The following is a 115343-nucleotide window of genomic DNA, read 5'->3' on the forward strand; positions in this document are numbered from 1 at the left end:
GGCTGTTCAGGCCCTGTCCCGCGACACGAACGGCAGTGAGCGGGAGATTCCCGCGGAGCGTCTGGAGGTTGCGGTCCTGGACCGTACACGTCCGCAGCAGCGCAAGTTCAGGCGCATTGTGGGCCGTCAGCTGTCCCGCCTGCTGGCGGGGGACGGTACGGGCGCGGAGTCGGAGGCGGAGGCCGAGGGCGATTCCGATGGCTCCGGGAGCTCCGGGGGCTCCGAGGTCGAGAAGTAGCGGGCTCATCTCGCCTGTTTGTGTGCCCCGGCCGTCTGTGGCCGGGGCGCGCGGCGTTCAGGGCAGGTGTGGGGGCGCCGTGGAGCCTCGTACGACCAGTTGGACGGGGATGTCACGGTCGGCGGGTGTGCGGCCGTCCAGGACGGTGAGGAGTGCCTTCATGCCGCGTTCGCCGAAGAGTTCGGCGTCCAGGCGTACGGTCGTCAGTTCTGGGTCGATGGCGGTGGCGATGGCCAGGTCGTCGACTCCGGTGATGGAGAGGTCGTCGGGGATGCGCAGGCCGAGCCGTCGGGCCGCTTTGTAGGCGCCGGCGGCCAGTTTGTCGTCGTCGCAGACGACTGCGGTGGGCCGGGGGCCGGGGGTGGCGAGGGCGGTTTCGGCTGCCGTGAGGGCGTCCTCGATGGTGATCGGTGCGGCGATGGTGCGTACCTGGGCGCCGGGGGCCTTGCTCACGCGTGTGGCGAGTTCGTTTGCGCGTATGTCGAATGTCCAGGAGGCGATGTCGGCCGCCAGATGGAGGAATCGGCGGTGGCCGAGGCCGAGCAGGTGTTCCGCGACCTGTCGCATGCCGTCTCTGATGTCGAGGTTGACGGTTGCGGCGCCGAGGCTGCCGTCGGGGTCGCTGTCGAGCATGACCAGGGGCAACTGGTCGCCGTGGATCGCGGTGAGTGCGTCGGCGGCCATGGAGGAGGCGATCACGCCGTCGAGGGCGGCGGGTGCCGATCCGAAGGGGTCGCGGGCAGGGCCGATGCCTTGGGGTGAGGGGTAGAGGACGACGCCGAAGTCGTGTTCGGCGGCGACGCGGGCGGCGCCGGTGTAGACGCCGGCGAAGAATTCGGTGGTCAGGGCGGGCACGACGAGCAGTACGGTGCGTGTGCGGCCGAGGCGGAGGTTGCGGGCGGCGAGGTTGGGCCGGTAGCCGAGCTCCTGTGCGGCTTGGCGGACTCGGTCGGCTGTGGCCTCGGAGACTCTTCCGCGCCATTTCTCGCCCAGTACGAGTGAGACGGCGGCCTGGGAGACGCCGGCGACCTGGGCGACGTCGCGGCTTGTGGGGCGCGTGCTACCTCGTGCCACCGTCGACCTGTTCTTTCTTCTGGACTCGCGGACAGCGCACATGGTACGTATGGCCAGGTTAGTTATACGTACAACCTCGGGTGTGACCGGCTAGGGGAAGGGCAGGGCATGGCCTCGCGTTATCTGGAGATCCTCAGGACGAGGCATGCCGTCAGGCTGCTCGTGGGCACGCTCGTGGGACGGCTGCCGAACGCGACGGCCCCGATCGCCGTCCTGCTGTTCATCCGCGCGGAGGGCGGCAGTTACAGCCTCGCCGGCGCGCTCGCCGCGGTTTACGGCGTGGCGAACGCCGTGGGGCAGCCGGTGCTCGGCCGTCTCGTGGACTTCTACGGGCAGCCGCGTGTGCAGCTGCCCGCCGCGCTCGTGTCGGCCCTCGGCATGGCCGGCTTCGCCTTCACCGGCACCGAGCCGCTGCCGCTCGCGTACGCGCTGATGGTGGTCGCCGGGTTCTTCACGCCGCCCCTGGAGGGCGGTCTGCGGGCGCTGTGGCCCTCTGTCCTCCGTCAGGAGGACCAGGTGCACATGGCGTACGCGATGGACGCGGTGGCGCAGGAGGTGATGTTCACCGTCGGGCCCTTGCTGGTCACGCTGTGCGTGTCGCTGTGGTCGGCGCAGGCCGCGCTCCTGGTCCTGAACGTGCTCGGGATCCTGGGGGCGCTCTCCGTGGTCGTCTCGCGGCCCTCGCGCGCGTGGCGTTCGGCTCCGCGTGAGGCGCACTGGCTGGGCGCGCTGCGTTCGCCGGGCCTCCTCGCCCTGCTCGGCGCGTTTCTCTTCGTCGGCATGGCGCTGGGCTCCATCGCGGTCGCGGCTGTGTCGTACGCGGACGACCATGGCGGGGACGCGACGTATGGCTGGCTGATGGCGGCCATCGGGCTCGGCGCGCTCGTCGGCGGCAGCGTGTACGGGGCGCGGCAGTGGAGTGGTGCTCCGGAGCGGCGGTTGCGTGTGCTCGTGGCGCTGTTGGCGGTCTTTTACGTGCCGCTGATGCTCATGCCCGGTGTGGTGGTGATGACGGCGCTCACGGCGCTTGCAGGGGTTTTCCTCGCGCCCTGTATCGCCTGTTCCTTCGTCATCGTCGACCGGCATGCGCCGCGGGGCACGGTCACGGAGGCGTTCTCCTGGTTGGTGACGACGTTCATGGTGGGCTCGTCGGTGGGAACGGGCCTGGCGGGACCGGTCGTCGAGTGGGGCGGGGCGGTCTGGGGCTTCGCGGTTCCGGGTGCCGCGGGGGCCCTTGCGCTGGTTGTCCTGCTGGCCACGGTGCGGGTCCTCGCAGATGTGGGCGGCGGTGATGTGGTGGCAGCCGCTTCGGAAAATGATCGAAACGGTGCCGTCGAACCCCGTTTCAGCACCGGGCATCAGGCGTAATGTTCAGTCATGGACCGCCGCATTTTCGGGCTGGAGAACGAGTACGGCGTCACATGTACGTTCAGGGGACAGCGCCGCCTGTCTCCTGACGAGGTGGCGCGGTACCTCTTCCGCCGTGTCGTGTCATGGGGCCGCAGCAGCAATGTCTTTCTGCGAAACGGCGCCCGCCTCTATCTCGACGTGGGATCACATCCGGAATACGCGACTCCCGAATGTGACAACGTGACAGAGCTTGTCACCCACGACAAGGCGGGCGAGCGCATTCTGGAAGGACTCCTGGTAGACGCCGAACGACGCCTGCACGAGGAAGGAATCGCGGGCGACGTCTACCTCTTCAAGAACAACACCGACTCGGCGGGCAACTCCTACGGCTGCCACGAGAACTATCTGGTGGCCCGCCACGGGGAGTTCTCCCGGCTCGCGGACATCCTCATCCCGTTCCTCGTCACCAGGCAGCTCCTCTGCGGTGCCGGCAAGGTGCTGCAGACTCCGCGTGGCGCGGTGTACTGCGTCAGTCAGCGGGCCGAGCACATCTGGGAGGGCGTCTCCTCGGCGACGACGCGTTCCCGGCCGATCATCAACACCCGGGACGAGCCGCACGCGGATGCGGAGCGCTACCGCCGGCTGCATGTGATCGTCGGTGACTCGAACATGTCCGAGACGACCATGCTCCTCAAGGTCGGTGCGACTGATCTGGTGCTGCGCATGATCGAGGCGGGCACGGTGATGCGTGACCTGACGCTGGAGAACCCGATCCGGGCCATCCGCGAGGTCAGTCATGACATCACGGGCCGTCGCAAGGTTCGCCTGGCCAGCGGCCGTGAGGCCTCGGCCCTGGAGGTGCAGCGCGAGTACTACGAGAAGGCCGTGGACTTCTGCGAGCGTCGCGGTATCCGTACCGGCACGGTCGAGCAGGTCCTGGAGCTGTGGGGCCGTACGCTCGACGCGATCGAGACGGAGGATCTCGACCGGATCGGTACGGAGATCGACTGGGTCATGAAGTACAAGCTCCTGGAGCGGTACCGCGCCAAGCACAACATGACGATGTCGCACCCGCGTGTCGCGCAGATAGACCTCGCCTACCACGACATCCACCGTCGCCGGGGTCTCTACTACCTGTTGGAGAAGAAGGGCCAGGCCGCTCGGATCTGCAACGATTTGAAGATCTTCGAGGGCAAGTCCGTGCCGCCGCAGACCACTCGTGCCCGGCTGCGCGGCGACTTCATCCGGCGCGCGCAGGAACAGCGCCGGGATTTCACCGTCGACTGGGTCCATCTCAAGCTCAACGACCAGGCGCAGCGCACCGTGTTGTGCAAGGACCCGTTCCGGTCCGTCGACGACCGGGTGGAGAAGCTCATCGCCGGAATGTGAGCCGGCCCGGCTCGCGCCGGCCACTGTGCCCGATGCCCGGAGGCAGCACTGCCTCCGGGCATCGGGCGTACGGGGCGTCGGCGCGTCTCGCGGCAATCCGAACAAGACCGCGTGCACGCCGTAGAGTGGCGGCCATTGCCCTGGCCCCAATCCCCCAGTTGGACTGATGAAACACAATGTGAAGCGCCGTGTCGTCGCGCTGCTGGCCGTGCCCGCCCTGCTGATCACCGCCGCGTGCGGATCGGATGATGACAGCGATAACGAGGCGACGAGCGGCGTCGCCCAGGTGAAGGGGAAGTTCGGGGCGAAGCCCGAGATCTCCGTCCCGAAGGACGGGAAGCCGTCCAAGAAAACGGTGATCAAGGCCCTCTCCGAGGGTGACGGAGCCGAGATCAAGACCTCCGACTTCGTCCGGTTGGACTGGACCGTCGAGAAGTGGGAGGGCGCCCAGGAGCTCGGTAGCAGCTGGGCCTCGCCGGGCGGGGGGTCGGCGCCGCGCCGGCAGGCTGTGGAACGGATCGGCCAGCCGAGCCAGCAGCTGCCCGCCAAGGTGCTGGACGCCGTCAAGGGTGAGAAGCAGGGCAGCCGGATCCTGGTGCAGGGCACCGCGGGCGACCTGTTCGGCGACACTCTGAACACGTCTTCGGGGATCAGTCCCAAGGATGTGCTGGTCTGGGTGCTCGACGCGGTCGGTACGGCCTCCGTCGACTCCAAGGCGGAGGCGAAGGGTGAGCAGGCCGCTGTCGAGGAGGGCCTGCCGGAGGTGAAGGCTCCCTCGCAGAAGGCGGCGACCATCACCATTCCCAAGGGCACCAAGGCCCCCAAGGACCTCGAGCAGCAGGTGCTGGTCAAGGGCAGTGGTGACAAGGTCAAGGCCGGGCAGGGGCTCATCGCCCAGTACACCGGGGTCAAGTGGGAGGACGGCAAGAAGTTCGACTCCTCCTGGGACCACGGTGGTGCCATCGCCTTCCAGATCGGCAACGGCTCCGTGGTGCCGGGCTGGGACAAGGGCCTCGTCGGCAAGAACGTGGGCGACCGGGTCCTGCTGGTGATCCCGCCCAAGCTCGGCTACGGCGGGACCCCCAGCAGCGAACTGGCGAAGAACAATCTGGTCTTCGTCGTGGATATTCTCGGAACGGTCTGACCGCGGTGCCGATGACACCGTCCGGGACACAGGCCGCGTAACAAGGAGTAATGAAGTGAGCATCGAGAAGCCCGAGGTCGACTTCCCGGGCGGCGAGCCCCCGGCGGACCTCGAGATCAAGGAAATCTGGGAGGGCGACGGGCCGGTCGCGAAGGCCGGTGACTTCGTCAAGGTCCACTACGTGGGCGTGGCCTTCTCCACCGGTGAGGAGTTCGACGCGTCCTGGAACCGCGGTACGCCGCTGGAGTTCCAGCTCGGTGTCGGTCAGGTCATCTCCGGCTGGGACCAGGGTGTGCAGGGCATGAAGGTCGGCGGCCGTCGTCAGCTGACGATCCCGGCCCACCTCGCCTATGGCGACCGTGGCGCCGGTGGCGGCCGTATCGCGCCGGGCGAGACGCTGATCTTCGTCTGCGACCTGGTCGCCGTCTGATCTTCGCCGTCTGATCTTCGAGGTCTGATCTTCGGGTCTGATCTTCGCGGGGACCGCCCGCGCTCGACGCGCGGCGGATCTTCGTACGCCGTGTGATCGCGGTCTGACCGGACCCGATCATCTGGGGTCCATGCCTGCCCGGGCATGGACCCTCGGCTTTTGCCGCGACACCCCGGAGCGGTACGGTCATCGAGCGGAAGGGCTGAACGAGAGGACGTAGGGCGTCGATGGCCATTGCCAAGGCCGAGCGGTTGATGAACCTGGCGCTGTGTCTGCTCGGGACGCGGCGGCCCCTGAGCAAACGTGAGCTTCGCCAGTCCATCGAGGCCTATCTGGAAGCCGGTTCGGACGACTCCTTCAACCGGATGTTCGAGCGCGACAAGGATGATCTGCGCGAACTCGGCCTGGTCATCGAGACGGTGGAGAACCTGGACGGCGAAGTCGGCTATCTGGCACGCCGCGACAGCAACCGTCTGCCGCCCATCACGCTGGACGCCGAGGAGGCAGCGGCCCTCGGGCTCGCCGCCAAGGTCTGGCAGCAGGCCCGGCTCGCGGGCGCGGCGAGCGGCGCCCTGCAGAAGCTGCGCGCGGCCGGGCTGCCCGAGGACGTCGACCCGTACGAGGCACACGGGGCCCTGGAGCCGCGTATCCCCGTGCACGAGGCCGCCTTCGAGCCGCTGATGCTCGCCTGCCGCGACCGCCGCCCGGTCTCCTTCGACTACCGCAAGGCGACCGCAGCCCACCCCGAGCCCCGCCTGGTCGAGCCGTGGGCGCTGGAGTGCTGGCGGGGCCACTGGTACCTGGCCGGATGGGACCGTGACCGGGGCGCGGAACGGGTCTTCCGGCTGTCACGGATCACCGGCAGGGTCCGTACCCGCAGCGGGAAGTTCACCGCCGAGGTGCCCGATGTCGTCACCGTCCGCGAGACGGTCGCGAGCTGGGCGGGGGAGATCGCCGACCGCTCCGCGGTGATAAGGCTGCGTACGGGCGCGGGTTACCCGCTGCGGGCCAAGGCTGTCTCCATGCGGGAACTGGGCGACGGATGGGACGAGTTGGTGATCCCGTACGGGCACGGTCTGGACGCCTGGCTGGTGGAGTTCGGGCCCGATGTGGTGGTCCTGGAGCCCGCGGAGCTGCGGGCCGACGTCGTGGACCGGCTGCGTGCCGTGGCCAAGGGCTGAGGGGACGTAAGAAAGTGGTGGGAAAACCGGCCAGGCCCACGAGCGCCATCGACCAGACCCGGCGGATGCTCTCCCTGGTGACGTATCTGCGGGAGCGCCCCGGTGCGCGGGTCGCCGACGTCGCCCGGGCCTTCGGGATCACCGAGGACGAGCTGATCTCCGATCTGGATGTGCTGCCGCTGTGCGGGACCAGCTTCCGGGGCGGCGATCTGCTGGACATCGACACGGACGGTGAGCGGATCTGGTGGCGCAATCCGGGCGCCCTCGGCGCGGAGGCGGCCGAGCCGCTGCGTATCGCTGCCGACGAGGCGACCGCGCTGCTGGTGGCCGCCCGGGCCGTGTCCACGCTGCCGGGGCTGCGTGAGGGGGACCGGCAGGCACTGCTGCGGGCCACCGCGAAGGTGGAGGCCGCGTCGGGCGAGGCGGCGGGCGCGAGTTCCCGGCTGTCGGTCACGTTCGAATCCGAGGGCGGGGTGTTCGCGGACGTCGACCGGGCGATCTCCGAGCGGCGACGGCTGTGGATCCGCTACTACTCTCCTGCGCGCGACGAGGTCACCGAGCGGGAGATCGACCCGATCCGCCTGGTCAGCGTGGGTCACACCTATGTGGAGGCGTGGTGCCGCCGCTCCGAGGCGCGGCGCACCTTCCGCCTCGACCGGGTCGCGGAGATCCGGATCCTGGACGAGCCGTCCGCGCCGCCCGAGGTCGAGCTGCGGGATCTGTCCGAGGGGCTGGTGCAGCCCGCGGCCGAGGACCCCGAGGTGGTCGTGGAGGTGGGCCCGGGCGGGCGCTGGGTCGCCGAGTACTACCCGCACGACAGCGCGGATGAACTGCCGGACGGCGGGCTGCGTATCACCTTGCGTACGCCCGATCCCGCCTCGCTGCGCCGTCTCGCGCTGAGGCTCGGGCGGGACGGCCGGATCGTCTCGCCCCGGGAACTCGCGGACAGCGCCCGGCAGGCAGCCCGCGAGGCGCTCGCGGCGTACGACGGGCCGGAGGGCGTACAGGGCGGGCCGCAGGGCTCGCCGAGCCCGCACGACGGGCCTCACGGAGTCCAGGACGGGCTGTACGGCAGGCGGGAGCAAGGTCTTTGAACAGGTCGGCGATGTCTGATGCGCGTGGAATGTCTGCAACGTCCGCTTTTTCGGGGATGACGAGAGTGGACCCCGTGGTGTTCAGAGCCGCCTGCCCCGACTGCCGTGCCCGCATCGAACTCGCCGCGGGCGCCCTGCGCCTGGCGATCGGCGCCACGCCCCGGACCACCTTCTACTCCTTCACGTGCCCGGAGTGCGGCGCGGCGGTGCGCAAACCGGCCGGCGAGCGCATCGTCGAACTCCTCACCGGCGGAGGGGTGCGGACGCTGCGACTGCACTCGACGGTCTAGGCTCGCCGCATGTTCTGGCCGATGCTCGCGATCGCTGTGGGTTTCCTGGGAATCGCCGTCCTCGGCGTCCTCGCCGTCCGGGTCTTCCTGGAGGCCGAGCGCCTGGGCAGGCAAGTCACCGATTCCGCGCGGCGCATCAATCGCGCCGCCGAGGACCTGGAACGGGCCTCCGCGAGCGCGGCACGCACTGTGGATTCCCTGTGACTCGTCCCGGCTGGGCGCTTTGGGGCAGTCTGCCCTGTCAACTTCGCAGGATCGGCAGGTACTCTGCTGGACGCGGCCCGGAGAACGAGGCGCGGGCCGCGAACTGGGAGTACGCACAGGGATTGCCCAGCGTTCACCCCTGAGCGTTACGATCGCTGTCGGTACGACCCTCGGACAGATGTCCGACAGGTCGGACGGCACCCCACCCACGCCGCCTCGGTGAGAAGGTAAAGACTATGTTCGGAAGGCTCGGAGCCCCCGAGATCATTCTCATCCTCGTCGTCATCATCCTGCTGTTCGGCGCGAAGAAGCTTCCGGACATGGCTCGCTCCCTGGGCAAGTCCGCTCGCATCCTCAAGAGCGAGGCCAAGGCGATGAAGACGGAGGGCCAGGACAACAGCGCCGCCCCGTCCGCTCCGCCGCACGACGACCAGCAGACCCCGGGCCAGCGCACCATTCAGGCGGCGCCCGGCGATGTGACCAGTTCCCGCCCGGTCAGCGAGCCGACGGACACCTCCAAGCGCTGACGCCGGGCCGGTGACCTCCGGCCCGCTGCACGAGATGGGAACGTGGGTTGCTCAAGTCTGCCCGCAAGAAGGAAGAGAAGGATCCGGAGGGGCGGATGCCCCTCGCGGAGCACCTTCGTGAGCTTCGCAACCGGCTCGCGAAGGCGATGCTGGCCATCTTCCTGGTCACGATCGTTGCCGCCTTCTTCTACAACGACATCATCAACTTCATCACAAGGCCGATCCTCGACTCGGTCGGCTGTGAGAAGTCCTTCGAGGAACTGGCGAATTCCTCCAAGGATCAGTGTGCGCGGATCACGATCAACGGTCTGCTCACCGCCTTCACTCTGGCCCTGAAGGTGTCCCTGATGGCCGGTGTCGTACTGGCCTCACCGATCTGGCTCTACCAGCTCTGGGCCTTCGTCGCGCCCGGCCTGCACAAGAGCGAGAAGAAGTACGCCTACGCGTTCGTCGGCACGGGCGCTCCGCTCTTCCTCGCCGGTGCCTTCTTCGCCTACAGGGTGCTGCCCACCACGGCGGAGGTGCTGCTCGGCTTCACGCCGGACGGCGTCGACAACTTCCTGCCGCTGGACGACCTGCTCGACCTCGTCCTGCGCATGGTGCTCGTCTTCGGCCTCTCCTTCGAGCTGCCGCTGCTCCTGGTGATGCTCAACATGACCGGAGTGATCACCGGCAAGCGCATGGCAGGCTGGTGGCGCGGCATGATCATGGGCATCACGGTCTTCGCCGCGATCGCCACGCCCAGCACGGACCCGCTGACGATGCTGGCGCTCGCCGGTCCGATCTGGATCCTGTACTTCGCCGCCACCGCCTTCTCGCTGCTCAACGACCGCCGTCGGGCCCGCCGCGAGGCAGAGGGACCGGACGACGACGAGGCGTCCGAGCTCGACCTCACGCCTGACGACATCGGCGAGATCGAGTCCGTGTCGGCCAGCCGCGCGCTGCCGGCCCAGGCGGACTCCGAGCGGGACCACGACAGGGTCAACGGATACGACGATGTGACCTGAGGCACGGACGACCTGGTGCGGTCCGTACCGTGGCCGGCGAGTGAGCCGTAGAGGTGCGCCGGTGCCGAGCCCTCGGCACCGGCTTTCGGCTCCCGGAGGGGAACGGTACGCAGCGCCGGATCCGGATATTGATCGTCGTGTTGTCAGTGGTGGCCGGTAGTCTCGAAAGCACGATGACAGAGGACCTCTCACCGGCCGAGCGGTACGCGGCAGCACGGAAGCGTGCTGTCGAGCAGGCCACCGCGCTCGCGTCCTTCCGCGAGATGTACGACTTCGGCCTCGACCCCTTCCAGATCGAGGCCTGCCAGGCCCTCGAGGCCGGCAAGGGGGTGCTGGTGGCCGCGCCCACCGGCTCGGGCAAGACGATCGTCGGCGAGTTCGCCGTCCACCTCGCCCTCCAGCAGGGCAAGAAATGCTTCTACACCACGCCCATCAAGGCGCTGTCGAACCAGAAGTACGCCGACCTGGCGCGCCGTTACGGCGCCGAGAAGGTCGGCCTGCTCACCGGCGACAACAGCGTCAACTCCGACGCACCGGTGGTCGTGATGACCACCGAGGTGCTGCGCAACATGCTCTACGCGGGCTCGCAGACCCTCCTCGGACTCGGTTACGTCGTCATGGACGAGGTGCACTACCTCTCGGACCGATTCCGCGGCGCCGTCTGGGAGGAAGTGATCATTCACCTCCCCGAGTCGGTGACCCTGGTATCGCTCTCGGCGACGGTGTCCAATGCGGAGGAGTTCGGCGACTGGCTCGACACCGTCCGCGGCGACACCCAGGTGATCGTCTCCGAGCACCGTCCCGTGCCCCTGTTCCAGCACGTGCTGGCCGGACGCCGCATGTACGACCTGTTCGAGGAGGGCGAGGGGTACAAGAAGGCCGTCAACCCCGACCTCGCGCGTCTGGCCCGCATGGAGGCGACGCGCCCCTCGTTCCAGGACCGCAGACGGGGCCGCATGCGCGAGGCCGACCGTGAGCGCGAGCGGCGCCAGAGATCACGGGTGTGGACACCGGGCCGCCCCGAGGTCATCGAGCGGCTCGACGCCGAGGGGCTGCTGCCCGCCATCACGTTCATCTTCAGCCGCGCGGCCTGCGAGGCCGCCGTCCAGCAGTGTCTGTACGCGGGCCTCAGGCTGAACGACGACGAGGCACGCCTCGAGGTCCGCGCCCTCGTCGAGGAGCGCACGTCCTCCATACCGGCCGAGGACCTCCACGTCCTGGGCTACTACGAGTGGCTCGAAGGCCTGGAGCGCGGCATCGCGGCCCACCACGCGGGCATGCTGCCGACGTTCAAGGAGGTCGTCGAGGAACTGTTCGTACGCGGCCTGGTCAAGGCCGTGTTCGCCACCGAGACCCTCGCGCTCGGCATCAACATGCCCGCACGTTCGGTGGTGTTGGAGAAGCTCGTCAAGTGGAACGGCGAACAGCACGCCGACATCACACCGGGCGAGTACACCCAGCTGACCGGCCGGGCAGGCCGCCGTGGCATCGATGTCGAGGGCCACGCCGTCGTGCTGTGGCAGCGCGGCATCAGCCCGGAGCACCTCGCGGGCCTGGCGGGCACGCGCACATACCCGCTGCGCTCCAGCTTCAAGCCGTCGTACAACATGGCGGTGAACCTCGTCGAGCAGTTCGGCCGGCACCGCTCGCGCGAGCTGCTGGAGACGTCCTTCGCACAGTTCCAGGCCGACAAGTCGGTGGTGGGCATCTCACGGCAGGTGCAGCGCAACGAAGAGGGGCTGGAGGGCTACAAGGCCTCCATGACCTGCCACCTGGGGGACTTCGAGGAGTACGCGCGACTGCGCCGCGACCTCAAGGACCGCGAGACCGAGCTCGCCAAACAGGGGGCGGCGCAGCGGCGTGCGGAAGCGGCCGTGGCGCTGGAGAAACTCAAGCCCGGCGATGTGATCCACGTGCCGACCGGCAAGTTCGCGGGGCTCGCGCTGGTCCTCGACCCCGGCCTGCCCGCCGGGCGCTCCAACGGTCACCGCGGCTTCGAGCACCACGACGGACCGCGGCCGCTCGTGCTCACCGCCGAACGGCAGGTCAAGCGGCTCGCGTCGATCGACTTCCCGGTGCCCGTCGAGGCGCTGGAGCGGATGCGGATTCCGAAGTCGTTCAACCCGCGCTCGCCCCAGTCACGCCGCGATCTGGCCTCCGCGCTGCGGACGAAGGCCGGGCACATCGTCCCCGACCGGCACCGCAAAAAGCGGGCCGAGGCAGCGGACGACCGTGAGATCGCCCGGCTGCGCACCGCGCTGCGCGCACACCCCTGCCACGGGTGCAGTGACCGTGAGGACCACGCGCGTTGGGCCGAGCGCTATCACCGGCTGCTGCGCGACACCTCACAGCTGGAGCGACGCATCGAGGGGCGGACGAACACCATCGCCCGCACCTTCGACCGGATCGTCGCGCTCCTGACCGAGCTCGACTATCTGCGCGGCGACGAGGTCACCGAGCACGGCAAGCGGCTCGCCCGGCTCTACGGTGAGCTGGACCTGCTCGCCAGCGAGTGCCTGCGCGCCGGCGTCTGGGAGGGCCTCGCGCCGGCGGAACTGGCGGCGTGCGTCTCGGCACTGGTGTACGAGGCGCGGGTCGGCGACGACGCACTGGCACCGAAGGTGCCGTCCGGCAAGGCGAAGGCCGCGCTCGGTGAGATGGTCCGCATCTGGGGCCGGCTCGACGCGCTGGAAGAGGACTTCCGGATCAGCCAGACCGAGGGCGTCGGCCAGCGCGAGCCCGACCTGGGCTTCGCCTGGGCGGCGTACGAGTGGGCCTCCGGCAAGGGCCTCGACGAGGTGCTCCGCGAGGCGGACATGCCCGCCGGTGACTTCGTGCGGTGGTGCAAGCAGGTCATCGACGTGCTCGGCCAGATCTCGGCGGCGGCGCCCGCTTCCGGGGCGGGCTCGACCGTGGCGAAGAACGCGCGCAAGGCCGTGGACGGTCTGCTGCGCGGGGTGGTGGCCTACTCGTCGGTGGGCTGATCTCGTCGGTGGGCTGATCTCGTCAGTGGGCTGATGCTGGGGGCTGATCCTGGGGCCGGTCCGTGAGGGCCGATCCGCGAGAGCTTGTGCACGAGGGCTGGTGCGCCGACGATGGCGCACCGGTCCGCACCAGTTCCCGCGTCAGCCGCCGTCAGTCGCCGAGCGACTCCAGATACGCGCGCCAGCCCCCGTACCCGGTGATGTCCCGTGCCGCGCCGAGCGCGTCCGGCTCGCACAGGAAACCGGGCACGTCGCTGCCGTCGGCGAGCATGACCCGGCCCAGCGCCATCGGCCGGGGCAGTGCGGCGACGAGCAGGCCGAGCCCCTCGGCGGGCAGCCGCCACACCTCGGCCTCGATGGCGGCGCCGCCCGCGCCCACGTGGACCAGGCCCGGTTTCGGCGGGTCGGTGGCCAGGGCGTGCAGCCGATAGACGGGTGCGGTCCCGGTCGTACGCTCCAACTCGGCGCCCAGCGCGAGAAGCTGACCGTTCAGCGGCTGGCCCGACAGGTGTGCGCCGACCACGGCGACCCGGACCGGAGGCGCGGCCAGCGCACGGGCGATCAGGGCGAGACGTTCGTCGGTGAAGGCCGGACCGATCAGCATGACGCCGAACGGGAGACCCGCCACCTGGCCCGCCGGGACGGCGACGGCGGCCAGGTCGAAGAGGTTCGTGGAATTGGTGAAGCGGCCGAGCCGGGCGTTGGCTCCCAGAGGGTCGGCGGCGACCTCGGCGAGCGAGGGGTGACCGGGCGCGGTCGGCAGGAGCAGGGCGTCCGCGTCCGCGAACTCGGCCAGTGCCCGTGTGCGCAGGGCTACCAGCCGGTCCTGGTCGCCGAAGAGCCGGTGAGCCGGGATGTCCCGGGCGCGGGTGATGATCCCGGCGACCGTGGGATCCAGCCCCTCACCACCCTCGGAGATCAACTTATCGACAAAGCTCCCCACGGCTGTGTAGCGCTCGGCCACGAAGGCGCCTTCGTAGAGCATCGCCGCGGCCTCCGTGAAGGGGGCGAGGTCAAGGGTGCGCAACTCGGCGCCTGCGGCGCGCAGTTGGGACACGGCGGCTTCGTACGCCTGAGCCCAGCCCTCGTCCAGTTCGCCGAGCTGCTCCTGGGGCGGGACGGCCACGCGCCAAGGCCCTGGGGCGCGCTGTGGGAGCGCGGGCAGTTCCCGGCCGGGTGGGGCGGCCATGTGCGCCAGGGCCCTTTCCGCCTCCGGCAGGGTGCGGGCGAAGACCGTCACGCAGTCGAGGGATGCACAGGCCGGGACCACGCCGTCGGTGGGGACGAGGCCCCGGGTGGGTTTCAGGCCGACGATGCCGTTGAACGCGGCCGGTACGCGTCCGCTGCCCGCGGTGTCCGTGCCCAGCGCGAAGTCCACGATGCCGAGCGCTACCGCTACGGCTGAGCCGGAGCTGGAGCCGCCGCTGATTCTGTGCGGGTCGATGGCGTTGCGTACGGCGCCGTGGGGGGAGCGGGTGCCGACGAGGCCTGTGGCGAACTGGTCCAGGTTCGTGGTGCCGAGGACGATCGCGCCGGCCGCGCGGAGGCGGGCGACCGCGGGGGCGTCTGCCTCCGGCTGGTAGGCGTAGGAAGGGCATCCGGCGGTGGTGGGCAGGCCCGCTACGTCGATGTTGCCCTTTGCGGCGAAGACGCTGCCCGCGAGGGGGAGGTGTTCGCCTGCGGCGACCCGGGCGTCGATCGCCCGGGCCTCCGTCTCGACCTCCGCGCTGGGGCGCAGGTCGATCCAGATCTCGGGGCGGTTTGCGGCCTCTATGCGGGCGTAGGCCAACTGGACTCGGGTCACAGTGGGGGACGACATCGGTGCTCCTTGCGCTGGGGTTTCGTGCTCGACTGCGGCCCGGTGGGTGGTGTGTGCCCACCCGTTCCGCCCTGCGGAACGCCTGCCCACACACCACCGGGTCGGTGGGCGGTTTGTGCCCACCGTTCCGCCTGCGGGACGCCTGCCCACAGACCGCCGGGCCGGTGTCAGCTCGCCGGTGCGAGCACCATCAGTGCTGTGCCCACTTCCACCTGGGCGCCCGGCCTGGTGAGGATCTCTATGACCACGCCGTCCATCGGGGCGTGCACTCTGGACTCCATCTTCATGGCCTCCAGGGCGAGGAGGGGCTGGCCGGAGGTCACCTCGTCGCCCTTGGCGACGTTCAGCTGCCATACCGAAGCGGCGAACTCGGCCTCGACGAGGCGGCCGCCCGGCGGGACCGTCACCTGAGCCGGTGCCGGGGCTGGAGTGGAGGCCGCCTCGGCGCGGGTGAACTCGCCCGCCGCCTCCCACGCGTCCCGTTCGGCGGAGAAGGCCGCGATCTGGCTCGCCCTGAACTCGGCGATGGAGTCCGCGTTGTCGGCCAGGAACGCCTCGTACTCGGCCAGCGAGAAGACGCCTTCCTCGATGAGCGGCACGAAGCGTCCGGAGACGATGTCGGCCCGGAGGGTCAGGAGCTCATCCGCCTCCACCGGGTACCACTTGATCCGGTCGAAGAAGCGCAGCAGCCAAGGTGAGCCGGGCTCGAACGCGCCCCGCTGGTGCCACCCCGACCACACCTGCGTCGTACGGCCCACGAACTGGTAGCCGCCCGGCCCTTCCATCCCGTACACGCAGAGATACGCCCCGCCGATGCCGACCGAGTTCTCGGCCGTCCAGGTGCGTGCCGGGTTGTACTTCGTCGTGACCAGGCGATGGCGCGGGTCCAGGGGCGTGGCCACCGGTGCGCCCAAGTACACATCGCCCAGGCCGAGGACCAGGTACTCGGCGTCGAAGACCGTCCGGTACACGTCCTCCACCGAGTCCAGGCCGTTGACGCGGCGGATGAACTCGATGTTCCACGGGCACCAGGGCGCGTCGTCGCGCACGCCCGCCATGTAGCGGTTGATCGCCTCGCGGGTGGCCGGGTCGTCCCAGGAGAGCGGGAGGTGGACGGTCCGGGACGGCACGACCAGCTCGTCGGTGGCGGGCAGCGTGGCGGCCATCGACCGTACCGTCGCGAGGAGTTGGTGCTGAGGCAGGCGGTGAGGGTCGGTCCGGATCTGGAGAGAGCGGATGCCCGGTGTGAGGTCCGTGACCCCGTCGAGGCGGGCCTCGGCCACCGCCTCCATCAGCGCGTGCACCCGCATGCGCAACGCCAGGTCCAGTTGCATGGGCCCGAACTCGACCAGCAGGTTGTCGTCGCCGCTGCGGCGGTACGTCACGTCGCCGTCCCGCGCGAGCACGCCGCCGTCCACGATGTCAGGCCGTGGTGCCCCGTTCCCGTCCACCGGCGCGAAGCGCACCGTGTCTCCTGGGCGCAGCTGACCGAGCTTCCAGCGTTCCGCACTGATGATCGTCGCCGGGCACACGAATCCGCCGAGGGAGGGGCCGTCGGGGCCGAGCAGTACCGGCATGTCGCCCGTGTAGTCGACGGCGCCGACGGAGTAGGGCGTGTCATGGATGTTGGACGGGTGCAGGCCCGCCTCGCCGCCGTCGGTGCGCGCCCAGCGTGGCTTCGGACCGACCAGCCGTACGCCCGTGCGTGCCGAGTTGAAGTGGACCTTCCACTCGGCCGCGTAGAAGTCGCGTATGTCGTCGTCGGTGAAGAACTCCGGTGCGGCGTGCGGGCCTTCGAGTGCGGCGATACGCCACTGGGCGCCGAACACCGGCCGTTCCGCCTCGGGCACCGCCGCACCCCCGGGTGCGACCGCGCCGCCGTGCAGGACGTCCCCTGTGCGCAGCGCCCGCCCGCCGTGTCCGCCGAACCGGCCGAGTGTGAATGTCGACGCGCTGCCGAGGAACGCCGGCACGTCGAGGCCGCCGCCCGCGAAGAGGACGTATGTCCGCAGGCCGTGTCCGGCCGGGGGGCCCACCTCCAGCAGGGCGCCCGCGGGGACCGTCACCGGCTCCCATTGCGGGACGGCGGAACCTTCAACGGAGATCGGCGCCGGAGCACCCGTGACGCACACCGTCGTGGTGTGCGTGAACCTCAACGCCGGTCCCTGCAGGGTGCATTCGAGCCCTGGCGCGCCCTCGTCGTTGCCGAGGGCACGGTTGCCGAGCCGGAAGGACAGGTCGTCCATCGGGCCGCACGGAGGCACGCCCACCTGCCAGTAGCCGGTGCGGCCGGGCCAGTCCTGGACCGAGGTGAGCGTTCCGCCGGAGACGACTTCGATGCGGGGCGTCGGGTCGAGGACGCCGGCGAGGGTCGCCGTCGAGTGTCCGGCAGCCAGGAACGACGGCTCCGCGAGAGCGGCCCGCACCAGCCCGAGGTTCGTCTCGATGCCGTCGACCCGGGTTCCGGCCAGCGCCTCGTCCAGCCGGGCCAGCGCCTGCGCACGGTCGGAGCCGTACGCGACGACCTTCGCGAGCAGGGGATCGTAGGCTGTGGTGACCTCGGTACCGGTCTCGACCCAGCCGTCCACGCGTACGCCCCGCGGGAACGCCACCCGGGTCAACAGGCCGGCGCTGGGCCGGTGTTCGCGCGAGGGGTCCTCCGCGTACAGGCGGGCCTCCACGGCGTGACCGTGCGGGGCCCCCGGGTCGCGTACGACCTCGGCGTCCCCGCGTGCGAGACGCAGCATCCACGCGACGAGGTCGACGCCGTAGATCTCCTCGGTGACCGGATGCTCCACTTGGAGGCGGGTGTTGACCTCGAGGAAGTACGCCTCCTCGCGCGTCGCGTCGTAGACGAACTCGACCGTGCCGGCGGAGCGGTATTCGACCGAGGAGCACAAGTCCCGGGCGGAGGCCGACAGTTGCTCGCGTACGTGCGTGGGGAGCCCGGGCGCGGGGGCCTCCTCGACCACCTTCTGGTTGCGGCGTTGCAGAGAGCAGTCGCGGTCGCCGAAGGTGACGACCCCGCCCCGGCCGTCGCCGAAGACCTGCACCTCGACGTGGCGGGCGTGTTCGACGAGGCGTTCCAGGAAGACTCCGGCGGAGGAGAAGGAGGCCGCGGCGACGCGCTGCACCCGCTCCCAGGCCTCGGTCAGTCCGGCGGCGGAGCGACATGCCGACATACCGATTCCGCCACCGCCACCGGTCGCCTTGAGCATCACCGGGTAGCCGATGCGGTCCGCGGCCGTCAGGGCTTCGTCAACCGAGGCGAGCAGACCGGTGCCCGGCGCGAGCGGCACGCCGGCCGCCTGTGCCGCCGCCCGAGCCGTGTGCTTCGCCCCGAACAGCTCCAGCTGCTCCGGCGTCGGTCCCACGAACACGAGCCCGGCGTCCTCACAGCGCCGCGCGAACGCGGCGTCCTCGGACAGGAAGCCGTAACCCGGGTGGATCGCTCCCGCGCCGCTGTCCTTGGCCGCCTTGAGCAGCAGGTCGGCGTCGAGGTACGACTCCTTCGCGGGCGCGGGACCGAGCCGTACGGCCTGGTCGGCGAGCCGGACGTGGGGCGCGGAGCGGTCGGCGTCGGAGTACACGGCGACCGTGCGCAGGCCGAGCTCGCGTGCTGTGCGGATGATGCGCACGGCGATCTCGCCGCGGTTCGCGACGAGCAGCGTGTCGAAGCTCATGCCGGGCCCGCCTCGGTGTCCGCCCCGGTGACGGTCATCTCCACCGCTGTCGGGTCGAAGCCGTTGCACGGGTTATTGATCTGGGGGCAGTTGGAGACGAGGACGAGCACGTCGCGCTCGGCGCGCAGGGTCAGCGCGAGGCCCGGGGCGGAGATGCCGTCGACGATGCCGAGGGTGCCGTCCTTCTCGACGGGTACGTTCATGTACCAGTTCACATTCGAGACGAGATCGCGCTTGCCCAGGCCGTACTTGGCGCCTTCGGCGAGGAAGTTGTCCACGCAGGCGTGCTGGGACCAGGTGTGGTGGCCGTACCGGAGGGTGTTCGACTCCTTGGAGCAGGCGCCGCCGACCGTGTCGTGCCGGCCGACGTCGTCGGCGACGACGGTCATCAGTGGGGTGTGCTCGTTGGACATGAGCACGCTGCCCGTGGTCAGGAAGATGTTGCCCTGGGCGTGGATCGTGTCGGGGGCGCTGTAGCGGACGGATGTGTCGTGGGCGTCGTACACGAGGAAGTCGACGGCCTGGTTGCCGTACAGGTCGGTGATGGTGAGCGTCTCGCCGGTGCGTATCACGGACGACCAGGCCGCCCTGGCCGGAACGACGGTCTTCATGCGATCCCCCTCGCGGCGAGGAACTCGGCGGTGTTGAGGAACGCGCGGCGGCCCTCGGGGGTGGCCTCCCACAGCGGGTCGCCGGGCTTGGTCGCCTCCGAGCGCCAGGCGAGCACCTCCAGGGGGGTGCTCACGTAGTCGGTGCGCGGGTCGGCGGGATGCGGCACGTTCGCGATCAGGACGGTCACGTCCTGCTCGGTGCGCAGGGTCACGCCGGCGCCGGGGCCGGCGGAACCGGCGAAGTCGAGGGCGCCGTCGTCGCGTACCTCCACGCCCTGGAAGAAGGACAGCGACGGCGGGAGATCCCGGGCCGCCAGCCCGTTCTTCGCTGCGGCCAGTTTGAACAGTTCGCGCCCGGCGGGGGACGGTGACTGCGGCGTCCCGTCCCCGTACCGCTCGTTGTTCCGTACGAGGGTGGAGGTGCCGCACAGCGCGTCGTGCCGCCCGGAGGTGTCGACGATCACCGAGGCGAGCACCCGGCCCTGGTCGGAGAGGAGCAGCCGGTCCTCGCCGAGGTAGGCGTTCCACTGGATCTTGACCGTGTCCGCCACGTTCAGGCGCTCCCAGGGCCGGTCGGCGGCGAACAGGAGCAGATGCGCGCAGGCGTCGCCCCTGAGGTCGGTCAGCCGCAGCTCCGTGCCGCGGGCCAGCACCTTGTGCGTGTAGTTGCCGCCCGCCACCGTCTCCGCCCACACCAGATGGCCTGCCTCGCAGGGCGGCGCGGGCCAGGTGTTCGCCGGGACCACGGGCATGGCCTCGGCGCGGGTGCCCTGCTGGGCGCGGGCGTGTGCTCGGGCTCCGTAAGTGGTCGCTGTCGCCATCGCGGGACCTCCGGCTCGGCAGTGGTCGGTCATGTCCGTCCGTCATTTCTGTCGCCCGACAGAAATTAGGAGCCGGGCGGGTCGTCGTCGTTGCCCGGTGGTTGCGGACCGGTTACCGATGTCTCACCGAGATCGCCGTCCGGGGTGGTGTGCGAGGATCGAACGCATGGGGTCCAGTGGGCGACGAGTGGGCAGGCCGCGCGCCGAGCGGCGACCGGACAGCGGCCTCTCGCCGCGTGACGAACTCCTCGCGGCCGCCGCCGAGTTGTTCACGACGCGCGGGTACGCGGCCACGACCACCCGTGCCGTCGCCGAGCGGGCGGGTATGCGGCAGGCCTCCATGTACCACTACGTCTCCGGCAAGGAGGAGCTCCTCGCCGATCTCCTGGAGTCCACCGTCACGCCCTCGCTGGCCTTCGCCCGGCAACTCCTCGCCGAGGACATGACCCCGGCCGAGGACCGGCTGTGGGACCTGTGCCGTACGGATGTCGAGCTGCTCTGCGGCGGCCCGCACAACCTCGGCGGGCTCTATCTGCTGCCCGAGGTGCGCGCCGAACGCTTCGCAGGCTTCCATGCCGTACGGGCCGAACTGAAGGACGCCTACCGCCAGTTGATCGCCGCGACCGAGGCGGGCGGCGCGCTCGCCAAGAGCGAGCTGGACCTGCGGACGGATCTGGTCTTCGGGTTGATCGAGGGCGTCATCCTGGTCCACCGCTCCGACCCGGACCGGCCCGTCTCGGCCTTCGCCGACGCCACGGCGGACGCGGCGCTGCGCATCGCGGGCGTCTGACCGGGTATGCCTGGCGCGGGGAGCCGGGCGGGAGTCTGAGCCCGAAGCCGTGACCCAACCCTTTCCGGTGAGAGGTTTTCGTACGCCCATACGTCATGACGCAGTGTGTGCGAATGATGTCTGAGCGTGTAAATGAGACCGAGCGTACTCCCGCCGCGAGGGCGATTTCAGGTGCTCGCCGAATATGACATGGCGATGATCCGGTCGGACTAAGCTCGCCCGCGGCGCACCGAGTTGCGGTGTATTCGTGCGCTTGTTCCCCGATGTTCTGAAAATCCTGAGACCTCCCCCCTGATCCCCAGCCGATTTGTCTTAGAGGGCATACATGGTGAGTGTTCAAGCGCCTCCCGGTGGCCGTGAAGTTCCTTACGCGCGCGTGCTGTTGCTGCCGGCCATAGTGATGGCCGCGGTGACCGGGGCCGCCGTCGCCGTGGTGGCGGAACCGGCCCGGCTTGCCGTCGGCTGGTGCGGCGGCATCGCCACGCTCCTGGTGCTCGCGACCGCCGCCGAAGCCGTCCGCCGCGGCCGTGTCCTGCGCGATACGCGCGCCGAACTCGCGCGCCGGACAGCCTCCTTGGAACGCCGCCTCGCCGCCCAGGACGACGAGATCGTCCACCTCGGCAAGGAGCTGCTGCCCGCTGTGCTGTTGCAGCTGCGCTGCGGCGATTCCCCCGACCAGGTGATGCGCAAAGTCGTCGACGCGAACCCCAAGTACCGAGAACTCCCCGAATCGCAGCGCGAGTTGCTGCGCATCATGCTGCGGATCGTGGACCACGAGGACGCGCTGCGCGACTCCTCGCAGCGAGCCTTCGTCAACATCGCCCGGCGCGTCCAGGCGATCGTCCACCAGCAGAACAAGGAACTGCGCGAGATGGAGGAGGACCACGGGCGCAACCCCGAGGTCTTCGACGACCTGCTGCGCATCGACCACGGAACCGCGCTCATCGGCCGCCTCGCCGACTCCATCTCCGTACTCGGCGGCTCCCGCCCGGGCCGCCAGTGGCCCAAGCCCGTACCGCTCTACAGCGTGCTGCGTGGTGCCATGTCCCGGATCCTGGAGTACCGGCGCATCGAACTGCACTCGATCGCCCGGGTCAACGTCGACGGCCCGTCCGTCGAACCGGTCATCCACGCCGCCGCCGAACTCCTCGACAATGCCACGCGCTACTCGCCGCCGCAGACCAAGGTGCACATCACCGCCGTCGAGGTACAGACCGGCGTCGCCATCGAGATCGAGGACGCCGGCGTCAGCCTCAGCGAGGAGGCACGCCGACGGGCGGAGGGCATGCTGGAGAAGGCCCAGGCCGGCATCGACCTCAACGACCTCGGCGAGACCCCGCGGCTCGGCATGGCCGTCGTGGGCCGTCTCATGCAGATGTACAACATGCAGGTCTCGCTGCGGCAGTCGGCGTACGGCGGTGTCCGCGCCGTGCTCATCGTGCCCAGTGACATGCTCACCGAGGGAACCGCTCCCGGCCTCGCCCACGGCATCGGAGTCGGCTCCGTGCCTCAGGTGGACCTCCACGACGTCGTGCCACCGGCGCGCAAGCCCAAGAAGCGCCGTCCCACCACCGGACCCCGCGTCTCGGAATCGGCCTCCGCGATGGAGGACGACGTTCCCGTGGTCACCGAGTGGACGCCGCAGGGTCTGCCGCAGCGCCGCAGCCGGGTCAAGATCCCGTTCAGCCAGCGGGTGGCCGAGGCCCGCGCCGCCGAAGCGGAGGCGGAGGCCGCGCGCAAGGCCGGCAAGCCCGTCATCGACTGGTCCAGGTCCGCGTCACAGCCAACCCCGGACAAGGACGAACCCCCACCCGGGTTGTGGGTCGAGGCGTTCATGGCAGGCCTCAAGGGCGGAGACGAGGACCAGAACAAGACACCAGGCGTGACCAACATCCCGGCCCCTCGGGAGGCCGACGACGAGGGGGATCTCAAGTGATCCAGCACCGAGCCAACTTCGACTGGATGCTCAAGGAGCTGTGCGACGGGGTGCCCGGCACCCGGCAGATCGTCGTTCTCTCCGCCGACGGCCTGCGCATCGCCCGGTACGGAGGTGATCCCGACGCCGCCGACCGCGTCGCCGCGGCCTGCGCCGGACTCCAGAGCCTGGCGGGGGCCGTCGCCACCGAAATCCCGGGCACCGAGGGCCGGATGCGTATGGTGATCATCGAGATCCACGGCGGCTACTTCTACATGATGGCCGCGGGCCCCAACGCCTACCTCGCCGTCCTCGCGGACGAGACCGTGGACGCAGGGCTCATGAGCAACCGCATGCGTGACCTCGTCGTACGGATCGGTGCCCACCTGACGAGTCCGCCCCGGCGGAACGGGCAGGTCGTATGACTCCTCCGCAACGACGACGGCGCCTCCCCGAGGAAGCGTCCGCGAAAGTTCCCCGGCAGGCCCCCGAGGGAGTCTCCCCCCACGCATCGAGGGAAGGCGGGCCGCAGGGCGCGGAGAACCCGCCGGAGAGGCTGTTCGTCCTCACCAGCCAGGTCGAGGACGGTGATCGTGCCTGTCTCGACCTCGTGACCTTGATCGTGGCGCGCGCCGACGCGCCGCCCACCGCCCAGCCGGAACAGTCGGCCGTCCTCCGGCTGTGCAGGTCCCCCCTGTCCGTGGCCGAACTCTCGGCCTATCTCAATCTGCCGTTCAGCGTGGTGACCGTACTGCTGACCGAGCTGCTGACGGCCGAACTGGTACACGCGCGCGCCCCGATCGTCCGCTCGGAGCTGCCCGACCGTTCCCTCCTCGAAGCGGTGATGCATGGACTTCAAAAGCTCTGACACCGTCACAGGCCCTCGCGCCGAGGACCATCTTCCGCAGACGGCCCAAGCCGCTGTGAAGATCGTGATCGTCGGTGGTTTCGGGGTCGGCAAGACGACGATGGTGGGCTCCGTCAGCGAGATCAGACCGCTGACCACGGAGGAGACCATGACGCAGGCCGGCGTCGGGGTCGACGACAACTACGGCTCGGACAGCAAGACCGCCACCACCGTGGCCATGGACTTCGGCCGCATCAGCATCACCGAACAGCTGGTGCTGTACCTGTTCGGCACCCCCGGCCAGGAGCGCTTCTGGTTCCTGTGGAACGGCCTGTTCGAGGGCGCCCTGGGAGCGGTCGTGCTGATCGACACCCGCCGCCTCGAAGTCAGCTTCGACGTCATCGGCCGACTGGAGGAGCGCGGGGTGCCGTTCGTCGTCGCCGTCAACGACTTCCCGGACGCGCCCCGTTACCCCATCGAGGACCTGCGCTCCGCGCTGGACCTGCCCGAGGAGATCCCCATCATGAAGTGCGACGCGCGCCGCAGGGCCTCCAGCCGTGACGTCCTGATGACCCTCATGCGCTTCCTGCACTCGATCGCCATGGCCTCCGCGTCCGTCTGACCGTCTGACCGTCTTCCGTCTGACCGTCTTCCGTCTGACCGTCATCGGTCCCGGCCGCGGACGCACTTCCCTACTCCCGACTTCAGCTTCGGAGCACCACCGTGACGACTGAACCCCCTTCCCGAACCAGTACGGACGACCCCATGCCCGGTCCGCCGCCCGGCTGCCCCGCCCACGGAACGGGACCCGGCGGACTGCGCCGCCTGTACGGACCCGAGGCAGAGGACCTCGAAGCCCTCTACGAGAAACTCCGGGCCGAACACGGCGCCGTCGCGCCCGTGCTGATCCACCAGGACGTACCGCTGTGGGTGGTCCTCGGCCACACCGAGAACCTGCACATGCTGCGCACCCCCTCGCAGTTCACCCGCGACAGCCGCATCTGGACCGCCCTCAAGGAGGGCATGGTCGCTCCCGACCACCCCCTCATGCCCCACTTCGCCTGGCAGCCCATCTGCTCCCACGCCGAGGGGGACGAACACCTGCGGCTGCGCGGCGCGGTCACCGGCGCCATGTCGACGATCGACCACCGTGGCATCCGCCGCAGCATCAACCGCTCGACCCAGCTCCTCGTCAACCGCTTCTGCGAGGACGGCGAAGCCGACCTGGTCAGCGAGTTCGCCGACCACCTCCCCATGGCCGTGATGTGCGAGGTGCTCGGCATGCCCGAGGAGTACAACGAGCGCATGGTGCAGGCCGCCCGCGACATGATCAAGGGCACCGAGACGGCGATCGCCAGCAACGAGTACGTCATGGGCGCCCTGGTGCGGCTCACCGCCCGCCGCCGCGCCCAGCCACAGGGGGACTTCACCAGCCATCTCATCAACCACCCGGCGGGGCTCACCGACGACGAGGTGTCCCAGCACCTGCGGGTCGTGCTGATCGCCGCGTACGAGGCCACGGCCAACCTCCTCGCCAACGTACTGCGCATGGTGCTCACCGACCCGCGCTTCCGCGCCCAGCTCAACGGCGGCCAGATGACGGTGCCCGAGGCGGTCGAGCAGTCCCTGTGGGACGAGCCGCCGTTCAGCTCTGTGCTGGGCTACTTCGCCAAGCAGGAAACGGAGTTGGGCGGCCAGCGCATCCGCAAGGGCGACGGACTGCTCTTCGGGATCGCGCCGGGCAACGTCGACCCGCGCGTCCGCCCGGACCTCACGGCGAACATGCAGGGCAACCGATCCCACCTCGCCTTCGGCGGCGGACCTCATGAGTGCCCCGGCCAGGACATCGGCCGTGCCATCGCCGACACCGGCGTCGACGCGCTCCTCATGCGCCTGCCGGACGTCCAACTCGACTGCGAGGAGCACGAGTTGCGCTGGACGGCGTCCCTCGCGTCCCGGCATCTGGTGGAACTCCCGGTGAAGTTCGCGCCGAAACCGCCGCAGGACGTCAAGCAGCGGCCCCGAGCACATCCCGTTCCGGATCCGCACCAGGGTTGGGAGATCACCTCGCCCGCCCCTGCACACGCACCCGGTCAGGCCGCGCAGCCTTCGGCTCCCCAGCAGCCCGTACTCGCACCCGAGCCCGAGCCCGCACGCACGGGAACAGGCACGGACACGGCCAAGGCGACGACGCCCGGACCCGAGCGCCGACTCGGCGCCTGGCAGCGCCTTCTGCGCTGGTGGCGCGGTCGCTGACCGTCCGGGGCGCCGTCACTGCCCGACCTGGACGGACTTGTCACCGGTCCGCCCAGTCGTCGTAAGCGGACCATGCCTGGAGCGTTCGCCCGCTCACCAGCGCGTGCTCCCGCCCCGTGACCGGATCGGTGAACTCCAGTACCCGCGCCAGCAGTTGGAGAGGGCGCCGGAAGTCACCGACGGCCACGGGGCCGGTCACCACCGGGTAGAGGGGGTCGCCGAGAATGGGCACACCCAGCGCGTTCATGTGCACCCGCAGCTGGTGGGTCTGCCCGGTGCTGGGCAACAGCCGGTAGCGCGCCCGCCCGTCCCGGTGCTCGACCAGCTCGATCCGGCTCACGGCGTTCGGCTCGCCCGGTACCTCCCGGGCGGCCATGACCCCCCGCTCCTTCTCGATCCGGCTGCGCACGGTGCGCGGCAGCACCAAGGACGTCCGGTACGGGGCCACGGCCTCGTACTCCTTGCGTACGCGCCGGTCGCGGAACAGTGACTGATACGCGCCGCGCTCCTCGGGCCGAACCGTGAACATCACCAGCCCGGCCGTGAGCCGGTCGAGCCGGTGCGCGGCCCCGAGCGTGGGAATGCCCAGCTCCCGGCGCAGCCGTGCGAGAGCCGTCTGGGCGACATGGCTGCCGCGCGGCGTCGTGGCGAGGAAGTGCGGCTTGTCGACCACGACGATGTGCTCGTCGCGGTACACCACGTCGACATCGAACGGCACGGGCTCCTCGTCGGGCAGCTCCCGGTGGAACCACACGAACATCCCCGGCACGTACGCCGCGTCGGGCGCCACCGGCCGCCCGTCCGCACCGACGATCAACCCCGCGTCGAGCATCCCGTCGATCACCCCGGCCCCCGCCGCGAGCCGCTCCACCAGATGCTCCCGCACGGTCGACCAGGACCCCTGCGCCGGCAACCGCACCCGCACCGGATCCACCCCGTCGCGCTGCGGCAGGGGAGCGGGCGGAATCCGGCGCCTACGTCTCACCTGGTCAAGCGTACGAGGCCGAGGGAGCCTCCGTGATCGTCGTACGCGCCTTGTACGCCCGGTACGCGGCGCCCACGACGAGCGTCACGCCCAGGAACAGCACCGTGAACCACTGGAAATACCAGTGCCCGCCCGCCGGGTCGTACACGTCCGCGCGGGGCCAGGCGAGGTTGACCGTCATGAACAGGCCGTAGAGCAGGGCGAGCACGTTGACGGGGACGCCCCAGCGGCCGAGGGAGAAGAGCGGGCGGCCCGTCTCGTCGGTGCCGTCGGCGCTGAAGTCGCCGCGCAGGCGCTGCCACAGCAGTGGTCCGGTCACCATCGCGTACGCGAGGTACAGCATCACGATGCAGGTCGTGCCGATGGCCAGGAACGCCTCCGGCGAGGCGAAGTTGAGCAGCAGCAGAGCCGCGGCGAGGACGCCGACGACCAGGGCGGGGGCGCTCGGCATACCCGTGCGCGGGTTGACCTGCGCGAGGCGTCGGGAGAAGGGCAGCTGACCGTCGCGGGCCATGGAGAACAGCATGCGGCAGGCCGCCGTCTGGATCGCGAGGGTCGCCACGGCGATGGCCACCACCACGTCGGCCAGCAGCAGTCGGCCCACCCCGTCGCCCAGGCTGCTGGTCAGGACGTAACTCAGCCCCTCGACGCCGAGCCGGCCGTTGGTCAGGCTGGGCGCGGCGAGCAGACCGCCGAGGATGATCAGGCCGCCGAGCACCCCCGCCGAACCCAGTGCGGTGAGGATGGTGCGGGGCGCGGTGTGCCTGGGGTTGCGCGTCTCCTCGCTCATCTCGCCCGCGCTGTCGAAGCCGATCATCACGTACGCCGCCGTGAACGAACCCACCAGCAGCGCCCCGAACAGGCCCGACTGGGCGGCCGTACCGGTGTGGAAGGTGATGCCGGGGGAGCGCTCGGAGTGGGTGAGCAGGAGCACGATGATCAGGACGGCGCCGATGATCTCGGCGGTGACGCCGACCCGGTTGATCAGGGACATCACGCGGTTGTCGATGACGTTCACGAAGGTCGTCAGGACCAGCAGCAGTACGCCGAACACCGCCGCGTTGGCCGCGCCGCTCGGGGAGGTCGGCGTCGGGTCGTCGCCGATCAGCTGGAAGCCCGACCAGATCGCAGGCAGCACCATCTGCAGCGCGAGCGCCGCGGCCGCCACCACCACGATCTGCCCGATCACCATGATCCAGCCGGCGAACCAGCCGAAGGTGAGATTCGACAGCCGCGACGACCACTGGTAGATGGCGCCGGAGATCGGATAGCGCGCCGCCAGCTCCGCGAAGCACGCGGCGACCAGGAACTGCCCGATCAGTACGGCCGGCCAGGTCCAGAAGAACACCGGTCCGCCGAAGGCGTAGCCGAACGCGAAGAACTGGAAGACGGTCGTCAGGACCGAGATGAACGAGAACCCGGCGGCGAACGAGGCATAGCGGCCCAGGCTGCGGTGCAGCTCCTGGCGGTAGCCGAACTCGGCGAGCGAGCCGTCGCCGGCGGAGTCCGGGGGCTCGGGGCGGACGTCGGAGGGGGCGGTGGTGGTCACGGCGGCACCTGCCTTCGGCACAGGGAAGCGGAGTTCCTGTCGAGCGACAGAAATTAGGGAGCGGCTGTTTCGCTCCCATGACACGGCCGTGTCCGCTGCGGTCCGAAGTCCTCACGCGCTCGCGGCGAGGTCGAATCGCGATACGTCGCGTGTGTTGACGCTAGCATGGGGACGCGATATGTTCGGCTACGGATATTCGGATACGAGGGTTTCTGTGGTTGAAGTATCCGAAGCCGAGGTCTCTGAGGATGAGGTATGTGAGGTTGAGGGTGAGGTGAGGCCGTCGTGGCGACGAAGCGGCGCAAGCTCAGCAATCCGCTGGCGCTCGCGGTGATGGCGACGCTCGCGCAGAGGCCGATGCATCCGTACGAGATCGCCCAGACGCTGCGCCGCCAGGGCAAGGACACCAGCACGAAGATCAACTACGGCTCGCTCTACACGGTCGTGCAGAACCTGGAGAAGCACGGCTTCGTCGAGGTCACCGATGTGGAGCGGGCGGGCAACCGTCCCGAGCGCACCATCTACGGGCTCACCGAGGCCGGGCGCGAGGAGATGACCGAGTGGATGTCGGACCTGATGGCCGTCCCGGCACGGGAGTACCCGATCTTCGAGACCGCGCTGTCGCTGATGGGGGTGCTGCACCCCGACGAGGTGACGCGGCTGTTGACTGAGCGGCTCCAGGCGCTCGAGGTGCAGGCCGCGAGCGGCCGGGGAGCGCTGCGGAAACTCTACGAGTCGCTGCCGCGCATCTTCCTGGTGGAGACCGAGTACCAGCTGCACATGGTCGAGGCACAGGCCGAGTGGGTCCGTGGCCTCCTCGAGGAGCTCAGGGAGGGCTCCCTGCCCGGTGTGAAGGAGTGGCGGACCTTCCACGAGACGGGGGAGATGCCGCCGGAGTTCCAGGACTTGGAGGACAGCGACTTCAAGCAGTGACCCACGAGAAGTGACCCAGAGGTGAATCAGACCCCGGCAGGACTGTTGCAGCAGCCCCGCCAGGGTCTCGAACCCCGAACTGACCCCGCCGTGGGGCAGGTGCCAGGCGATCGAGGTGCGGCACACCCAGGATAGCCCGGCGCTCTTCACGCGGATCAGTCGTCGTCCGTCATGCGGATCAATCCGTCATGCGGATCAGTCGTCGTCCGTTGACGCGGACCCTTTCGTATCCGTTCAGTCAGGAGAGCAGTCGTCGTGAATACCCCTGCGCCCGCTGTCGAGGCGCGCCAACTGATCAAGACCTATCCCGGTGAAGTCACCGCGCTCAGCGGCATGGACATCACCGTCGAGCCGGGCACCGTCTTCGGGCTCCTCGGCCCCAATGGCGCGGGCAAGTCCACCACCGTCAAGATCCTCACCACTCTGGCCCGCCCCGACTCGGGCACCGCCACCGTCGCGGGCCACGACGTGCTGCGCCACCCGGACCGGGTGCGCCGCGCGATCGGCGTGGTCGCCCAGAAGTCCGGCGCCGACCCGGCGGCCACCGGCCGCGAGAACCTCCAACTCCAGGGCAGGCTCTACGGGTTGCGAGGCGCCGCCCTCAAACACCGCGTGGACGAACTGCTGGCCCGCTTCCACCTCGCGGACGCGGCAGGCCGTCAGGTCAAGGGCTACTCCGGCGGTATGCAGCGCCGGCTCGACGTGGCACTCGGGCTGGTCCACCGGCCCGAGGTCCTCTTCCTCGACGAGCCGACGACCGGCCTCGACCCCGAGGCGCGCACCGCGATGTGGGACGAGATCGCCCGGCTCGCCGGTGACGAGGGCCTGACCATCCTGCTGACCACGCACTACCTCGAAGAGGCCGACCGTCTCGCCGAGCGCATCGCCATCGTCGACCGCGGCCGTGTCGTCGTCGAAGGCACCCCGGACGCCCTCAAGGGTGAACTCCGCGGCGACGCCGTCCACGTGGAGCTGCGTGAAGCGGTCGGCGACTCCGGTCGTACGCTCCTGAAGGACTCCCTCTCCGCACTGCCCGGCGTGCACGAGGTGCTGTTCGACGGCCGCCGGATCAGTGTCCGGGCCGAGGACGGAGCAGCCGCCGTGCCCGCTCTGCTCGGCGCCCTGGAGCGGGTCGGGGTGGGCGTCGCCGCCGCCACCGTCGCCCGCCCGTCGCTCGACGACGTCTACCTGCGCTACGCGGGCCGCCGTTACGCGGAGGCCGAGGCCGCCGCGGACAGCACCGAAAACACCGAGAGCCTCGCCCTCGCCGGAGGTGCCCGATGAGTACCAACGCCCTCACCCAGACCTGGTTCATGACGCAGCGCCAGCTGATGGCGGTGCTCCGGCAGCCCGCGTACGTCGTGTTGATGCTGATCCAGCCGGCGGTCTGGCTGTTCCTGTTCGGCAACCTCTTCAAGAAGGTCGTCGAACTCGGCGGCTTCGGCACCACCACGTATCTGGACTACCTCGTGCCGGGCATCGTCGTGATGAGCGCGCTCAGCTCCAACATGTGGGCGGGCATGGGCACATTGGAGGAGATCGAGCGCGGCACACTCAACCGGTTCCTGACCACTCCGGTCAGCCGCGGCGCCCTGATGAACGCCAACGTCGTGCAGCAGGGGCTGACCACGGCCGTGCAGTCCGCGGTGATCATCCTGCTCGGGAAGCTCGGCGGCGCGGACTATCCGGGCGGCGCCGCAGGGCTGGTCGTGCTCGTCGTCGCGGCCTCGCTGCTGGGCACCGTCTTCGGCGCGCTCTCCAACGCCCTGGGCATGCTGGTGCGCGAACGAGAGTCGATCATCGGCATCAACACGTTCCTGCTGCTGCCGCTGACGTTCCTTTCCTCGGCCTTCATGGCACCGTCGCAGATGCCCGGCTGGATGCGGCACATCGCCGACTTCAACCCGCTCGACTGGGCGATGGTGGCGGGCCGTTCGGCGATGACGGCGAACCCGGACTGGAGCGACGTGCTCACTCGGGGCGGCGGGCTGCTCGCACTGGCGGTGGCGGCGGTATGGCTCTCCATCCGCACGTTCAGGTCGTACCAGCGGTCGGTCTAGGAAGGCTGTGCCGCGTCGACGTGGACGACCGCGCCCCGAGAGGGGCGCGGGGCTGTGACAGGGGCGGGGCCGTGCCATCATGCGGCTCCGCCCGCGGGCGCGACCAGCCACAAACGACCCGCGTTCCGTACCTGGGCACCGGAATTCAGGCGGAGCGGTCCTGCTCCGCCTCCACCTCTGCGTTCCACTGCCGCTTGGCCGCCTGCCAGCCGTCCTCGTTGTGGCCGAGGCGCCAGTAGCCGGAGATGGACAGGTCCTCGCGCGGGAACTGGTGCTCCACGCGCAGCAGTCGGCGCAGTTCCTTCACGAAGCCCGCCTCGCCGTGCACGAACGCGTGCACGCGGCCCTCCGGGAACTCCAGCGCCCGTACGGCCTCCACCAGTGCCTCTCCGATCGGCCGGTCGCCGCGGTGCAGCCAGACGATCTCCAGGTCTGAGGCGATCTTCTGCTCCTCTTCCGGCCCTTCGACCTCCACGAACGCGTACACCTCGGCACCATCGGGCATCGCCTCCAGCGTGGCGGCGATGGCGGGCAGGGCGCTCTCGTCCCCGGCCAGCAGATGCCAGTCGGCCTCGGGGGCGGGCGCGTACGCACCGCCGGGGCCGAGGAACCGTACGACGTCGCCCGCCTGCACCCGGGTGGCCCATGGTCCGGCCAGGCCCTCGTCGCCGTGGATGACGAAGTCGAGCGTCAGCTCGCGCAGCTCCGGGTCCCAGGCGCGCACGGTGTAGGTGCGCGTGACGGGCCACTGCTCGCGCGGGAACTCCTCGCGGATCCGCGCGACGTCGAAGGGCTCGGGATATGTCACGCCCTCGGCGCCGAAGAGCAGCTTCACATAATGGTCGGTGCTGGTGCCCGCGCTGAAGTCGGCGAGGCCTTCGCCGCCGAGGACCACCCGCTGCATATGCGGGGTGAGCCGCTCCGTGCGGACGACCCGCGCGGAATGGGGCTTCGGAGCCCTGCGTGCCGGACGCTCTGCCATGTCGGCCTCCCGAATTCACTAAGGCTTGCCTAAGTTAGCACCTCCCCCTAGTTAACACCTCAGGCTTGAAGAGTCGATGAGCACCCCCGGAGAATTCCTGGAGCAGTTCTGTAGAAGTCGATTACCAGTCTGCGGGAATCCGAAGCCCCGACCCGTCCGGGGGCGGGGAGCCCGACCCGTCGGGGGCCGGGGACTGGCGACGGGATCAGGCTCCGAGCGTCGCCAGCAGCCGCTTCAGCGAGCCGCCCAGCCCCCAGCGCACCGCGAGTGCGTCCAGGGCCGCCGGGTCGCGCGGAGCGTGCGGCAGCGCCGTGTCCACGTCCGGCAGCGGTACGTCCGCGGCCACCCGGACGACTTTGGGCGCGACGGCCACGTACGGCCGTGACTCGTCGAGTCGCTTGCGCTGCGAGGGTGTGAGCCTGGCCTTCGGGTCGTCGACCGCGGCCATGATCCCGGCCAGGTCGCCGAACTCGGCGAGCAGCTTGGCAGCCGTCTTCTCGCCGATGCCCGGCACACCGGGCAGCCCGTCGCTCGGGTCGCCGCGCAGCAGCGCCAGATCCGCGTACCCCGAACCGTCGACGCCGTACCTCTCGCGCAGCAGCGCCTCGTCCGTGAGCTGCAGCGAGCCGACACCCTTGAGCGGGTACAGCACCCGCACCTGCCGCTTGTCGTCGACCAGTTGATACAGGTCACGGTCGCCGGTGACGATGTCGACCGGGCCGGTGGCGCGGCCCGTGAACGTGCCGATCACGTCGTCCGCCTCGTACCCCTCGACCCCCACGCGCGCGATGCCCAGTGCGTCCAGGACGGTCTCGATGATCGGGACCTGGGGCGAGAGGGTGTCGGGCACCTCTTCCTCGTCCGGTCCGGTCTCGGTCTCCTCCGCGACGCGGTGCGCCTTGTAGGACGGAATCAGGTCGACCCGCCAGTGCGGCCGCCAGTCCGCGTCCATGCAGGCCACGAGGTCGTCGGGGTGGTGGTCCCGGACCAGGCGGTCGATGAACTCGAGCAGTCCGCGCACGGCGTTCACCGGCGTGCCGTCCGGGGCCTTCACCGAATCCGGGACGCCGAAATAGGCGCGGAAGTACAGCGAGGCGGTGTCGAGAAGCATGAGTCGTCGAATGGGCTGCGTCTGCTGCGTCACGCTTCGCATCATGCCGTACGTCACTGACAGTCCTCGTCCGCTGTGGACGGTCGGCTGGAGTCGACCCTTCTACAGGGCAAACGTAAACAAAATGTGAACCGGGCCACGCCCGCGTTTGTCCAGCACAAGCGGGGGCAGGCGCCGCTCCGGAGCGAGCCCGGTCGCATCTCCACTGCATCTGAACGAACAGCGACCGGATGAGCGGGCGGAACCCGCGTCGCTCTCCGGCCCGCCGGCGGGGGAGGCGGGCCGTTCTTGGTTCTACCTGAGAGGTACACGTGTCATCCAGGCTGCAGGCCGAGCACCTTTACAAGGTGTTCGGCAGACGACCCGACGAGGCGGTCGACAGACTCCGCCAGGGAGCGGACCGCGAGGAACTGCGGGCCGACGGCACCACCGCCGCGGTGATCGACGCGTCCTTCACGGTCGAACCGGGCCAGACCTTCGTCGTCATGGGGCTGTCCGGCTCCGGCAAGTCCACGCTGCTGCGCATGCTGAACGGCCTGCTGGACCCGACCGCGGGACAGGTGCTCTTCGACGGCCAGGACCTGACCGCGCTGAGCGCCCGCGAGCTGCGCGAGGTCCGCTCCAGGAAGATCAGCATGGTCTTCCAGCACTTCGCGCTCTTCCCGCACCGCAGTGTCCTGGAGAACGCCGCGTACGGCCTGGAGGTGCAGGGCGTGCCGCGCGCCGAGCGCGAGCTGCGTGCCACCGACGCGCTGGCGATGTGCGGTCTGGCCGGCTGGGAGAAGTCCTGGCCCGACGAGCTGTCGGGCGGCATGCAGCAGCGCGTGGGCCTGGCCCGGGCGCTGGCCACCGACGCCGGTCTCCTGCTGATGGACGAGTCGTTCAGCGCGCTCGACCCGCTGATCCGCCGCGACATGCAGGACCAGCTGATCGAGCTCCAGAAGAAGCTCAAGAAGACCATCGTCTTCATCACGCACGACCTCAACGAAGCCATGCGCCTGGGCGACCGCATCGCCGTCATGCGCGACGGCAGCATCGTCCAGATCGGCACCGCCGAGGACATCCTGGTCCGTCCCGCAAACGATTACGTGGCCTCCTTCACGCGGGATGTCGACCGCTCCCGGGTGCTGACCGCCGACGCCGTCATGGACAAGGACCTGCGCGGCGACGAGGCGGACTGCGGCTGCGAGACCGCCACACCCGACACCTCCTTCGTGGACCTCTGCGCCATCAGCGCCCGCGTGCCGCACGCGGTCGCGGTGCTCGACGGGAAACGACGGCTCGTCGGCGTCGTGCCACGGCAACGGCTGATCGGTTTCCTCGGTGACCAGCAGGGCGAGCCCACGCCCTGCGACGCACCGCGCGACAAGGCCGTCAAGGCGGTGAAGAGCGATGCCTAGGATTCCCTTCGGCGACTGGGTCAACGACACGGTGGACTGGCTGCTCCACCACATGGCGTGGCTCTTCGACTTCCTCAAGACCGTCTTCCTGGGCGCCTTCGACGGCATCAACGCCGTCCTGCAGGCCCCGGAGCCCCTCCTGCTCGCGGGTATCTTCGCGGTGATCGCGTTCTGGCTGCGCGGCACGGCCGCCGGCCTCCTCGCCTTCGCGGGATTCGCCTTCATCGACTCCCTCGAACTGTGGGAGGACGCGATGGTGACCCTGTCGCTCGTCCTCGTGGCGACGATCATCGCGCTCGTCATCTCCGTGCCCGTGGGCATCTGGGCGGCACGTTCGAACCGGGTGAGCAACATCGTCCGCCCGGTGCTCGACTTCATGCAGACGCTGCCCGCGATGATCTACCTCATCCCGGCGATCCTGTTCTTCGGCACCGGCGCGCCCGCGGGCATCGTCGCCACCCTGATCTTCGCGCTGGCACCCGGTGTCCGGATGACGGAACTGGGCATCCGCCAGGTCGACAAGGAACTGGTCGAGGCCGCCGACGCGTTCGGCACCACCCCGGGCAACACCCTGCTGCGCATCCAGCTGCCGCTGGCGCTGCCCACGGTCATGGCCGGGGTCAACCAGGTCATCATGCTGGGTCTGTCCATGGCCGCCATCGCGGGCATGGTCGGCACCGGCGGTCTGGGCGGCGACGTGAACGAGGCCATCGGCCAGCTGAACGTCGGCCTGGGATCCGAGGCCGGCGTCGCCATCGTCATCCTGGCGATCTACCTGGACCGCATGACCAGTTCCCTGGGCACCCAGGTCTCGCCGCTCGGCCGCCGTGCCGTCGCCAGGCTGCGTGCCGCGCAGGGCCTGAAGATCTGGTCCTACCGTCCCCGGCCCGCCGTGGCCGTGATCGGTGTGGTGGTGCTCGCACTGGTCGCGGGCGGTATGGGCATCTTCGGCGGTGCGAGTTCCTCGTCCACCGCGGCCGACGCCGAGGACGTCGGCCAGGGCAAGAAGATCTCCATCGGCTACATCCCGTGGGACGAGGGCGTCGCCTCCACCTTCCTGTGGAAGGAGGTCCTGGAGCAGCGCGGCTTCGAGGTCGAGACGAAGCAGTTCGAGGCGGGACCGCTCTACACCTCGCTCGCCCAGGGCGACATCGACTTCCAGACGGACGCCTGGCTGCCGACCACCCACGAGCAGTACTGGAAGAAGTACGGCAAGCAGCTCGACGACCTGGGTGCCTGGTACGGCCAGACGTCCCTGGAGCTGAGCGTGCCCTCCTACATGAAGGGCATCGACTCCCTGGAGGACCTCAAGGGGCAGGCCTCGAAGTTCGGCGGGAAGATCACCGGCATCGAGTCCAGCGCCGGTGAGATGAGCCTGCTCAAGAGCAAGGTCCTCAAGGAGTACGGCCTCGACAAGGAGTACAAGGTCGTCGACAGCTCCACGCCCGCCATGCTGGCCGAGCTGAAGCGCGCGTACGCCAAGAAGGAGCCCATCGTCGTCACGCTCTGGTCACCGCACTGGGCGTACAACGACTACGACCTGACGAAGCTCAAGGACCCGAAGGACGCCTGGGGCAAGGGCGACGGCGTGCACACGACGTCCCGGAAGGGCTTCGCCCAGGACAACCCGGTCGTCGGCAAGTGGCTCAAGAACTTCAAGATGACCGAGAAGCAGCTCACCAGCCTCGAGGCGGAGATCAACAAGGCCGGTGAGGGCAAGCAGCAGGACGCCGTGCGCGCCTGGCTGAAGCGGAACCCCGGCGTCGTCGACAAGCTGGCCCCGGTCAAGGGCTCCACGGGTGGCACCCCGGCCGAGGCGAAGCGTCCGCTCGACGTCGCTTGGTTCCCCTGGGACGAGGACATCGCGGTCACGTACCTTTGGAAGAACGTCCTGGAGCGGCGCGGCTACCGGCTGAACCTGAAGCAGATGGACGTCGGCCCGGTCTACACGGGCCTGGCCACCGGCGACCTCGACCTCAACTTCGACGCGTGGCTGCCCTACGCCCAGAAGAACTACTGGGACAAGCACAAGAACAACCTGAGAGACCTGGGCACCTGGTACGCGCCCACCTCACTCGAAATCGCCGTGCCCTCGTACGTGAAGGACGTCAAGTCCCTCGCGGATCTCAAGGGCAAGGCCGACACCTTCGACGGCAAGATCATCGGGATCGAGCCGGGCACCGGCGAGATGAACCTCCTCAAGACGAAGGTCCTGCCGGGCTACGGCCTGGACAAGGAGTACAAGGTCGTCGACGGCTCCACGCCCGCGATGCTGGCCGAGTTGAAGCGCGCGTACGCCAAGAAGGAGCCGATCGCCGTCGTCCTGTGGTCACCGCACTGGGCCTACAGCGAGTACGAGCTCACCAAGCTGGCGGACGACAAGAAGCTGTTCGGCGAGGGCAACACGATCCGCACCATCTCCAACAAGACGTTCCCGGACCAGTACCCCCAGCTCACCAAGTGGATCAAGAAGTTCAAGATGAGCGAGGACGAGCTGGGCAGTCTGGAGAGCGAGATCCAAAAGCGCGGACAGGGGCATGAGGAGGACGCCGTCGCCGCGTGGCTGAAGGAGCACCCGGACATGGTGGACCGGATGACTCCGCAGTAGAGCGGCAGCAGCCGGCCGAGGGGTGGGCTTCGCGCGGGAACCACGCGGTTCCGTGCGCGAGGCCCACCCCTCGCGGCGTTCCCGAGGCTCCGAGACCGGTTCGTGCGCTCGACTCCAGCGCATTACGCGACTCCACCGCATTACGCGACTCCACCGCGGTACGCAACTCACCGGCTGCGCCGTCCAGTCGTACACATACGACTCCGGACACCAAGTGTGCCGAGTTGGTCACTCTCCGTTCGGGGGGCGGTAGTCGGGCCGCCCGTGAGCTGTCGGCGCCCCGATCACCGCTCCGGATGGGCATCCACTGCCCTGGCCAGCTTGTTTCGTCCCGGGGTGGAGATGGGGCGGGGCGACGCGGGACAATCGATCTACTGGCGCGAACAGTGACGCTCCGTCGCACGGCGGTGCGGCGATGTTTACGACGATGTGACAGGCGCATGAAACGGTTTGCCGAACGTGCGTAGGGTGCAAACACAACATCGGGAGACATTGGCTCGTATGTACAAAGGGCGGACCGTCACCGGGTCACACGCACCACACCATGCACCGACGACGCACAGGAGGGAGCCGAAGCGATGGACGACAGCAAAGAAGCCCTTCGGGTGGGCGCGGCCGTCCGGCGGCGGCGCCGGGCACTGGAGCTCACCCTCGCCGTCGTCGCCGAGCGCAGCGGTCTGTCGGTCCCGTTCTTGAGCCAGGTCGAGAACGAGCGGGCCCGGCCCAGCGTGCGCTCCCTCGAACGCGTCGCCGACGCCCTCGGCACGACCCGTGTCGAACTCCTCGCCGCCGCCGACCCGGCGCGCAGCGTCGACGTCGTGCGCTCGGACGACTCCGAGTTCACCCACGAGCCCCGCGTGCGCCCCTTGGTGCGCGGTCACCACCAGTTGCAGGGCATGGAGTTCAGCGGCGACCACGACGCCGGCCGCGAATTCCAGCACCGCAACGACAAGTTGATGTACGTCGCCGACGGTGCGGTCGAGGTCGAGGCGGAGGGGCGCGCGTACCGGCTGGGGCGCGGTGACACGCTGTATATGACGGGTGGCGTGCGCCATCGGTGGCGGGCGACCGAGCCGGACACTCGCGTGCTGATCGTCGCGGTCGCGGACCACATCGAGGCGGTGGAGAGTCCGCGGCAGTGAAGACCATGAGGGTGGTGTCGCTGGTGCCGTCCCTCACGGAGGCGGTGGCCGCGTCGGTGCCCGGGGTGCTGGTCGGGGCGACGGACTGGTGCACTCATCCCGTCGATCTGGAGGTCGTACGGGTCGGGGGGACGAAGAATCCGAACGTCGACCGGATCGTTCGGCTCGCCCCCGACCTGGTGATCGCCAACGAGGAGGAGAACCGGGAACCGGACCTCACCGCGTTGGGGGACGCGGGGCTCGATGTGCTGGTCACCGAGGTTCGGGACGTGCCGCAGGCGTTTCGGGAGCTGGAGCGGGTGGTGGGGGCTTGCGGGGGGCGGGGGCGGCCTCGGTGGTTGGACGAGGCCGAGGCGGTGTGGGCGGAACTGCCGGTTCCTGATCGCCGTCTTCGGGCGGTTGTGCCGATCTGGCGGCGGCCGTGGATGGTTCTCGGGCGGGACACGTTCGCGGGGGATGTGCTGGCGCGGTTGGGGGTGGACAACGTGTACGCGGTGCATGCGGAGCGCTATCCGCGGGTGCCTGTCGAGGAGTTGAGGGCTGCGGGCTTTGTTGTGCTGCCCGACGAGCCGTATCGGTTTTCGGCGGAGGATGGTCCTGAGGCGTTTGGGGGGACGCCGTGTGCCTTGGTCAGTGGGCGTCATCTCACGTGGTACGGGCCCTCGCTGGGGGAGGCGCCTCGTGTGCTGGGGGAGGCGTTGCGGGCGGCTGCGGGCTGACCAGGGGTTCCCTTTCCCCAACCCCACCCCTTCCCGAAACAGGGGGCTCCGACCCCAGCCCCCCCGGGTGTTCGCATTTCGGCTGCGGGGCGGTCGTGGCTGGTCGCGCAGTTCCCCGCGCCCCTGGGACTGGGGGCTGCGCCCCCTAGCCCTCGGGGTTCGTCTTTCGGCTGCGGGTCGGTTGTTGCTGGTCGCGCAGTTCCCCGCGCCCCTGGGACTGGGGGCTGCGCCCCCTAGCCCCTGGGGTTCGTCAGGAAGCGGCTCGGACCAGGCCTTCCATGACCCTTAGGTCCTCGCCCATCTCCGGGTGCCATTGGACGCCCAGCGTCCAGCCGGGCCCGGGTAGTTCCACGGCCTCCACCGTCCCGTCCGGCGCGTGGGCCGATGCCGTGAGGCCGGAGCCGAGCCGGTCCACGGACTGGTGGTGGTACGTCGGGACCGACGTCTCCTCCGGCACCAGACGGGAGTAGAGAGAGCCCGGCACCGGCTTCACCGGGTGCCGGCCGAAGACGCCCACGACCTCGACGTGCCCCTCGATGTGCTGCACAAGGGTTCCGCCGAGGGCGACGTTCAGCAGCTGCATCCCGCGGCAGATACCGAGCAGCGGTGTGCCGGAGGCCAACGCGGCGTCGATCAGGGCGAGTTCCCAACTGTCCCGCTCCCGGGCCTCGGGGCCCGTACGGGGCTCGCGGGCGGCGCCGTACCGCGCCGGATCCACGTCCGGGCCGCCCGCGATCACGAGCCCGTCGAGCCGGGCGACGGCCGCCGCGGCGTGCAGGGGCTCGTCCGGCGGCAGCATCGCGACGAGCCCGCCCGCGTCCCGCACCAGCCGTGGATATCCGGCGGGCAGCAGCGCCGCCTCCAGCTCCCACACGCCCCAGCGCGCGGACTCCAGATACGTACTGACTCCGATCAGCGGCCTGCCGCCCACCATGAACTCCATTCTCCTTGATCAGTTCCGTTCCAACTCTGCCTCGGCCGCCGCCAGCGCCGCGAACTCCTCCTCCGGAGCCTTCGCCACCAGACGCTTGCGGCTGTAGAGGCCGAAGTACGCGACCGCGACCACGTAGACCCCGAGCGCGATGAACGCCGCCGTCACGTCCACCAGGAATGTCGCCACCAGCGCGGCGCACGCCAGCACCAGTGCCACCGAGGACGTCAGCACACCACCCGGCGTACGGTACGGCCGCGCGAGCCCCGGCTCGCGGCGGCGCAGCACGATGTGCGAGAGCGATATGAGCGCGTACGAGATGGTGGCGCCGAAAACCGCCACGTTCAGCATGCGCGCGCCGTCGCCCGTCGCCGCGGCCAGGGCGAAGCCGATCGCGCCCGGCACCAGCAGGCCCAGGTAGGGGGCCTTGCGGCTGCTCGTCAGGGACAGGAAACGGGGCAGGTAGCCCGCCCGTGAGAGCGCGAAGAGCTGGCGCGAGCCCGCGTAGATCAGCGAGAAGAAGGAGGCGACCAGGCCCGCGAGGCCGGCGTAGTTGACGAACCGGCTCAGCGCCGTCGCCTCACCGTCCGGCTGGAGCGCCTCGACGAGCGGGTTGCCCGCCCCCTGGATCGCGTCCGAGCCGCGCGCCCCCGCGGAGGCGAAGAAGGTGAGTAGCGCCAGGATCACCAGGATGCCCATCGACCAGCGGATCGCCTTCGGCAGCGTACGGGCCGGGTCCTTGGTCTCCTCGGCCGCGAGCGGCACGCCTTCGACCCCCAGGAAGAACCACATGCCGAAGGGGAAGGCGGCCCAGATGCCCAGCAGACCCATGGGAAGCCAGGAACTGGAGCCGAAGGCGCTCCCGTCCACGGGGATGTCATCGAGGTTCGACGGGTCGAAGTCGGGGAACGCGCCGACCGCGAACACCAGGAGCGCCGCCACGGCGATTCCGGTGACGACGAAGCTGAAGCGCAGCGCCTCGCCGACACCCCACAGGTGGATGCCGATGAAGATCACGAAGCAGGCCAGGTACACCGGCCAGCCCGAGGTGAGCCCGAACAGGCCCAGCGACTCGACATAGTCGCCGATGAAGATCGAGATGGCGGCGGGCGCGAGGACGTACTCGATGAGGATCGCCGTGCCGGTCAGGAAGCCGCCCCAGGGCCCGAGCGCCCGGCGCGCGAAGCCGTAGCCGCCGCCCGCCGTCGGCAGGACGGAGGATAATTCGGCGAGCGCGAAGACCATGCATGTGTACATCAGGCCCATGAGGACCATGGCGATCGCCAGGCCGCCGAAGCCGCCCTCGGCGAGTCCGAAGTTCCAGCCGGAGTAGTCGCCGGAGACCACGTACGCGACGCCGAGGCCGGTGAGGAGCAGCCAGCCCGCGCTTCCTCGGCGCAGGGTCCTGCGTTCCAGATAGTCGTCCGCCTCTTGGTCGGCGGGGGGTTTGGTGGATTCGAGGGACATGGGCGGACTCCCCAGCGCAGCGGAACACAATGGATCGGATCCATACCTTTGCGGCCGCATGGCCGGAAGGCAAGAGGTCTGCGTCAGGTGAGGAAGCCGCGCAGCAGGGCGGCAGTCCCCGCGCAGTGCTCGCGCATCATCTCGCGCGCCCCGTCGGCGTCCCCGTCGAGTACGGCCTCCACCAGGGCGGTGTGCTGCTGCTGTGAGTGCTCCAGGTTCCGGACCAGCAGCGGAATGCAGTCCAGCAGATCGTTCACGGTCGCCCGTACGGCCGCGTACTGGGCGGTGAGGGTCGGCGACCCGCACAGTTCGGTGAGCGTGAGGTGCAGCAGCGTGTCCAGGCGGCGGTAGTCGGCGAGGGGCGCGTCGTGAGTGCGGGCGAGGGCGTCCCGCAGCCGTGCCGCCTGCTTCTCGTCCAGCCCGTGCTGGGCGCACAGGCCGGCCGCGCCCACCTCCAGGACCTCACGGAAGCGCAGAACGTCCTCGATGTCGGTCCCCTCGACCCGGCGGCGCAGCTCGTCCTCGCCGGGCGCCAGGGTCCTCGGCAGGACGAACGTTCCGCCGTACCGTCCGCGCCGCGACTCGACCAGCCCCTGGTCCTGCAGCACCTTCAGCACCTCGCGCAACGTCACCCGGCTGACCCCCAGCCGCTCCGCCAACTCCCGTTCGGAGGGCAGTCGTTCACCACCGGGCACCAGGCCGAGCCGTACGACCTGGAGGATCTGTTCCAGCGCCTCCTCGAATCCGTTGCCCGCCCGCACCGGCCGCAGCACCGGTGTCAGCTGATCGTTCACGCCGTGTCCGTCCGACTGCGACATCTGGCCGTACCCCCTTCCCAAGCAATGGTTCTCAGCAATACCTTATGGCTCTCGGCTGACCCAAGGAGGCCTTTCCCGTGGCAGACCGCACACCACCGCTCAGCGTCGAGGAGCTGCACGCCCTCGTCGCCGGCGGAGAGATCGACACCGTCGTCCTGGCCTTCCCGGACATGCAGGGACGGCTCCAAGGCAAGCGGTTCGCCGCGCGCTTCTTCCTCGACGAGGTTCTGCACCACGGTACGGAGGGCTGCAACTACCTCCTCGCGGTCGACACCGAGATGAACACCGTCGACGGCTACGAGATGTCCTCCTGGGAGCGCGGATACGGCGACTTCGCCATGCATCCGGACCTCGGTACTCTCCGCCGAGTCCCGTGGAACGCCGGCACGGCCATGCTCATGGCCGACCTCGCCTGGAACAACGAATCGCCCGTCGTCGCCGCACCCCGCCAGATCCTCCGCCGCCAGTTGGAGCGGCTCGCCGAGCACGGCTTCACCGCCAACGTCGGCACGGAGCTGGAGTTCATCGTCTTCAAGGACACGTACGAGCAGGCCTGGGACGCGAACTACCGGGGCCTCACCCCGGCGAATCAGTACAACATCGACTACTCGGTGCTGGGCACGGGCCGTATCGAGCCCCTGCTGCGTCGTATCCGCAACGAGATGGAGGGCGCGGGGCTGACCGTCGAGTCCGCCAAGGGCGAGTGCAATCCCGGCCAGCACGAGATCGTCTTCAAGTACGACGAGGCCCTGGTCACCTGCGACCAGCACGCCGTCTACAAGACGGGTGCCAAGGAGATCGCCGCCCAGGAGGGTGTCTCGCTCACCTTCATGGCGAAGTTCAACGAACGCGAGGGCAACTCCTGCCACATCCACCTCTCGCTCGCCGACCAGAACGGCAGGAACGCCATGGCGGGCGACGGCCCCGGTGGCATGTCGCCCGTCATGTGTCACTTCCTCGCCGGTCAGCTGGCCGCGCTCAGAGACTTCTCACTGCTGTACGCGCCCAACATCAACTCGTACAAGCGATTCCAGCCCGGCTCCTTCGCGCCGACCGCCGTCGCCTGGGGCTACGACAACCGCACCTGCGCGCTCCGCGTCGTCGGCCACGGCCGCTCGATGCGCTTCGAGAACCGGCTGCCCGGAGGCGACGTCAATCCGTATCTCGCCGTCGCCGGACTCGTCGCGGCCGGACTGTACGGCATAGAGCAGCAGCTGGAGCTGCCCGAGCCGTGCACGGGCAACGCGTACGCCACGGAGTACGAGCATGTCCCCACCACGCTGCGCGAGGCCGCCGATCTCTGGGAGACCAGTCCCATCGCCAAGGCCGCCTTCGGGGACGAGGTCGTCGCCCACTACCGCAACATGGCGCGCGTCGAGCTGGACGCCTTCGGCGCCGCGGTGACCGACTGGGAGCTCCGCCGCTCCTTCGAACGCATGTGAGAGGTCTTTCCGTGCCGTCCTTCTCCCCCTCCCCGTCCTCGTCCTCGTCCTCGTCCGAGCACGAGCTTCACGTCCTCAATCCGGCGACGGAGGAGGTCGTCGCCACCGTTCCGGCCGCGACCCCGCAAGACGTCCACGCCGCCGTCGTACGGGCGGCGAAGGCGCAGGAAGGGTGGGCCGCCCTCGCGCCCGGCGAGCGGGCCCGGCTGCTGCGCCGCTTCGCCGCCGTCGTCGACGAACACGTCGAGGAACTCGCCCGGCTGGAGGTCCGCGAGGCCGGACACACCATCGGCAACGCCCGCTGGGAGGCGGGCAACGTCCGTGATCTGCTCGACTACGCGGCCGGGGGAGTGGAGCGGCTGAACGGGCGGCAGATCCCCGTGCCCGGCGGCCTCGATGTCACGATCCTCGAACCCCTCGGGGTCGTCGGAGTGATCGCTCCGTGGAACTTCCCGATGCCGATCGCCGCCTGGGGCACCGCGCCGGCGCTCGCGGCGGGCAACGCCGTCATCCTCAAGCCCGCGGAGACCACTCCGCTGACGGCTCTGCGACTGGCCGAACTCGCCCTGGAGGCCGGGCTTCCCGAGGGTCTTTTCCAGGTGCTGCCGGGTGAGGGACCCGTGGCGGGCGATGCGCTGGTCGGGCATCCGCAGGTCGCGAAGATCGTCTTCACGGGGTCGACGCCGGTCGGCAAACAGGTGCTGGCGAAGGGGTCGGCCCTCCTGAAGCCCGTCACCCTCGAACTCGGCGGCAAGAGCCCGAACATCGTCTTCGCCGACGCCGACATCGAGGCCGCCGCCGCGGCCACCCCGATGTCCTTCCTCGACAACTCCGGCCAGGACTGCTGCGCCCGCACCCGCATCCTCGTCCAGCGCACGGCGTACGACCGCTTCCTCGAACTCCTCGCCCCCGCCGTCGAGTCCGTCCTCGTCGGCGACCCGGCCGACGAGAAGACCGCGATGGGCCCGCTGATCTCCAAGGTCCAGCTGGAGCGCGTTCGTTCGTACGTCATCGACGATGCGCAAGGCATCCGCGGCACCGCACCCGAGGGCCCCGGCTTCTGGTTCCCGCCCACCGTCCTGACCGGAGTCGAGCCCCACGCGCGCGTGGCCGTCGAAGAGGTCTTCGGGCCGGTCGCGGTCGTCCTGCCCTTCGAGGACGAGGCGGACGCGATCCGGCTCGCCAACGCCACCGAGTACGGACTGTCCGGCTCCATCTGGACCAGGGACGTCGGCCGGGCACTGCGCGTGTCCCAGGCCGTCCGCGCCGGGAACCTGTCCGTCAACTCCCACGCCAGCGTCCGCTACTGGACCCCGTTCGGCGGCTACAAGCAGTCCGGACTCGGCCGCGAACTCGGCCCTGACGCCCTCACCGCCTTCACCGAGACCAAGAACGTCTTCATCAGCACGGAAGGTCCAGCACAGTGACCGAAGAAAGCATCTGCCGCCGCCTCGTCGGCCGTACCGCCGTCATCACCGGCGCGGGCAGCGGCATCGGCCTCGCCACCGCGCGGCGACTCGCCTCCGAGGGCGCGCATGTCGTCTGCGGTGACGTCGACGAGACCCGCGGCAAGTCGGCCGCCGAGGAGATCGGCGGCATCTACGTGAACGTCGACGTCACGGACGCCGAGCAGGTCGAGGCGCTCTTCAGGACCGCCTACGACACCTACGGTTCGGTCGACATCGCCTTCAACAACGCGGGCATCTCGCCGCCCGACGACGACTCCATCCTGGAGACCGGCCTGGAGGCCTGGAAGCGGGTCCAGGAGGTCAACCTCACCTCCGTGTACCTGTGCTGCAAGGCCGCGATCCCCTACATGCGGCGCCAGGGCAAGGGCTCCATCATCAACACGGCGTCGTTCGTGGCGCGGATGGGCGCGGCGACCTCCCAGATCTCGTACACCGCCTCCAAGGGCGGCGTCCTCGCCATGTCCCGCGAACTGGGCGTGCAGTTCGCCCGCGAGGGCATCCGGGTCAACGCGCTGTGCCCGGGGCCGGTCAACACCCCGCTCCTGCAGGAGCTGTTCGCCAAGGACCCGGAGCGGGCGGCCCGCCGCCTCGTGCACATCCCGGTCGGGCGCTTCGCGGAGGCCGAGGAGATCGCGGCGGCCGTCGCCTTCCTCGCCAGCGACGACTCCGCCTTCGTGAACGCAACCGACTTCCTTGTGGACGGCGGGATCTCGGGCGCCTACGTCACACCGCTCTAGCCACGACACCCTCACCGTCACGACTGTGACGTCTTAGAGTGCCGGGATGAGCATGACGCCTCCGCCCGGCTGGTATCGCGATCCGTCGGCCCCGCATGTCGAGCGCTGGTGGGACGGGACCGCTTGGACCGAGCACCGGCGTGCGCCCGAGGCGCCCCAACAGCCCGTGGCACAGCCGGGTTTCGCTCCCGCGCCCGGCTCCGGTCCCGGCGCGGGCGCCGGCTCGGGAGCCGACCGGGCGAAGGTGGTCGCCCTCGTCGCCGCGGCAGCCGTCCTGGTGGCCGCGATCGTCACCGGTGCCGTCGTCCTGAACCGGGGCGACGGCACCACCGAGGCGAAGACCACGCCCACGCCCGCGCCCGCGTCGTCCGAACCCACCAGCGACCCGCCCTCGCCCTCGGCGTCCACCTCCGAACCGTCGGCCGACGACCCCTCCGTCGTCGTGGACGAGCTCAACGGCATCACCCTGCCGCTCCTCGACGGCTGGGTCAGACCCGAGAACGTCGCCGAGAACGACGTCGTGATGACCACACCCGGCATCTACACCTGCCCGGGCGACGACGGCATCTGCCGCCACGGCAGGGTCATCTCACGCACGGTGACCTCGAACGACGAGAAGTCGCCCGAGGCTCTCGCCAAGGGCGACATCTCGGATGCGGCGGACGCGGCATACGACCGTGACCTCATCGACCGCCGCCCCTACAACGGCATCGAGTCACACCAGTTGGTCAAGCAGGGGCCGGTCGCGGTCGCGGGCCGCGCCGGGTACTTCGTGCGCTGGCGGGTCAAGACCGGGGCGGGGCCGGGCGGTTACGTCCAGTCGCTGGCGTTCCCGTCCAGCGTCGGCTCCGAGGCGCCCGTCATAGTGCGGTTCGTCTTCGACGCGGGCAAGGACGGACCGCCGCTCGCCGACATGGAACGGATCACGAAGGGGATCAGGCCGGTGGGTGACGCGGACACGGGCGGCGGTGTGGGCAACAGCGTCGGCCCCACGCAGTAGCGCGAGGCCCGGAGGAAGAGCAGTGGCACCAGACGTGAGGAAGGCTAGAGGAAGGTGTGCCCTTCCCCTCGATACGTCGGGACCGTCGCCGTCACCGTCTCGCCCTCCACGAGGTGCAGCACCTCGAAACGCTCGCACAGCTCTCCGGCCTTGGCGTGCCGGAACCACACCTTGTCGCCGATGAGCAGATCGTCCGCGGGGGAACCGAGCAGCGGCGTCTGCACCTCGCCGGGTCCCTCCTGGGGGTCGTAGCGCAGTCCCTCGGGGAGGTACGGCACGGGCAGCCGGTCGGGGCCCGCCGCGCCCGAGGCCGGGTAACCGCCGCCGAGGACGGTCACGACGCCCACGCCCGGCCTGCGGACGACGGGCTGGGCGAAGAGCGCGGCCGGACGCCCGCTGAACGAGGTGTAGTTGTCGAAGAGACGCGGGAGGTAAAGCCCCGAACCGGCCGCGATCTCGGTGACGCAGTCCTCGGCGGCGGTGTGCTGGACGCTGCCCGTGCCGCCGCCGTTGACGAACTCCAGGTCCGGCGCCACGGCACGGACCGCGCGCACGACCTCGGCACGCCGCTGGGCCAGCTCCCTGCGTGCCGTGGCCTGCATCAGCCGGATGGCGCGCGACCGCAGCGGGTGTCCACGCACCGAGTCGCCCACGCCGGCGATGTGCCCCTCGTACGCCATGATCCCGACGAGCCGGAACCCAGGCCTCCGGGCCACCGCGCGGGCCATCTCGGCGACTTGGGCGGGGGAGTGCAGCGGCGAACGGCGCGCGCCGACGCGGACGCGTCCGCCGAGGAGCTTCAGCGAGGTGTCCAACTCCAGGCAGACACGTACCACTTCCCATCCGCCGTCCCGGGCGTCCTCGATCAGCCGCAGCTGCGCCGGGTCGTCGACCATGACGGTGACGGAGGCCGCGAGTTTGGGATCGCCCGCCAGTTCCGCGTACGCCTTCCGATCGGCGGACGGGTAGGCGAGCAGCACGTCCTCGAACCCGGAGCGGGCGAGCCACAGCGACTCGGCGAGCGTGAAGGACATGATCCCGGCGAAGTCGTCCCGGGCCAGGACGCGTTCGAGCAGGGCCCGGCAGCGAACGGATTTGCTCGCGACGCGTACGGGCTTCCCCGCCGCCCTGCGGGCGAGATCATCCGCGTTGGCGTCGAAAGCCTCCAGGTCCACGATCGCGACGGGGGCGTCGAGGTGGGTGGTGGCCCGGTCGTAGCGGGCTCGGTCTGCGGCGCGGGCGGTCATGCCCCGTAAGCCTGCCAGACGTGATTACCGCAAGGTAGGGGGATGTTCCGGGCAGATGCCACGGGCCGGCCGGCTGATTCCCGTTCGCACAGTGTCAACCCGTAGAGTGACGCGCACGCAGAAGGGGAACGGACCGGAGGAGTTCCCTGGGCGGGCTGGTGCCCGCGTTCGAGGAAACGGGGGGTGCATGAGCACGGAAGCGCGGCGCGCTCCCATCCCTCCACGCCCGTCGACTCCGCCCGGCGGCGGGGCTTCGCGCTCGCCGGACGAGTCCCCTTCGGCGGAGGGCGTCGAGTCGTCCGGGGGCACGACGCGGAGGACCGACACCGCGGGCGCCTTGCCGAGGCGTGATGCCGAAGGATCGTCGCGCAGGCCCGGCATCGCGGGTGCGCGGCCCGGATCCGGCGCCGCGGGCGGACCGCCCCGGCCACGTGCCGCCGACGAGGACCGCATGGGTGCCTCGGACCAGGACGGGACAGGTGCCTTCGTCGGGGAGGACGTCCACGTCATCGACGCGGGCGACGCCCGGGCGTTCGACGGGGACGGCATCCGACCCCTCGGGGGCGACGGCGTCCGCGAAACCTCCTCCGCCGCATCGGACCGCTTCCCGAATCTCCGGCCCGCCACCGGGCAGCAGCGGCCCCCGGTGATGCCGCCGCCCCCGGTGCCCTCGGCCCGCTTCCCGGACGCACCGCCTTCGGCGACCGGCTCTCTGCCTCGCGTGGACACCACGGGCATCCCCTCACGCCCGGCCGCCGCACCTCGCCCGACCGCGGGGGAGGGTGAGCGCACGCCCGTTCCGCCCCGCCCGGCCTCAGGACCGCGCCCGGACTCAGGACCGCGCCCGGCCGCGAAGGACGCCGCAGGAGCAGGCGAAGGAGCAATCGTTCCGCCGCGCCCCGCCACCGCGCCCAGGGCGACCACGGGCAACTCCCAGGAACGGTCGGCCCCGGCAGCTCCCCGCATCCCCGAGCGCCCCTTCGCGCCACCACGACCGAGTACCCCGGCACCACCGGTCACGAGGCCCACCGTGTCTCCCCGGCGTACCGGCGTGCCCGAGGAAGCCCGCACGGAGACCACGGCCCGGCTCCGCCCGGTCCCCGCCGAGCCGCCCGCGGCGCCCACCACGCCTCCGCCCACCATGCCGCCGTCCACCGCGACTTGGCCCACCACGACCCTGAGCCTCGCCGAAGCATGGGACTCGACGTCGGCGGCGCGCGCCGACCGCCCCTTCGTCTCGCTCGCGTCCCCGGACACCCACGACAACGACACCGCACGCCTGCGTCCCTTGGGGTCCCGAGTCCGGCCCGTCGGGCCCCGGGCCGCGGCGGCCGCGGCCTGTGTCGTGCTGGGGCTCGGACTCATCGGCGGCGCGGTGACCGGGAGTTGGCTGACCGGGGACAGCGCGGGCGCCGCCGGGGCGCGGGACTCGTTCACGGCGGCCGCCGACCTCTGGCACAGCGCGCCCGTGGACCAGCTCTTCCCGACCACCGTCGAGGGCGAGGGCGCCGGACCGGGCGGCGCCGACCGTTCCTGGACCCGCATCGCCGTCGCCCCGGACAGCGGCTGCGCGAAAGCGTTCGACCCGCTGCTGCGCAAGGTCCTCGCCCCCGCAGGCTGTCTGCGCCTCCTGCGCGCGACCTACACGGACGAGACCCGCAGCCACGTCATCACCGTCGGCCTCCTCTTCACGAAGGCGGACTCCGCCGCCATGGGGGTCCTGAACAGTCGATTCAAGGACGAGGGGCTCGACCGCCGGCGCGACCTGATGCCCCGCCCGTACGCAGCGAAGGGGACCGTCGCCGCCGGCTTCGGCGACGACCAGCGCGCGTCGTGGACGCTGTCGGTCCTGACCGATGCCCCGGTGGTCGTCTACGCGGTCTCCGGCTTCGCCGACGGCCGCACCGTCCCCGAGCCGCAGCCCGCCGAGGACGCCATGGAGACCGGCGCCACCACGCCGCCCGCCCAGGCGGGCCTCGGCCACGACGCACAGGGCCTCGCCGACCGCATCGAGCGCGGCCTCCGCAAGAACGTCGAATCGGCCACGGAGAAGCCGTCATGACCCGCACGGCCAGAGTGCCCGCCCCCCGCAGAGCGGGACTCTTCGGTGCCCGCGGGACCGGGCTCCTCGGCCCCCGCAGGACCGGACCTCTCGGCGTCCTCCTCGCCGTCTGCCTCGTCCTCGTCCCGTCGACCGCCGCCCACGCCGACGGCATACGTGCCCAGCAGTGGGCCCTGGACGCGATGCACACCCAGGAGGCCTGGCGGACGACGAAGGGCAAGGGCATCACCGTCGCCGTCCTCGACACGGGCGTCGACGCCCAGCACCCGGACCTCGCGGGCAACGTCCTCACCGGCAAGGACCTGGTCGGCTTCGGCGCCCGCCGCGGCGACCGCGCCTGGGCCCGCCACGGCACCGCGATGGCGGGCATCATCGCGGGTCACGGACACGGCGCCGGCAACGCCGACGGTGTTATGGGCATCGCCCCCCAGGCGAAGATCCTCCCCGTCCGCGTGATCCTGGAAGACGGCGACTCGGCCCGCGGCAAGGCCCGCAACACCCGCGGCAACGCCCTCGCGGAGGGCATCCGCTGGGCCGCCGACCACGGCGCGAACGTCATCAACCTCTCCCTCGGCGACGACTCCAAGTCCGCCCACCCGGAGGCCGCCGAGGACGCCGCCGTCCAGTACGCCCTGAGGAAGGGCGCCGTCGTCGTCGCCTCGGCCGGCAACGGCGGCGAGAAGGGCGACCACGCCTCGTACCCGGCGGCCTACCCGGGCGTCATCGCCGCCACCGCCGTCGACCGCTACGGCACCCGCGCCTCGTTCTCCACCCGCCGCTGGTACGCCACCGTCAGCGCGCCCGGCGTCGACGTCGTCATCGCCGACCCGGACCGCAAGTACTACGAGGGCTGGGGCACCAGCGCCGCCTCGGCGTTCGTCTCCGGCGCCGTCGCCCTGGTCAAGGCGGCCCACCCGAACCTGAGCCCCGCCCAGATCAAACAGCTCCTGGAGGACACGGCCCGCGACGCTCCCAGCGGCGGCCGCGACGACTCCCGCGGCTTCGGCTTCGTCGACCCCGAGGCCGCCATCAAGGCGGGCGGCAAGCTCAAGCCGGAGGGGCTGCGTTCGGCCGCGTACGGCGACAAGTACTTCGGCGCGGGCCCGGACGCCGCGGACGACGACGAGGGCGCGACCGCCTGGGCGGGCCCCGTCGCGGGCGGACTCGGCGGCGTACTCCTGGTCATGGCGGTCGTACTGTGGCGCGGCCGCCGCATCCCGCACCGGCCCGACCACGTCCACGATCAAGACCCCGACTTCTAGGCCTTGTCGGGCGGATCAGGTCCTAGACCTCGGGGTTCCGCAAGGACGACACCGCCGCCTTCGCCGCCGACTCCACCAGCGAAACCCCCTTCGCCATCGTGGAGTTGCCGTTCGAGAGCGCCGCGACGAGGTACGCATGGCCGTCGGCCGTGACCCGGCCGATGCTGTTGATGACCCAGAGCCCGGTCGTGCTGCGCGGCAACCAGCCGTTCTTCAGGGCGAATTCGGACCCGGCGGCCGAGACGCCCCACTGCTGGTCCACGGCGATGTCCTCCATGAGCCCCCTCAGGTACGTCCGTGAGGCCTCGCTCAGCTCCGATTCGTCCCCGAACACCTGGCCGAGCAAGGTGAGTTGATCGGCCGCAGTCGTCTGCGTGAGCCCCCACAGCGGACCGTTCCCGCCCTCGGTCTCGCTGAGCCCCAACCGCTCGTTCGCCGCCGCCAGCCCTTCCGCCCGTCCGATCTCGTTCCACAGTGCCGTCGCCGAGGCGTTGTCGCTGTTCTTGATCATCACGGTGGCGTTCGCCTTCTCCCGCGCCGTCAACTCCCGGTCGGCGTCCTGCGCCCGGAGCAGCAGCGCCGCCAGGATGTCGACCTTGACGATGCTCGCCGTTTCGAACGTTCCGTCCCCGTACGCCGAGCTCTCACCGGAATCCAGATCCACCACCGCAACCGACACCTTCGCGCCGTCCTCGACCGTCACGGAGTCCATCGTCCCGGCGAGCAGCGCGTCCCGGTCCACTGTGGGGGTCGGGACCGCCGCCACTGATTCCACTGCCGCCTCCGGTGTCCGGGATGCGTCCGATGCCGGCGCACTCGCGCCCACGTCCGCGCCCACGTCCGCGTCCGCGTCCGCGCTGGACGCCGCCGAGGACGATACGAGACCGGTGGTGCCGTGCGCCCGCGCCCTCACGTTCGCGGTCCCGCCGCCCGTGGCACTGACGAGCACGACGGACGCCACCGCGGCGTAGAGGAGAGGCTTGCGCCGGGACGGGCATGCGCGGGGCCGACGAGCTCTCTGCGGATCCATCCCGCGATGCTCGGCCCCGCGGCTGTGCGCACCGTTAGGCGGACGTCAGAAGCATGTAAGGGATCGCTGAGAATCCGCTGAGCCGCGTGAACAACGCGTTTCCGGGGGCGCGGGGAGATCGCCGGCGAGCCCCGCATAGAGTCGACGACCGTGGCGAACAAGAACATTCCCGACTCCCTCTTCTCCGACGACGACGGCTCCGCCGACCCCCGGCTGAGCGCCGCGCTCACGGCCTGGGCCGAGGACCGGACCGCGCACACTCCGGTCCTGGAGGCGCTCAAGGGCGCCCGGCTTCTCGTACCCGTCGTGGCCGTCCTCGGGGAGGTCGAGGAGGACGAGAACGGGCTGCGCCGCGAGAAGACGAGTGACATGGCCGTTCCCACGCTCAAGGCAGGGACCCGGACCGCCCTGCCCGCCTTCACGTCCACCGAGTCGCTCGCCCGCTGGGACCCGGCGGCCCGCCCTGTCGCGGTACCCCTGCACCAGGCCCTGCAGGCCGCCGCCCACGAGAAGGCCGACACGATCGTGCTCGACCTCGCGGGCCCCGTGCCGTACGAACTCACCGGGGCCGCCCTGCTCGCCCTCGCCGAGGGCCGTACGACCACGGACCCGCTCGCCGACCCCGCCGTGACCGAAGCCGTGCGCGCCGCGGTCGCCGCCGAGCCGGCCGTGCTCCGCGCCCACCTCGGCCCCGGCCAGGCCGACGGCACCCTGGCCCTCGTACTGGACCCGTCCGCCACTCCCGCCGAGACCGCCCGTGCCGTCGCCGGGCGCCTGGCCGCCGACGACACACTGAGGGCCCGCCTGGTGCACGGCCTCGATCTGGCACTCCTGCCGACCGGGGCGACACCACCGGGCGAGCCCCTGTATGTACGTCCCTGAACCTATGTACGTCTGAGGTTGTCGTACGCCCGTAGCACCCGGCGATGCTTCGCGCCGCCGCTCGGGCGGGCCTCAGCCGAAGACCGGACCCGTGTACTTCTCGCCCGGCCCCTGGCCCGGCTCGTCGGGGACGATCGACGCCTCGCGGAACGCCAGCTGCAGCGACTTCAGGCCGTCGCGCAGCGGCGCCGCGTGGAAGGAGCTGATCTCGGTCGCGCTCGCGTCCAGCAGGCCGGCCAGCGCGTGCACCAGCTTGCGTGCCTCGTCCAGGTCCTTGTGCTTCTCGCCCTCCTCGGTCAGACCGAGCTTCACGGCGGCGGCGCTCATCAGGTTGACCGCGACCGTCACGATCACCTCGACCGCGGGTACGTCCGCGATGTCGCGGGTCATGGAGTCGAAGTCGGGGTTCTCAGGAGGGGTGTCACTCATGCCCCACACGATAGGCCCCGGCACGTCGGCCTCGACCGGGGGAGTCGGAGCGGCGGGGCCGCGTCCGTCGCCGTTCCGTGAGTTCGCGGTACCACCCACTTGCTGCTAACCTTGTGTAACGACCGGCCGGACACGACTGTGCCCGGCCCGCAAGTGGAGGCTCCGATCTCCCACCTGACCGTCCCCCGGGACGGTGGGTCACCCGGTCAAGGCGGCCACCATCGTTCCGTACGGACGATGGAGTCGCTGGACAAGCGCCCCGCGGTTCACCGCGGCGGTGCTCCGGTAGTCCTCGGAGCCCCGCCTGTGTCCCGTCCGGGGCATTTTTCATGCGCCGTGGTGGTTGGTCCCAGTGAAACAGACGTACGCGAGCTGTCTGCCAGGCAGCCGTGTGGTGCTAACCGAGGAGGATCCATCAGCGCCGAGCCCCGCATCAACGACCGGATTCGCGTTCCCGAGGTGCGACTTGTCGGTCCCAGCGGCGAGCAGGTCGGGATTGTCCCGCTTGCCAAGGCCCTGGAGCTTGCGCAGGAGTACGACCTCGACCTGGTCGAGGTGGCCGCGAACGCGCGTCCGCCGGTCTGCAAGCTCATGGACTACGGGAAGTTCAAGTACGAGTCGGCCATGAAGGCCCGTGAGGCGCGCAAGAACCAGGCGCACACGGTCATCAAGGAGATGAAGCTCCGGCCGAAGATCGACCCGCACGACTACGACACCAAAAAGGGTCACGTCGTCCGGTTCCTCAAGCAGGGCGACAAGGTCAAGATCACGATCATGTTCCGTGGCCGTGAGCAGTCCCGGCCCGAGCTGGGCTACCGACTGCTGCAGCGTCTCGCGGAGGATGTCCAGGAACTCGGTTTCGTTGAGTCGAACCCGAAGCAGGACGGCCGAAACATGATCATGGTTCTCGGTCCGCACAAGAAGAAGACCGAGGCGATGGCCGAGGCCCGTGAAGCCCAGGCGGCCCGCAAGGCATCCGCGAAGGCCAACCCGGGCCGTTCGCAGAACGCCGCCGAAGAAGAAGAAGAGGCTCCGGCCGAGGCTCCCGCCGACGCCTGATCCCGGGACGCGAGTCCGGGGGTCCAGGTCCCTGGACGCCAGTCCGGGGATGCCAACCGACACAACTTGACGTTCCACCGTGCCCGGTTTCACGACCGGGCATCGGAACGCCACTGACGAGGAGAGAACGGCGCTATGCCGAAGAACAAGTCGCACAGCGGTTCCAGGAAGCGCTTCAAGGTCACCGGCTCCGGCAAGGTGCTCCGTGAGCGCGCCGGCAAGCGCCACTACCTCGAGCACAAGTCGTCCCGTCTGACGCGTCGCCTCACCGGCAACGCCGAGATGGCCCCGGGCGACGCCAAGAAGATCAAGAAGCTTCTCGGCAAGTGACGTCGGGCGCCGCGGCGCCCGACCTCTGACCGGGACCCAATCGTTTCGGGTCGTGTGAGTTCCCCCCACGGCCCCGCTACAAGGAGTTAATCAAGTGGCACGCGTCAAGCGGGCAGTCAACGCCCACAAGAAGCGCCGGGCGATCCTCGAGCAGGCCTCCGGCTACCGCGGTCAGCGTTCGCGTCTGTACCGCAAGGCCAAGGAGCAGGTCACCCACTCGCTGGTCTACAACTACAACGACCGCAAGAAGCGCAAGGGCGACTTCCGTCAGCTGTGGATCCAGCGCATCAACGCCGCTGCCCGCGCCAACGGCATCACCTACAACCGCTTCATCCAGGGCCTGAAGGCCGCGAACGTCGAGGTCGACCGCAAGATCCTCGCGGAGCTGGCCGTCAACGACGCGAACGCGTTCGCCGCGCTCGTCGAGGTGGCCCAGAAGGCCCTGCCGTCGGACGTCAACGCGCCGAAGGCTGCGTGACGCCGCCGCTGGCCTCAGCCGCATCTGGATGTGGACCCGCTTGCCTCTTGGCTTGCGGGTCCATATGTGTTTTCAGCAGCGGCAGACCCCGTAAGAAGAGCGGCAGACCCCGTAACACGACCCGATGAACCTGAAGGTGACGTAACCGCATGCCCGCCGTTCCCGAGCTGATCTCCCCCCGCTCGCCGCGCGTCTCCGCCGCGCGGCGGCTGGCCAAGCGGAATTTCCGGGGGAAGGAACAGCTGTTCCTGGCCGAGGGGCCGCAGGCCGTGCGGGAGGCTGCCGCACACACGGGCGGCGCGGGGACGGCCACGCTCGTCGAGCTGTTCACGACCCTCGACGCCGCGGAGCGGTACGCGGACATCGTGGCCGACGCGCGGGCCGTCGGCGCCCGCGTGCACCTCGCCGCGGACGAGGTGATCGCCGACATCTCCACGACCGTCACCCCGCAGGGCCTCGTCGGGATCTGCCGGTTCCTGGACACGCCGTTCGAGGAGATCCTCAAGACCCGGCCCAGACTGGTCGCCGTACTCGCGCATGTGCGGGATCCGGGCAACGCCGGGACCGTGCTGCGCTGCGCGGACGCCGCCGGGGCGGATGCCGTGGTCCTTACCGACGCCTCCGTGGACCTCTACAACCCCAAGGCGGTGCGGGCGTCGGTCGGTTCGCTGTTCCATCTGCCCGTCGCCGTCGGCGTCCCCGTGGAGCACGCCGTCGAGGGGCTCAAGGGCGTGGGCGTACGGATTCTCGCCGCCGACGGGGCGGGTGAGGACGACCTCGACGACGAACTGGACCAGGGCACCATGGGCGGGCCCACGGCCTGGGTGTTCGGCAACGAGGCCTGGGGACTCCCCGAGGAGACGCGTGCGCTGGCGGACGCCGTCGTGCGCGTACCCATTCACGGAAAGGCCGAGAGCCTGAACCTCGCGACGGCTGCCGCCGTATGTCTCTACGCGTCTGCCCGTGCGCAGCGACCCCGCGGCGCACGTCCCTGAGGGGGTCCGTACGGTCACTCCCAGCTAGTAGGGTGACGGGCTCGGGGGCCCTGCGCCGGTCTGAGAGGTGGGGTACGGGGATGGGTGTCGGAACGAGCGGTGCGAAAAAGGCACTGCGGGCGGGAGACGTGCGGAGCGCGGCCCCGTCCCGGCGCGGTGATCTCGCCGATCTCGGTATCGACCCCGACGAACTGCCCGACGGACTCGTGATCGCCGACGAGCGCGGCCGGGTGATCTGCTTCAACGCCGCGGCCGCCCGCATCACCGCCGTGCCCGCCGCCGAGGCGCTCGGCCGCCATCTGGACTGGGCCCTCCCCTTAGAGGATCTGGAAGGCCGCCGCTGGTGGCAGCTGACCGACCCGTACGGCGGTCTCGCGATCCGCGTCGGGCAGCCCGAGCGCAATCTGCTGCTCCCGGGCGGGCGCGAGGTACTGGTCTCCGCGCGCTACGTGCGCACCGCGCCCACCGGCCCCGTCCACCGCGTCGTCGTCTCGCTGCGCGACACCGAGGCCCGCCGCCGCACCGAGCGCAGTCACGCCGAGCTGATCGCCACGGTCGCCCACGAGCTGCGCTCGCCGCTCACCTCCGTGAAGGGCTTCACGGCGACCCTGCTCGCCAAGTGGGAACGGTTCACCGACGACCAGAAGAAACTGATGCTGGAGACCGTCGACGCCGACGCCAACCGCGTCACGCGTCTCATCGCCGAGCTCCTCGACATCTCCCGCATCGACTCCGGGCGCCTCGAGGTGCGCCGCCAGCCCGTCGACATAGGCGCCGCCGTCGGCCGGCACATCCAGGCGTACGTCGCCTCCGGCCAGTCCGCCGACCGCTTCCTGCTGCGCATCGGCCAGCCGCTGCCCGACCTGTGGGCCGACCCCGACAAGGTCGACCAGGTGCTCAGCAACCTCCTCGAAAATGCGGTGCGCCACGGCGAGGGAACCGTCACCATCGACGTAGAGCCCGCGCCGTCGCCCCGAGAGCGGGAATGCGCCGGTACGTCGGTCACGGTGAGCGACGAGGGCACCGGCATCCCGGAGGAGTCCATGAACCGCGTCTTCACCCGCTTCTGGCGGGGCAGCAAGCGCGGTGGGACCGGCCTCGGGCTGTACATCGTCAAGGGCATCGTCGAAGCCCACGGCGGCACCATCACGGTCGGCCGCGCCCCCGGCGGCGGCGCGCAGTTCCGATTTACGTTGCCCGTGGGCACCCCGGCGTATCTGCAGTAACGCCGACGAGGCCCCACGGGCGCCTTCGCACCCCTGCGGGCTTCATCCAGACCGGGCGTCCGGGAGAGGCCCTCACCCCCGTTAGACTCGGCCTTTGGCACCTTTGCGTCCCCGTTCCAGGGACGACGCGTCCCCCGAGTCGTGACGGGACCTTCAGCCAGCCAACCGGAAGCACGGGAAGAGATGTCGGCACCGAACAAGTCGTACGACCCTGTTGAGGTCGAGGCACTGAAACCGGAAGAGATCGAGCGCATGCGGGACGAGGCGCTCGACGCCTTCGCCGCCGCGGACTCGCTCGACGCGCTCCAGGAGGCCAAGGTCGCCCACACCGGGGGTACCTCGCCGCTGGCCCTCGCCAACCGCGAGATCGGCGCCCTGCCCCCGCACGCCAAGGCCGACGCCGGCAAGCGCGTGGGCCAGGCCCGCGGCGCCGTGAACAAGGCGTTCGCCGCCCGTCAGGCGGAGCTGGAGGCCGAGCGCGACACCCGTGTGCTGGTCGAGGAGGCCGTGGACGTCACGCTGCCCTACGACCGCGTTCCGGCCGGCGCCCGGCACCCGCTGACGACCATGATGGAGCGGGTCGCGGACGTCTTCGTGTCCATGGGGTACGAGATCGCGGAAGGCCCCGAGGTCGAGGCCGAGTGGTTCAACTTCGACGCCCTGAACTTCGGCCCGGACCACCCGGCCCGGCAGATGCAGGACACGTTCTTCGTGCAGGGCCCGAAGGGCGCTGACAGCGATGGCGAGTCCGGTGTGGTGCTGCGGACGCACACCTCGCCCGTGCAGGCCCGCGCCATGCTCGACGGCGAGCCGCCCGTCTACGTGGTCTGTCCCGGCCGTGTGTTCCGCACGGACGAGCTGGACGCCACGCACACGCCGGTCTTCCACCAGATCGAACTGCTGGCCGTGGACGAGGGCCTGACCATGGCGGACCTCAAGGGCACCCTGGACCACATGGTCCAGTCGCTGTTCGGTGCGGATATGAAGACGCGGCTGCGCCCGGCCTTCTTCCCGTTCACCGAGCCGTCCGCCGAGATGGACATGCTCTGCTACGTCTGCAAGGGCGAGTCCGTCGGCAACCCCGACCGCCCCTGCCGCACCTGCTCCAGCGAGGGCTGGATCGAGCTCGGTGGCTGCGGCATGGTCAACCCGCGGGTGCTGACCGCCTGTGGTGTCGACCCCGAGAAGTACAGCGGATTCGCCTTCGGGTTCGGCATCGAGCGGATGCTGATGTTCCGCCACAACGTCGAAGACATGCGAGACATGGTCGAGGGTGACGTCCGGTTCACCCGGCCGTTCGGGATGGAGATCTGATGCGGGTCCCGCTTTCTTGGCTGCGGGAGTACGTCGACCTGCCGGCGACGGAGACCGGGCGCGACGTCCAGGCCAAACTCATTTCGGCCGGCCTCGAGGTCGAGACCGTCGAGCACCTCGGTGCCGACCTCAAAGGGCCGCTCGTCGTCGGCCAGGTACTGACCATCGAGGAGCTGGACGGCTTCAAGAAGCCCATCCGCTTCTGCACCGTCGACGTCGGTCAGGCCAATGGAACGGGCGAGCCCCAGGAGATCGTCTGCGGCGCCCGCAACTTCGCCGTCGGCGACAAGGTCGTCGTGGTCCTCCCGGGCGCCGTGCTGCCCGGCGGATTCGCGATCTCCGCGCGCAAGACGTACGGCCGGAACTCGCACGGCATGATCTGCTCCAGCGACGAGTTGGGCATGGGCGACGACGGCACCAAGGGCATCATCGTCCTGCCGCCGGAGCACGAGGTCGGCACCGACGCCATCGAGCTGCTCGAGCTCGTCGACGAGGTCCTCGACATCGCGGTCACGCCCGACCGCGGCTACTGCCTGTCGATGCGCGGCGTCGCCCGCGAGACCGCCATCGCGTACGGGCTGCCGCTGCGCGACCCGGCTCTCCTCGACGTGCCGGCCCCGAACGCGTTCGGCTACCCGGTGAAGGTCTCCGAGCCCGCCGGCTGCGACCGGTTCACCGCGCGCACCGTCACCGGGATCGCCCCCGAGGCGCGCTCCCCGATCTGGCTGCGGCGCCGGCTGCAGAAGGCCGGGATGCGCCCGATCTCGCTCGCCGTCGACGTCACCAACTACGTGATGCTGGAGCTGGGCCAGCCCCTGCACGCGTACGACCGCTCCCGCATCCAGGGCGCCATCGGCGTGCGCCGGGCCGAGCGGGGCGAGAAGCTCACCACGCTGGACGGCGTCGTGCGCACGCTGGACCCCGAGGACCTGCTGATCACGGACGACCGCGGGCCCATCGGCCTCGCGGGTGTGATGGGCGGCGCCAACACGGAGATCGCCGATGACGGGGACGCGGCCGGAGCCAGCACCGAAGTCGTCATCGAGGCCGCGCACTTCGACCCGATCTCCGTCGCGCGCACGGCCCGCCGTCACCGGCTGGCCTCCGAGGCGTCCAAGCGCTTCGAGCGCGGCGTCGACCCGCTCGCCGCGTCCGCCGCGGCCCAGCGGACCGTCGACCTGCTCGTGCTCCTCGCGGGCGGCACCGCCGAGGCCGGGGTCACCGAGGTCATCGCGCCCTCCGCACCGAGCACCATCACGATCCCGGCGAACCACCCGGACGAGGTCGCGGGCGTCGACTACGGCCGCGAGACCGTCGTACGCCGTCTCCAGGAGATCGGCTGCGACGTCTACGGTCAGGACGAGCTGATCGTCACCGTGCCGTCCTGGCGGCCGGACCTGACCGACCCCAACGACCTGGCCGAAGAGGTCATCCGGCTCGAGGGCTACGAGAACCTGCCCTCGACCCTGCCGAAGCCCCCCGCGGGCCTCGGGCTGACCGACCGGCAGCGGCTGCACCGCCGGGTCGGCCGCGCGCTGGCCGGCGCCGGGTACGTCGAGGCGCTGAACTACCCGTTCCTCGGCGAGGACGTCTTCGACCAGCTGGGCCTGGCCGCCGACGACCCGAAGCGCCGCGTCGTCAAGCTGGTCAACCCGCTCTCCGACGAGGAGCCCGCGCTCCGTACGACGCTGCTGCCGGGGCTGCTCGCCGCGCTGCGCCGCAACGACGGGCGGGGCTCGCACGACCTGGCGCTCTTCGAGACCGGCCTGGTCTTCCAGCCGCAGAACGAGCTGCGCGTCGCCGGGCGCCTGCCCGTCGACCGCCGGCCCACCGACGAGGAGATCGCGTCGCTCACCGCCGCGCTCCCCGTCCAGCCGCTGCACGCCGCAGTCGTCCTCGCGGGCGCGCGCGAGCAGGCCGGCTGGTGGGGCAAGGGACGCCCGTCCGACTGGGCCGACGCCATCGAGGCCGCGCGCACCCTCGCCCGCGAGGCCGGGGCCGAACTCCTCGTCCGCCAGGGCCAGTACGGGCCGTGGCACCCGGGCCGGTGCGCCGAGCTCGCCGTGGTGATCGACGGCGCCGAGCAGGTCATCGGGTACGCCGGTGAGCTGCACCCCGGCGTCCTGAAGGCCATGCACCTGCCCGCGCGCGCCTCAGCGATGGAGCTAGACCTGGACGCGCTGGAGCGGGCGAGCGCGGGTGTGCCCAAGGGTCCGCACATCTCCTCCTTCCCGGTCGCCACGCAGGATGTCGCGCTCGTCGTCGACCAGTCGGTCCCCGCCGCCGACGTCGAGGCCGCGCTGCGCGAGGGCGCGGGTGAACTCCTCGAGTCCATCCGGCTGTTCGACGTCTTCACCGGCGAGCAGATCGGCGAGGGAAAGAAGTCCCTGGCGTACGCGCTGCGCTTCCGCGCCGACGACCGCACCCTGACCGTCGACGAGGCCTCCGCGGCCCGCGACACGGCCGTCACCCTTGCGGGCGAGCGCACGGGGGCGGTGCTGCGCGGGGCGTGAGAGCGCCTTGAGCTGTTGGGTGTGAAGGCCTGAATCGCCTGAATCGAGGGGCGTGTCCGCACTGCCGGGCACGCCCCTCGCCCCTTGAGCACACACGAAACGCATCTCACTCATTTGAGTGAGATGTGGGAGCGATCTGGCCTGATCGGGGCATGCGCTCGACAGAATCGACCCGGCCGCACAGGCCGGTGCCTGCGCGCTCAACAGGGCTTCAGGGGGAGGCCATCGGAATGATCCGTACGAAGGCTGGGGCCCCGCGCCGGGCCGGGCCTCAGAGGGAACACCGTACGAGCCGGCGACAGACCATCGCCCGCTCGCTCGGACGCACCAGAGCCCGTACGCCTCGCCGATCCGAGACCCACGGACTCGGCCCGGAACAGCAGCGGGCGGGCCGGGTGCTAGCCATGGGGCTGCCCTGCATGTGGGGCGCTGTGGCGATCACCTACAAACTGACCTGTCCACTCGCCCATCATCACGAGCTCAGCGCCCGGATCGTCACCAGTGCCGTGTTCTTCGTGGTCGGCGCCGGCTTGATTCTCCACGTCAGGCAGGGGCTGCTGCGGGAGCTGCGGCAGATGCGCAAGGTCGCGGGCGCCGCACAGGGCGTCCTGCTGCGCCCGCTGCCGCCGCGCATCGACGGGCTCGACGTCGCCGCGGCGCAGCTCTGCACGGACCACGGAGCCACCGTCGGCGGTGATCTGTACGAGGTGATCGGCACCGAACACGGCGTACGGGTCGTCATGGGCGACGTGCGCGGACACGGTCTCGCCGCCCTCGGAACCGTCGCCGCCGTCCTCGGCAGCTTCCGTGAGGCGGTGCACGACGAGGCCGATCTGTCCTGCGTACTGCGGAGGCTGGAACGGGCCATGTCCCGGCACCTGCGGGAGCGGGCCCGGGCCGAGCACCCCTCGTCCGGTCTTGAGCCCGACAGCCCGGTCGCCGAGGAGTTCGTCACCGTGCTGCTGCTGGAGATTCGCCCCAACGGCGAGGTGTGGGCCGTCAACTGCGGTCACCCATGGCCGTATGCGCTGCGCAGCCATGTCGGTCCCTCCGGACTGCGAGGGTATGTGGAGCACCTGGCCGCCGGCGAGGTGCTGCCGCCCCTCGGGCCCTTCCCCCTCCCCGCCGAGCTGCCCGTCGTCAACTGCGGGCATCTCCTGTACGGCGAGGCGCTGTTCCTGTACACCGACGGCATCGAGGACGCGCGGGACAGCGGCGGGGTGTTCTTTCCGCTGCCCACCGCGCTCACTGATGCCGTGTGGGTCCAGCCGGTCTCGCCGCAGTCCGTGCTCCACTCCGTGCTGGCCGGGCTGCAACGCCACTGCGGCGGCCGCCCCACCGACGACGCGGCCGTACTGGTACTCCACAACGACCGACACCGCCAGCACAGGCGCGCGCCCGTAGGGGCGCGGGGAACTGCGCGACAAGCCACAACGGACCCGCAGCCAACGACCCACCTGTAGTGACCCTGCTCAACCGGCGGAGCCACCGGCGGAGCCGTCCGCCCCGCCACGGAGTGTCGGGCAGGCAGCTGGGCGGACGGCGCGGAGTCGGGCCGTCGCACTGTACGAGGGGGAGCCGACGGCCCGGCCGGCCTCTTTCGAGGCATTTCAGTCAACCGGCCGGAAACTCTCCGCAACAGCGCGCGTACTGCCCGGATTCGAGCACTCCGTTCACACCCCGTGTGAGCCGGAAAGCACTAGTCTGTCCGCACCGAGCCACCCGGAGGGCCCTCATGCAGCCCAACACTCTGCTCGATGCGATCCTCGACGAAGCCGGGATCTCGCATGCGGGACTCGCGGCCCATGTGAACCAGGCGGGGCGCAGTCGTGGCCTCGCACTTCGCTACGAACACACCGCCGTGGCCCGGTGGTTGAAGGGCCAGCGGCCACGCGGCCAGGTGCCCGACCTGATCTGCGAGGTACTCGCCGCCCGCTTGCAGCGACCCGTCACGCTCGACGACATCGGCCTCGGTTTACCCGGCGAACCGGCCGCTCCGCACGGCACGACGCTCTCCGGTTTCGTCGAGCGCGCCACGGCCCTGTGGCGCTCCGACGAACAGCAGCGCCCGCACATCCTCGGCGCCCCGGCCGTCACCGGGACGCCCGCCGTGATGCCCGTGTGGGAGTGGGAGAACCCGCCCGAGGACGTGGATGTCTCACGCGGCGGACGGCACCGGGTGAGCATGGCCGACATCGAGATGCTGCGCGCTGCCCGGGCCCACTACGAGCAGATGTACCGCAAGGCCGGCGGAGTCGCGACCCGCACGCGCATCGTCGGGTTCCTCAACTCCGAGACCGCACCGCTGCTGCGCGGCAGCTACACCGACGCCACCGGCCGTCAACTCCACCGCGCCACCGGCGGGCTGGTGGCGGTCGCGGGCATCTGCGCCTATGACTCCGACGCGCACGGCCTCGCCCAGCGTTACTTCCACCAGGCCCTGCGACTGGCGAAGGCCAGCGGGGACCGGGGACTGGGCGCGTACGTCATCGCCCTGCTGGTCAACCAGTCGTTGTTCATGCGCGAGTACCGGCAGGCCGTCGCCTTCGCCGAGGCCGCGCTGCGCGCCGCGGGGCGGCAGATCACTCCGGCACTCGCGTCGGACCTCTACGCGATGCAGGCCAAGGCGTACGCACACCTCGGCGACGGCAGCAGCGCGCTGTCCTGTATCCGGCGTGCCGAGCAGGCCGCCGAGCGCATCCGGCGCGGCCACGAGCCGGACGAGACCGGCTATGTCCAGCCCGGACTGGTCAATGTGCAAGTGGCGGAGGCGCTGTTGAGTCTCGGCGACCTGACCGCCGCGCGTGAGCACGCCGAGGCCGCCGTGGACAACCCGGCGCACGACCGGGGCCGGGTGCACCGGCTCGGCATGCTCAGCCAGATCGAACTGCGCCAGGGGAACGCGGACAAGGCGGCGGTCACGGCGGTCGAAATGGCCGAGCGGGCGCGGGGGATGGAGTCCCAGCGACTGCGCGACAGACTGCGGGCGGTACGCGAACATCTTGTGGCCAGTGGCTGTGCGGGAACGGCCGAGGCCGCCGAACTCATCGACGGGGCACTGCGCGTACCGCTCTGAGAAGGGCCCTCGGGGGAACCCCGTAGGCACCCCACCCCGTCCACTGCGGGGGACTTCGATACCACCGCGGTGCGGAACACTGCGCCTACCGCTGCGCTGCGAGCGGCCGCCATGAGTGCTGTGAGGACGCTCCTGCTGCGATATTGCCATCTACTCGGCGGAAGGTGGCAGAACCGTGCAGTGGACGAAACAGAACGAACAAACTGTGTACGCAAACCGCTGGTTCAGCGTCAATCTCGCAGATGTAGAGCTGCCGGACGGTCGGCACCTCGATCACTTTTTAATACGGCTGCGGCCCGTCGCCGTGGCCACCGTGGTGAATGAGGCCAACGAGGTGCTGCTCCTGTGGCGGCACCGCTTCATCACCGACAGCTGGGGGTGGGAGCTCGCCGCGGGCGTCGTCGAAGACGGCGAGGACATCGCGGACGCGGCCGCCCGCGAACTCGAGGAGGAGACCGGGTGGCGGCCGGGACCCCTGCACCATCTGATGAGCGTCGAGCCCTCCAACGGACTCACCGACGCTCGGCACCACATCTTCTGGGCCGACGAGGGCACGTATGTCGGACACCCCGTGGATGACTTCGAGTCGGACCGCAGGGAATGGGTCCCGCTCAAGCTCGTCCCCGACATGGTCGCCCGCGGCGAGGTCCCGGCCGCCAACATGGCAGCCGCGCTGCTTCTCCTGCATCACTCGAGGCTCGGGCAGGACGCCTTGCCCTGATCCCCCCCCGGCGTCCGGCGAGTCAGCGGCCCACGGCCTGCCAGATCGCCACGACGAGCGCGCCCAAGGCCGTGAGCGCCGCCACCGCGGGCAGCGGCCAGCGGGTGTGCTCCAGGGCGACGATCCGTGCGCTCAGGTCGTCGATCTCCTTGGCGGTCTGCTCGGTACGGTGACTGAGCAGGGTGATCCCTCCCTCGACGCGGGCATGCGCCACGTCAAGGCGGCGGCGTAACTCTGCGAGTTCACCGTTGACCACGGGATGCTCCGGGTCGGTGGCCACGAGTCCCACTCCTCTCTGTAGTCGTTTCATCCCTTCATGCGCACGTGAAGTCAACTCGCCTGGTCGACGCGTGGGGAGCGTGTGCGCGGGGCATATGCGTGCCCGGTGCTCACACGGTGTGTGAATCGCGCGGGCCCGTCCCTCCGAGGGAGTGCCGGGCCCGCGTCAGCTCGATGTGTACGGACCGTAGTCAGTACCCCGCTGTCACCAGGGCTTAGCCGTAGGTGTAGAAGCCCGAGCCCGACTTCCGGCCCAGCCGGCCCGCGTCGACCATGCGCTGGAGCAGCGGGGGAGCGGCGTAGAGCGGCTCCTTGTATTCGTGGTACATCGAATCCGCGACGGACGCGACCGTGTCCAGACCGATCAGGTCGGAGAGCTTGAGCGGGCCCATCGGGTGGGCGCAGCCCATCTCCATGCCGTTGTCGATGTCCTCGCGGCTCGCGATGCCCGACTCGAACATGCGGATCGCGGAGAGCAAATACGGGATCAGCAGCGCGTTGACGACGAAGCCCGAGCGGTCCTGGGCGCGGATCGCGTGCTTGCCGAGGATCTTCTCGACCAGCGCCTGCGACCGTCCGAGGGTCTCCTCGGAGGTGGTGAGGGCCGGGATCAGCTCGACGAGCTTCTGGACGGGGGCCGGATTGAAGAAGTGGATGCCGATGACCTGATCGGGACGCGAGGTGGCGACGGCGAGCTTCACCAGCGGGATTGACGAGGTGTTGGAGGCGAGGATCGCGTCCGGCCGGGTCACGACATGGTCCAGCACCTGGAAGATCTCGGTCTTCACCTGCTCGTTCTCGACGACGGCCTCGATCACCAGGTCACGGTCGGCGAACTCGCCGAGGTCGGTGGTGAAGCTGAGCCGCGCCTGAGTGGTGTCCCGCTCCTCCTCGGAGATCTTGCCGCGTTCGGCCGCTTTGGAGAGCGAGTTGTAGAGCCGGGTCCGGCCGATCTCCAATGCCTCGCCGGTGGTCTCGGCGACCTTCACATCCAGGCCGGCACGGGCGCACACCTCGGCGATGCCCGCTCCCATCTGACCGCAGCCCACCACTCCGACGCGTGAGATGTCTCCGAAGGTGTCCGTCACTTCGTCCCTTTCGCTGTTCTACCGGCGTGGCAGACCCCCGAAGGGCGCCTGCTCCATTCGTGCACGTTACTCTCGGGCTGCCGCTGATCGATCGTCCGGGTCCGGCCTTGCCGCCTGCCCGGACGGTGCGTGATCCGGCGGATCCGGTGCGTATGCGGGAGACCCATGGCGCGGGAGAACCCATGATGCGGGAGAACCCATGAGTCGAGTGACACGTAGGGCGTTCGCGGGCGCGATGCTGGCGGGGCTTGCCACGGCAGGCGGCGCGGCGGCTTGGGGCGCGACGACCGAGGACGACGGGAAGGGCGAGTCCCGGCGCCGCACTCCCTTCGGTGAGCTGCGCGGTATGTGGCTGGCGTCCGTCGCCAACCGCGACTGGCCGTCCAAGTCCGGGTTGACCGCGTCCCAGCAGCGCGCCGAACTGATCGCCCAGCTCGACACGGCCGTACGTCGACGGCTGAACACGGTGATCTTCCAGGTGCGCCCCACGGCCGACGCCCTGTGGCCCTCGCCCTACGAGCCCTGGTCGCAGTACCTCACCGGCGTCCAGGGCAAGAATCCCGGCTGGGACCCGCTCGGCACCGCGGTCAGGGAGGCCCATGTACGAGGGCTGGAACTGCACGCCTGGTTCAACCCGTACCGGATCGCCAACCACGCGGACCTCACCAAGCTGGTCGTGTCACATCCCGCCCGCAAGCACCCCGACTGGGTCGTGCCCTACGGCGGGAAGCTCTACTACAACCCGGGGCTGCCCGAGGTCCGCGCCTTCGTCCAGAAGGCGATGCTCGACGCGGTGAAGAAGTACCCCCTGGACGCCGTGCACTGGGACGACTACTTCTACCCGTACCCGGTCGCCGGCGCGGTCTTCGACGACGACGCCGCGTACAAGACGTACGGCGGGGCATTCGCGGACCGGGCGGCCTGGCGGCGCAGCAACATCGACAAGCTGGTGCGCGAGATGGCGGTCAGCGTGAAGAGGATCCGGCCCACCACACAGTTCGGGATCAGCCCGTTCGGGGTGTGGCGCAACGCCGCGAACGACTCCCGGGGCTCGGACACCCGGGCGATGCAGACGTATGACGATCTGCACGCCGACACGAGGAAATGGGTCCGCAGGGGCTGGCTCGACTACGTCTGCCCGCAGCTCTACTGGAACATCGGCTTCGCCGCCGCCGACTACGCCAAGCTGCTGCCCTGGTGGGCCGACGTCGCGCGGGGCAGCAGAACGCGCTTGTACGTGGGCGAGGCGCTGTACAAGGCCGGGGACCCGGCGCAGCCCGCCGCCTGGCAGGACGCGGCCGAGCTGTCCCGGCATCTCACCCTCGCCGCGGAGTACCCGCAGGTGCGCGGGCACGTCTTCTTCTCGGCCAAGGAGGTCGGCGCCGACCGGATCGGCGCGCTGGCCCGCGTGGTCGCCGACCACTACCAGCGGTCGGCGAACCCGCCGAGCTGACCTACTTGACCCGGTTCTCGCGGATGTGATGCTGGACGACGGTGTCAGGACCGGGGGACATCACGGTCTCGTGGCCGTCCTCGAAGCGGACGCGGAACGGAGGATTGCCGTCCGTTCCCAGTACTTCGACGACTTCCGCGACCCGGTCGTGCTGTCCGACGATCCTGCCGTGCACCAGCAGGTGGTCGCCTTTGTTTGCACGCATCTGGAGGGCCTCCTCGTCTGGCACGGGAGTAGCGGTCCGTGGCTGTAAGTCTACGGCTGGGGGCGCCGATTGCGACCGGCGTGTGCGGCCGGTCAGCCTCGCGCTCGTTGGGTGACCGCGATACACACCAGTACGGCCGCGGCCGCAAGGGGTGCGGCCGGCGTGAGGTGCTCGCCCAGGAGCAGCACCGACCACACCAGTGTGAGCAGCGGCTGCGCCAACTGCAACTGGCTCGCCTTCGGGATGCCGATCGCCGCCATGCCCCGGTACCAGACCACCAGGCCGAGGAACTGCGATCCGGCCGCGACCCAGAGCAGCCCCGTCACGCCGTGCGCGGTCAGATGCACGGGCTCGTACGACAGAGCGAGCGCCGCCGCGGGCACGGCGAGCGGCAGACACAGCACCAGTGCCCAGCCGATGACCTGCCAGCCCGGCATGACGCGGGCCAGCCGGCCGCCCTCGGTGTAGCCGGCCGCGCAGACCAGCAGCGCCCCGAAGAGGTACATGTCCGCGCCGGCCAGGGCACCACCGCTCTGCTGCACGGTGAACGCGATCACCACGGTGGCGCCGGTGAGTGCCGCGATCCAGAAGGTGCGCGAGGGGCGGTTGCCGACGCGCAGGGCCGAGAACAGCGCGGTGGTCAACGGAAGCAGCCCGACCACGACCGCGGCGTGGGCGGTCGTCGACGTCTCCAGGGCGAGGGTGCTGAGCAGCGGAAACCCGAGCACGACCCCACCGGCCACGACGGACAGGCCCGTCCAGTGGCGCCGGGCGGGCAGCGGCACGCGCAGGGTCAGCAGACAGGCACCCGCGATGACCGCCGCCAGGACGCTCCGCACGGCCACCAGCGACCAGGCACCGAAGCTCTCCAGCCCCCAGGCGGTGGCCGGGAACGTGAGCGAGAAGGCGGTGACACCCAGAGCGGCTTGGAACATGCCGGCGCGGGGCCCCGCGGGCGGCGGGGGAGGGGCGGCGCCGGTACTGCCTCCTGCGGTCGGGATCGCTATCGAAGTCGGCGTGGTAGCGCTATCCTGTGCTCTCATGTACGAGCGTAGCAGTGTGGCGGATCTGGCGAAACGGCTGCGCGAGGAGCTGGATCGCTACTCTCCAGGTGGAAAACTGCCGTCGAGCCGGTCGCTGGTAGAGCGGTTCCGGGTGAGCCCGGTGACCGTGTCGCGGGCCCTGGCTCAGCTGGCCGCCGAGGGGCTCGTGGTGACCAGGCCGGGTGCGGGGGCGTTTCGGGCCGCGCCGCGGACCGCCGGGCCCGTCGTGGGGGACACGTCCTGGCAGGAGGTCGCACTCAGCGCGGACGCCGCCACCGATGTCGTACCGCGCACGGTCGACGCCTCCGGAGTGCTGGTCTCGCTGGCCGTACCGCCGCCCGGGGTCATCGAGTTCAACGGCGGCTATCTGCACCCTTCGTTGCAGCCGGAGCGGGCGATGGCCGCGGCGCTGGCCCGGGCGGGCCGCCGGCCCGGCGCCTGGGCGCGCCCACCCGTCGAAGGGCTGCCGGAACTGCGCGAGTGGTTCGCCCGGGGCATCGGCGGTGCCATCACCGCCGCCGAGGTGCTGATCACGGCCGGTGGTCAGTCCGCACTGACCACCGCCCTGCGTGCGCTCGCCCCGCCCGGTGCGCCGGTGCTCGTGGAGTCGCCCACATACCCGGGGATGCTGGCCATCGCCCGCGCGTCCGGACTCCGTCCCGTACCCGTACCGGTCGACGCGGACGGTGTCCGTCCCCGCCTGCTCGCCGACGCCTTCCGGGCGACCGGGGCCCGGGTCTTCGTCTGCCAGCCGCTGCTCCAGAACCCGACCGGTGCCGTCCTCGCCCCGGAACGCCGTGGCGAGGTGCTGCGGATCGCGCGTGAGGCCGGCGCGTTCGTCGTCGAGGACGACTTCGTACGCCGACTCGTGCACGAGGACGCGGGGCCGCTGCCGCGCCCGCTGGCCTCGGACGACACAGACGGAGTCGTCGTCCACGTCTGCTCCCTGACCAAGGCGACCTCGCCGAGCTTCCGGGTGAGTGCCCTCGCCGCCCGCGGACCCGTTCTGGAACGGCTGCGGGCCATCCAGGTCGTCGACACCTTCTTCGTGCCGCGCCCGCTCCAGGAGGCGGCCCTGGAACTCGTCGGCTCGCCCGCCTGGCCACGTCACCTGCGGTCTGTGGCCGCGGAGTTGAGAAAGCGGCGCGACACGATGACCGCCGCGCTGCGCCTGAACCTGCCCGAGATCGCCCTCCCGCACATCCCCTCCGGCGGGTACCACCTGTGGCTGCGGCTGCCCGACGGCATGGACGAGCAGGCGCTGGTCGCCGCCGCCCTGCGCGCGGGCGTGGCCGTCACCCCCGGCCGCCCCTACTTCAGCGCCGAACCCGCCGCCGCGCACCTGCGGCTGAGCTTCGCGGCCGTGGCGAGTATGGCGGAGATCACGGAGGGCGTACGCAGGTTGCGCACCGCCTGCGACGAGGCGGGCAGGGGGAGTTGACGGCGCTCCGTTCCGGAGCGGGTGTGTGAGCCTCCCGGTAACCCTCAGACACCCCTTGACCTGGGCAGTTCCGCACTCCACGATCACCGCATGCACGTTCGTGTCACGCTCCTCGCCGCGGCGCGCAGCTCCCCGCTGCTCGCCGAGCGCTTCGACGACGACCGGCCGCTCGATCAGGCGGGCTGGAACGAGGTGCGGCGCGCCGCGCACGCGTTGGTGCAGTTGGCGGCGGCCGAGTTGCGGTACTGCTCGCCGACACCGCGCAGCCGGGCCACCGGTGACGCGCTCGGACTGGCGCCGTTGGCCCAGCTCGCCTTGCGGGACTGGGACATGGGCCGCTGGCGCGGGCTCACGCTCGGCGAGGCGATGGCCCGCGAACCCCGGGCGGTGGACGCGTGGCTCGCCGACCCGTACTCAGCGCCGCACGGCGGTGAGCCGCTGATCGCGTTCATCAAGCGCGTGGGCGATTGGCTCGACACGCGCCCCGCAGACGACGGCGGCCGCATCGTCGCCGTGGCCGAACCCGCGGTCGTACGCGCCACGCTGGTCTACGCGTTGAAGGCGCCCCCGTCGACATACTGGAACATCGACGTCCGCCCCTTGTCGATGGCCACGATCACGGGGCGGGCGGGGCGCTGGAACCTACGTCTCGACGACCAGACCGTGCAGGCCTAGTCGACCGGGCGCGTCGCGCGCGCAGCACGTGCGTGGTCCGTGGTGCGTGCGTAGTCCGTGGTGAGCAGCAGGTTCTTGGCCGGTCCGCCCACCCGCCACACGGTCCGCCAGTGGTCCGCGTCCAGGACGGTGAACTCACCCCGGTAGAGGTCCGCGGCGCACGGATGGTCGGCGATGTGCCGCCCGGACGTCAGGTCCAGGTCGTGGAAGGGGCGGCCGTCGGCGAACCGTACGTCGGCCCGGCTCGCCGATTCGCCCGGCAGGAACCGCAGCGTCCGCTCGGCGGGCCGGGCGACGCCCTGCCACACGAACGTGCCGGACTCGTGATGCAGCAGCCCGCCCCCGCCGAGCGGTTCGAACTCCGTGGTCCCGCCGAAGGTTCCCTCCGCTCCGCTCACGAGGTCCCGGACCGAGCGTTCCACGCGCCATATCCCGGACAGATAGGCCAGCACGTCGGTCACCGGCCAGAAACCGCTCATACCGTTCCGCCTCTCCGGTACGTCTTGCGCAACCCATTGACGCACTCAGACCCCCTCCCTATCTTTGCCGTTCGAAGTATTGACAACCGTCCGATATTTCGAACCTACAGAGCCGCGGAGTATCCATGTCACGCCCCCGCACCCGCACTCGCTGGAGACTCTCCCTCACGGCCACCGGACTCCTGGCCGCCTCCTTTGTCATCCCGGCCCCCGTGAACGCCGCCGCCGAGGACACCACCGACTACGCGATCACCGTCGACCCGAAGGCCTCGGGCGCCAAGATCGACGACACGATGTACGGCGTCTTCTTCGAGGACATCAACCGGGCCGCGGACGGCGGCCTGTACCCGGAGCTCGTGCAGAACCGGTCCTTCGAGTACTCGACGGACGACAACCGCTCGTACACCCCCCTCACCTCCTGGGCCACCTCGGGCACCGCGAAGGCCGTGAACGACGACGGCCGGCTGAATGCCCGCAACCGCACCTACCTCTCCCTGGACGGCGGTTCATCCGTCACCAACTCCGGCTACAACACCGGTATCTCCGTCGAAGCGGGCAAGGTCTACAACTTCTCGGTCTGGGCCCGTGCCGAACAGGCCTCCGCCCTCACCGTGACGCTGGCCGACTCCGAGGGCGCGCTCGCCGAGGCCCGGCGCGTCACCGCGCGCGGCGGCTGGACCAAGTACACGGCGAGGTTCACCGCGACCCGCACCAGCACCGCCGGCCGCCTCACCGTCGCCGCCGGCAGTCCGGTCGCGCTCGACATGATCTCGCTGCTCCCGCGCGACACGTACAAGGACCACGGGCTGCGCAAGGACCTCGCCCAGAAGATCGCCGCCCTCGACCCCGGCTTCGTCCGCTTCCCGGGCGGCTGCCTCGTCAACACCGGCAGCATGGAGGGCTACGACGAGGCGTCCGGCTGGCAGCGCAAGCGCTCGTACCAGTGGAAGGACACCGTCGGCCCGGTCGAGCAGCGCGCGACCAACTCCAACTTCTGGGGCTACAACCAGAGTTACGGTCTCGGCTACTACGAGTACTTCCAGTTCTCCGAGGACATCGGAGCGATGCCGCTGCCTGTCGTGCCCGCCCTCGTGACCGGCTGCGGCCAGAACAAGGCCGTGGACGACGACGCGCTTCTCAAGCGCCACGTCCAGGACACCCTGGACCTCATCGAGTTCGCCAACGGGCCCGTGACCAGCGTGTGGGGCAAGAAGCGGGCGCAGATGGGCCACCCGAAGCCCTTCCACCTCACCCATCTCGAGGTCGGCAACGAGGAGAACCTCCCGAACGAGTTCTTCGCCCGCTTCAAGCAGTTCCGCGCCGCCATCGAGGCGAAGTACCCGGACATCACCGTGATCTCCAACTCCGGTCCGGACGACACCGGTTCGACCTTCGACACGGCCTGGAAGCTGAACCGGGAAGCGAACGTCGACATGGTCGACGAGCACTACTACAACAGCCCGCAGTGGTTCCTGCAGAACAACGACCGCTACGACTCGTACGACAGGAAGGGCCCCAAGGTCTTCCTCGGCGAGTACGCCTCCCAGGGCAACGCCTTCAAGAACGCTCTCTCCGAAGCCGCGTACATGACGGGCCTGGAGCGCAACGCGGACGTCGTGAAGCTCGCTTCGTACGCCCCGTTGCTCGCCAACGAGGACTACGTGCAGTGGCGCCCCGACATGATCTGGTTCAACAACCACGCGTCGTGGAACTCGGCCAACTACGAGGTCCAGAAGCTCTTCATGCGCAACGTCGGCGACCGGGTCGTACCCTCCACCGCCACCGGCACGCCTTCGCTGAACGGCCCTATCTCGGGCGCCGTCGGCCTGTCGACGTGGGCGACCAGCGCCGCGTACGACGATGTGAAGGTGACCGGCGCGGACGGTGCGACGCTGCTCAGCGACGACTTCTCCGGTGACGCCTCGAAGTGGACCCACACGGGCGGCGGCAGCTGGAGCATCCAGGACGGGCAGTACGTGCAGACCGACGCGGCCGCCGAGAACACCATGGTGTCGGCGGGCGACCCGGCCTGGCACGACTACGACCTGCATGTGAAGGCCACCAAGAAGTCGGGCAAGGAGGGCTTCCTCGTCGCCTTCGGGGTCAAGGACACCGGCAACTACTACTGGTGGAACCTGGGCGGCTGGAACAACACCCAGTCCGCCGTCGAACAGGCCGTGGACGGCGGCAAGTCGACGCTCATCTCCAAGGCCGGATCGATCGAGACGGGCCGCGCGTACGACGTCGACATCAAGGTGCGCGGCCGTCAGGTCACTCTCTACCTCGACGGCAAGGAATGGGGCAGCTTCACCGACAACAAGCCGGCCGAGCCGTTCCGGCAGGTCGTCACGCGGGACGCGAAGAGCGGCGACGTGATCGTCAAGGTCGTCAACGCCCAGGCGGTGAACGCCCGTACGGCGATCGACCTCGGTGGGCTGAAGACGGCGAAGACGGCCGCCGTCACCACTCTGAAGGCCGCGCCCGACGCGGTGAACACCGAGAAGGAAACGGCCGTCGCCCCCGTCAAGTCCACCTTCGAGGGAGTCGCCGGCAAGTTCACGTACACCTTCCCGGCCAACTCGGTCACCTTCCTGAGGATCCGGGAGGGGTGATCCCGAGGATTCCGATCCGCATGAGGTGACCTCACCTCAGCCGGCAGATCGGCGGGCGGCTCAGGCGCCGAAGTACGCCTGGGCCGCCCGCACTCCTTCGACCAGCGCGTCGACCTCCTCCGGCGTGTTGTAGACGTAGAAGGTCGCCCGCGTCGTCGCCGGAATCCCGTAGCGCCGCACGATCGGACGGGCGCAGTGGTGGCCGGCGCGGACCGCGACGCCCCGCTCGTCGAGCACCTGGCCGACGTCGTGCGGGTGGACGCCGTCGACCGTGAACGAGACCGCCGAGCCGCGGTCCGTGAGATCGCGCGGACCGATGACGCGTACGCCCGGGAGCTCCTGGAGCTGCTCCAGCGCCCGAGCCGTGAGCGTGTCCTCGTACGCGGCGACCTCGGCCATGCCCAGCGCCCGGAGATAGTCCACGGCCGCGGCCAGGCCCACCGCCTGCGGTGCCATCGGGACACCCGCCTCGAACCGCTGGGGCGGCGGCAGGAACGTCGTACGGTCCATCTCGACGACCTCGATCATCGAACCGCCCGTGAGGAACGGCGGGAGATCTGCGAGGAGTTCACGCCGGCCCCACAGCACCCCGACGCCGTTCGGGCCGAGCATCTTGTGCCCGGAGAAGGCGAGGAAGTCGGCGCCCGACTCCCGTACGTCGACGGGCCGGTGCGGCACGGACTGGGCGCCGTCGACCACGACGAGCGCCCCGGCGGCGTGGGCGCGGTCGGCGATCAGGCGGACCGGATTGAGCGTGCCCAGGACGTTCGACTGGTGCGTGAGGGCGATGACCTTGGTGCGCTCGTCGAGCAGCTCGTCGATGCGGGAGAGGTCGAGACGGCCCTCGTCGGTGAGCCCGAACCAGTCCAGCGTCGCGCCCGCGCGTTCGGCGAGCTGCTGCCAGGGCACCAGGTTCGCGTGGTGCTCCATCTCCGTCACCACGATCCGGTCGCCGGGGCCGATCCGGCCGGCGTTGCCGAGGGCGTAGGCGACGAGGTTGATGCCCTCCGTCGCGTTCTTCGTGAAGACGATCTCGTCCTCGCCGGCGCCGACGAAGCGGGCGATCGTGCGGCGCGCGTTCTCGTACGCCTCCGTCGCCTCCGCGGCCAGCTGGTGGGCCCCGCGGTGCACGGCCGCATTGTGGGTGAGATAGAAGTCCCGCTCGGCGTCGAGGACTTGGAGCGGTTTCTGGGTGGTGGCCCCGGAGTCGAGATAGACGAGCCGGGCGCCGCTCTCCACCGACCGTCCGAGGATCGGGAAGTCCTTGCGGAGCGCGTCCACGTCGAAGGCCACAGCGGCTCACCTCTCACGGTATTTTCTCTCGTTCAGCGTGAGGAACGCTAAGTCTTCTCACGGTGAATCGCAAGCATTAACATGAGAGGCGTGGATCATGACGCCCCCCACTACCTGCACCAGCTCCCGGTTCCCGGCGAGGAGCGCTATGTCTCGCTCTCCCTGGTCAACACGCGTTTTACGCTGAGCCACGGCCTGGTCGACCTGCTCGACGACGCCGAGGCCGCGCACCTGTGGCTCGTACGCCATGAGCTGCTGCCGGACCGGGTGGCGTTGAACGGGCGGCAGTTCGGCCGGCTCCTCGGGCTGCGCGAGTCCCTGCGGCCGCTGTTCGAAGCGCGTGCGGCCCGCGCCGTGCCGCCGGGGGAGAGCCTCGACACCCTCAACTCCGCGCTGGCGGCCGCCCCTTCGACGCCACGGCTCGCCTGGACGTCCGACGGCCCGCACCGTGCCGACGAGCCCGACACGGGCAACCCGGCCGCCGCCGCGCTCTCCCTCCTCGCCGAGGACGCCACGGAACTCCTCACCGGCTCCGAGGCCGACCAGCTGACCGAGTGCGCCGCCCAGGGCTGTGCCCGCTGGTTCCTCCGCTCCCACGCGGCCCGCCGCTGGTGCACGACGAAATGCGGCAACCGGGTACGGGCGGCACGGGCTTACGCGGCCCGCAAGGAGCGGTGAGCGACGATCCGGCCTGGTCCGGGAAAGGCCTTGCGGATCTCTGCCCCGCCCTGTCACGATCATCCGCATGATGATGCGAGAGGCGGACACCGCCACCCTCTGGTGAGCGCCGTGCCGGATCCCCGAGGGGGATCACTCCGAGGCGCGCGCAGCGCGCGCAGTTCCTTCGCCTGGCCCGACTCCTCCGCCGAACGCGTGGCTCTGGCACGCGTGTTGAGTGAGGACTGGCTCAAGTACGGCTTGTCCGTCCGCCCGGCCGACCGGCCGAGAGCGGAGGCCGCCGTCACCGCCCTGTACCGCCTGATCGGCGCACCACCGCCCGATTTCGTCTGGGTTCCCTCCCCGGCCGCGGCGCGGCAGGTCACGCTCGACCACTACGACCGCTTCCGCCCCGTGCGGTTGGACGCCGCCGCAGTTCCCGCACAGGGATCCGACTGGCCCCTGGTCGCCCGGCTGGCCAATCTGGCGTCGGAACTGCGGGAACGCATGAACGACCGGATCGGCCACCGGCCGTCCGCACGGTCCTCATGGGCGTGGGCCGACCCCACGCCGGGGACGGCACGCACCCTGGCGCCCGACGAAGCGCTCGCGGCGGGCATCGCGGCGGCCGACGTGGTCGAGGCCGTCGTGTACGACGCGCTGACCGCCACACTGCGCGACGCGGTGTGCGCCCCGGTCCGTACGGAGCTGACGCCCCCGGCCGTGGGCTCGCCGGGTCTGGCCTGGTACGGCCAGCACGACGCCGCCTGGGTCGCCCACTACGACGTGTTCGCGCGCGTCGGCCTGGCCACCTACCTGGGCGATGACCAGGACCAACTGGGCCTGTGGACCGAACTGGCCCGGTCGACGGGCTGGTGGTGGCCCGGCGACGGCATGTGCGTGATGTCCGAGCGGCCCACCGAGATCCATACCGAGCCCCAGCCCAGCGGCTTCCACGGCGAGTTGCGACTGCACCGCGACGACGGACCTGCCGTCCGGTTCGCGGACGGCGCTGAGGTCCACGTCCTGCACGGCACCCACGTACCGGAGTGGGTGGTCAAGGCTCCGACCGTCGAGCGCATCCACGCCGAGCGGAACGTGGAAGTGCGCCGCAGCGCCATCGAACGCATCGGCTGGGGCAGCTACATCGAACAGGCCCGACTCCGGCGCGTCGGCACGGCCGGCGACCCAGGCAACCCCGGCTCCGACCTCCACCTCTACGACGTACCCCGGGAACTCTGGGGCCGTCCCGCGCGCCTGCTGCTCGTCGTCAACGGCTCGGTCGAGCCGGACGGCCGCCGCCGGCGCTACGGGCTCAGCGTGCCCGACCACATCGAGGACCCGCTCTCGGCGGCCGGCTGGACGTACGGGCTGTCCGGCGAGCAGTACGCCCGACTCGTCCGCCGTACCTGAGACGGCTCGGGCGGCCTCGGCCCTCATCCGTCGGCGCCGACCTCCCCGCACGCAGGTCTCAAGGATCTTCCCCCACTCATCGCCTTCACAGGCCCTCACACTCAAGGTGACCCACATGACCATGACCCTTGCCGATCTCACCGACCTCACCGGTCTCGACGTCCTCGACCACCTGGAGCGCCAGGTGACCATCCCCGTCGTCGACGGCCTCCAGGCCCAGGGCGACCTGATCGTCATCCCGTACGCGTTCGTCGAACACAGCGTCTCCCAGCAGTCGTACGTGCGGTGGCAGGATGTCCCGGCCGGGGGCATCGAGCTGCTGCGCAGCGCCGCGGGCGGCAACCCGCACTCGCTCGTCGCCGACCCCGGCACCTGCCGTTTCACCAACAGCCTCTACGACCCCACACGCCTGGCCCTCGGCGTCATCGACACCAAGGCGGTCGCGTATCTCATCCACCCCGAGCACGGCGGCACGGGCATCGCGCCCGGCCGCTATGTCATACGCCGTCAGCGCGAGCGCAGCACGGAACGCCGGGCGTGGTCCGCCAACCGCATGATCGCGGACTGACGCGCCCGACCGGCTACCCGCTCACGGTCACCGTCACCGACGCCTGCGCAGGGGCGTGCGCCCGGTTGTACGCGCGGACCCGGATCTCGTGGCGGCCGGGACGCAGCCGCAGGTCGGCCGTCAGCCGTCCGGTGGCCGGGTCGTAGTGGCCCGGCGCGTGCCGGCCGTCCACCTCGACGTCGACACGCGCGGTGTCCACGCCCGACAGCGCGTCGGTGATCCGGGCCGCCAGACGGATGTCGGGGCCGTCGACCAGGGTCCCGTCGGCCGGTGTGAGCCGGGTGATGGACGGCGCGAGCGGGATCGGGCTGCCGCGCCTGCGGGACCTGCGCTGGATACGGGAGACGGAGGGTGGGACGGAGCGGTCGCCGTCCGCCGAGGGGATCGTCGCCTCGAAGACCAGGGGATGGTCCACGCCCCGGCGCACGCCCTTCCCCGCGACGATCGTGAACTCCACGCTCGTACGGCCCTTGGCGGGCACGGTGATACGGTCCGGCGCCCGGGTCGGCCGTATCGTCCAGTCGCCGAAGGCGCGGCCGGTCAGCTCGACGGTCTGGGGCGTTTCGTTGAAGTTGTAGACGTCGACCGACATCCGGGTCGTCGTGGACAGCCGGTAGCCGAGGGGCGGTTCGGCGTCGCCGTCCGCCTTGTTCGGCGCCGCGTTCGCGAGGTCGAACCGCTGGCTGAGCACGATGTGCTCGGCGACGGACAGGGGAGGGGCGGGGGACAGGGGAGAGGTTGCGGAGAGGGGAGGGGTTGCGGGGCGGGAGTCCGGGCCACCCTTCTCCCCGACGGCTCGCTGCACGCCCTCCTGCACGACATAGACAGGGTCCCGCGACACCTTCACCCGCCCCTCGGGCCCGACCGTCCCCACATGCCGGCCCATGATGTCGAACAGCTCGGCGGTCGCCCCGGACACCACCGGAATCGCTGTCTCCCCGTCGACCTCTCCCTCCGCCGCTCCCTCCGCCTCTCCCTCCGACTCCGCATCCGTCGCAGGCTTCCAGGCCACCGTGACCCGCCGCCCCGCGCCCGCCGCGAAGACGTAACACGCGTCGGACAACCGCTCCACGAAGCGCGCCTCACCGAGCAGTGAGGTGAGTGCGGCGAGGGCGCTGTAGGCGGGCCAGGGCTGGAAGTCGCGGCTGAGAAGCCCGAAGTAGACGCCCTCGTCGTGGAGCGGCGGCCCGCCGAACCAGAACTGCTTCCCCGTCCCGGCCGCCAGGCTCAGCACCGTCGCGCGGACGAGATATCGGGCCTGGACGGCCTGTTGTGCCGGGGTGAGGTCCGTGCCGGGCCGTGCGTCGAGGAGGATCCCGGCCTCGGTCATCCACATTGGCAGCCGCTCCGCCCCGTACAGACGGCGCAATTCTCTTTGCATGTCTGCCGCTTCGGGGAACGCGGGGTCTTCCTGGTCGCTCGGATCCGGATAGCCGTGGAAGCCCCAGGCGTCGGCGTAGCGGGCCACGTCGTTCTGCAGCATGAGGATCTGGAAGTGGCTGCCCGCCTCCGCGATGCCGGGGAGCACGGTGGTCGTGGTCGTCGGGCCCGCGTCCGCGATCCCGAGCGCGGCCGCCTTGACGAAGGCCGCGTGCTGGTCGCCGGTGGAACTGGTCCGGTCGACGTCGGGCTCGTTCGACAGCTGGATCGCGTCGGGCGCGGCGGCGGCCAGACGGGCGGCGTAGCGGTACGCGTCGCGCAGATCTGCGGGCAGCGGCAGCGAGGCCTGGGTCATCGCCCACTCCGGGGCGGTGGTCAGTACGTCGAGCGTCGCGAGCCCGTGGCGGTGGAAGGCCCGTCGCACACCGTCGTACAGCCGTGTGTCGTACACGCCCCGGCGGGGCTCGGCGGCGGGCCAGGACATTCCGTCGCGTACCTGTCCGGCGCCCATGTCCTTCATCGCGGCGGCGAAGGCGTCGAGCCGGGAGGGCGGTACGAGGGAGAAGACGTAGGTGTTGACGCCGAAGCGGTTGCCGGGGCCGGGGACGGGCCGCCGATCCGGTAGCCGCGCGAAGCAGCCGGTCACGTCCCCTGCCGTCACCCGGTAATGCCCGGGCGGCAGTTGGCGCAGTTCCGGCAGCGTGATCGTTGCCCGTTCCTGGCCGGCCGGGACGGTCGCCCGCCCTCGCGCGACCTCGTTCCCGAAGTAGTCGGTGACCGTGAACGCGAGCGCGCGAAGCTCCTTCGTACGTGCCTCCAGGACGAAGGTCAGTCGCGGGAGTTCGGGCTCGTCGCCCCGGTACGTGCCCAGGTTGTGGGCCGGGTCGCCGAGGTGGATGCCCAGGGGCGCGACGCCGCCGGTCACGGGCGTCAGCGTGAACCGGTCGAGGAGGAACCGGTAACCGGTGGAGTCGGTCAGCACGGCCGGCTCATCGGCCACGAATGTGATCGTGTTCCGGCCGCTCACCAACTCGACGACGCCGAGGTCAAGTTCGGACAGGTCACCCCACGCGGGGGTGGATTCGTACCAGTACGGCTGCGAGCGGGCGACCGGGACCGGGGGACCGTCGCCCACCGCGAGCTTGAAGTACGAGCCGACCTCCTCGATGTGCGGCTGCTCGACCGGGACCGTGGCCACAGCGACGATCCGGTACGGCCCTTCGGCGGGGACGTCGACCTCGTATGTCGCGTACCAGCCTCGTTCCGGGGGCCGTCGTGCCGTCGCCAGCGCCAGTAACGCGCCACCCGAAGCCCGGCGGTCCCGGACCGTGGGGATGTTCGTGCGGACGGCCGACTCGCCCTGCACCGTGATCGCCGCCGCCCGCGTGCCCCCTGGGATCTGGAACAGGCCCGCACCCCCCTTGACCCCCAACGACCCGAGCCCCAACACCTTCACCGCCGTACGCCTGTCCATAGCCATGCGATCCAGCGGACCACGGGGCCGGGGACGCGGGCGTCGTACCGTCGAAGGGGCCGGCCCGGATCCACGTCGGGGGACGTCTCCTCCTACGGGCGGACAGCGACCCCGAGAGGGCAGGGGGTTCGGCCTCACCCATAGCCGCGGTCGTCCCAGGACTGGAATCCGGCGAATCCGACGGCGTCGTGGTGTCCCGGTGCCAGGACAGGCAGTGAGCCCTTGTCGGGGAGCTCGGGAAAGTCGGCGACGGCAAGCTCCACGTCCGCCGTGCACGCGTCGTGCCCGCATTCGCACGCGACCCGTACACCGTGTTCAGCGCACCGTCCGGAGCCCAGGGGCGGGCGGAGAACCGCTGGTACTGCGAGACGACGGCCCTGTTGGCGAACCGCGACAGCCGCCGGCGCTCGACGGCCGTCGCAGCCACGGGCCCTTCGGCCAGAGGCCCGGCGAACAGCGCCTCCACCTCCGCGACGGTGTCCGCCACGCTCTGTCGCCCGTCGACGACCAGCTTTCGCCCGCCGTACTCCTCCACCCGCGCCTCGATCTCCCGCCGCAGCGCCTGATACAGCGGGAAGGCGCCCTCGCCCGGCGACAGCCCCCGCTCGACGAGCCGGGCGTACTGCACCTCCGCCGTCGGCAGGAGCCACACGGCCCGCCCGGACGCGCCCGTTCCGCACGCGCCCGTTCCGCACACGCCCGCGACGGACGGTGTGACGGGTGTGCCCTCGGCGATGACGAGAGGCGACCGGGGGAGGGCGCGTACGTCGTCGGCGATCATCGCGCCACGCTCATGGTGCAGGGACATCGCGAGCAGGTCCTCGACCGGTGCCGTCCACCGCTCGGCGCGAGGAAGCCGCTCCCAGGCGATCGCGGCCGTGTGCCCGGCCGCGATCGCCCGGTCCCGGTGCCCCCACGTACGGGCGTCCGCGTTGTACCACCGCAGCCCGTGCCGCCGCGCGAGCACCCGGGCCACGGTCGTCTTGCCGGCCCCTGGCGGTCCGCCGAGCCACAGCACCGGGGGCATCTCGCCCATCCGCCCTCTCCCTTGCGTCTCACGATCCACCGAGCGACTCGCGGAGTCTCGCAGAACCCTCGCCAGCCGGCTGCGAGCGCCAGGCGGCCGAGAGCGCCGGGCTGCGGGCTGCGTGCGCCGGGCGGCGGGATCGGCCGAATGGTCGAGGAGCCGTCCCGCGAACCCTGACCGTTCGGCCGAGGCGCGCGCCCGGGCTCGCGGGCGAGGGTGGAGCCGCTTACTCCGCAGGCCACGAACCACCGCACCGCCACTGGAAGTTCGAGCGCCGGAAAAGACCAGAAGAGGACCACGTCACGTCATGAGCACCGTTCTGGCCGGTCACGGCCTCACCAAGAAGTACGGCTCCACCACCGCGCTGGCCGACGTGGACGTCGAGGTCGGCGCGCGCGACTCGCTGGCGATCATGGGACCGTCCGGTTCCGGCAAGTCCACCCTGCTCCACATCCTGGCCGGGATCATCCGCCCCGACGGTGGCCAGGTGCTGCTGCGCGGCGAGCGAAGCGAGATGGGGGTCCCCCCGGCCGAAGTCCCCCAGCCTTCGGCCGGGGGTGCCCCCAGGGGGAGGATCGACAAGCTGGGGGAGAACCGGCTCAGCGCCCTGCGCCGCAGGCGGTTCGGGTTCGTCTTCCAGTTCGGCCAGCTGCTGCCGGAGCTGCCCGCCGAGGAGAACGTCGCCCTGCCGCTGATGCTGGAGGGCATGCCCCGCCGGCGGGCCGTCGTCCGCGCCCGCCGCTGGTTCGCGCCGCTGGGCCTCGACGGACTGGAACGCCGCCGGCCCGGCCAGCTGTCCGGCGGCCAGGCCCAGCGCGTCGCCATCGCCCGCGCCCTGGTCGTCGAACCGGACGTCGTCTTCGCCGACGAACCGACCGGTGCCCTGGACCAGGCCACCAGCGAGGAGGTCGTGCGCCTGCTGACCTCCGTCACTCGCGATCAGGGCGCCGCCCTGGTCATGGTCACCCACGACGCCGACGTCGCCGCGCACTGCGACCGGATCCTCCAGGTCCGCGACGGCCGGATCAGCAGCCACAGCCAGTACACGGTCGCCTGACCCGACCGCGCCGAAAAGACCTCCGGAGATCTCATGCGTTCCCCTGTCCCACCCCTGACCTGGCACCTGGCCCGCTCATCCGGCCGCCGCGGCCTGCAGAGCCAACTGCTCGCGGCCGGGGCCGCCGCCGTCGGCTCGCTCGTCCTGCTGGTGCTGCTCGCCGCCTACCTCGGTTCCGGCGCCCGCGCCGACCGCACCGCCTGGCGCATCCCCGAGCCCGCCCGGCACGGCACCGCCGTCCAGGCCCTGGCCACGACGTTCGTCCGCGACGAGCCCGTCACCGTCGTGTCGCTGGCCCAGCTGCCCGACCGCAAGGCGACTCCCGCACCGCCGGGCCTGACCAGCTTCCCCAAGAAGGGCGAGGTGTACGTCTCGCCCGCCCTGGCCGAACTGATGCACAAGCTGCCCGCCGACCAGCTGGCCAACCGCTTTCCGAAGGCGGCCGATGGATCGTCGTACGGCACGATCGGTGCGGCCGGTCTTGCATCGCCCGACGAACTGGTCGCCGTGGTGGGCCGGGCTTCGACCGACCCCGCGGTGTCCACGGCGGCCGGGGGAGACGGCAGCTGGTTCGACGAGGGGCAGAGCGCGCGGGCCGGGATATCCGGGTTCTCCGGGACCGAGCCGAGCCTGTTCACCGCAGGCGACCAGGGCATCATGCTGCTGGGCGTGGGCTTGGTGGCCGTGCCCGTGATGGTGCTGGCCGCGGCGGCGGGGCGGCTGGGAGCGGCCCGGCGCGAGCAGCGGCTGGCCGCGCTCCGGCTGGCCGGCGCGACACCGCGCCAGATCCTCGCGATGACCGGCCTGGAGGCGACGGCCGTCGGCGCGGCCGGGGCTCTGGCGGGTGCGCTGGCGTACTGCGCCCTGCTGCCCGCCCTGGCCGAGGTTCCGTACGGCATCGGCGGCTGGTACACCGGCGAGCTGTGGGTGGGGCTGCCCTGGCTGGTGACGGTCGTGGTCGCGGTGGCCGGGTTGATCGCCTTCAGCGCGATGTCGATGCTGCGCCAGGTGGCGACCTCGCCCCTCGGTGTTGCCCAGCAGGCGAACCCGCGCCGCACTCGGCTGATCCGGCTGGTGCTGTTCGCGGCAGCCCTGGTCTACATCCGATCGTCCATGGACGGTGGCGACCTCAAGCCCGGGCAGATGGTCGCCCTGATGACGCTGTTCTACGGCGCGTTCTGGCTGCTCGGCCCGTGGGTCGTGGACCGGCTGGGCCGGATCGTGGGCCGTCTCGCCCGCCGCCCGGCGACTCTGCTGGCCGCGCGCCGGCTCAGCGACGATCCGCGCGGCGCCTGGCGCACCGTCAGCGGTCTCGTGCTGGCCGGGTTCGTGGCCGGGTTCTTCACCGTCGGCCAGCTCGGTGGCATCGGCTTCGACTACCGGGGTCAGGTCGCTCTGCCCACCGCGAGCGCGGCCAAGGCAGGGCACGCGGCCGCCGAGGCCCGTACGCTGCTGCGCGAGGCCGGGGTCACCGCGAAGGTCGGCATCGGGGGCAACGACATCCTGGTGGATGACAAGGGCGTGATCGTTCGCGTCACCGGCGGCCCGGCTCAGGTCGACACGGCCCTCACCGTTCTGCAGCCGCTCACGTCCGGGCCGTTGCCGCGCACCCAGAACTACCTCAACGCCGAGGACGACATATACACCAAGCGCCTCGCCGACCTGGGCACCGTCCTCCTGGCCGTGAGCTTCGCCGTGGCCATCGCCTCCGCCGGTCTCACCGCAGCCGCGAACGTCCTTGACCGGCGCCGGGTGTACGGCCTGCTGCGACTGACCGGCACCCCGCTGAAAGTGCTGGACCGGGCAAGGGTCCGGGAGACGGCTCTGCCGTTGGTCGTCCTCGCCGGCGGCACGACCGCGACCGGCATCTACGCCGCGTTCCAGTTCAACAAGGCGGCGGGCAGCACGATCAGCACCTCCGGCGCGGTACAACTGGCCGTGTGCGTCACGGTGGGCGTGCTGGTCATGTTCGCCGCGATCAGTGGCAGCAGGCCGCTGCTGCGGAGGGTGACGGCCGACCCGGCACAGACCGCGGACTGACAGCGGCGGCCCGGGGCGGCGACGGGATCGTAGCCAATTGCATAAACGTGCAGCGAAACGTATAGTCATGCCATCCCAGGAGGAGGGTTCCATGACGGTACGTGCGGCGGTGGCGGGAGCGAGTGGGTACGCGGGCGGAGAGCTGCTGCGCCTGCTCCTGGCCCACCCCGAGATCGAGATCGGCGCTCTGACCGGCAATTCCAACGCCGGTCAGAGCCTCGGTGCGCTGCAGCCGCACCTGCTGCCACTGGCCGACCGCGTGCTCCGGGAAACCACTCCCGACGTGCTCAGCGGGCATGACGTCGTCTTCCTGGCGCTGCCCCACGGACAGTCCGCCGCCGTCGCCGAGCAGCTCGGCCCGGACGTCCTGGTCGTGGACATGGGGGCCGACTTCCGGCTGAAGGACGCCGCGGACTGGGAGAAGTTCTACGGTTCGGCGCACGCCGGGACCTGGCCGTACGGCCTGCCCGAACTGCCGGGTGGCCGCGCCGCGCTGGAGGGGTCCCAGCGCATCGCGGTACCCGGCTGCTACCCGACGGCCGCCTCGCTCGCGCTCGTCCCCGCGTACGCGGCGGGGCTCGCCGAGCCCGAGGCCGTGATCGTCGCCGCCTCCGGGACCTCGGGCGCGGGCAAGGCGCCCAAGCCGCATCTGCTGGGCTCCGAGGTCATGGGCTCCATGTCCCCGTACGGCGTGGGCGGCGTCCACCGGCACACCCCCGAGATGATCCAGAACCTCGGCGCGGCCGCCGGTGAGCCGGTCACCGTCTCCTTCACGCCCACCCTCGCGCCGATGCCCCGCGGCATCCTCGCCACCTGCAGCGCGAAGGCCAGGGACGGCGTCACGGCGGAATCCGTACGGGCGGCCTACGAGAAGGCCTACGGCGACGAGCCGTTCATCCACCTGCTGCCCGAGGGGCAGTGGCCCTCGACCGCGTCCGTCTACGGCTCCAACGCCGTTCAGATCCAGGTCGCGCACGACGCGACCGCGCACCGCATCATCGCGATCAGCGCCATCGACAACCTCACCAAGGGCACCGCGGGCGGCGCGGTGCAGAGCATGAACATCGCCCTCGGGTTTCCCGAGGAGCTCGGGCTTACCACGATCGGAGTCGCACCGTGAGTGTCACCGCTGCCAAGGGCTTCACCGCCTCGGGCATCGCAGCAGGCATCAAAGAGAACGGCAACCCGGACCTCGCCCTCGTGGTCAACAACGGCCCCCGTCTGGCCGCCGCGGGCGTCTTCACCTCGAACCGGGTGAAGGCCGCGCCGGTGCTGTGGTCGGAGCAGGTCCTCAAGGGCGGCCTCGTCTCCGCAGTCGTCCTCAACTCCGGCGGCGCCAACGCCTGTACGGGACCCAAGGGCTTCCAGGACACGCACGCCACCGCGGAGAAGGCCGCCGAGATCCTCGGTCACAACGCCGGGGAGGTCGCCGTCGCCTCCACCGGCCTCATCGGCGTACTGCTCCCCATGGACAAGCTGCTGCCGGGAGTCGAACAGGCCGCCGCCGCCCTGGACGAGCACGGCGGTGAGAAGGCCGCCATCGCCATCAAGACCACCGACACCGTCCACAAGACCTCCGTGGCCACCGGCGACGGCTGGACCGTGGGCGGCATGGCCAAGGGCGCCGGCATGCTCGCCCCCGGCCTCGCCACCATGCTCGTCGTCCTCACGACGGACGCCGATGTCGAGAGCGACGTACTGGACGGGGCGCTGCGCGCCGCCACCCGCACCACGTTCGACCGTGTCGACTCCGACGGCTGCATGTCCACCAACGACACCGTGCTGCTGCTCGCTTCCGGGGCTTCCCAAGTCACCCCGGACCACGAGGAGTTCGCCGAAGCCGTACGCGCGGTCTGCGACGACCTCGGCCGGCAGCTCATCGGCGACGCCGAGGGCGCCAGCAAGGACATCAAGGTCGAGGTGATCAACGCCGCGACCGAGGACGACGCCGTCGAGGTGGGCCGCTCCATCGCCCGCAACACCCTCCTCAAGTGCGCCATCCACGGCGAGGACCCCAACTGGGGCCGTGTCCTGTCCGCCATCGGCACCACCACGGCCGCCTTCGAGCCCGACCAGCTGAACGTCGCCATCAACGGCGTATGGGTCTGCAAGAACGGTGGCGTGGGCGAAGACCGCGACAAGGTCGACATGCGTTACCGCGAGGTCCACATCGTCGCGGACCTCGCCGCGGGCGGCGAGACCGCCACGATCTGGACCAACGACCTCACCGCGGACTACGTCCACGAGAACAGCGCGTATTCCTCATGAGCAATGTGACGCGGAAACACACCGCACTGCCCAAGGCCCAGATCCTCATCGAGGCCCTGCCCTGGCTGACCCGGCACAACGGCAAGACGGTCGTCATCAAGTTCGGCGGCAACGCCATGGTGAACGAGGACCTGAAGGCCGCCTTCGCCCAGGACGTCGTCTTCCTGCGGCATGCCGGCCTCAAGCCCGTCGTGGTGCACGGCGGCGGCCCCCAGATCAACGCGCAGCTCGATCTGCACGGACTGGAGAGCGAGTTCAAGGCCGGGCTGCGGGTGACGACGCCGGAAGCGATGGACGTCGTACGCATGGTCCTGGCCGGACAGGTGCAGCGCGAGATCGTGGGGCTGCTCAACCAGCACGGACCGCTCGCCGTCGGACTCACCGGCGAGGACGCGCACACCATCACCGCCACCAAGCACCAGCCCGAGATCGACGGGGAGTTGGTCGACATCGGGCGGGTCGGCGAGATCACCGAAATCGACACAGGCGCGATCGAGGCGCTGCTCTCGGACGGCCGGATCCCGGTCATCTCATCGATCGCCCGCTCCCAGGACGACGGACATGTCTACAACGTCAATGCTGATACGGCGGCTGCGGCACTCGCTGCGGCACTTGGCGCCGAAACCCTCATGGTCCTCACGGACGTCGAGGGCCTCTACGAGGACTGGCCGAACTCCGACGAGGTGATCAGCCGCCTCACCGCCTCCGAACTGGAGAAGCTGCTGCCCGACCTGGCCAGCGGCATGGTGCCGAAGATGGAGGGGTGTCTGCACGCCGTGCGCAACGGCGTCACCACGGCGCGCGTGATCGACGGCCGGGTCCAGCACTCGATCCTGCTGGAGATCTTCACCGACGAGGGCATCGGCACGATGGTCGTGCCGGACGAAAAGACCGAGGGGGACGCATGACCGGGACCTCGATGAACACCGAGCTCACCCAGCGGTGGCAGGGCGCGCTCATGGACAACTACGGCACCCCGCGGCTGCCGCTCGTCCGTGGTGAGGGCGCCAAGCTGTGGGACGCCGACGGCAAGGAGTACCTCGACTTCGTCGGCGGGATCGCGGTGAACGCGCTCGGCCACGCCCACCCCGCGATCGTCGAGGCCGTCAGCAAGCAGATCGCCTCACTCGGCCATGTCTCCAACCTCTTCGTCGCCGAGCCTCCCGTCGCGCTCGCCGAACGGCTGCTCCAGCTCTTCGGACGTGACGGACGCGTGTACTTCTGCAACTCCGGAGCGGAGGCCAACGAGGGCGCCTTCAAGATCGGCCGGCTGACCGGGCGTGCGCACATGGTGGCCACCCAGGGCGGCTTCCACGGCCGGACCATGGGCGCCCTCGCGCTCACCGGGCAGCCGGGCAAGCAGGAGCCGTTCCTGCCGCTGCCGGGCGACGTCACGCACGTCCCGTACGGCGACGCGCAGGCGCTGGCCGCCGCCGTCACCGAGGACACCGCGCTGGTCGTCATCGAGCCGATCCAGGGTGAGAACGGCGTGGTCGTGCCGCCCGCCGGCTACCTCAAGGCGGCCCGTGCCATCACCGCGGCTACCGGCAGCCTTCTCGTCCTCGACGAGGTGCAGACGGGGGTCGGGCGGACCGGGCACTGGTTCGAGTACCAGGCCCACGAGGGTGTCCTCCCGGACATCGTCACGCTGGCGAAGGGGCTCGGCGGCGGACTGCCCCTCGGCGCGACCGTCGCCTTCGGCAGGGCCGCCCAGTTCCTGAAGCCCGGCCACCACGGCACGACGTTCGGCGGGAACCCGGTCGCGTGCGCCGCCGGACTCGCCGTCCTCGACACCATCGAGGCCGAGGGCCTGCTGGAGAACGTGAAGCGGGCGGGCGAAAAGCTGCGGGACGGAATCGAATCACTGGGCAACCCGATGATCGGCCATGTCCGGGGCTCGGGCCTTCTGCTGGGTATCGTGCTCACCGAGCCGCTCGCGCCCCAGGTGCAACAGGCGGCTCAGGACGCCGGCCTCCTGGTGAACGCGCCCGCCCCCGATGTCGTACGGCTGATGCCGCCGCTGAACCTGCGCGACGACGAGGTGGACGCCCTCCTCCGGGCGCTGCCCGGCGTCCTCGACGCAAGCGCGAGCGCGGCGAAGGCTGCGAACGCGGCGAAGGCAGCCGACGGGGACGGACGATCCGGAGAATGAGACGACGATGAGTCAGGCGCAGGATCACGAGCAGGCCGGGCCTGCCGTGCCCCAGACCCGCACCGCACGCCACCGCCGGATCGTGGACATCCTCAACCGGCAACCGGTGCGCTCCCAGAGCCAGTTGGCAAAGCTCCTCGCCGACGACGGGCTGACCGTCACCCAGGCGACGCTCTCCCGGGACCTGGACGAGCTGAACGCGGTGAAGATCCGCAACAACGACGGTGACCTCATCTACGCGGTACCGAGCGAGGGCGGCTTCCGCACCCCGCGCGCGCCGCTGGGCGAGTCGGCCAAGGAAGAGCGGATGCGGAGGCTCTCCGCGGAGCTGCTGATCTCCGCGGAGGCGTCCGCCAACCTCGTGGTCCTGCGTACGCCGCCGGGTGCGGCCCAGTTCCTCGCCTCGGCCATCGACCAGGCGGAACTGCACGACATCCTCGGCACCATCGCCGGCGACGACACCCTGCTGCTGATCAGCCGCAACCCGACGGGCGGTCAGGCGCTGGCGGATCATCTGCTGCGACTGGCGCAGCACAACAACCACCACTGACGACCGAGACAGGCGGGCCCTAACCGAGACGGGCGGCGAGACCTCCGGTGCACCGGACCTCGTCGCCCGCCGTGATGAGCAGCGCCTCGATGCCGGGCAGGGATTCCAGCCAGCCGAGGGCCTGCCGGGAGCCCATCGCGAAGGCCGCCGTCGCCCAGGCGTCCGCCCAGGTGAGCCGGGGGCCCACCACGGTCACGGCCACCAGGTCGGTGACCGCGGACCGGCCGGTGCTCGGGTCCACGATGTGGGTGCCGCGCTCGGCGGAACCGGACGTGGCGATGGCCAGTTCGTCGGCGCCGGCCGCGGAGACGACCGCCGCGAGGGAGCCGGGGCGCAGCGGATCCGACACACCGACCCGCCACGGCCGCTGCGGCCCCGGCGTGCCGCACAGCTGCACGTCGCCCCCGCCGTTCACGCTCACGCCGGTCGCCCCGGCCGCGAGCAGATGCCGGGCCACACGCTCGACCGACCAGCCCTTCACCAGCCCCGTCGGGTCGAGGACACCCGCGTACTCCGTGCTGAACCAGCCCTCGCTCAACCGCTCGGCCTGGGCGCACAGTTCGAGGACCTCGGCGACCTCCGGGTCGCACGCGTCGACGGTCAGCTCGCCGCGGCCGAGCCGGGAGATCTGGCTGTCCTCCCGGTAGGTGCTGAACACCGCGTCCACCGTGTGGAGCTGGGCGATCGCCTCCTCCAAGGCGGTCCGGACCGCCTTGGGTTCGCCGCCGCGTATGTCGAACGAGACGACCGTGCCCATGACCTCCTCCGCGTGGCGCACCGCCGCGGGAGGAGCCTCCGTGGGCTCAGCCACCGGCCTGGTCCAGGGCGGACTGCAACGACTGCTTGTAGCCGGCGCTGGTGTAGGTGGCGCCGGAGACGGCGTCGATGTCGGCGCTGCCCGCGGCGACGGCCTCCTGGTTGAGCTTGGGCACCGAGTTGCCGCTGATCTGCGTGCTGCGCCCGCCGCTGGGCTTCTGCAGCGCCTCGGCCTCGGTGACCTTTCCGCCGCTGACGGTGACACGGACCTGGACCGGGCCGTACTGGGTCTGCGCGACGTCGCCGGTCAGGACCTGCGTCTGCCCCGAACCGGAGCCGGCTCCCGCTCCGGAGCCGGCACCTGCCCCGGCACCGGATCCGGCCTCGGCACCGGAGCCCTGGCCCGACTCCTGCCCGCCGCCCGCCGCACCGGCCTGGTCCAGGGCGGACTGCAGGGACTTCTTGTAGCCGGCGCTGGTGTAGGTGGCGCCGGAGACGGCGTCGATGTCGGCGCTGCCCGCGGCGACGGCCTCCTGGTTGAGCTTGGGCACCGAGTTGCCGCTGATCTGCGTGCTGCGCCCGCCGCTGGGCTTCTGCACCGCCTCAGCCTTGGTGATCTTGCCGCCGCTCATGGTGATGCGGACCTGGACCGGGCCGTACTGCGTCTGGGCCACGTTGCCGGTGAGCGTGCCGGCCCCGCCGGCCTGCTGCTGCGAGCTGCCGCCCTGCGGCGACTGGGCCGCCCCCTGGGGCGCCCCGCCCTGCGCGGACGCGGCCGTAGGATCCGACGCCGGCTTCAGCGACAGGACCAACACGATTCCGGACACGGTGGCGGCAGTGGCGAGGACGGCACGCCGAATGGGGTGGCTCTTCTTCATGTCTCCTGACTCCCGTCGCTCACATCTCGAACGACTCGTGATGGATGCGGCGGGCCGGAACGCCCGCGCCGCGGAGTGCTTCGTACACCTGCTGCGCGAAGCCGGGAGGCCCGCACAGAAAGACGTCATGGCTGTCGATGTCCGGCAGCTTCCGGCGCAGGGTCTCCGCCGAGATGTCCGGGCGTTCCCCGTCCGGGCTGTTGACCGCGTACATGAGCCGGGCGCCCCGCTCGTCGGCGATCGAGGCCAGCTCGTCCCACAGGGCAAGGTCCTGGGTGCTGTTGGCCCGGTAGAGCAGCGTCAGGTCACCGGCCGCGCCGGGCAGCGTCTCGAACAGCGCCCGCATCGGGGTGATCCCGACACCGCCGGCCACCAGCAGCACCTTGCCGCGGCTGCGCCGGGACGCGGTCATTGCCCCATAGGGGCCTTCGGCCCATACGCGGGTACCGGGCTCCAGCTCGCGCAGCCTGCTGCTGTGGTCGCCGATCGCCTTCACCGTGACGCGCAGCATGTTGGGGCGCGGCGCCGCCGACAGCGAGTACGGGTGCGAGCTGAACCGCATGCCCGGCGCCAGGAAGCGCCACCGGAAGAACTGCCCGGCCTCGGCGCCCAGCCGGTGCAGCCGCCGTCCCGAGATCAGCACCGAGACGATCCCGGGCGCCTCCTCGACGACCTCCGCGACCCGCATGCGGTGCCGCATGTTGAGCCGGACCGGCACGAGCACCCGGTACCAGAGCGCCAGTGCGGTCACGGACCCGTACAGCACGTACCAGGCCGTGGTCGCGGCGGGCTGGACGGCGAAGTCGTTCCCGGTGGTCAACTGGTGCCAGAACGACAGGTACACCGCCGCGTACGTGAGCAGGTGGATGTGGTACCAGGTGTCGTACCCGATCATGCGCCGGATTCCGCCGGTGGAGATCAGGCCGATGAACAGCAGCAGGCCGGTGCCGATCGCGGCCTTGCCCATGTCCGGCAGCGTGTTGATCGATTCGATGGTCTGCTGCACGATCCCCGAGAAGCCGAGGCCGGCCTGCAGGGCGTAGCCGTACATGGTCAGCACGAGATGCGCGAGCACCAGACAGAGCGTGTAGCGGCCGCTCAACGCGTGCCAGCGTGCCACCCGGTCGGAGCCGACCCGGCGTTCCAGCGCGGGTACGCGGGCCATCTGCAGCACGACCAGAGCCATCAGATACCCGGCGAGCAGACCGGTGATCCGGCCCGCGTTGAGTATCCGGCTTGTGTTGTCCGCGATGGCGGGGGTGTTGCTCCACCACAGCCAGACCACCGCCACCGCGCCCGCCCAGACAGCGAGCAGCAGCGGGACGGCAGGGTTGCGGCGAGGGCGGATACGGCGCATTGTCTGGCGCCGCGCAGCGCGACCGCCGGCGATCGTACTCACGGTTCCTCCGTGGGACTGGCGAAAGGGGAGTGGCCCTTGGCCCAGTGGTACGTGCGGCGGCGGCTGTGCGTTCAGAGACCGGCCGAGTCCGGTGCGGACCGGAGTGACTGTCGGTAACGCTCGTCCTCAGTAGCGCGTGATCGCCGTCGGTCCGCTCGCCGTGCCGATGGCGATGTGCGGTGTGCGCGCGGGGTCGGCCCAGTCCAGGATGCGCCGCATCGCGTTCCGCGGCACCGAGACACAACCGGCCGTCGCTCCACGCCCGTTGACATGCAGGAAGATCCCCGCGCCTCGCCCACGCACGGGCCGCTCGTAGTTGAAGCCGATGACGAGCGCGTACGCGTACTGCCTGCCGTACGAGATCAGGTGCTCGGCCTCGGCGGCGCGGCAGTCGGCCGGGCGCGGCTCGGTCCAGCGGTTGTAGGAACGGGAGTCGTTGTCCTGGCACCACCAGGAGTTCTGGTGCACCCGGCGGTACGTGACGGCCGTCCCTCGCGGCGCAGGTCCGATGCCGAACGCGTACGGCAGGTCGTACAGGCCGGTGGGTGTGGTGTTCGTGCCCTGTTTGCGGGAGCCGCCCTCGGCGAGCCCCCGCGCCCCGAAGCGGGCCGGCGCGGAACCGGTCTTCACCCAGTGGCCGTCGCGCCGGTCCCACCAGGTGACCGTGCCCGTCGTCGAGGAGGTCCGGGAGGCCCGCGCGATGATCAGCTGGCTGCCGCCGCCGGTGTCCGCCATACGCTCGGGCAGCGGCAGGCGTTCGGCGGGGCCGCCGGGGGCGAGGACGAGGAGGGACGCGGACACGAGGACAGCGGCTCCGGGGCGCATGGCTCAGACGGTACTGGGCGGCAGGGGCAGCGGCAGCCCGGGTAGGCCATCCAGGCTGGTCTCCACGTGCTCCTTCTTGCGGAAGTACGTGTTCAGCGACGCGTCGTCCTCACGCGCGAACCGCTTGGCGTGCAGGTCGCGCTCCTCCTCGTACGCCATGAAGGGCACCGCGTAGCCACAGGTGTCGCGGACGAGTTCCGCCGTCACCACGATGATCGCGCGCAGACCGTGCGGAGTCGTGTCGATGTCCGGAAAACGGGCCAGGAGTTCCTTGAAGCGCGGGTCGTCACGGAAGACCGGCTCGCCGCGGCCGTGTACGCGGACGATGGTGGGCGGGCCCTGGAAGGCGCACCACATGAGGGTGATCCGCCCGTTCTCACGAAGGTGGGCGATGGTCTCCGCGTTGCTTCCGGCGAAGTCCAGGTAGGCGACGGTGAGTTCGTCGAGTACCGCGAACGATCCCTTGAGGCCCTTGGGGGAGAGGTTGACCGTGCCGTCGCCGGACAGGGGCGCGGTCGCGGTGAAGAAGAGGGGCTGCGCCTCGATGAACGTACGCAGCCTGCCGTCTATGCGCTCGTAGGTCTTTCCCATGGCGACGATTATCGGTGAAAGTCCTTCGGCGGTCTAAGGATTTCTCCGGGCTCGCCGCGCGGGCTCCGTGGCCGCCCCGGCCGACGTTCGGGGCGACCACGGAGGTCGTTACACGGTGGCGCTACTTGTTGAGGGTGCAGGCCGCGAGGGCTTCGAGGCCCTCGGGCTTCTCGGCGGCGCGTCCGATGGCGGTCTCGATGCGGTTGAGCGCGGCGACGCGCTTGTCCTCCAGGGGGCCGAGGATGGCGTTCTGGACGAAGTTGGGTCCGCCCTGGCCGACGGTGTCGACGAGCCGCTGGTTGGCCTCGGCGATCTGGGTGTCGAGCTGGGTGAGGTTGCGGTCGACCTCGGCCTGGGCCGAGGCGGGGATCTCGGGAAGGCTCGGCTCGACGTCGGGGCAGCTGATGGTGCCGGCGGCGCCGGCGTTGCCCGCGTCCTCGGCCTCGCCTGCGTCCTCCGCGTTGCCCGCGTCCCCGGCGCCGTTCGCGTTGCCGGCGCCGTTGGCGTTCCCGCCCGCCGCTTCGTCGGCCGCCTCGTCCTCGGCGCCGGCGTCGGCCGCACCGCCCGTGTCGAGGGTGCAGGCCGCGAGGGCTTCGAGGCCCTCGGGCTTCTCGGCGGCGCGTCCGATGGCGGTCTCGATGCGGTTGAGCGCGGCGACGCGCTTGTCCTCCAGGGGGCCGAGGATGGCGTTCTGGACGAAGTTGGGTCCGCCCTGGCCGACGGTGTCGACGAGTCTCTTGTTCGCTTCGGCGATCTGGGTGTCGAGCTGGGCGAGGTTGCGGTCGACCTCGGCCTGGGCCGAGGCGGGAATCGCCGGCAGGCTGCCCTCCACCGCCGGGCAGTTCACCGTGCCGGGAGACGCTTTCGTACCGGCGGCCTGATCGCCGCTGTTCGACGTCTCTCCGGCCAGGGCCGATCCAGCGATCACCGCCCCGGACAACACCACCGCGGCGGCGCCGCCGATGATCGCCACGCGGCGCTTGTGGTACTTCGGGAGAGCCCTGGACATACGGAAGCCTCGCTCCTGGTCGGGGGTGGGGCCGCCCGTGGTCGATCGGGCGGCGCACTCCTGTGCGGGTGAAGTGGTTTACAAACGCGGCGCCGGCGTTCAGCGGGAGATACGAGAAAGCGGTTTCTCGCGTTCAAACGAAACCTGAGATTTGTTCTGCGGTGATCCGTCGGCGATCCGCCGGTAACCCGAGATTGACGAACCATGCAGAGTCCTGCATACTCATGCATGTCAGCGAATGCACTGTGAGGAGAAACCCGTGACCGAGCGCGTCGTACTCGCCTACTCGGGCGGCCTGGACACCTCCGTCGCCATCGGCTGGATCGCCGAGGAGACGGGCGCCGAGGTCATCGCCGTTGCCGTGGACGTCGGCCAGGGCGGCGAGGACCTGGACGTCATCCGCAAGCGCGCGCTCGCCTGTGGTGCCGTCGAGGCCGAGGTCGCGGACGCCAAGGACGAGTTCGCCGACGAGTACTGCCTCCCGGCGATCAAGGCCAACGCCCTCTACATGGACCGCTACCCGCTCGTCTCGGCGCTCTCCCGGCCGACGATCGTCAAGCACCTCGTCGCCGCCGCGCAGAAGCACGGCGCCTCCACTGTCGCCCACGGCTGCACCGGCAAGGGCAACGACCAGGTCCGCTTCGAGGCCGGCATCGTCGCCCTCGCCCCCGAGCTCAAGTGCATCGCCCCGGTCCGCGACTACGCGATGACCCGGGACAAGGCGATCGCCTTCTGCGAGGAGAAGGGCCTGCCGATCGCCACCACCAAGAAGTCGCCGTACTCCATCGACCAGAACGTCTTCGGGCGCGCCGTCGAGACCGGCTTCCTGGAGGACATCTGGAACGGCCCGATCGAGGACGTCTACGAGTACACGCAGAACCCGGCGCTCCCGCGTGAGCCCGACGAGGTGATCGTCACCTTCAAGGCGGGTGTCCCGGTCGCCATCGACGGCAAGCCCGTCACCGTCCTGCAGGCCATCCAGCAGCTCAACCAGCGCGCCGGAGCCCAGGGCATCGGCCGGATCGACATGGTCGAGGACCGGCTCGTGGGCATCAAGTCCCGCGAGGTCTACGAGGCTCCCGGCGCCATCGCGCTGATCACGGCCCACCAGGAGCTGGAGAACGTCACCGTCGAGCGCGAACTGGCCCGCTACAAGCGGCAGGTCGAGCAGCGCTGGGGCGAGCTGGTCTACGACGGCCTGTGGTTCTCGCCGCTCAAGCGCGCCCTGGACGGCTTCATCAACGAGGCGAACCAGCACGTCTCCGGCGACATCCGGATGACCCTGCACGGCGGCCGCGCCGTCGTCACCGGCCGGAGGTCCGAGGAGTCGCTCTACGACTTCAACCTCGCGACCTACGACTCGGGCGACACCTTCGACCAGTCCAAGGCCCAGGGCTTCATCGACATCTTCGCCCTGTCGTCCAAGATCGCGGCCAAGCGGGACCAGGCGTAGGCGCTCCGCTTGGACTCCGGGACATGACGTGCGGGTCTATGGGGCTGATCGCGCAGTTCCCCGCGCCCCTGACGGGGTGTGGTCCCGTAATAGCCTGACGACCGCCTCCTCACTGGAACAGTGAGGAGGCGGTCGCACATCGCCTTCTTTGAGGAGCACAGCAAGTGAGCAGCAACAGCGGTGACGTACGGCTCTGGGGCGGCCGTTTCGCCGACGGTCCCGCCGAGGCCCTGGCGAAGCTGTCCGCGTCCGTCCACTTCGACTGGCGGCTCGCGCCGTACGACATCGCCGGCTCGCGGGCCCACGCGCGCGTGCTGCACCAGGCGGACCTCCTCACGGCCGACGAACTGGAGCGCATGCTCGCGGGCCTCGACCGGCTCGAAGCCGATGTCGCCGACGGCTCCTTCGTCGGCACCATCGCCGACGAGGACGTCCACACCGCCCTGGAGCGGGGCCTGTTGGAGCGGCTCGGCCCGGACCTCGGCGGCAAGCTGCGCGCGGGCCGGTCGAGGAACGACCAGGTCGCCACGCTCTTCCGGATGTATCTGCGCGACCACGCCCGCATCATCGGCGGCCTGATCGCCGACCTCCAGGACGCGCTGATCGGTCTGGCCGAGGCCCACCCAGACGTCGCCATGCCGGGCCGTACGCACCTTCAGCACGCCCAGCCCGTCCTGTTCGCCCACCATGTGCTGGCCCACGCGCAGGCCCTCTCCCGGGACGCCGAGCGCCTGCGCCAGTGGGACGAGCGGACGGCCGTGTCGCCGTACGGTTCGGGGGCGCTGGCCGGCAGCAGTCTGGGACTCGACCCGGAGGCCGTCGCGCGCGACCTGGGCTTCGAGCGCGGCAGCTCGGGCAACTCCATCGACGGGACGGCCTCGCGGGACTTCGCCGCCGAGTTCGCCTTCATCACCGCGATGATCGGCGTGAACCTCTCCCGGATCGCCGAGGAGATCATCATCTGGAACACGAAGGAGTTCTCCTTCGTCACCCTCCACGACGCCTTCTCCACCGGCTCGTCGATCATGCCGCAGAAGAAGAACCCGGACATCGCGGAGCTCGCGCGCGGCAAGTCGGGGCGGCTCGTCGGCAACCTCACCGGGCTGATGGCCACGCTGAAGGCCCTCCCGCTGGCGTACAACCGCGACCTCCAGGAGGACAAGGAGCCGGTCTTCGACTCCTGTGACCAGCTGGAGGTCCTGCTCCCGGCCTTCACCGGCATGATGGCGACCCTGACCGTCCACCGCGAGCGCATGGAGGAGCTGGCCCCGGCCGGATTCTCGCTCGCCACCGACATCGCCGAGTGGCTGGTCCGGCAGGGCGTGCCCTTCCGGGTCGCGCACGAGGTCGCGGGCGAGTGCGTGAAGGTGGCCGAGGCCGACGGCGTCGAGCTGGACGATCTCACCGACGAGCAGTTCGTGAAGATCTCCGCGCATCTGACACCCGACGTGCGGAGCGTCCTCAACGTCCCCGGCGCCCTGGCCTCCCGCCACGGTCGCGGCGGCACGGCACCCAGCGCGGTCGCCGCCCAGCTCGCCGAGGTCAAGGCGGACGTGGCGGCCCAGCACGAGTGGGCGAGGGCCCGCAAGTGAGCGCCTGATCAGGTATGGGTGATCGCCCGCGTGTGCGCGCCGGGGCACGCGTCGGCGGGTGCCCCGGCAGTGAAGCGAGCGCCTCGCGGGTTACGTTGGGTCGGCAGCCGTAAAGGAGCGACCGAACGGAGCCCGCGATGCCCTTCGCACGACTCGCCTCTGCGACGACCCCCACCTGCCACATCGGCCTGGGACTCGCCGCCGTCGGGCGCCCCGGCTATATCAACCTCGGCCGCGCGTCCGATCTCCCGGAATCCCGCAGCGTCGACGCGCTGCGGGAACGCACCCATGAACTCCTGGAGGCCGCCTACGCCCAGGGCGTGCGCTACTTCGACGCGGCCCGCTCGTACGGCCGCTCCGAGGAGTTCCTCGCCGACTGGCTGCACACCCGGCCCGACATCGACGATGTCGTCATCGGCAGCAAGTGGGGCTACACGTACACGGCGGACTGGCGCACGGACGCCGAGGAACACGAGGTCAAGGACCACAGCGTGGGCACGTACGAGCGGCAGCGCGCCGAGACCGCCGAACTGCTCGGCGACCGGCTCGACCTCTACCAGATCCACTCGGTGACTCCGGACAGCCCGGCCCTCACCGACAAGGAACTTCACGCCAAACTGGCGGAAGCGGCCGCCGAGGGACTGACCGTCGGCTTCTCCACCAGCGGTCCCGCGCAGGCCGACGCGATCCGCGCCGCACTCGCCGTGACCGTCGACGGCGAGCCCCTCTTCCGTACCGTCCAGGCCACGTACAACGTGCTGGAGACCTCCGCCGCGCCCGCGCTCGCCGAGGCGCACGACGCCGGACACACCGTGATCGTCAAGGAAGCCATGGCCAACGGCCGCCTTGCCGATCCGCACGCCCCGGACGCGGTGCGCGCCATCGCCGAACAGGCGGAGCTCGGCTCCGACGCGGTGGCTCTGGCTCTGGTCCTGCGGCAGCCCTGGGCGGGCGTCGTCCTCTCCGGCGCGGCCACCGTCAACCAGCTCGTGTCCAATCTGCACGCCGCGGTGGTGGACCTCGACGACGACCAGCTGGCCCGGCTCGCGGCGCTCGCCGAGGAACCGGGGGCGTACTGGGAGCGGCGCGGGCAGCTGCCCTGGCACTGATCAGCTGCCCTGGCACTGACCAACTGCTGCGCCTGAGGGCGGCGGGCGCGGGCGCGGCGGCCGGTCCGGCCGCGGGCACGATGGCGCCCGCCATTCGGTGCACACCGTCGTCGCGGGCGGGCTCGCCGCGATCGGTGGCGCAGCGATCGGCCTCGCGCTGGGCGCGCTCACGCTGCTGAGCCAGTCCACCGGTTGTCCGCTGCTCGGCGGTATCGCGCTGCTCGGATCCATCGCCACCGGCGCATACGGCGGCTTCGCCGCTCCGCCCGGTACGCCCCCGGGCAGCCGCCGTCGCGCACGAGTCCCTGGGCGGCGCGGTGGAGTCCGCACGCGAACGGCGGGCTGCCCCGAGGAGCAGCCCGCCGTGTGCCGAAGTCGTGTGCGGTTACGCGGCTTTGGCCTTGGTGGCGTACATGTCGACGTACTCCTGACCCGACAGACGCATGACCTCCGCCATCACGGAGTCGGTGACGGCGCGCAGGACGTACCGGTCGCGGTCCATGCCCTCGTACCGTGAGAACTCCATCGCCTCGCCGAAGCGGACCGTGACGCGGCCGGGGCGCGGGATGCCGGCGCCGCCGGGCTGGAGCTTGTCGGTACCGATCATCGCGAAGGGGACGACCGGGGCGCCGGTCATCAGGGTAAGACGCGCGATGCCCGTACGCCCTCGGTAGAGGCGGCCGTCGGGGGAGCGGGTGCCCTCCGGGTAGATGCCGAAGACCTTGCCCTCCTCCAGGATCCGACGGCCCGTCATCAGCGCCGCTACGCCGCCGCTCGCACCGTCCCGGTCCACCGGGATCATGCCGACGCCTGTGAAGAACCAGGCCATCAGGCGGCCCTTGATTCCCTTGCCGGTGACGTACTCGTCCTTGCCGATGAAGAAGACCTGACGGTCGCAGACCAGCGGCAGCACGATCGAGTCGATGAACGTGAGGTGGTTGCCGGCCAGGATGACGGGTCCGGAGCCCGGGATGTGCTCCGCGCCTTCCACCCGTGGGCGGAACATCAGGCGCATGATCGGTCCGAGCACTGCCTTGATGAACACGAAGCGGGACAACGGGCCCTCCGGTGTCAAGGGATTTGGTGAAGGTCTCTGCAGGTGAGGACGATACTCGTGGCTACCGGGGTATTGCACACCGGGTTCACGAACTGGATACGCAGTGTCGCCACATGTTTACCTGGGGTGGCGTCCCGTTTCACGCGTGACATGCGGACGAGACGTTGTGACGAATCCCGCACCGCCGCCTCCGGCCCAGAACCATGGTTTTCGCCCCCGCCGCGTTCCTGGGGGCTGCGCCCCCAGACCCCCGTATCGGCCTTGCGGCCTCGTCCTCAAACGCCGGACGGGCTGATTGATGCCGGCCGGGCCACGAAAATTCAGCCCCTCCGGCGTTGGAGGAGCGGGGTCTGGGGCGGAGCCCCAGGGGACGGGAATGGGTAGGGGCGGCGGGGGCGAGAAAACACGGTGAAGCCGACGCCCCGTCAACTCGCAGCCCCCGTACGACATCCAGCATCACCCACGTGTTCCGTCGCAGGTCTCCCACCCGTCACCCAAGCCCACCTACGATCGACCCGCTTCGACAGGTCAGGGCGGCACAACGGGAGGAGAGCTCATGGGGACGCAGACGCCGGACGAGCAGGGACGGGGCACGGGACGGCGGACGCTGCTCGGCGCAGCGGTGCTGGGCGCGGGCGGAGCGGTCCTCGGACTGCCCGGCGCCGCGAGAGCCGAGAGCGCGGCCGCCGAGCAGCGCCCCGGCGGCGGAGGCTACAAGAGCCTGCCCGTGCCGACGGTCATCGGACACCGCGGCGCCAGCGGCTACCGCCCGGAGCACACCTTCGGCTCGTACCAACTGGCCCTCGACCTGGGCGCGGACGTCATCGAACAGGACCTCGTGCCCACCAAGGACGGCCACCTCGTGTGCCGTCACGAGAACGACATCACCGCCACCACCGACGTCGCGGCCCACCCCGAGTTCGCCGACCGCAAAACGACGAAGAGCGTCGACGGCACCTCCCTCACCGGCTGGTTCACCGAGGACTTCACGCTCGCCGAGCTGAAGACGCTGCGCGCCAAGGAACGCATCCCGGGCACCCGCCAGCGCAACACGCTCTACGACGGCCGGTGGGACATCCCCACCTTCGAGGAGGTCCTGCGCTGGGCCGCCCGCGAGAGCCGTGAGCGCGGCAAGGAGGTGTGGCTGCACGTCGAGACCAAGCACCCCACCTACTTCCGGAAGCTCGGCCTGGGCCTGGAGGAGCCGCTCGCCAAGCTGCTGCGCAAGTACGGCAAGCACACGAAGAACGCCCCCGTCTTCCTGCAGTCCTTCGAGCCGAGCAGCATCCAGCGCCTGAACAAGCTCGTCGACAACCCGCTCGTCGTGCTGCTGTCCTCCGCGAACAGCCGCCCCTGGGACTTCGTCCAGGCCGGTGACCCGCGCACCGTCGCCGACCTGGTCAAGCCCGAGGGCCTGGCGTGGATCGCCTCGTACGCGCAGGGGATCGGCCCGACCGTCGACCTGATCATCCCGAGGGACGCGAGCGGCAACCTCACCACGCCGACCACACTCGTCGACGACGCGCACGACGCGGGCCTGATCCTGCACCCGTACACGATGCGCAACGAGAACACCTTCCTGCCCGCGAACTTCAGGAAGGGCACCGACCCGAACGCCTACGGTGACGCCTTCGGCGCCTTCCAGGTCTACTTCAAGACCGGCATCGACGGCATCTTCACCGACAACGCGGACACCGGCCTCCTCGCCCGCGAGGACTTCGTCAACGGCTGAGCCCACCGGCCCCGGTTGGGGTGACAGACGGCCGCCCCGGCAACCCTTGCCGGGGCGGCCGCGTCGTGCCCGATATGCCGCACAACATGGTTGCCGCGCTGCGCCCGCTGCTCGCGGCCGAGGCCTCCGCCGAGGCGTATGCGTCCGGGACCGAGCCGGGCGACCTGGAACAGGCCGTCTGGCTACGGCTTCTCGAACGCTTCGAGGCGGAGGGCCCGCCCAACGACCCGGCCGCCTGGCTGCGCGGCGCCGTCCGCGCCGAGGCCCGCCGCACCCGGCGCACCGCGAGCATCGAGCTGCCGTACGGCTCGGAGCCGGCCGACGACAGCGGACCAGGGCCGGAACAGCTCGCGCTCACCGCCGCCCGGCGCCGCGCGCTGCACTCCGCCGTACGTCGGCTGCCCGGCCGCTGCCCGCGCCTCGTGGCGGCGCTGCTGTCCCCGCAGGACCTCACGTATCGGGAAATCGCGGGGGAGTTGGGTATGTCACAGGGCAGCCTGGGACCGGAACGTTCCCGATGTCTGGGATGTCTGCGCAGAATGCTCGCGGCAGAGGTTGCGGCTCCGGACCCACGGGGAAAGGAGTGAGGGACAACCGGCGGAGCAGGTGAGCGGGAGGCATGCACACATGGGCATGAGCGTGACCATCTCTGCGGCGACCGAGCAGGACGCCGAACAGATCCTCAAACTGCAGTTCCTCTGCTACCAGAGCGAGGCCGAGCTGTACGGCGACTACAGCATCGAACCCCTCACCCAGTCGCTCGCCTCCCTCAAGGCGGAGCTCGCGGGAGGCACGGTTCTGGTGGCCAAGCTCGGCGACGAGGTGGTGGCCTCGGTGCGCGGCGCCGTGGACGCCGATGGCACGGCACGTATCAACAAACTGATCGTCCATCCGCGCATGCAGCGTCATGGCCTGGGGGGCCGACTGCTCGACGCCATCGAAGCGAAGCTCTCCGAGGGCAGCGCCGCCAAGAGCTTCCAGCTCTTCACGGGCCACCGCAGCGAGCACAATCTGCAGCTGTACCGCAGGCACGGGTACGAGCCCGTGTCCCGGCAGCGCGTCGACGAGCGGCTCACTGTGGTGACCCTCGCGAAGGGCGCGGATGCGGGCGCGTTCGTCGCCAGTGCGTGAGCGCTCCGCTTGGGGGGCGGATGTCCGTGTGGGGTGGGGCCTGGCCGGTGGTCAGGTTGCGGTCGTGGTGGGCTGGTCGCGCCCACGCGGCGGAGCCGCATGTTGTCGCAGCCCCGCGCCCCCTACGGGGCCGGTTCGCCGCCCTACTCCGGGCTGCGAGCCCTGCGTAGCCAGAAGATCGCTGTCACCGGCAGCAGGACCGGGATGAACAGGTACTCCATCCCGTAGTCGGACCAGACGGTGGAGTCCGCGAAGGCCGACGGTTCCACGAGCGTCCAGGTACCGACGCCGAGTACGCCCAAGAGCTCGGCGGCGCAGCACACCAGCGCCGCCCTGCGGGCCGTCTCACCGCCACGGACGAGCGAGTACGTGATGAAGCCGTACACGATGCCGGCCACGGCGGACAGCGAGTAGGCCAGCGGCGCCCGGTCGAAGTCCGTGGAGATCTGGAAGACCGAGCGCGAGACCGCGCCGACCACCATCACCCCGTACAGCCACACCAGGAGCGTGCCGGGGCCGCTGATCAGCTTCTGACGCTTGCCGCTCTCCGAGATCCCGGTCACCTCAGCCTCCCCAGATGTCATAGAGCCGCACCTCGAGGACGGCGAGCACGACACCGCCGGCCGCGACCGTCACCGAGCCCCAACGGGTGCGTTCCGCGAGGGACATGAAGCCCGCCGCCGGAATACAGGCGAAGGCGCCGATCAGGTACGCCACGAAGATGGTCGTGCCCTGCTCCGGCTTCTCGCCGCGCGCCAGCTGGACGATCCCGACCACGAGCTGGACGACGGCGAGCAGCGACACTACGGCCATACCGATGAAGTGCCAGTCCTTGGTCGGCTGGTCACGGTAGGCGGCCCAGCCGCACCACGCGGCGAGCACCAGGGCGGCGACGGCGGTCGCCACCGTCAGGGCATCAAGCATGCCGTGACCCTATTACGGGCCAAAAGACCCGATGCTCTCGCCCCCGGGGGTGCCCACTTAGGGTCGGGGCCATGAAGTTCCATGCCGACGCCCTGCTGTTCGACAACGACGGAACGCTCGTCTCATCCCTTGAGTCCGTGTACCGGTGCTGGACCCGGTGGGCGGAGGACTACGGGATCGCCGCCGACGACTTCGCCCGCGTCGAGTTGCACGGCCGCCCCGCCGCCGAGATAGCCGCCGACCTGCTGCCTGCCGGCCTCGTCGCCGAGGCCGTCATACGCATCGAGCAGCTGGAGGTCGAGGACGTCGCGGGTGGAGTCCATCTGCTGCCGGGGACGAAGGCGCTCCTGGATTCACTGCCCGCCGACCGCTGGGCCGTCGTCACCTCGGCCACGCGCCGCCTGGCCGAGGCCCGCCTCGCCGAGGTCGGTATCCGCCCCAAGGCCCTGATCGCGGCCGACGACATCACGCTCGGCAAGCCCGACCCCGAGCCGTTCCTGCTGGCCGCCCGCGAACTCGGTGTGGATCCAGCCCGCTGCGTCGTCTTCGAGGACGCGCCCGCGGGGCTGCGGGCAGGTCGAGCGGCCGGAATGATCACCGTGGCATTGACCACAACCCACCAGGCCGCCGAGCTCGACGCGGATGTCGTGGTCGATGACCTCGCGGCCGTGTCGGCGCTGGTCACGGCCGGAGGAGTCGAGATCTCCACCCGGGACTGACGCACGTCCACCGCTGTCCGGCATGTGGACGGCGGTTCCGGGTCCCGCTCGTACGTCTGTTTTACTTTCCTCATGACCACGACGAGCTGCCGCACTGTTGCGACCGAGGCGACCCCCACGCCCGGTGCTCGTTGTATGTGTCGAATGTGCGCCTTCTAGAGGGCCCCCCGCACCACCCGGAGTTTCGCGCCCCGAAGCGAGACCGCTCATGTCTGCCCATATGCCTTGGTATGCCGACTTGGTACGCCACCTCGGCACGCGACTGAGCATGCCCCGCGCACGCAGTTCATCTGAAATCCCCGGCTGACCCCGGCTTTCATCGCCACCGCGAGAACCGTGCCGCGTTCCCACCGAATGCACCCGTGCCCGGCGCACACCCACGCCCTGCACTCGACAGTGACGGAAACCCAGTGATCACGACCACAGGCCTGACGAAGATCTATCGGGCTCATCATGCGCGCGACCGCGAGGTCACCGCCCTGGACGGCGTCGACCTGCACGTCCGCGAAGGCGAGGTGTTCGGCGTCATCGGCCAGTCCGGCGCCGGCAAGTCCTCACTCATCCGCTGCGTCAATCTTCTGGAGCGACCCACCTCCGGTACCGTGACCGTCGCCGGCCAGGACCTCACGGCCCTCGTCGGCCGCGGCCCGCGCGCCGGCAAGGAACTGCGGAAGGCGCGCAGTCGCATCGGCATGGTCTTCCAGCACTTCAACCTGCTGTCCTCGCGCACCGTCCAGGACAACGTGGAGCTGCCGCTCGAAATCCTCGGGAAGTCGGGGAAGGAAAGGGCCCGCAAGGCCCTCGAACTGCTCGACCTCGTGGGCCTCTCCGACAAGGCCAAGTCCTACCCCGCCCAGCTCTCCGGCGGCCAGAAGCAGCGCGTCGGCATCGCCCGCGCCCTGGCCGGCGACCCGAAGGTGCTGCTCTCGGACGAGGCGACCAGCGCCCTCGACCCCGAGACCACCCGCTCCATCCTCCAGCTCCTTCGCGACCTGAACCGGCAGTTGGGCCTGACCGTCCTGCTCATCACCCACGAGATGGACGTCGTCAAGAGCGTCTGCGATTCGGCCGCCCTCATGGAGAACGGGAAGATCGTCGAGTCCGGCACGGTCAGCGAACTGCTCGCCACCCCCGGCTCCGAGCTGGCCTCGGCGCTCTTCCCGGTGAGCGGGGACGCCTCCGCGGACGACCGCACCGTCATCGACGTCACCTTCCACGGCGATGCCGCGACCCGGCCCGTCATCTCGCAGCTCTCGCGCACCTACAACATCGACATATCGATCATCGGTGCCGCGATGGACACCGTCGCCGGCAAACAGGTCGGCCGTATGCGCATCGAACTGCCCGGCCGCTACGAGGAGAACGTCGTACCGATCGGCTTCCTGCGCGAGCAGGGACTGCAGATCGACCTCGTCGGGACGGGCTCGCCGGCAGATGCCGAAGCAGAGCAGCCCGTACTCGTGAAGGAAGGTGCCAAGTGACCTGGTCCGAGATGCAGCCGCTGCTGGAGCAGGCATGTTGGGACACGCTCTACATGGTCGGCTGGTCCACGCTCATCGCCGTCGTCGGCGGCCTCCCGCTGGGCATCCTGCTCGTCCTCACGGACCGGGGCGGCCTGCTGCAGAACACCGCGCTGAACAAGGTCATCGGGCAGATCGTGAACGTCGGCCGCTCGCTGCCCTTCATCATCCTGATGGTCGCGCTGATGAACTTCACGCGCTGGATGACAGGGACGACGATCGGGCGCGAGGCGGCGATCGTACCGCTCGCGGTCGGCGCGATTCCGTTCTTCGCACGCCTCGTTGAGACGGCTGTCCGCGAAGTGGACCACGGGCTCGTCGAGGCCGTGCAGTCGATGGGCGGCAACACCTGGACCGTCGTCCGCAAGGTCCTCGTACCGGAGTCCCTGCCCTCCCTGATCTCGTCCACGACCACCACCGTCGTGGCGCTCATCGGCTACTCCGCGATGGCCGGCACCGTCGGTGCCGGCGGCCTCGGCGACATCGCCATCCGGTACGGCTACCAGCGCTTCGAGACCGGACTGATGTGGATCACCGTGGCGATCCTCGCCGTGGTCATCTCCGTCATCCAGTTCGCCGGCGACCACGCCGCCCGCACACTGCACCGGCGCGGCGGCCGCTCCGGCCGGCCGCTCCTCCTCAGGGCCCTTCGCGGGATCTTCCCCGGCACAGTCACCGCCGAGGCGACGAAGACCCGCTGAGGCCTCCTCGTTCTCCCCGCACCACCCGAAGCGGGGCAGCACCACCCATAAGGAAAGGCACTTTTCGTGCGTAACACCGCCAAGATCACCACCGCCGTTCTCGCCGCCGGAGCCCTCACCCTCGGGCTCAGCGGCTGCGGCGCGGACAAGGCCTCCGGCTCGGACGGCCCGCTGGTCGTCGCCGCGAGCCCCACCCCGCACGCCGAGATCCTCACCTACGTCAAGGACCACCTGGCGAAGAAGGCGGGCCTCGACCTGGAGGTCCGGGAGTTCACGGACTACGTCACGCCGAACACGGCGACCGAGGACGGGTCGGTCCAGGCGAACTACTTCCAGAACCAGCCGTACCTCGACGACTTCAACAAGAAGAACGGCACCCACATCAAGCCGGTCGTCACGGTGCATCTGGAGCCGCTCGGTCTCTACTCCCGCGAGGTCAAGAAGGCCGGCGACCTGGGGAGCGGCGCGACCGTCGCCGTCCCGAACGACACGGTCAACGAGGCGCGGGCGCTGAAGCTCCTCGACGCCAACGGGATCATCACGCTCAAGGACGGCGCGGGCAACGACGCGACCCCCAAGGACATCGCGAAGAACCCCAAGAACCTGAAGTTCAAGGAGCTGGAAGCGGCCCAGACCCCGCGCTCCCTGGGAGACGTCGACGCCGCGGTGATCAACGGCAACTACGCCATCGAGTCCGACCTCAAGCCCTCCGAGGACGCCGTCGTCCTGGAGTCCCCCAAGAACAACCCGTACGGCAACTTCCTGGCCGTGAAGGAAGGAGAGGAGAAGGACGCGCGCGTGAAGAAGCTCGCCAAGCTCCTGACCTCCGACGAGGTCAAGAAGTTCATCGAGGACAAGTACGCCGGCTCCGTCGTCCCGTCCTTCTGAGAGGACGATCCGGGCCTCGGGCCGACGTCCCGACAGCCACCCACGGGGTCCGCTCCCTCACAAGGAGTCGACCCCGTGGTGCAGTTCGGTGCTTCCATGCTGCATGCTGGGCAGTTCAGCAGGTCCGACGGTCCCTGAACGTTACGGAGCGGCGCATGACTAACACCTTCCCCGACATCTCCCTCAGCACGGATCGGTTGGTGCTGCGCCCTCTTGAGGACGACGACGTTCCCGCTCTCACCGAGATGATGAACGACGAGCTGGTCGGGGCCTGGACATCGGTGCCCCAGCCCTTCACCCAGGAGGCCGCCCGCACCTGGGTCAGCGAGCACGCGCCCACCGAGCGCACCGAAGGCCGGGGTCTCGACCTCGCCGTCACCGAGTTCCTCACCCAGCGCCTGGTCGGCGTCATCCAGCTGGGCAAGACGAACTGGCACGTACGCTCCACCGAGATGTCGTACATCATCGCCCCCTGGGCCCGCGGCGAGGGCTACGCGTCCGAGGCCGCCCTCACCACGGCTCAGTGGCTGCTGCGCGACCAGAAGTTCGAGCGCCTGGAGCTGCGCACGGCGGCGGACAACACCGCCTCCCAGCAGGTCGCCCAGAAGATCGGCTGTATCAGCGAGGGCGTCCTGCGCGGCGCCTGTATAGCCCGCTCCCGCACCGAGGACGGCGGCTGGGCCGAAGTGCGCACCGACTACATCGTGTGGAGCCTGCTCCCGGAGGACCTCGAAGGCGTCGGCGAGCAGTACGCCGACACCGGGGGTTTCACCTCGTACTCCGACTGGAACTGAACCGAAAGGGCGGCTGCCGACCCCCGCCCACCCGCATCACCACAAGTCACCAGGTACGCTCACGAGGCTCCGCATGCCCATCTGACGACCTGCGATGACTCCAGGAGACTGAGGACGATGGCCGACCGGGTCACGGTGATCGGCTGGGACGGCTCGCCGCTGACCGACGCGGCGCGCTCCGCACTCGCCGCCGCCACACTGGTGGCCGGCGCGGCCCACCATCTGGCGCTCCCCGAAGTGCCCGCTGCCGCCGAGCGCATCCGGCTCGGCAGCCTGGGCCTCGCCGCCCGCCGTATCGCCGCCCACCGCGGCACCGCCGTCGTCCTGGCCGACGGCGATCCGGGCTTCTTCGGAGTCGTACGCACCCTGCGCGCCCCCGAGTTCGGCCTCGAGGTCGAGGTGGTGCCCGCAGTCTCCTCCGTCGCCGCCGCTTTCGCCCGCGCGGGAATGCCCTGGGACGACGCACAGGTGGTCGTCGCCCACCGTCGCACCCTGCGACGCGCGGTGAACGTGTGCCGCGCCCACGCCAAGGTCGCCGTCCTCACCTCGCCCGGCGCCGGCCCGGCCGAACTCGGTCTGCTCCTCGAGGGAGTGCACCGTACCTTCGTCATCTGCGAGGAACTGGGAACCGAACGCGAACAGGTCACGATCGTCACCTCCGACAAGGCCGCCGACCACTCCTGGCGCGACCCCAATGTCGTCATCGTCATCGGCGGCCCCGTCGCCTCCGCGGAGGGCGGCGGCTGGATCGCCGGACGCGACCCGGGCGCCGGCCCGCGCGGCTGGGCCCTGCCCGCCGAGGCGTACGGCGGCGGGTTCGGCGAGGGCGAGACCGAGGTGCTGCGCGCCGCTCAACTCGCCCGCCTGGGACCGCGCGTCGGCGACCTCGTGTGGGACATCGGCTCCGGCAGCGGAGCCTTCGCCGCGGAGGCCGCGCGCCATGGCGCCGCCGTCATCGCCGTCGACCGCGACCCGAACGCCTGCGCCCGCACCATGGACTCCGCCCGCCGCTTCGGTGTACAGCTCCAGATCGTGTGCGGCACCGCCCCGCACATCCTGGAGAATCTGGCCGAACCCGACGTCGTACGCGTCGGGGGCGGGGGAGCCCCGGTGGTCTCCGCCGTCGCCGACCGCAGGCCCCAGCGGATCGTCACGCACGCCGCGACACGCGACGCCGCCGAACTCATCGGAAGGGACCTGACGGAGCACGGCTACCACGTCGAATGTGCGCTTCTGCAGTCCGTCGAGCTGGACACCCGTGCCTGGACGGAGAAGGAACGGAGCGTCGCGTTCCTGCTCACCGGGCTGTTGCCCGACCGCGACCGGTGATCCTGCGGCCGTATCGCGCGCGGTAGGCTGGCCGACCGTTGTACCGCACTCGGGTGGCCCGGCGCTTCGTCGGTCAATGTCCGGAAAACACGCCCGCTTTGGGGTGTGTGTGGTACGGCGGAACCGGAGGGCGCGCAACGTGGCGCAGTCCACAGCCGGCCGTGGCTGATGATGCTGTCGCGGCGGCCGGTCGGCCGCGACAATGCCTGTTAATGGTTTTGTCGACCGGTCGTTCGTGCCGCCCGGCACGCATGCTCGTTCTTCATGACGAGCGGTCGGTGCGCCGCTCCGGACGAGCAGGTCGTAGGAGCACTAACCGATGGGCGAGGGGTACGCATGACCGACACCGGCCAGGTCCCGGGCGAGGGATTGCCGGAGAACGCAGGCAGGGTGGAGCAGCCGGGCGCCCACGCGCCGGGTGCGTACGCCTACCTCTCCGAAACCCCCGCCGAGGACGAAGACCTGTTGCTGCTGCCGGGCGCCCAGGGCGCCTGGGGCAACGAGGTACCTCCGCCGCCTCCGGCCCCCGTCGTAGAAGCCGTGCACGAGCCCGGCCCGCACGAGATGGCGGGCCGTGACAGCGGTTCCGTCGACCTCGGTGGAGTACGGATGTCCGAGCTCGGTCCTTCGTCGGCGCCTTCACCTTCGCCCGGGCCTGCGTCTGCGCACGCGCCGCAGCCGCCCGTGGCGCGCCGTCCGCTGCACCTCGGCCCGCCGACGCCGGACACCGCCGGGAGCCCGGTGCGTTCGCTCGCAGACCGCGGCCCGGCGGGAGCGTCGGCGGGCTCCGGTCCCGTACGGCAGTCCGGTCCGCCCACGGTCGGTCCCGAGTACCTCGACATCCCGCGCGACGAGGTCGCGTTGCAGGGGGCGGCGCCTTGGGGAGCCCAGCATCAGGCCGCTGCTCAGACGACTGCTCAGGCGGCTGCCCAGCCCGCGCCTTCGGTGGCACAGCCGGTGGCACAGCCGGTGGCACAGGTGAACTCCGAGGGAACCCCTGCAGAAACGGTCGTCCGGAGCGCAGGGGAGAGCGCGGGATCAGCAGCGCAGGCGCCCGGGTTCGGGCAGGTTCCGGGGGCGCCGGTCACCGAGGGCCCGGGCGTCGGCGAGGCCGCTCCCAGGCCCGACGCGGTACAGGGTTCCGGCGAGATGCCGGCGGCCGAGTCCGCACAGGCATCGCAAGCACCGCAGGCACCGCAGGCCGCGGAACCCGCGCAGGAGTTCGCGTCGGTACCGCAGAACCCGGAGGCCCCGCAGAACCCTGAGGCCGCTCAGGCCGCGCAGGTCCCGCAGGCTGCTCAGGTCGCCCAGGACCCGCAGGCCGCCCAAGTCGCGGACGGCGCGCAGGTGACGGATCCCGCGCAGCCCGTCGATCCCGCGCAGGCTCCGCAGCCCTCTCAGGTCGCCGAGGGCGCGCACTTCCACGCCGCACCGGCGGTCTCGCACTTCCCGCAGGCGGCCGAGCAGCCGCACCTGCCTCCGCACGTCGCCGCCGAACACCAGGCGCAGGTCCCGCAACAGCCCATGAACAACCCGCACATTCCGCAGGCCGCGCCCCCCACCGAGCCCCAGCTTCCGGACTCGGCCGCGCAGTTCACCGAAGCCCCGCAGGCCTCGGTGCCCGAGACGGGTGAGGCATACGAGACGGCGCAGCACGCCGTCGCCGAGCAAGCCCCGCAGACCGAGCAAGCCCCACAGGCTCCTCAGCCCGCGCAGGCTCCGCACACCGTTCCGGGGCCGGGGCAGGAGCCCGTGGAACCCGCACAGACGCCCGCACAGTTCGCCGCCCCCGCCCCCGCCCCCGCCGAGCCGCAGCAAGCCGTACCGGACGGCGCCGCCGCACCGACCGAGGTACCCGAGGTACCCGAGGCGACGGCGGCACACGGCAACGAACCGCACAGCAACGCACCGCACAGCGGTGAGGCCCCCGCCCCGGCGGCTCCACCGGAGCCCCATGCGGACGAGCCCGTCGGCCAGTTCGTGCCCGTGGAAGGCACGGTTCCGACCTCCCCGCACCTGGCTCCGACGCCTCCGCACGCCATGACCGTCCCGCCTCTCCCGGAGGAGGAGCACCCCGAGGCCAAAGACCCCGCGGAGTCGGCCCCGGCCATCGAGGAGACGGCACAGCCCGCACCCGCACCCGCCGCCGCGGCAGCCCCGGAGACCACCGAGCCGGAGCCCGCGGCGCCCCAGGGACCCGTCGTCACGCTGCCCGGCCCCCGGGAGGCCGAACCGACCCCCGCGGCCGAGGCAACTCCCGTACCGGAGACTCCCGTCGAGGACCCGGAGCCTCACGTCGCACCGCACGCGGAGGACCTGGACCCCCAGGCCGCCGACCAGGAAGAGAGCACGGCTGCCGTGGCAAAAGTACGTGAGCCCACCGGCCCCGCGGCGCCCGGTTACGACGACGCCGAGCGCGACGCCGTGCTGCGCGTCATGCGCGAGCGCCGCGACATCCGCAACGGCTTCCGCGGCGACCCCATCCCGCACGAAGTGCTGCTCCGCGTCCTCGAAGCCGCCCACACGGCACCGTCCGTCGGCCACTCCCAGCCCTGGGACTTCGTCGTCATCCGCTCCGCCGACACCCGGCGCTCGATGCACGAACTGGCCATGCGCCAGCGCGACGCGTACGCGAAGTCGCTGCCCAAGGGGCGCGCGAAGCAGTTCAAGGAACTGAAGATCGAGGCCATCCTCGACACCCCGGTGAACATCGTCGTCACCGCCGACCCCACTCGCGGCGGCCGTCACACCCTGGGCCGCCACACGCAGCCGCAGATGGCCCCTTACTCCTCCGCGCTCGCCGTGGAGAACCTGTGGCTCGCCGCCCGCGCCGAGGGCCTGGGCGTCGGCTGGGTCAGCTTCTTCGACGAGCGTGAGATGGTCCGCGCCCTCGGCCTGCCCGAGCACCTGGAGGTCGTGGCCTACCTCTGCGTCGGCTATGTCGACGAGTTCCCGGCCGAGCCCGAGCTGATGCAGGCCGGCTGGTCCAAGCGCCGCCCGCTGGCCTGGGTCGTCCACGAGGAGACGTACGGCCGCCGCGCCCTGCCCGGCGAGGACCCGCACGACCTGCTCGCCGAGACCGTCTCCAACATCCGCCCGCTGGACGCAAAGGCGCTCGGCGAGGCGTGGGAGCGCCAGAAGCGCATGACGAAGCCCTCGGGCGCCCTCGGCATGCTGGAGATCATCTCCGCTCAGCTGTCGGGCCTGTCCCGGATGTGCCCGCCGCCCATCCCGGAGCCCGCCGCCGTCGCGATCTTCGCGGGCGACCACGGTGTACACGCCCAGGGCGTCACTCCGTGGCCGCAGGAGGTCACGGGTCAGATGGTGGCCAACATCCTGGGCGGGGGAGCGGTCGTCAACGCCTTCGCCAGCCAGGTCGGCTCCGAGGTCTGCGTCGTCGACGTGGGCGTCGCCTCCGACCTGCCCGCGACCCCGGGCCTGCTGCCGCGCAAGGTCCGGGCGGGCACCGGCGACATGACGACCGGGCCCGCGCTGACCCGCGAGGAGGTCAAGTCGGCCATCGAGGTGGGCATCGAGACGGCCCGCGACCTGGTAGCCGCCGGCAACAAGGCTCTGATCACGGGCGAGATGGGCATCGCGAACACCACCGCGTCCGCCGCCCTGATCTCCGTTTTCACGGACACCGACCCGTCCGAGGTGACCGGGCGCGGCACCGGCATCAACGACGAGACGCTGGCCCGCAAGACGGAGGTCGTGCGCCGCGCCATCGAACTCCACCAGCCGGACCCGGCCGACCCCATCGGCGTCCTGGCCGCGATCGGCGGCCTCGAACACGCCGCGATGGTCGGCCTGTTGCTCGGCGGCGCGTCCCTGCGTACGCCGGTCATCCTGGACGGCGTCAGCGCCGGAGCCGCCGCCCTGGTCGCCCGCGCCATCGCCCCCGAGGTCCTCGCGGCCTGCATCGCGGGCCACCGCAGCGCCGAACCGGGCCACGTGGCCGCCCTCAACAAACTCGGCCTCCGCCCCCTCGTCGACCTCGACCTCCGCCTCGGCGAGGGCACCGGCGCACTCCTGGCCCTCCCCATGGTCCAGAGCGCAGCCCGAGCCATGCACGAGGTGGCAACGTTCGACTCAGCCGGGGTAACAGAGAAGTAAGCGAGCCGTTGGTCTGTGGCCAGTCGTTGCCGTTG

Annotated in this window: 101 protein-coding genes and 2 pseudogenes (1 of these 103 only partly in view); 71 read left to right on the forward strand and 32 right to left on the reverse strand. The window is 70.5% G+C overall.

The genetic code is table 11. The annotated features are described in order from the left end of the window. A protein-coding gene (gene prcA / locus FE633_RS13965) for a proteasome subunit alpha (protein ID WP_138045461.1) crosses the window boundary here: on the forward strand, positions 1-238 show its end. Its footprint begins 545 nt before the window's first position; only the last 238 of its 783 coding nucleotides appear in the window; the start codon falls outside the window, past its left edge; its stop codon occupies positions 236-238. A gap of 57 nt (positions 239-295) precedes the next feature. On the opposite strand, the gene FE633_RS13970 is transcribed toward prcA, so the two are convergent. Next, the gene (locus FE633_RS13970) at positions 296-1312 is read right to left on the reverse strand and encodes a LacI family DNA-binding transcriptional regulator (protein ID WP_171059944.1); all 1017 of its coding nucleotides are present in this window, start codon (positions 1310-1312) and stop codon (positions 296-298) included. A gap of 108 nt (positions 1313-1420) precedes the next feature. On the opposite strand from FE633_RS13970, the gene FE633_RS13975 reads away from it, so the two are divergent. The 11 genes from FE633_RS13975 to FE633_RS14025 all read left to right on the forward strand — a co-directional run bounded on the left by FE633_RS13975 (position 1421) and on the right by FE633_RS14025 (position 12912). Beyond that, positions 1421-2680: an MFS transporter gene (locus FE633_RS13975; RefSeq protein WP_138045463.1), complete on the forward strand. Its 1260-nt coding sequence runs from the start codon at positions 1421-1423 to the stop codon at positions 2678-2680. A gap of 9 nt (positions 2681-2689) precedes the next feature. Then, the gene (gene pafA, locus FE633_RS13980; protein ID WP_119101884.1) at positions 2690-4051 is read left to right on the forward strand and encodes a Pup--protein ligase; all 1362 of its coding nucleotides are present in this window, start codon (positions 2690-2692) and stop codon (positions 4049-4051) included. A gap of 166 nt (positions 4052-4217) precedes the next feature. Continuing rightward, entirely contained in the window at positions 4218-5195 is a 978-nt protein-coding gene (locus FE633_RS13985) for an FKBP-type peptidyl-prolyl cis-trans isomerase (protein WP_138045464.1), read from the forward strand. A gap of 55 nt (positions 5196-5250) precedes the next feature. Next, complete coding sequence (locus tag FE633_RS13990; protein ID WP_138045465.1) at positions 5251-5625, forward strand: FKBP-type peptidyl-prolyl cis-trans isomerase; 375 nt, start codon at positions 5251-5253, stop codon at positions 5623-5625. A 227-nt stretch (positions 5626-5852) separates the two neighbouring features. Continuing rightward, positions 5853-6806 (forward strand): helix-turn-helix transcriptional regulator, encoded by a 954-nt coding sequence (locus FE633_RS13995; protein ID WP_138045466.1) that lies wholly within the window; start codon positions 5853-5855, stop codon positions 6804-6806. Between the two features lie 14 nt (positions 6807-6820). Then, a complete protein-coding gene (locus FE633_RS14000; protein WP_138045467.1) occupies positions 6821-7900 on the forward strand; it encodes a helix-turn-helix transcriptional regulator in 1080 nt (359 codons plus the stop codon). A gap of 11 nt (positions 7901-7911) precedes the next feature. Then, a complete protein-coding gene (locus tag FE633_RS14005; RefSeq protein WP_138045468.1) occupies positions 7912-8190 on the forward strand; it encodes a hypothetical protein in 279 nt (92 codons plus the stop codon). A 9-nt stretch (positions 8191-8199) separates the two neighbouring features. Beyond that, on the forward strand, positions 8200-8394 hold the full coding sequence (locus FE633_RS14010; protein ID WP_119101890.1) for a hypothetical protein: 195 nt from the start codon (positions 8200-8202) through the stop codon (positions 8392-8394). Between the two features lie 236 nt (positions 8395-8630). Next, entirely contained in the window at positions 8631-8921 is a 291-nt protein-coding gene (gene tatA / locus FE633_RS14015) for a Sec-independent protein translocase subunit TatA (protein ID WP_138045469.1), read from the forward strand. A gap of 47 nt (positions 8922-8968) precedes the next feature. Continuing rightward, positions 8969-9928: a twin-arginine translocase subunit TatC gene (gene tatC, locus FE633_RS14020; protein ID WP_138045470.1), complete on the forward strand. Its 960-nt coding sequence runs from the start codon at positions 8969-8971 to the stop codon at positions 9926-9928. A 173-nt stretch (positions 9929-10101) separates the two neighbouring features. Continuing rightward, positions 10102-12912: a DEAD/DEAH box helicase gene (locus FE633_RS14025; protein WP_171059945.1), complete on the forward strand. Its 2811-nt coding sequence runs from the start codon at positions 10102-10104 to the stop codon at positions 12910-12912. Between the two features lie 151 nt (positions 12913-13063). Here FE633_RS14025 and atzF read toward each other — a convergent pair whose 3' ends face one another. The 4 genes from atzF to FE633_RS14045 all read right to left on the reverse strand — a co-directional run bounded on the left by atzF (position 13064) and on the right by FE633_RS14045 (position 19846). Further along, complete coding sequence (gene atzF / locus FE633_RS14030; protein WP_138045472.1) at positions 13064-14731, reverse strand: allophanate hydrolase; 1668 nt, start codon at positions 14729-14731, stop codon at positions 13064-13066. A gap of 167 nt (positions 14732-14898) precedes the next feature. Next, a complete protein-coding gene (locus FE633_RS14035) occupies positions 14899-18414 on the reverse strand; it encodes a 5-oxoprolinase/urea amidolyase family protein (protein ID WP_138045473.1) in 3516 nt (1171 codons plus the stop codon). Beyond that, positions 18411-19025, reverse strand: coding sequence for an urea amidolyase associated protein UAAP2 (locus tag FE633_RS14040; RefSeq protein WP_138045474.1), 615 nt, complete (start codon positions 19023-19025; stop codon positions 18411-18413). Before FE633_RS14040 ends, FE633_RS14035 begins: the two co-directional genes overlap by 4 nt. Then, positions 19022-19846 (reverse strand): urea amidolyase associated protein UAAP1, encoded by an 825-nt coding sequence (locus tag FE633_RS14045; protein WP_138045475.1) that lies wholly within the window; start codon positions 19844-19846, stop codon positions 19022-19024. The genes FE633_RS14040 and FE633_RS14045 overlap by 4 nt, the downstream gene beginning before the upstream one ends. 166 nt (positions 19847-20012) lie before the next feature. On the opposite strand from FE633_RS14045, the gene FE633_RS14050 reads away from it, so the two are divergent. The 6 genes from FE633_RS14050 to FE633_RS14075 all read left to right on the forward strand — a co-directional run bounded on the left by FE633_RS14050 (position 20013) and on the right by FE633_RS14075 (position 25654). After that, positions 20013-20636: a TetR/AcrR family transcriptional regulator gene (locus tag FE633_RS14050; protein WP_138045476.1), complete on the forward strand. Its 624-nt coding sequence runs from the start codon at positions 20013-20015 to the stop codon at positions 20634-20636. A 325-nt stretch (positions 20637-20961) separates the two neighbouring features. Continuing rightward, a complete protein-coding gene (locus tag FE633_RS14055; RefSeq protein WP_138045477.1) occupies positions 20962-22572 on the forward strand; it encodes a sensor histidine kinase in 1611 nt (536 codons plus the stop codon). Next, positions 22569-22976: a roadblock/LC7 domain-containing protein gene (locus tag FE633_RS14060; RefSeq protein ID WP_119101900.1), complete on the forward strand. Its 408-nt coding sequence runs from the start codon at positions 22569-22571 to the stop codon at positions 22974-22976. Before FE633_RS14055 ends, FE633_RS14060 begins: the two co-directional genes overlap by 4 nt. Continuing rightward, positions 22973-23419 (forward strand): DUF742 domain-containing protein, encoded by a 447-nt coding sequence (locus FE633_RS14065; protein ID WP_138045478.1) that lies wholly within the window; start codon positions 22973-22975, stop codon positions 23417-23419. Before FE633_RS14060 ends, FE633_RS14065 begins: the two co-directional genes overlap by 4 nt. Further along, a complete protein-coding gene (locus tag FE633_RS14070; RefSeq protein ID WP_138045479.1) occupies positions 23400-24020 on the forward strand; it encodes a GTP-binding protein in 621 nt (206 codons plus the stop codon). The genes FE633_RS14065 and FE633_RS14070 overlap by 20 nt, the downstream gene beginning before the upstream one ends. Positions 24021-24121: 101 nt before the next feature. Continuing rightward, on the forward strand, positions 24122-25654 hold the full coding sequence (locus FE633_RS14075) for a cytochrome P450 (protein WP_138045480.1): 1533 nt from the start codon (positions 24122-24124) through the stop codon (positions 25652-25654). Positions 25655-25694: 40 nt separating this feature from the next. Here the strand turns inward: FE633_RS14075 and FE633_RS14080 are convergent, their stop codons facing one another. Beyond that, a complete protein-coding gene (locus tag FE633_RS14080; RefSeq protein ID WP_138045481.1) occupies positions 25695-26639 on the reverse strand; it encodes an RluA family pseudouridine synthase in 945 nt (314 codons plus the stop codon). Between the two features lie 4 nt (positions 26640-26643). After that, the gene (locus tag FE633_RS14085; protein ID WP_138045482.1) at positions 26644-28188 is read right to left on the reverse strand and encodes an amino acid permease; all 1545 of its coding nucleotides are present in this window, start codon (positions 28186-28188) and stop codon (positions 26644-26646) included. Between the two features lie 285 nt (positions 28189-28473). Here FE633_RS14085 and FE633_RS14090 point away from each other — a divergent pair, with 285 nt between their 5' ends. The 3 genes from FE633_RS14090 (at position 28474) to FE633_RS14100 (ending at position 31181) form a co-directional block, all read left to right on the forward strand. Continuing rightward, the gene (locus tag FE633_RS14090) at positions 28474-29121 is read left to right on the forward strand and encodes a PadR family transcriptional regulator (RefSeq protein ID WP_138045483.1); all 648 of its coding nucleotides are present in this window, start codon (positions 28474-28476) and stop codon (positions 29119-29121) included. A gap of 255 nt (positions 29122-29376) precedes the next feature. Continuing rightward, positions 29377-30405: an ATP-binding cassette domain-containing protein gene (locus FE633_RS14095; protein ID WP_138045484.1), complete on the forward strand. Its 1029-nt coding sequence runs from the start codon at positions 29377-29379 to the stop codon at positions 30403-30405. Further along, complete coding sequence (locus FE633_RS14100) at positions 30402-31181, forward strand: ABC transporter permease (protein WP_138045485.1); 780 nt, start codon at positions 30402-30404, stop codon at positions 31179-31181. Before FE633_RS14095 ends, FE633_RS14100 begins: the two co-directional genes overlap by 4 nt. A 145-nt stretch (positions 31182-31326) precedes the next feature. Here FE633_RS14100 and FE633_RS14105 read toward each other — a convergent pair whose 3' ends face one another. Both FE633_RS14105 and FE633_RS14110 read right to left on the reverse strand, forming a co-directional pair. After that, positions 31327-32163 (reverse strand): siderophore-interacting protein, encoded by an 837-nt coding sequence (locus FE633_RS14105; RefSeq protein ID WP_138045486.1) that lies wholly within the window; start codon positions 32161-32163, stop codon positions 31327-31329. Positions 32164-32368: 205 nt separating this feature from the next. Continuing rightward, positions 32369-33316 carry a 5'-3' exonuclease gene (locus FE633_RS14110; RefSeq protein ID WP_138045563.1) on the reverse strand — a complete coding sequence of 316 codons (948 nt, stop codon included), beginning with the start codon at positions 33314-33316 and terminating at the stop codon, positions 32369-32371. A gap of 269 nt (positions 33317-33585) precedes the next feature. Between FE633_RS14110 and FE633_RS14115 the strand changes: the two genes are divergently transcribed. The 4 genes from FE633_RS14115 to FE633_RS14130 all read left to right on the forward strand — a co-directional run bounded on the left by FE633_RS14115 (position 33586) and on the right by FE633_RS14130 (position 39143). Then, complete coding sequence (locus tag FE633_RS14115) at positions 33586-34674, forward strand: quaternary amine ABC transporter ATP-binding protein (RefSeq protein ID WP_138045487.1); 1089 nt, start codon at positions 33586-33588, stop codon at positions 34672-34674. Beyond that, entirely contained in the window at positions 34667-37282 is a 2616-nt protein-coding gene (locus tag FE633_RS14120; RefSeq protein WP_138045488.1) for an ABC transporter permease/substrate binding protein, read from the forward strand. Before FE633_RS14115 ends, FE633_RS14120 begins: the two co-directional genes overlap by 8 nt. Before the next feature lie 578 nt (positions 37283-37860). Next, entirely contained in the window at positions 37861-38424 is a 564-nt protein-coding gene (locus FE633_RS14125; protein ID WP_138045489.1) for a helix-turn-helix domain-containing protein, read from the forward strand. A 5-nt stretch (positions 38425-38429) separates the two neighbouring features. Next, the gene (locus FE633_RS14130; protein WP_171059952.1) at positions 38430-39143 is read left to right on the forward strand and encodes a helical backbone metal receptor; all 714 of its coding nucleotides are present in this window, start codon (positions 38430-38432) and stop codon (positions 39141-39143) included. Positions 39144-39393: 250 nt separating this feature from the next. Here FE633_RS14130 and FE633_RS14135 read toward each other — a convergent pair whose 3' ends face one another. The 3 genes from FE633_RS14135 to FE633_RS14145 all read right to left on the reverse strand — a co-directional run bounded on the left by FE633_RS14135 (position 39394) and on the right by FE633_RS14145 (position 42359). Then, entirely contained in the window at positions 39394-40077 is a 684-nt protein-coding gene (locus tag FE633_RS14135; protein WP_171059946.1) for a gamma-glutamyl-gamma-aminobutyrate hydrolase family protein, read from the reverse strand. A gap of 18 nt (positions 40078-40095) precedes the next feature. Beyond that, complete coding sequence (eat, locus tag FE633_RS14140) at positions 40096-41541, reverse strand: ethanolamine permease (RefSeq protein WP_138045491.1); 1446 nt, start codon at positions 41539-41541, stop codon at positions 40096-40098. Between the two features lie 83 nt (positions 41542-41624). Continuing rightward, complete coding sequence (locus FE633_RS14145; RefSeq protein WP_138045492.1) at positions 41625-42359, reverse strand: FadR/GntR family transcriptional regulator; 735 nt, start codon at positions 42357-42359, stop codon at positions 41625-41627. Positions 42360-42436: 77 nt separating this feature from the next. On the opposite strand from FE633_RS14145, the gene FE633_RS14150 reads away from it, so the two are divergent. The 4 genes from FE633_RS14150 to FE633_RS14165 are packed head-to-tail and all read left to right on the forward strand — an operon-like array spanning position 42437 to position 47007. Further along, positions 42437-43801: a glutamine synthetase family protein gene (locus FE633_RS14150; RefSeq protein WP_138045493.1), complete on the forward strand. Its 1365-nt coding sequence runs from the start codon at positions 42437-42439 to the stop codon at positions 43799-43801. Positions 43802-43812: 11 nt separating this feature from the next. After that, entirely contained in the window at positions 43813-45228 is a 1416-nt protein-coding gene (locus tag FE633_RS14155; RefSeq protein ID WP_138045494.1) for an aldehyde dehydrogenase family protein, read from the forward strand. Then, a complete protein-coding gene (locus FE633_RS14160) occupies positions 45225-46007 on the forward strand; it encodes a 3-oxoacyl-ACP reductase (protein WP_138045495.1) in 783 nt (260 codons plus the stop codon). The genes FE633_RS14155 and FE633_RS14160 overlap by 4 nt, the downstream gene beginning before the upstream one ends. A gap of 52 nt (positions 46008-46059) precedes the next feature. After that, on the forward strand, positions 46060-47007 hold the full coding sequence (locus FE633_RS14165) for a DUF2510 domain-containing protein (protein WP_138045565.1): 948 nt from the start codon (positions 46060-46062) through the stop codon (positions 47005-47007). Positions 47008-47051: 44 nt separating this feature from the next. Here the strand turns inward: FE633_RS14165 and FE633_RS14170 are convergent, their stop codons facing one another. Continuing rightward, positions 47052-48254, reverse strand: a complete 1203-nt coding sequence (locus FE633_RS14170; protein ID WP_138045496.1) for an amino acid deaminase/aldolase — start codon at positions 48252-48254, stop codon at positions 47052-47054. 187 nt (positions 48255-48441) lie between these two features. On the opposite strand from FE633_RS14170, the gene FE633_RS48335 reads away from it, so the two are divergent. Next, entirely contained in the window at positions 48442-50316 is a 1875-nt protein-coding gene (locus tag FE633_RS48335) for a hypothetical protein (RefSeq protein ID WP_246113605.1), read from the forward strand. Next, a complete protein-coding gene (mycP, locus tag FE633_RS14180) occupies positions 50313-51578 on the forward strand; it encodes a type VII secretion-associated serine protease mycosin (protein WP_138045497.1) in 1266 nt (421 codons plus the stop codon). The genes FE633_RS48335 and mycP overlap by 4 nt, the downstream gene beginning before the upstream one ends. 22 nt (positions 51579-51600) lie before the next feature. On the opposite strand, the gene FE633_RS14185 is transcribed toward mycP, so the two are convergent. Next, positions 51601-52608, reverse strand: a complete 1008-nt coding sequence (locus FE633_RS14185; RefSeq protein WP_138045498.1) for a serine hydrolase — start codon at positions 52606-52608, stop codon at positions 51601-51603. Between the two features lie 150 nt (positions 52609-52758). On the opposite strand from FE633_RS14185, the gene FE633_RS14190 reads away from it, so the two are divergent. Continuing rightward, the gene (locus tag FE633_RS14190; protein ID WP_138045499.1) at positions 52759-53490 is read left to right on the forward strand and encodes an SseB family protein; all 732 of its coding nucleotides are present in this window, start codon (positions 52759-52761) and stop codon (positions 53488-53490) included. A 72-nt stretch (positions 53491-53562) separates the two neighbouring features. Here the strand turns inward: FE633_RS14190 and FE633_RS14195 are convergent, their stop codons facing one another. Then, a complete protein-coding gene (locus FE633_RS14195) occupies positions 53563-53919 on the reverse strand; it encodes a DUF1844 domain-containing protein (RefSeq protein WP_138045500.1) in 357 nt (118 codons plus the stop codon). A gap of 389 nt (positions 53920-54308) precedes the next feature. Between FE633_RS14195 and infC the strand changes: the two are divergent. From infC to FE633_RS14250, 10 genes and pseudogenes are all read left to right on the forward strand, one after another. Next, positions 54309-54978: pseudogene (gene infC, locus FE633_RS14205) on the forward strand (translation initiation factor IF-3). A 135-nt stretch (positions 54979-55113) separates the two neighbouring features. After that, on the forward strand, positions 55114-55308 hold the full coding sequence (rpmI, locus tag FE633_RS14210) for a 50S ribosomal protein L35 (protein ID WP_124443692.1): 195 nt from the start codon (positions 55114-55116) through the stop codon (positions 55306-55308). 94 nt (positions 55309-55402) lie between these two features. Further along, on the forward strand, positions 55403-55786 hold the full coding sequence (rplT, locus tag FE633_RS14215) for a 50S ribosomal protein L20 (protein WP_006141703.1): 384 nt from the start codon (positions 55403-55405) through the stop codon (positions 55784-55786). A gap of 149 nt (positions 55787-55935) precedes the next feature. Continuing rightward, positions 55936-56781 (forward strand): TrmH family RNA methyltransferase, encoded by an 846-nt coding sequence (locus FE633_RS14220; RefSeq protein WP_138045501.1) that lies wholly within the window; start codon positions 55936-55938, stop codon positions 56779-56781. An 80-nt stretch (positions 56782-56861) separates the two neighbouring features. Next, entirely contained in the window at positions 56862-58007 is a 1146-nt protein-coding gene (locus FE633_RS14225; RefSeq protein ID WP_138045502.1) for a sensor histidine kinase, read from the forward strand. A 183-nt stretch (positions 58008-58190) separates the two neighbouring features. Beyond that, positions 58191-59321, forward strand: coding sequence for a phenylalanine--tRNA ligase subunit alpha (gene pheS / locus FE633_RS14230; RefSeq protein ID WP_138045503.1), 1131 nt, complete (start codon positions 58191-58193; stop codon positions 59319-59321). After that, positions 59321-61834: a phenylalanine--tRNA ligase subunit beta gene (pheT, locus tag FE633_RS14235; RefSeq protein ID WP_138045504.1), complete on the forward strand. Its 2514-nt coding sequence runs from the start codon at positions 59321-59323 to the stop codon at positions 61832-61834. Before pheS ends, pheT begins: the two co-directional genes overlap by 1 nt. A 404-nt stretch (positions 61835-62238) precedes the next feature. After that, positions 62239-63297: a PP2C family protein-serine/threonine phosphatase gene (locus FE633_RS14240; RefSeq protein WP_246113606.1), complete on the forward strand. Its 1059-nt coding sequence runs from the start codon at positions 62239-62241 to the stop codon at positions 63295-63297. 272 nt (positions 63298-63569) lie between these two features. After that, a complete protein-coding gene (locus FE633_RS14245; RefSeq protein ID WP_138045506.1) occupies positions 63570-64910 on the forward strand; it encodes an NsdA family TPR-like regulatory protein in 1341 nt (446 codons plus the stop codon). A gap of 175 nt (positions 64911-65085) precedes the next feature. Next, positions 65086-65631 (forward strand): NUDIX hydrolase, encoded by a 546-nt coding sequence (locus FE633_RS14250; RefSeq protein ID WP_119105804.1) that lies wholly within the window; start codon positions 65086-65088, stop codon positions 65629-65631. Positions 65632-65653: 22 nt separating this feature from the next. Here FE633_RS14250 and FE633_RS14255 read toward each other — a convergent pair whose 3' ends face one another. Then, positions 65654-65911 (reverse strand): hypothetical protein, encoded by a 258-nt coding sequence (locus tag FE633_RS14255; protein WP_138045507.1) that lies wholly within the window; start codon positions 65909-65911, stop codon positions 65654-65656. 214 nt (positions 65912-66125) lie between these two features. Then, positions 66126-66998 (reverse strand): 3-hydroxybutyryl-CoA dehydrogenase, encoded by an 873-nt coding sequence (locus FE633_RS14260; protein WP_138045508.1) that lies wholly within the window; start codon positions 66996-66998, stop codon positions 66126-66128. Between the two features lie 199 nt (positions 66999-67197). Between FE633_RS14260 and FE633_RS14265 the strand changes: the two genes are divergently transcribed. Further along, on the forward strand, positions 67198-68451 hold the full coding sequence (locus tag FE633_RS14265; protein ID WP_138045509.1) for a glycoside hydrolase family 10-like protein: 1254 nt from the start codon (positions 67198-67200) through the stop codon (positions 68449-68451). A 1-nt stretch (position 68452) separates the two neighbouring features. Here FE633_RS14265 and FE633_RS14270 read toward each other — a convergent pair whose 3' ends face one another. Together FE633_RS14270 and FE633_RS14275 are read right to left on the reverse strand one after the other, a co-directional pair. Next, positions 68453-68656, reverse strand: coding sequence for a DUF1918 domain-containing protein (locus FE633_RS14270; protein ID WP_138045510.1), 204 nt, complete (start codon positions 68654-68656; stop codon positions 68453-68455). Positions 68657-68748: 92 nt separating this feature from the next. After that, positions 68749-69699 (reverse strand): DMT family transporter, encoded by a 951-nt coding sequence (locus tag FE633_RS14275; protein WP_138045511.1) that lies wholly within the window; start codon positions 69697-69699, stop codon positions 68749-68751. Here FE633_RS14275 and FE633_RS14280 point away from each other — a divergent pair. Both FE633_RS14280 and FE633_RS14285 read left to right on the forward strand, forming a co-directional pair. Further along, on the forward strand, positions 69698-71140 hold the full coding sequence (locus FE633_RS14280; RefSeq protein WP_138045512.1) for an aminotransferase-like domain-containing protein: 1443 nt from the start codon (positions 69698-69700) through the stop codon (positions 71138-71140). The two genes, FE633_RS14275 and FE633_RS14280, sit on opposite strands and share 2 nt — an antisense overlap. Before the next feature lie 90 nt (positions 71141-71230). After that, entirely contained in the window at positions 71231-71815 is a 585-nt protein-coding gene (locus FE633_RS14285; RefSeq protein WP_138045513.1) for a histidine phosphatase family protein, read from the forward strand. Here the strand turns inward: FE633_RS14285 and FE633_RS14290 are convergent. Beyond that, the gene (locus FE633_RS14290) at positions 71812-72294 is read right to left on the reverse strand and encodes a DUF6314 family protein (protein ID WP_138045514.1); all 483 of its coding nucleotides are present in this window, start codon (positions 72292-72294) and stop codon (positions 71812-71814) included. The genes FE633_RS14285 and FE633_RS14290 overlap by 4 nt on opposite strands. A 125-nt stretch (positions 72295-72419) precedes the next feature. Between FE633_RS14290 and FE633_RS14295 the strand changes: the two genes are divergently transcribed. Beyond that, a complete protein-coding gene (locus FE633_RS14295) occupies positions 72420-74906 on the forward strand; it encodes an alpha-L-arabinofuranosidase C-terminal domain-containing protein (RefSeq protein ID WP_138045515.1) in 2487 nt (828 codons plus the stop codon). Between the two features lie 60 nt (positions 74907-74966). Here FE633_RS14295 and FE633_RS14300 read toward each other — a convergent pair whose 3' ends face one another. Continuing rightward, positions 74967-76199 carry a cysteine desulfurase gene (locus FE633_RS14300; RefSeq protein ID WP_138045516.1) on the reverse strand — a complete coding sequence of 411 codons (1233 nt, stop codon included), beginning with the start codon at positions 76197-76199 and terminating at the stop codon, positions 74967-74969. 81 nt (positions 76200-76280) lie between these two features. Here FE633_RS14300 and FE633_RS14305 point away from each other — a divergent pair, with 81 nt between their 5' ends. The 3 genes from FE633_RS14305 to FE633_RS14315 all read left to right on the forward strand — a co-directional run bounded on the left by FE633_RS14305 (position 76281) and on the right by FE633_RS14315 (position 78837). Further along, positions 76281-76877 (forward strand): ABATE domain-containing protein, encoded by a 597-nt coding sequence (locus FE633_RS14305; protein ID WP_171059947.1) that lies wholly within the window; start codon positions 76281-76283, stop codon positions 76875-76877. Positions 76878-77072: 195 nt separating this feature from the next. Then, positions 77073-78269 carry a DUF6745 domain-containing protein gene (locus FE633_RS14310; protein ID WP_138045518.1) on the forward strand — a complete coding sequence of 399 codons (1197 nt, stop codon included), beginning with the start codon at positions 77073-77075 and terminating at the stop codon, positions 78267-78269. Between the two features lie 115 nt (positions 78270-78384). After that, on the forward strand, positions 78385-78837 hold the full coding sequence (locus FE633_RS14315) for a hypothetical protein (protein ID WP_246113607.1): 453 nt from the start codon (positions 78385-78387) through the stop codon (positions 78835-78837). Between the two features lie 13 nt (positions 78838-78850). Here FE633_RS14315 and FE633_RS14320 read toward each other — a convergent pair whose 3' ends face one another. Both FE633_RS14320 and FE633_RS49225 read right to left on the reverse strand, forming a co-directional pair. Next, entirely contained in the window at positions 78851-81697 is a 2847-nt protein-coding gene (locus FE633_RS14320) for a carbohydrate-binding protein (protein WP_138045519.1), read from the reverse strand. Between the two features lie 128 nt (positions 81698-81825). Next, a complete protein-coding gene (locus FE633_RS49225) occupies positions 81826-81954 on the reverse strand; it encodes a hypothetical protein (RefSeq protein WP_281291182.1) in 129 nt (42 codons plus the stop codon). Positions 81955-81972: 18 nt separating this feature from the next. Here FE633_RS49225 and FE633_RS47760 point away from each other — a divergent pair, with 18 nt between their 5' ends. From FE633_RS47760 to FE633_RS14360, 8 genes are all read left to right on the forward strand, one after another. Continuing rightward, positions 81973-82257, forward strand: coding sequence for a hypothetical protein (locus FE633_RS47760; protein ID WP_212747217.1), 285 nt, complete (start codon positions 81973-81975; stop codon positions 82255-82257). A gap of 768 nt (positions 82258-83025) precedes the next feature. Next, on the forward strand, positions 83026-83775 hold the full coding sequence (locus FE633_RS14330) for an ABC transporter ATP-binding protein (protein WP_138045520.1): 750 nt from the start codon (positions 83026-83028) through the stop codon (positions 83773-83775). A 33-nt stretch (positions 83776-83808) separates the two neighbouring features. Beyond that, entirely contained in the window at positions 83809-85815 is a 2007-nt protein-coding gene (locus FE633_RS14335; protein WP_138045521.1) for an FtsX-like permease family protein, read from the forward strand. Between the two features lie 91 nt (positions 85816-85906). Continuing rightward, on the forward strand, positions 85907-86935 hold the full coding sequence (gene argC, locus FE633_RS14340; RefSeq protein ID WP_138045522.1) for an N-acetyl-gamma-glutamyl-phosphate reductase: 1029 nt from the start codon (positions 85907-85909) through the stop codon (positions 86933-86935). Continuing rightward, positions 86932-88083 (forward strand): bifunctional glutamate N-acetyltransferase/amino-acid acetyltransferase ArgJ, encoded by a 1152-nt coding sequence (gene argJ, locus FE633_RS14345; protein ID WP_138045523.1) that lies wholly within the window; start codon positions 86932-86934, stop codon positions 88081-88083. Before argC ends, argJ begins: the two co-directional genes overlap by 4 nt. Continuing rightward, positions 88080-88991 carry an acetylglutamate kinase gene (gene argB, locus FE633_RS14350; RefSeq protein ID WP_138045524.1) on the forward strand — a complete coding sequence of 304 codons (912 nt, stop codon included), beginning with the start codon at positions 88080-88082 and terminating at the stop codon, positions 88989-88991. The genes argJ and argB overlap by 4 nt, the downstream gene beginning before the upstream one ends. Continuing rightward, a complete protein-coding gene (locus tag FE633_RS14355) occupies positions 88988-90235 on the forward strand; it encodes an acetylornithine transaminase (RefSeq protein WP_171059948.1) in 1248 nt (415 codons plus the stop codon). The genes argB and FE633_RS14355 overlap by 4 nt, the downstream gene beginning before the upstream one ends. A 7-nt stretch (positions 90236-90242) precedes the next feature. Continuing rightward, positions 90243-90785, forward strand: coding sequence for an arginine repressor (locus FE633_RS14360; RefSeq protein WP_138045525.1), 543 nt, complete (start codon positions 90243-90245; stop codon positions 90783-90785). A gap of 19 nt (positions 90786-90804) precedes the next feature. Here FE633_RS14360 and FE633_RS14365 read toward each other — a convergent pair whose 3' ends face one another. The 6 genes from FE633_RS14365 to FE633_RS14390 all read right to left on the reverse strand — a co-directional run bounded on the left by FE633_RS14365 (position 90805) and on the right by FE633_RS14390 (position 96243). Further along, entirely contained in the window at positions 90805-91596 is a 792-nt protein-coding gene (locus tag FE633_RS14365; RefSeq protein ID WP_138045526.1) for an FAD:protein FMN transferase, read from the reverse strand. Next, positions 91589-92419 (reverse strand): FMN-binding protein, encoded by an 831-nt coding sequence (locus tag FE633_RS14370; RefSeq protein ID WP_138045527.1) that lies wholly within the window; start codon positions 92417-92419, stop codon positions 91589-91591. Before FE633_RS14370 ends, FE633_RS14365 begins: the two co-directional genes overlap by 8 nt. A gap of 19 nt (positions 92420-92438) precedes the next feature. After that, the gene (locus tag FE633_RS14375; RefSeq protein ID WP_138045570.1) at positions 92439-93776 is read right to left on the reverse strand and encodes a ferredoxin reductase family protein; all 1338 of its coding nucleotides are present in this window, start codon (positions 93774-93776) and stop codon (positions 92439-92441) included. Positions 93777-93944: 168 nt separating this feature from the next. After that, positions 93945-94643 carry a L,D-transpeptidase family protein gene (locus FE633_RS14380; protein WP_138045528.1) on the reverse strand — a complete coding sequence of 233 codons (699 nt, stop codon included), beginning with the start codon at positions 94641-94643 and terminating at the stop codon, positions 93945-93947. A 3-nt stretch (positions 94644-94646) separates the two neighbouring features. Next, positions 94647-95234, reverse strand: coding sequence for a pyridoxamine 5'-phosphate oxidase family protein (locus FE633_RS14385; RefSeq protein ID WP_138045529.1), 588 nt, complete (start codon positions 95232-95234; stop codon positions 94647-94649). A gap of 121 nt (positions 95235-95355) precedes the next feature. Beyond that, positions 95356-96243, reverse strand: a complete 888-nt coding sequence (locus FE633_RS14390; protein WP_138045530.1) for a hypothetical protein — start codon at positions 96241-96243, stop codon at positions 95356-95358. A 259-nt stretch (positions 96244-96502) separates the two neighbouring features. Here FE633_RS14390 and FE633_RS14395 point away from each other — a divergent pair, with 259 nt between their 5' ends. The 4 genes and pseudogenes from FE633_RS14395 to FE633_RS48340 all read left to right on the forward strand — a co-directional run. Further along, a complete protein-coding gene (locus FE633_RS14395) occupies positions 96503-97696 on the forward strand; it encodes an argininosuccinate synthase (protein ID WP_138045531.1) in 1194 nt (397 codons plus the stop codon). Between the two features lie 164 nt (positions 97697-97860). Further along, positions 97861-99288: an argininosuccinate lyase gene (argH, locus tag FE633_RS14400; RefSeq protein WP_138045532.1), complete on the forward strand. Its 1428-nt coding sequence runs from the start codon at positions 97861-97863 to the stop codon at positions 99286-99288. A 137-nt stretch (positions 99289-99425) separates the two neighbouring features. Then, on the forward strand, positions 99426-100397 hold the full coding sequence (locus FE633_RS14405) for an aldo/keto reductase (RefSeq protein ID WP_138045533.1): 972 nt from the start codon (positions 99426-99428) through the stop codon (positions 100395-100397). A gap of 23 nt (positions 100398-100420) precedes the next feature. Further along, positions 100421-100726, forward strand: a pseudogene (locus FE633_RS48340) (MFS transporter); the annotation flags it as partial. A 56-nt stretch (positions 100727-100782) separates the two neighbouring features. On the opposite strand, the gene FE633_RS14415 reads toward FE633_RS48340, so the two are convergent. Beyond that, positions 100783-101472, reverse strand: a complete 690-nt coding sequence (locus FE633_RS14415) for a lysophospholipid acyltransferase family protein (RefSeq protein WP_119100068.1) — start codon at positions 101470-101472, stop codon at positions 100783-100785. Positions 101473-102010: 538 nt separating this feature from the next. Between FE633_RS14415 and FE633_RS14425 the strand changes: the two genes are divergently transcribed. From FE633_RS14425 to FE633_RS14435, 3 genes are all read left to right on the forward strand, one after another. Continuing rightward, on the forward strand, positions 102011-103186 hold the full coding sequence (locus FE633_RS14425) for a glycerophosphodiester phosphodiesterase (protein ID WP_138045535.1): 1176 nt from the start codon (positions 102011-102013) through the stop codon (positions 103184-103186). A 74-nt stretch (positions 103187-103260) separates the two neighbouring features. Then, positions 103261-103773, forward strand: coding sequence for a sigma-70 family RNA polymerase sigma factor (locus FE633_RS14430; RefSeq protein WP_138045536.1), 513 nt, complete (start codon positions 103261-103263; stop codon positions 103771-103773). A 40-nt stretch (positions 103774-103813) separates the two neighbouring features. After that, positions 103814-104317, forward strand: coding sequence for a GNAT family N-acetyltransferase (locus FE633_RS14435; RefSeq protein ID WP_138045537.1), 504 nt, complete (start codon positions 103814-103816; stop codon positions 104315-104317). 143 nt (positions 104318-104460) lie between these two features. Here the strand turns inward: FE633_RS14435 and FE633_RS14440 are convergent, their stop codons facing one another. Beyond that, positions 104461-104901, reverse strand: a complete 441-nt coding sequence (locus FE633_RS14440; RefSeq protein ID WP_138045538.1) for a hypothetical protein — start codon at positions 104899-104901, stop codon at positions 104461-104463. Further along, positions 104882-105241 (reverse strand): hypothetical protein, encoded by a 360-nt coding sequence (locus tag FE633_RS14445; protein WP_138045539.1) that lies wholly within the window; start codon positions 105239-105241, stop codon positions 104882-104884. Before FE633_RS14445 ends, FE633_RS14440 begins: the two co-directional genes overlap by 20 nt. Before the next feature lie 71 nt (positions 105242-105312). Between FE633_RS14445 and FE633_RS14450 the strand changes: the two genes are divergently transcribed. The 7 genes from FE633_RS14450 to cobT all read left to right on the forward strand — a co-directional run bounded on the left by FE633_RS14450 (position 105313) and on the right by cobT (position 115308). Further along, positions 105313-105960, forward strand: coding sequence for an HAD family hydrolase (locus tag FE633_RS14450; protein ID WP_138045540.1), 648 nt, complete (start codon positions 105313-105315; stop codon positions 105958-105960). Between the two features lie 410 nt (positions 105961-106370). Further along, complete coding sequence (locus FE633_RS14455) at positions 106371-107441, forward strand: methionine ABC transporter ATP-binding protein (RefSeq protein ID WP_138045541.1); 1071 nt, start codon at positions 106371-106373, stop codon at positions 107439-107441. After that, on the forward strand, positions 107438-108181 hold the full coding sequence (locus tag FE633_RS14460) for a methionine ABC transporter permease (protein ID WP_138045542.1): 744 nt from the start codon (positions 107438-107440) through the stop codon (positions 108179-108181). The genes FE633_RS14455 and FE633_RS14460 overlap by 4 nt, the downstream gene beginning before the upstream one ends. Positions 108182-108247: 66 nt before the next feature. Next, the gene (locus FE633_RS14465) at positions 108248-109069 is read left to right on the forward strand and encodes a MetQ/NlpA family ABC transporter substrate-binding protein (RefSeq protein WP_138045543.1); all 822 of its coding nucleotides are present in this window, start codon (positions 108248-108250) and stop codon (positions 109067-109069) included. A gap of 155 nt (positions 109070-109224) precedes the next feature. Further along, on the forward strand, positions 109225-109863 hold the full coding sequence (locus FE633_RS14470) for a GNAT family N-acetyltransferase (protein ID WP_138045544.1): 639 nt from the start codon (positions 109225-109227) through the stop codon (positions 109861-109863). Between the two features lie 117 nt (positions 109864-109980). Continuing rightward, positions 109981-111192: a precorrin-6y C5,15-methyltransferase (decarboxylating) subunit CbiE gene (gene cbiE / locus FE633_RS14475; RefSeq protein ID WP_138045545.1), complete on the forward strand. Its 1212-nt coding sequence runs from the start codon at positions 109981-109983 to the stop codon at positions 111190-111192. Positions 111193-111528: 336 nt separating this feature from the next. Next, positions 111529-115308 (forward strand): nicotinate-nucleotide--dimethylbenzimidazole phosphoribosyltransferase, encoded by a 3780-nt coding sequence (gene cobT, locus FE633_RS14480; RefSeq protein ID WP_138045546.1) that lies wholly within the window; start codon positions 111529-111531, stop codon positions 115306-115308. Positions 115309-115343 lie beyond the last annotated feature (35 nt).

This window comes from Streptomyces montanus, from assembly GCF_005786655.1.
Lineage (GTDB): Bacteria > Actinomycetota > Actinomycetes > Streptomycetales > Streptomycetaceae > Streptomyces > Streptomyces sporangiiformans.

Excerpts from the sequence above, each read along its gene's own strand:
- FE633_RS14195 (WP_138045500.1), bottom strand. The coding sequence starts at position 53,919 with ATGAGTGACACCCCTCCTGAGAACCCCGACTTCGACTCCATGACCCGC.
- FE633_RS14440 (WP_138045538.1), bottom strand. The coding sequence starts at position 104,901 with ATGACATCTGGGGAGGCTGAGGTGACCGGGATCTCGGAGAGCGGCAAG.
- FE633_RS14450 (WP_138045540.1), top strand. The coding sequence starts at position 105,313 with ATGAAGTTCCATGCCGACGCCCTGCTGTTCGACAACGACGGAACGCTC.
- argB (WP_138045524.1), top strand. The coding sequence starts at position 88,080 with ATGAGCAATGTGACGCGGAAACACACCGCACTGCCCAAGGCCCAGATC.
- FE633_RS14100 (WP_138045485.1), top strand. The coding sequence starts at position 30,402 with ATGAGTACCAACGCCCTCACCCAGACCTGGTTCATGACGCAGCGCCAG.
- mycP (WP_138045497.1), top strand. The coding sequence starts at position 50,313 with ATGACCCGCACGGCCAGAGTGCCCGCCCCCCGCAGAGCGGGACTCTTC.
- FE633_RS14295 (WP_138045515.1), top strand. The coding sequence starts at position 72,420 with ATGTCACGCCCCCGCACCCGCACTCGCTGGAGACTCTCCCTCACGGCC.
- FE633_RS14005 (WP_138045468.1), top strand. The coding sequence starts at position 7,912 with ATGTCTGATGCGCGTGGAATGTCTGCAACGTCCGCTTTTTCGGGGATG.
- FE633_RS48335 (WP_246113605.1), top strand. The coding sequence starts at position 48,442 with ATGAGCACGGAAGCGCGGCGCGCTCCCATCCCTCCACGCCCGTCGACT.
- FE633_RS14320 (WP_138045519.1), bottom strand. The coding sequence starts at position 81,697 with ATGGCTATGGACAGGCGTACGGCGGTGAAGGTGTTGGGGCTCGGGTCG.
- FE633_RS14165 (WP_138045565.1), top strand. The coding sequence starts at position 46,060 with ATGACGCCTCCGCCCGGCTGGTATCGCGATCCGTCGGCCCCGCATGTC.
- FE633_RS14270 (WP_138045510.1), bottom strand. The coding sequence starts at position 68,656 with ATGCGTGCAAACAAAGGCGACCACCTGCTGGTGCACGGCAGGATCGTC.
- FE633_RS14065 (WP_138045478.1), top strand. The coding sequence starts at position 22,973 with ATGACTCCTCCGCAACGACGACGGCGCCTCCCCGAGGAAGCGTCCGCG.
- FE633_RS14105 (WP_138045486.1), bottom strand. The coding sequence starts at position 32,163 with ATGGCAGAGCGTCCGGCACGCAGGGCTCCGAAGCCCCATTCCGCGCGG.
- FE633_RS14305 (WP_171059947.1), top strand. The coding sequence starts at position 76,281 with ATGAGAGGCGTGGATCATGACGCCCCCCACTACCTGCACCAGCTCCCG.
- FE633_RS14045 (WP_138045475.1), bottom strand. The coding sequence starts at position 19,846 with ATGGCGACAGCGACCACTTACGGAGCCCGAGCACACGCCCGCGCCCAG.
- FE633_RS14245 (WP_138045506.1), top strand. The coding sequence starts at position 63,570 with ATGCAGCCCAACACTCTGCTCGATGCGATCCTCGACGAAGCCGGGATC.
- FE633_RS14070 (WP_138045479.1), top strand. The coding sequence starts at position 23,400 with ATGGACTTCAAAAGCTCTGACACCGTCACAGGCCCTCGCGCCGAGGAC.
- FE633_RS14120 (WP_138045488.1), top strand. The coding sequence starts at position 34,667 with ATGCCTAGGATTCCCTTCGGCGACTGGGTCAACGACACGGTGGACTGG.
- rpmI (WP_124443692.1), top strand. The coding sequence starts at position 55,114 with ATGCCGAAGAACAAGTCGCACAGCGGTTCCAGGAAGCGCTTCAAGGTC.
- FE633_RS14135 (WP_171059946.1), bottom strand. The coding sequence starts at position 40,077 with ATGGTGGGCGGCAGGCCGCTGATCGGAGTCAGTACGTATCTGGAGTCC.
- FE633_RS14225 (WP_138045502.1), top strand. The coding sequence starts at position 56,862 with ATGGGTGTCGGAACGAGCGGTGCGAAAAAGGCACTGCGGGCGGGAGAC.
- FE633_RS14425 (WP_138045535.1), top strand. The coding sequence starts at position 102,011 with ATGGGGACGCAGACGCCGGACGAGCAGGGACGGGGCACGGGACGGCGG.
- atzF (WP_138045472.1), bottom strand. The coding sequence starts at position 14,731 with ATGTCGTCCCCCACTGTGACCCGAGTCCAGTTGGCCTACGCCCGCATA.
- FE633_RS14035 (WP_138045473.1), bottom strand. The coding sequence starts at position 18,414 with ATGAGCTTCGACACGCTGCTCGTCGCGAACCGCGGCGAGATCGCCGTG.
- FE633_RS14370 (WP_138045527.1), bottom strand. The coding sequence starts at position 92,419 with ATGAAGAAGAGCCACCCCATTCGGCGTGCCGTCCTCGCCACTGCCGCC.
- FE633_RS14390 (WP_138045530.1), bottom strand. The coding sequence starts at position 96,243 with ATGTCCAGGGCTCTCCCGAAGTACCACAAGCGCCGCGTGGCGATCATC.
- FE633_RS14445 (WP_138045539.1), bottom strand. The coding sequence starts at position 105,241 with ATGCTTGATGCCCTGACGGTGGCGACCGCCGTCGCCGCCCTGGTGCTC.
- FE633_RS13975 (WP_138045463.1), top strand. The coding sequence starts at position 1,421 with ATGGCCTCGCGTTATCTGGAGATCCTCAGGACGAGGCATGCCGTCAGG.
- FE633_RS14040 (WP_138045474.1), bottom strand. The coding sequence starts at position 19,025 with ATGAAGACCGTCGTTCCGGCCAGGGCGGCCTGGTCGTCCGTGATACGC.
- FE633_RS14430 (WP_138045536.1), top strand. The coding sequence starts at position 103,261 with ATGCCGCACAACATGGTTGCCGCGCTGCGCCCGCTGCTCGCGGCCGAG.
- cobT (WP_138045546.1), top strand. The coding sequence starts at position 111,529 with ATGACCGACACCGGCCAGGTCCCGGGCGAGGGATTGCCGGAGAACGCA.
- FE633_RS14025 (WP_171059945.1), top strand. The coding sequence starts at position 10,102 with ATGACAGAGGACCTCTCACCGGCCGAGCGGTACGCGGCAGCACGGAAG.
- FE633_RS14110 (WP_138045563.1), bottom strand. The coding sequence starts at position 33,316 with ATGCGAAGCGTGACGCAGCAGACGCAGCCCATTCGACGACTCATGCTT.
- tatA (WP_138045469.1), top strand. The coding sequence starts at position 8,631 with ATGTTCGGAAGGCTCGGAGCCCCCGAGATCATTCTCATCCTCGTCGTC.
- FE633_RS14265 (WP_138045509.1), top strand. The coding sequence starts at position 67,198 with ATGAGTCGAGTGACACGTAGGGCGTTCGCGGGCGCGATGCTGGCGGGG.
- FE633_RS14330 (WP_138045520.1), top strand. The coding sequence starts at position 83,026 with ATGAGCACCGTTCTGGCCGGTCACGGCCTCACCAAGAAGTACGGCTCC.
- FE633_RS14130 (WP_171059952.1), top strand. The coding sequence starts at position 38,430 with ATGAGGGTGGTGTCGCTGGTGCCGTCCCTCACGGAGGCGGTGGCCGCG.
- pheT (WP_138045504.1), top strand. The coding sequence starts at position 59,321 with ATGCGGGTCCCGCTTTCTTGGCTGCGGGAGTACGTCGACCTGCCGGCG.
- FE633_RS14285 (WP_138045513.1), top strand. The coding sequence starts at position 71,231 with ATGCACGTTCGTGTCACGCTCCTCGCCGCGGCGCGCAGCTCCCCGCTG.
- FE633_RS14170 (WP_138045496.1), bottom strand. The coding sequence starts at position 48,254 with ATGACCGCCCGCGCCGCAGACCGAGCCCGCTACGACCGGGCCACCACC.
- FE633_RS14355 (WP_171059948.1), top strand. The coding sequence starts at position 88,988 with ATGACCGGGACCTCGATGAACACCGAGCTCACCCAGCGGTGGCAGGGC.
- cbiE (WP_138045545.1), top strand. The coding sequence starts at position 109,981 with ATGGCCGACCGGGTCACGGTGATCGGCTGGGACGGCTCGCCGCTGACC.
- FE633_RS14220 (WP_138045501.1), top strand. The coding sequence starts at position 55,936 with ATGCCCGCCGTTCCCGAGCTGATCTCCCCCCGCTCGCCGCGCGTCTCC.
- FE633_RS14050 (WP_138045476.1), top strand. The coding sequence starts at position 20,013 with ATGGGGTCCAGTGGGCGACGAGTGGGCAGGCCGCGCGCCGAGCGGCGA.
- FE633_RS13985 (WP_138045464.1), top strand. The coding sequence starts at position 4,218 with ATGAAACACAATGTGAAGCGCCGTGTCGTCGCGCTGCTGGCCGTGCCC.
- FE633_RS14385 (WP_138045529.1), bottom strand. The coding sequence starts at position 95,234 with ATGGGAAAGACCTACGAGCGCATAGACGGCAGGCTGCGTACGTTCATC.
- pheS (WP_138045503.1), top strand. The coding sequence starts at position 58,191 with ATGTCGGCACCGAACAAGTCGTACGACCCTGTTGAGGTCGAGGCACTG.
- FE633_RS14435 (WP_138045537.1), top strand. The coding sequence starts at position 103,814 with ATGGGCATGAGCGTGACCATCTCTGCGGCGACCGAGCAGGACGCCGAA.
- FE633_RS14185 (WP_138045498.1), bottom strand. The coding sequence starts at position 52,608 with ATGGATCCGCAGAGAGCTCGTCGGCCCCGCGCATGCCCGTCCCGGCGC.
- FE633_RS14145 (WP_138045492.1), bottom strand. The coding sequence starts at position 42,359 with ATGTCGCAGTCGGACGGACACGGCGTGAACGATCAGCTGACACCGGTG.
- FE633_RS14240 (WP_246113606.1), top strand. The coding sequence starts at position 62,239 with ATGGGGCTGCCCTGCATGTGGGGCGCTGTGGCGATCACCTACAAACTG.
- FE633_RS14280 (WP_138045512.1), top strand. The coding sequence starts at position 69,698 with ATGTACGAGCGTAGCAGTGTGGCGGATCTGGCGAAACGGCTGCGCGAG.
- argC (WP_138045522.1), top strand. The coding sequence starts at position 85,907 with ATGACGGTACGTGCGGCGGTGGCGGGAGCGAGTGGGTACGCGGGCGGA.
- FE633_RS14290 (WP_138045514.1), bottom strand. The coding sequence starts at position 72,294 with ATGAGCGGTTTCTGGCCGGTGACCGACGTGCTGGCCTATCTGTCCGGG.
- FE633_RS14405 (WP_138045533.1), top strand. The coding sequence starts at position 99,426 with ATGCCCTTCGCACGACTCGCCTCTGCGACGACCCCCACCTGCCACATC.
- FE633_RS13995 (WP_138045466.1), top strand. The coding sequence starts at position 5,853 with ATGGCCATTGCCAAGGCCGAGCGGTTGATGAACCTGGCGCTGTGTCTG.
- pafA (WP_119101884.1), top strand. The coding sequence starts at position 2,690 with ATGGACCGCCGCATTTTCGGGCTGGAGAACGAGTACGGCGTCACATGT.
- FE633_RS14275 (WP_138045511.1), bottom strand. The coding sequence starts at position 69,699 with ATGAGAGCACAGGATAGCGCTACCACGCCGACTTCGATAGCGATCCCG.
- FE633_RS14125 (WP_138045489.1), top strand. The coding sequence starts at position 37,861 with ATGGACGACAGCAAAGAAGCCCTTCGGGTGGGCGCGGCCGTCCGGCGG.
- FE633_RS14335 (WP_138045521.1), top strand. The coding sequence starts at position 83,809 with ATGCGTTCCCCTGTCCCACCCCTGACCTGGCACCTGGCCCGCTCATCC.
- FE633_RS14375 (WP_138045570.1), bottom strand. The coding sequence starts at position 93,776 with ATGCGCCGTATCCGCCCTCGCCGCAACCCTGCCGTCCCGCTGCTGCTC.
- FE633_RS14315 (WP_246113607.1), top strand. The coding sequence starts at position 78,385 with ATGACCATGACCCTTGCCGATCTCACCGACCTCACCGGTCTCGACGTC.
- eat (WP_138045491.1), bottom strand. The coding sequence starts at position 41,541 with ATGTCCCTCGAATCCACCAAACCCCCCGCCGACCAAGAGGCGGACGAC.
- FE633_RS14055 (WP_138045477.1), top strand. The coding sequence starts at position 20,962 with ATGGTGAGTGTTCAAGCGCCTCCCGGTGGCCGTGAAGTTCCTTACGCG.
- FE633_RS14470 (WP_138045544.1), top strand. The coding sequence starts at position 109,225 with ATGACTAACACCTTCCCCGACATCTCCCTCAGCACGGATCGGTTGGTG.
- FE633_RS14380 (WP_138045528.1), bottom strand. The coding sequence starts at position 94,643 with ATGCGCCCCGGAGCCGCTGTCCTCGTGTCCGCGTCCCTCCTCGTCCTC.
- FE633_RS14360 (WP_138045525.1), top strand. The coding sequence starts at position 90,243 with ATGAGTCAGGCGCAGGATCACGAGCAGGCCGGGCCTGCCGTGCCCCAG.
- FE633_RS14010 (WP_119101890.1), top strand. The coding sequence starts at position 8,200 with ATGTTCTGGCCGATGCTCGCGATCGCTGTGGGTTTCCTGGGAATCGCC.